The organism is Phenylobacterium sp. (assembly GCF_036677185.1).
GTDB lineage: Bacteria > Pseudomonadota > Alphaproteobacteria > Caulobacterales > Caulobacteraceae > Phenylobacterium.
This window is the reverse complement of the sequence record NZ_JAKFEN010000023.1, coordinates 109,351-213,425: the sequence shown is the minus strand read 5'-3', so window position 1 is coordinate 213,425 and position 104,075 is coordinate 109,351. Positions and strand designations below refer to the sequence as shown.

Genomic DNA, 104,075 nt, shown 5'->3' with positions numbered 1-104,075 from the left:
GCTCCCCTCCTGGGGGAGCTGTCAGCGAAGCTGACTGAGGGGGACTTTGACTCGCTCTTGTGCGCTTCAACCCCCTCCGTCTCGTCGCGAAGAGGCGACGATCCACCTCCCCCAAATCGCGCTCCGCGCTGGGGGAGGAACTAAGGTTCGCGCAGTCCCCAGTTGCTCCCCCTCTGGGGGAGCTGTCGGCAAAGCCGACTGAGCGGGACTTTGACGCCCTCCTGCCTTAGAAGATCGATCCGCCCAACGACCTGAGACCCCATGGCCTGGACCCGCCTCTATGACGAACCCGAGCCCCAGCGCGTCAATCGCTGGCTGGCGCAGAACGGCGTCTGCTCGCGCCGCGAGGCCGAGGGCCTGATCGCCCAGGGCCTGGTCTCCATCGACGGCCAGCGGGTCGACGACGTCGGCCGCAAGATCGAGCCCGGCCAGACCCTCACCCTGGCCGACGTCGCCCAGGCGGCGCTCGAATCCTCCATGACGGTGATCGTCCACAAGCCGGTGGGCGTGGTCTCCTCCCAGCCCGACCCCGGTCAGGTCCCCGCCGTGCGCCTGCTCACCCGCGAGGCGCTCTACGGCCCGGCCGCGACCATCCCCGACTGGGATTCGCGCCTAGCCCCGGTGGGTCGCCTGGACATGGACTCGCGCGGCCTGCTGATCCTCTCCGAGGACGGGGTGGTGGCCAAGGCGGTCATCGGGCCCGACTCCAACCTCGAGAAGGAATACATGGTCCGGGTCACCGGCCAGATCACCGAGAAAAAGCTGACCATGCTCCGCCATGGCCTGCAGCTCGACGGCCGCCAGCTCCGCTACGCCAAGGTCAAGGTCGTCGAGGGCCAGCTCCTGCGCTTCGTGCTCAAGGAAGGCCGCAACCGCCAGATCCGCCGGATGTGCGAAATGGTCGAGCTCAACGTCGTCGACCTGTTCCGCGTCCGCATCGGGACCCTGCGCCTGGCCGACCTTCCCGAGGGTCGCTGGCGCCACATCACGCCGGCCGAGCGCACCGCCCTGATCAGCCCGCCGCAGCGCGCTCCGGCAGCAACCTAGGCCCGCCACACGTCCTGGGTGCGGCAGCGGGCCGCAGGTCCGTTCATCATTTCCGAAGCCTGCGGAGTCACGCTCGATATCGGAGCGCATTGCGCCCCAAATTCGAGAGCAGGACAGGACCTTGACGATTACCTCGGCACCCGCGGATGGCCGGCTCGCCTCGCCCGAGCTCTGCCAGGCCCTAATCCAGTCCAGCCCAGACGCCGTCACCACCCTCACCCTCTGCGGCGCCCTGGAGTCCATGAACGACAGCGGCCTGCGCCTGCTGGAGATCGCCGACCTGTCGCGCGTGACGGGCTGCGAGTGGGCCGCCCTGTGGCCGGCCGACATGCGACCGCGGATCCGCGACGCCGTCGCCCGGGCCCGTACCGGCCCGACGGCGCGCTTCCGGGCCAGCCGCCCGACCGGCGACGGCGCGCTCCGCTGGTGGGATGTCGCGGTGTCCGCGGTTCCCGACGCCTCCGGCGCGCCCTGCCGTCTCGCCGTCGTCTGCCGCGACATCACCGTGTTCCAGCAAGCCTTCCAGGCCGCCGCCGCCAGCGAAGGCCGCTTCCGGCTGATGGCGGAGAACACCACCGACGTCATCGTCCGCACCGACATGACCGGGACCCTGCTCTACGTCTCGCCGTCCTGCCGGGCCTACGGCTACGATCCTGACGAACTGATCGGTCACTCGGCCTACGAGCATGTCCATCCCGAAGACCTGGCGCGCTTCACGGCCAATACGGAGCCCCTGCTCGCCGGCGCTCCCATCGACCAGACCGCCGTACGGGAGCACCGCTTCCGCACCAAGGCCGGCGACTGGGTCTGGCTGGAAGGCCGCCCGCGGCTCATCCGCGACGCGGACGGCAAGGCCATCGAGATCCTCAACGTGTTCCGCGACATCACCGAGCGGAAGACCCAGGAGACCCTCTTCGAGAACGCTTTCCGCCACGCCGCCATCGGCATGGCCCTGGTCGGCCTCGACGGATCCTTCCTGAAGATCAACAGCGCCTTCTGCGGCATCGTCGGCTATTCCGAACCGGTGATGCTGGGCCTCGACTTCCAGACCATCACCCACCCGGACGATCTCGAGGCCGACCTCGGCCTGCTGGGCCGCCTGCTGGCCGGCGAGATCCCCGACTACCGGATGGACAAGCGCTACATCCACGCCGACGGCTCGCTGGTCTGGGTGCGGCTGTCGGTGTCGCTGGTGCTGGAGACCGACGGCCGGCCGAAATACTTCATCGCCCAGGTCGAGGACCAGACCGCCTATCGCGCGGCCGAGGATCGCTACCGGCTGCTCGCCGAGAACGCCGGCGACATGGTCAGCCTGCATGACCATTCCGGTCGCTTCGTCTACTGCTCGCCGTCCTCCCAGCGCCTGTTGGGCTTCTCGCCCGAAGAGATGGTCGGGACCGCGCCCCGGGACTTCGCTCCGATGGAGGATCTGCCGGGGCTGGTGGAGGCCCGCGTCCGGATGCTGGAGGCCGAGCCCGGCGTGCCCGTCCAGCATCTCATGCGGATGCGGCGCAAGGACGGAGAGCTCATCTGGGCGGAAATCAACGCCCGCGTGGCGACGGGCGACGACGGCGCTCCGATCATCGTGTCCGCCACCCGCGACGCCTCCGCCCGGGTCGCCGCCCAGCAGGCCCTGGAGCAGAAGACCCGCGACCTCGAGGCGGCGCAGACCGTCGCCCTGACCGCCAACAAGCTCATGCGAACGGCCGAACAGGTCGCCAACATGGGCTACTGGACCTGGGACGTCCCCACCGGCGTGGGAACCTGGTCGGAGGAGATCCTGCGCATCCTCGGGCTGGACCCGGCCGGAGACGGCCCGAGCTTCGAGCAGGTGCAGGCGCTCCGACATCCGGATGATCGGGAGGCCGCGACCCGCAAGTTCGAGGCGGCGCTCGCCACCGGCGAAGCTATCGACCACGACTTCCGGATCATCCTGCCCAGCGGCGAGATGCGCAATCTCCTCTCGCGGGTCATCGTCGCCATGGAGGACGGTCGGCCCAAGAGCGCCTTCGGCGTCATGATGGACATCACCGAGCAGAAGCGCGCCGAGGCCGCCGTCCGCGACAGCGACGCCCGCTACCGCCTGATCGCGGAAAACAGCACCGACATGATCGTCACCACCGACGTCGCCGGCAGGATGACCTTCGCCACCCCGTCCTGCCTCACGGTCACCGGCTATACGCCCGAGGAGCTGTTGGGCCTGCGGGTGTCGGACTTTATCCATCCCGACGATCTCGACGGCGTCCGCGCGTCCTTCGCGCGCCTGGCCAAGGGCGAGGCGGGCCAACGAGTTCGTTGGCGGGGCAGGCACAAGTCGGACGCCCGCTGGATCTGGCTGGAGTCCAACCCGGCCCGGCTCGGCTCCGAGGTCGGGCCCGACTACGCCTATTTCGTCGACGTGATCCGCGACGTCACCGCCCAAGTCGCCCAGGAAGAGGCCCTCGCCCAGGCCACCGTCGCCGCCGAGGCGGCCACCGCGGTGAAGTCGGAATTCCTCGCCAATATGAGCCACGAGATCCGCACGCCGCTCACCGCGGTGATCGGCTTCACCGACCTGCTCGCCGAGCGCCAGGACCTGGACGACGACGCGCGCGGCCAGGTTCAGCGTGTGGTCTCGGCCAGCCGCGCCTTGCTTTCCATCGTCAACGACATCCTGGACTTCTCCAAGCTGGAGGCGGGCCAGTACGAGATCGTGCCCAGGCCGACCTCCCCGGTGGAATGCGCCCGCGCCGCCCTGCTGATGTTCGAGCCCCAGGCCGACGCCAAGGGCCTGGTGCTGGAGTTCATCGCCGAGGGCGATCCGCCGGCCGCCGTCGCCCTGGATCCGGACCGGTTCCGGCAAATCCTGCTCAACCTGGTGGGCAACGCCATCAAGTTCACCGAGCGGGGCTCCGTGCGCCTGCGCGTCCGCCACGAGACCGCCCGCCTGCACGTCAGCGTGGAGGACACCGGCGCGGGCTTGACCGGCGACCAGCGCCGCCAGCTCTTCCAGCGTTTCTCCCAGGTCGACGCCTCATCCACCCGCCGCCACGGCGGCACCGGCCTGGGCCTGGCCATCTGCAAGGGCCTCGTCGAGGCCATGGGCGGTGAGATCGACGTCCGCTCGCGGCCCGGCCGCGGTTCGACCTTCTTCTTCAGCATCGACGCCCCCGAGGCCGAGGCCGCGGTCGAGCGCGGCGAGGGCGAAGCCGAGGCCTTCTCGCTCGACGGAGTCCGCGTCCTGGTGGTCGACGACAACGCGCTCAATCGCGAGCTGGCCGGCGCCATCCTGCGGGGCCTGAACGTCGAGGTCACCGACGCCGCCGACGGCCTGGCCGGTCTCGCCGCGGCCCAGGCCCTGCCCTACGACGTCATCCTGCTGGACATCCGCATGCCCGGCCTCGACGGCCCGGCGACCCTGGCGCGCATCCGCCAGGCGCCGGGACCGAACCAGGACGTCCCTATCCTGGCCTTCTCCGCCGACGCCGACCTGCAACGCTTCACCCAGCTCGGCTTCGACGGCGTCATCGCCAAGCCCATCGATCCCATGACCCTGATCACCGCCATCGCGCAGGCCGTCCAATGGGATCCCCGGTCCGTAGAGGCCGATGATGAAAAGGTCGCCTGAGGCGCCGCGCTGCGGCGGACTGTCACGGCTCGGTTCACGGTTTCTGCACGTCCATGAGTGAGGCTTGAGACGGGCGCTCGCGACCTTGCGCCCGTCTCGGAGACGAAGCCCTTGCCGGACCCGATCGACAGCGCCTCCGCGGCCGACCGGCCGAGCAGCGCCGAGGCGCTCTATTGGTTGCTGGCCGAGCACACCACCGACATCGTCGTCCGCGCGGGCCTGGACGGCCTCCTGCTCTATGTCTCGCCGTCCTGCCGCGCCCTGGGCTACCGCCCCGAGGAGCTGATCGGCCAGCCATTCTTCCCCTTGGTGCACCCGGACGACGAGGCGCGCTTCGCCGCCAACCACGCGGCGCTGCTCAGCGGGGAGCCGATCGACCGGGCCATCGACAGGGTCATCCGCTACCGCGCCAAGGACGGCCAATGGATCTGGCTGGAGGGCAATCCGCAGCTCATCCGCGACGCGGCCGGCCGGCCCATCGAAATCCTCAACGCCTTCCGCAATGTGACCGAGCGCAAGCGCGCCGAGCTGGCCCTCGAACAGGCCCATGTCCGCGAGCGGCGCCAGGCCAAGCGAGTGGCCCTTGCCGTCGACGCCGCCGAGGTCGGCATCTGGGAGTGGGACATCGCCGCCGGCGCCCTGGCGTGGGACGCCCGGATGTACGAACTCTACGACTGGCCGATGGACGAGCCGCCGCCCTCCTACGAGCTGTTCGAGGGCGCTTTGCACCCGGACGACAGGGAACGCGTCCTGGGCGAGCGCCGCGCGGCGATGGCCGGCGAGACCGCCTTCGACACCGATTTCCGCATCATCGCCCGCGGCGGCGCCATTCGTCACCTGCGCGCCCGCGCCACGCTGGTCCGCGGCCCCGGCGGCGCGCCCCTCTCCGTGATCGGCGTCAACTGGGACATCACCGCCGCCCGCGTGCTGGAGGCGTCGCTGCAGGCCAGCGAGGCGCGGATGCGCAATGTCATCGACCACGCCAACGAGGCCATCGTGTCGTTCGACCAGACTGGCCTGGTCATCGGCTGGAACCGTCACGCCGAGATCATCTTCGGATGGACCGCCGCCGAGGCGCTTGGCAAATCCGTCGCCGCCCTGATCATTCCGGCCCGCGACCATCCTGCGCTCCGCGAGCGGCTGGCGGGCTTTCTCGGCCGCAATGACGGCACGATCCTCGATCAGCGTCTCGAGCTGACCGCCCTACGCAAATCGGGCGAGGAATTTCCCGTCGAACTGGCGGCCAGCGCTGTCGCCGGCCAGTCGGGGTGGGAGATCACCACCCTGATGCACGACATCAGCGCGCGCCGCGCGGGCGAGACGGCCCTGGCCGAGAGCGAGGCCCGCTACCGGCTGCTGACCGCCAACGCCACGGACATTATCAGCTGCTACGGGCCCGATGGGGTTTTCAGGTTCCTTTCGCCCTCGCTGGCTTCCGTCATGGGCTACGAGCCGCACGAACTGGTCGGCAAGACCACCACGGCCTTCATGCATCCCGACGACGTCGTCCCGACCGTGCGGAAGTTCGCGGCCTATATCGCGGCCGGGCCAAACGCCGACCCGATCCGATTCAAGTATCGCGCCTATCGCAAGGACGGCCGGATGGTCTGGCTCGAAGCGCAGGCCAAGGCGATCTATGCCGACGATGGCGTCCTGGTTGAGTTCCAGGACGTGGTCCGTGATGTCACCGCCCGCGTCGCCCTCGACGATGAACTGCTCGCCGCCCGCGACGCCGCCGAGGCCGCGGCCGCCGCGAAGTCCGACTTCATGGCCAATATGAGCCACGAGATCCGCACCCCGCTTACGGCCATACTGGGCTTCGCCAAGCTGCTGTCGGATCGTCCCGACCTCGACGACGCCGCCGCCGCCCACGTCCAAAGGGTCACCGAGGCGAGCCAGGCCCTGCTCTCCATCGTCAACGACATCCTCGACTTCTCCAAGCTGGAGGCGGGGCAGGTCGAGATCGCTTCGCGTCCCGTGGATCCGGCGCAGGTGCTTCGCGAAGCCCTTCTGTTGTTCTCGCCCCAGGCCGACGCCAAGGGCCTGACGCTGCGGTTTGTGGAGGAAGGCCTGCCCGACTGCGTTCGGATCGACCCCGACCGCGTGCGCCAGGTCCTGCTGAATCTGATCGGCAACGCCGTCAAGTTCACCGAAACCGGCGGCGTGCGGCTGGTCGCCGCCTATGACCACGACGCCCAGCAACTCCAGATCCGCGTCGAAGACACGGGAGCCGGCCTCGGCGAAGCCGAGCAGCGCAAGCTCTTCCAGCGCTTTTCCCAGGTCGACGCCTCCTCAACCCGCCGTCACGGCGGCACCGGGCTGGGCCTGGCGATCTGCAAGGGCCTGGTCGAGGCCATGGGCGGGGCGATCGGCGTCAACTCGACGCCGGGAGAGGGGTCGTGCTTCTTCTTCAGCCTCGACGCCCCGCGCGCCGAGGCCGTCGTACGGCCGGACCCTGACGCCGCCGCCATGCCTTCGCTCGACGGGGTGCGGACCCTCGTGGTCGACGACAATCCGATGAACCGTGAACTGGCCCGCGCGATCCTCGGGCACATGGGCGCCGAAGTGTCGGAGGCGGCGGACGGCCTCGCCGCGGTCGAGGCGGCCCAGGCCCTGCCCTACGACATCATCCTGCTGGACATCCGCATGCCAGGCCTCGACGGCCCGGCGACCCTGGCCCGCATCCGCGGCGAGCCGGGCCCCAACCAGGACGTGCCGATCCTCGCCTTTTCCGCCGACGCCGGCCTGGAAAGTTTCCAGGCCGATGGCTTCGACGGCGTGGTGTCCAAGCCCCTGGACGCCGCGGCCCTGATCTACGCCATCGCCCGCGCCCTTCAGTGGGGCGCCGAAGACCTGGAGGACGCCGATGCAAGGGTCGCCTGACGCCTCGCGCTACCGTATCCTGGTGGTCGAGGACGAGCCCATGGTGCTTGAGCTGATCACCACCCGCCTGCAGCTCGCCGGCTACCAGACCTTCTACGGTCGGGACGGCTATGAGGGCTTGGCGCGGCTCGACGAGGTGCGGCCCAACGCCATGATCCTCGATATCAACATGCCCCGCCTCGACGGCTTCGACGTGCTGCGTAAGATGAAGGAGACCGGCCAGATCCTCCGCATGCCGGTCATGGTGCTGACCGCCCGCAACCAGGCCGACGACGTCCAGACCGCCATCAAGCTTGGAGCCCGCGACTTCCTGGCCAAGCCGTTCAACGACGACCAGCTTCTCGCCCGCGTCGCCCGCCTGGTCCGCCGCGCGCCCGCTCGGCCGGCGGCCCCGGCCAAACCCGCTCCACCGGTGCTGGAGCTCTAGGCTCGGAAATCGCCGCCTGGCGCGACCGGTTCGTTCGCCAGCTCGTCAAGCGCGGCCTTGAGAGTCATTTCGAGAAGCTCCGTCGCCAGCGGATGATCGTCCGGCACGGCCCGGGACAGCATGATCGCGCCTACCATTCGCGCCACGAGTCCGACCGCCTGCGTGCGGTGGCCGACGCCGCCCAGGGCCGTCTCGATGGACTCTACCATGCCGTCCAGGCCGTCCGCGAAGGTCGCCCGGACCGAGGCCGGCTGGCGCCTCACGTCACCCGCCAGCGCGGCGGCGGGACAGGCCTTGCCCGGCGCGTTCCGCGCGGCCTTGGAAAGATAGCCGCGGAGCAGTTGCGGCAGGTCCCGGGCCCGTCCGCGCTCCTCCGCCATCGCCGCCCAGGCGCTCTCCAGCGCCTCGCGCGCCAGCGCCTCCTTCGATTCGAAGTGATTGTAGAAGCCGCCATGGGTAAGGCCCGCGGCCTTCATCAGCTCGGGCACGGCCACGCCTTCGAACCCCTGGGCCCGGAACAGCTCGGCCGCGGCGGTCACGACGCGTTCCCGGTTCTCACGCACCTTCTCGCGGCTGATCCGCATGCTCTCGACCTCTTGACACCCAAGCTACACAATGATGATGCTCATCATTATTGAGGTCAAGCCCGCCTCGTCGCCAGGAGCTGAATGATGCCGCTTTGGAAGTTTTACCACCCGGTCGGTGCGTTCTCGGACGAGGACAAGCGGGCGATCGCCGAGCGGATCACCACCATCTATCGCGCCCTTCCGAAGTTCTACGTCGGCGTCGTGTTCCAGGAGATTCCGAGCACGTCCTTCTATATCGGGGGAGAGCCCGCCGACGATTTCGTCCGCATCTGGGTGGACCATATCGCCAGGCAATTCAGCGACGAGGGGCTCAAGGCCCGCTTCCTCGCCGCCGTCGGCCAACTTCTCGCGCCCTACATCGCCGACCGGGGCCTGAGGTGGGAGATGCATGTCGATGAGACGCCCTTCAGCCTCTGGACCATCCAGGGCCTGAGACCGCCCATGCCCGACACACCCGCCGAAAAGCGGTGGTCGGCCGAGAACAAGGCCACGCCGTACGAAGTCGCCTCCGCCTGAAGCTGCTCCGGGGCGCCGCCTCCCCCCGAATCGCAAGGCGGTCACATATGGCGTTTTCGCCTCCTCTCCCCATTCATGGGGAGAGGAGGCGAGCACCGCTGCCTCCGAGCCATATTCGGTAGCCCTGCCCCGAATCGAAAGGGCGGCCCAGCCCCCCCGGACCGGACCGCCCCGCTCAGGCGCTCGCGGCTTACTTCTTCGCGCGCGCGGCCTGGACCTCGATCTCGGCCAGCATGCCCGGCATCACCAGGCCGGTGATCTGCATGGTGATCCGCGCCGGCTTGTTCGGCTGGGTCGCCGTGCCGAAGGCCTCCTTGTAGGACTCCATCATCCCCATGAAATCCATCTTGCCGCCCTTGGCCGGGTCGCCGACCAGGAAGACCCGCATCATCACCACGTCGCCGAACGAATAGCCCTGGGCCTTCAGGATGCCGTCGATGCGCTTGAGGATGCCCGCCACCTGGGTCTTGGTGTCGCCGAACTCCATCGGCGTGCCGGCGGGAGCGCCTTCGTTGAGCACCGGCGGGGTGATGCCGCTGACATAGAGGGTCTCCGACCCGGCCGGGACCAGCACGGCCGACGAGATGGGCGAGGTCGGCGCCCCGATATGTGTATTCTGCGCCAGGGCCGGGGCGGCCAGGCCCGCCAGGGCGAGGCCGGCGATCAGGGCCGGGATGAAGGTCTTGCGCATGGATGTCTCCAGTAGAGGGGTCAGGCCGCGGCCGCGGCGGGCGTCTTGGACTTGGGCGTCACGGCTACGCTTTGTCCCACCCGGTTGGCGATGAAGCCGATGGTCCGATGGGCGGAAAGCACCGCGCCCTCCTGCCAGCCAGGCATTTGGCTGAGATGGGCGCCGGAAAAATAGACGCGGCCCTTGGGCTCTTTGTTGAGGAGGACATAGGCGGGGTCCTCGTTGCGCCCCTCCTGCCCCCCGCGGCCGCCATATGCCGGCCACGGTCCCAGATTGAACGGTATCTTGCTCCAGTTGACCACCACCGGTTTCTCCAGCTCGGCCTCGTGGCCGGGATGCAGGCCGGCGACCACGCCCTTGGCCACCGCGATCTGGTCGGCCAGAGGCTTCTCGGCGAAGGCCTTGGCCCGGGGTCCCGAGCCATAGCAGGCCAGCAGCATGCCGCGCTCGCTGTGCAGGCCGTTGGACGGATACCAGACCAGGTTGGTCTCCCCGCCCACGAAGGAGATGCCGCCGTAGATCTGCTCCTTCTCCCAGAACCGGGGCGCCTCGAAGCCGATCTTGTTGGAATAGTCGCCGGGCACGCTGGCGATCGCCGCCTTGATGTCCGGCGCGAAGTTGGTGTCGATCTTGGCCAGCACGTTCAGCGGGATGGTGACGATGGCGAAGTCCGCCGACACCACCTGCCGCGCCCCGCTCACCCGGTCGCGATAGGCCACCGCCACCCCGCCGCGGGTGTCGCGGATCTCCAGCACCTCGGCGTTCTTGATCACCGGGCTCTTGATCGCCCGCTCGAACCCGACGGCGATCTGGTCCATGCCGCCCACCGGCTGGAACATGGTGGCCTGCATGTAGATCTGGTCCTCGAACAGCGTCGAGCGGAGCTGTTCGTTGGACAGCAGGTCCGACAGCGGCAGAGGCGCGCCGTGGGTGCCGTACTGGGCGTCGGCGCCCGGGACCTGCACGAAGCCCGAGCGCTCGGTGCCCTTGAAGGTCATCTGGGCGTCCAGGTCGCCGTAGGTCTTCAGGAACGGCAGCAGCTTTTCCTTGTCCGCCAGGCTCAGTTCCTGGTCCAGCGCTCCCTTGCTCACGGCCTTGGCCAGCAGCTCGGCGATGTGGCCGCGGGTGTCGTTCACCCCCTGGCGCATGCGGATCGGCTTGGCGTCCGAGCCCTGCGGCCAGAAATAGGCGCTGCGGCTGGAATTGACCTCGACCTCCAGCTCCACCCCGAGCTTGCGGCAATAGCCCAGCACCCCCTCGTGGTGGCTGGGCAGGCGGGCCGGGCCCGCGTTCATGTAAACCCCCTCGGAGAAGGTCACCGTCTGGTCGGGCTCGCCCACCATCTCGATCTTCGAGCCGTTGCGCAGGGTCCAGTTGCGGCCGCCCAGCCGATCGCGGGCCTCCAGCAGCGTCACGGCGAATCCGGCCCGCTCCAGTTCGTAGGCGTTGACCAGCCCGGCGATCCCGCCGCCCAGGATGACCACGCTCTTGCCCGCTCCCAGGTCGGCCGGCATCACCGGGACCTGGCTGGCCGCGGCGGTGGGCAGCAACCCCAGCGCCATCATCGCCGTATAGGCCGCGCCATAACCTCCGGTGGCGCCCACCCGATGCAAGAAACTCCGGCGACTGATCCCCATCTCACGCTCCGCTGACCGATCTGCGCCGCCTGCCGCGTCGCGGGCCTCAGATGCCTGCGGCCTCCCCGCCCTTGGCAAGCTGGACCCCAGGAATCCACGCCGGATCGGCTGGCTCAGCGCAAATAACGAGCGAACCTGTTCAATTATCCGACAAACTGACGAAGCTGTCAGTTCGTCTACACCTGAAATTCCGCACAACTTCCGATTGTTGGAGTCGTTACAGCCGCAAGTTTGCTTCAAAACTCCGCATCATCGACGTCAAATGTCTGCTTTCTGCGCAATGTGCCGTCACGATCACTAAGCCAATTGACACAATCAGGTCAGGGCGCGGTCCTGTTGCTCACATACCGCGTGACGGAGGCCAGACGCCGAGAGCCGATATCTTGGCGCGCTTCGCAGCGCGGAGGCGTCGCACTTCGAATTACTGGAGAGCGAGAACGTATGGCGACGCCTCGCAAAAAGAAGACGGGCCAAAGGCCCGCGAGTACCTGTGGAGGAAGCGTTCCGAAGGGCCCGACAACATAACAAGAGGGGTCCTAGATGAAATCTGTATTTGCCGGGGTCAGCGCGCTTGCGCTCGCCTGCGGAATGGCCGGCGCCGCCGTGGCGCAGACGACCGACGAGGCGGCGGGCGAACTCGACGTCGTCATCGTCACCGGCACGCGCATGACCGGCCTGCGGGCGGTCGATAGTCCGGCCCCGATCCAGGTGCTGGACGAGACGGCCCTGGCCCGCGTCGCCCAGAGCGACCTCATCCAGGCCATCGCCCAGAACGTGCCGTCCTTCAACGCCCAGGCGTTCGGCGGCGACACCGCCAACCTCACCCTGTCGGCCAAGCTGCGGGGCCTCAGCCCCAACCACGCCCTGGTGCTGGTCAACGGCAAGCGCCGGCACGGCACCGCCAACCTGGCGGTCCTGGGCGGACCCTTCCAGGGCGGCGCCACCGCCGACCTCAACTTCATCCCTCTGGGCTCGGTCAGCCATATCGAGGTGCTGCAGGACGGGGCCGCGGCCCAGTACGGCACCGACGCCATCGCCGGGGTCATCAACATCATCCTGAAGGACGCCACCGAGGGCGGCTCGGTGGTGATCTCGGGGGGCAAGTATTTCGACGGCGGCGGCCTGACCGGCGACATCACCGCCAATATCGGCATTTCGCCGATCGAAGGCGCCTATCTGAACATGACGCTTGAGAGCCGCTGGCACGACCACACCTTCCGTGGCGACACCGATCCTCGGACGCTCGACACGCCCTACAACACCGCCTCGTCCTCGCGGCTGTCGCGCTATCCGCAGATCGCGAACCACCCCGACTATCCGTACATGAACCGCATCACCGGGGACGCGGAATACCGGCTGAACGTCTTCTCCTATAACTCCGGCTACGAGATCGCGCCCGACACCGAAGTCTACAGCTTCGGCACCTACGGCATGAAGTACGGTGCGGCCTACGAGAACTACCGCGTTCCCAGCCTGATCGTCGGCAAGGACGGGACTGTGGCCCGCCCCTTCGGCTTCAGCCCCAAGGAAGCGATCCGCGAGACCGACTACGCCGCCACCCTCGGGATCAAGGGCAAGCTGGCGGAATGGAACTGGGACCTCTCCAGCACCTACGGCCGCGACGACGCGGCCATCGATGTGCTCAATTCGGTGAACCGCTCGCTCTACATCGACACCTCGACGCTCACTACCAAGGGCTTCTCGCCCACCGACTTCCACGCCGGCGACTTCATCGCCAGCCAGTGGACCACCACCCTGGACGTGGCCCGCGAATACGATGTCGGCATGGCCACCCCGCTCAACGCCGCCTTCGGCGCGGAGTTCCGGCGCGAGACCTACGAGATCAAGCCGGGCGACGAGGCCTCCCGCTACAAGGAAGGCTCGCAGTCCTATCCGGGCTTCGCGCTCACCGACGCCGGCAAGTACGACCGCGAGAACTGGGCGATCTACGCCAACCTGGCGGTCTCCCCGGTCGAGGCGCTCAAGCTCGACGGCGCCGTCCGCTATGAGAAGTTCAGCGACTTCGGCGACACCACCGTGGTCAAGGGCACCGCCCGCTACGACTTCAGCGAGGCCTTCGCCCTCCGCGGCACGGCCAGCACCGGCTTCCGCGCGCCCACCCTGGCGGAGTCCTACTATTCGGCGACCAACGTCTCGCCGACCGCCGCCTTCGTCCAGCTGCCGCCCAACTCGCCGGCCGCCAAGCTGGTGGGCATCGACGGGCTGAAGGCCGAGAAGTCGACCAACTTCAGCGTCGGCTTCGTGGCCCATCCGGGCGCCGGGATCACCGCCACCTTCGACGCCTACCAGATCGAGGTCGAGGACCGCATCGTCGGCTCCGGCTCGCTGTTCGGCTCCGGCGGGGCCAAGAACATCCCCGCGGTCCTGGCCGCCATCCTGGCCAACGGCAACGTGCTCGACCCCACCGTGACGATCACCGGGATCAATCTGTTCACCAACGGCCTGGACACCCGGACCCGCGGCGCCGAGCTGGTGGTGACCTACACCTCCGACCTGGCCGACTACGGGGCCATCAACTGGTCGCTGACCGCCAACTACAACGAGACCAAGGTCACCAAGATCGCGACCCCGCCCACCCAACTGGCCGGCGCCTCGCTGTTCGACGCGGCCGCCATTTCCGACCTGGAGGACTCGTCGCCCAAGTACCGCTTCGTCCTGGGCGGCCTGTGGACCTGGGACAAGTTGAGCGTGAACCTGCGCGAGGCGCTCTACGGCCCCTCGTCCAACCTGCGCTCGCGCACCGGCGCCGTCTATTACAAGACCGAGGTCGACGCGACCTTCATCACCGACCTGGAAGTCTCCTACAAATTCACCGACTCGGTGAAGCTGGCGGTCGGGGCCAACAACCTGTTCAACACCTATCCGGACATGGTCAACGCCCAGCTGCGGGACGAGTACTTCCGCAATAACAGCAACGCCTACGTCACCAAGTACCCGACCTTCTCGCCCTTCGGCATCAACGGCGGCTACTACTACTCGAAACTCAGCTTCACCTTCTGATTTCCGAAGCTGACAAACGGGCCGCGGCGGGACCCTCTCCCCGCCGCGGCCTTGCTTGTTTTGGACTCCGTTCCTCCCCCAGCGCGCAGCGCGATTTGGGGCAGGTGGATCGTCGCCTCTTCGCGACGAGACGGAGGGGGTTGAAGCGCTCGAAAGCGAGTCAAAGTCCCCCTCAGTCAGCTTCGCTGACAGCTCCCCCAGAGGGGGAGCATCTAGGGACCCTATCCCAACCCCTCCAGCGCCCGGTGGTCGAGGATGTGGTCCGCCGCCCCGCCCAGCATGCGCATGAACATCTCGTCGCCGCGCGGGGTCTGCTCCACCACCATGGCGGCGAAGAAGGCCGTGAAGAACAGCAGGAACGCCCCGCTCCCATAGTGCCGCTTCAGGTCGCCGAAGGCGTAGTCCTTCACCCCCAGCGCCGTCAGCCTGGCGTGATAGAGCGCCAGCAACTCGTCCTCGTGGTCGCGCCGCACCTGCGCCGGCAGGGCGCCGGCCAGGAAATAGGCCACGTCGGTCGCTCCGGCCCCATAGGCGAAGGACTGCCAGTCCAGCGTCGTCACCGGATAGCCGCCCGCCGCCGTGCCGAACATCATGTTGTCGGGCCGGAAGTCGTTGTGGGTCAGGCAGCGCGGTCCGTCATGCAGCGCCCCCACCGCCCCGAAGCTCCTCGCCAGCACCTCGCCCACCTCCACCCAGCGCGGCAGGAGCCGCTCGGCGTAGCGCGCCGTGAAGCCCTGCCACATGGCCTGGACCAGTTCGGGCGTCGCGGCGCTGGGCGGGGCGGCCTTCGAGCCCGAGACCCAGGGCAGTTCGTCCAGCCCGTCGTCGCCCCAGTGGCTGGCGTGCAGCTTGGCCGCCTCGCCGACTGCCAGTCGCGCCTGGTCCAGGGTCACGCCCGCAAGCTGGTCGCCCTGCTCGGCCGGCGCCAGGTCCTCCATGATCAGCACGAACTCGCCACCGTCGGAATTGGCCTCGGCGAAATAGGCCTTGGGCGTGTGGATCAGGGCCTTGGCCGCCAGGGTCTTGTAGAAGTTCACCTCGCGCAGATAGTTGCCCAGCATGATCCCCGTCGCCCGGCTGGTGTCGTCCGCCGCCGGGAACTTGCCCACCACCGAGGCGGGCGCGTCCTCGCCCCCGCGCTCATAGTCCAGCACGAAGCGCACGCTGTCGCCGATCTGGCCGGTGCCGACCCCCTTGGAGGTCAGGCCCCGAACCACCGCGTCGATCCCCGCCTGCTGCAGCATGGCGGTCATCCAGGCCGCGTCGATCTCGCCCGGCCGGCGGATGTCGGGGCTCACGCGCCCGCCTCCCCCGCCGCCCGCTGGGCCTGGGTGAACATCTCGGCCGGCGCCTGCATCGTCCCTCTCCTGTCGGCGACGCTGTCCCCGCGCCGTCCGTCGACGGAAAGAAATTCATCCCCGCCCCAGGGTCAGTCCAGGGGAAATTGGCGGCGCGACGCTCAGGCCTCGGAGACCTGTCGGCCCAGCGTCTTCGGGGCCATGGCGACGTAGCTCTGCTTCATCCAGGCCTTCAGGGTCGGCAGTTCGGCCAGTATGTCGTCGTCGGGACCGAAATGGGCGATGACCCAGTCGTGCTGCCTGTACCAGCCCCGGCTCTCGCGGACGAAATAGAGCTCCTGCACCATCTCGAACGAGATCGGCAGCTTGACGATGATGGTCAGCTCGTCCTTGGGCTGGGCCTTGTCGCCCAGGATGACGAACATCTTGCCCCGGACCCGCACCACCCGGGTGAAGGCCCATCCCAGCCCCGCCTCGGTCTCCGGCAGGGTCAGGCCGTAGGCGATCAGTTCGGCTTCCGCGCTCTGGTGAGGCGTCGTCATGACCGGGTGACCCGACTCCGCGCCGTCCATCGATGCGCGACGTTGGTCCGCCGCCCGCCGCCCGTCCAGGGGAAGTTAGGCGCGCGGTCCCCGCGACCAGATGCTGACGGTGAACAAGACGACCGCGAACAATCCGAATGCGGCCACCACCATGGCCAAGTAGAGGTCTTCGCCGGACATTTTCAGGCTCCCGTATGCTGGAGCCCCGAACATGCCGCACGGCCGGTGGGCCAAGACATTCCGGTATGTCCCCTAGGTATTTCTACCTAGATCCCCGCCTGCCCGATCAGGCTGGCCAGGGAGAGCAGCAGGAACCCGCTGCTGAACAGCAACAGCCCCATCGCCCAGAGGGCGGGCCGCCTCGGAGGGGTCGAATTCATCATGGCGTAGGCCTCCGTACTATGGATCGCCGCCAGAATTGACCCTCCGCCTTGAACACCCGCTGAACGCCGCTGTCAGGGAGATTTCAAAGGGCTTAACCAGGGTGGAGCACGCGTCAGCGCGCCGCCTCATCGACGGCCTTGCCGCCGACCTGGACCTTCATGGTCTTGAGCCGCTGGGCCGGCGGACAGTCACGCCGCCCCGGTGGCCAGCTTCACGCAATGGCGGCGTCCATCATCTTCCCCCGAAGCCGACGCATGCCGCCCAGCCAGCGGTCGTAGTCGCCGGCCTTGCGCTGGATGTAGCTCAGCACGATCGGGTGCGGCAGGATCAGGAACGTCTCCGCCGCCAGGCCCTCGACCACGCTCTCGGCCACCGCGTCGGGGGTCAGCACGCCGTCCAGGTTCTGCGGCTGGGCGGACGGGTCGCCGCCCTGGCGCAGCATGGCCGTGTCGACGCCCTGCGGACACAGGATCGAGACCTTGATCCCCTGGTCGCCGTGGGTGATCGCCAGCGACTCCGCGAACCCCACCGCGGCGTGCTTGGTCGTCGAATAGACCGCCCCGCCGATCTGCGACAGCAGGCCCGCGGCCGAGACAGTGTTCAGCAGATAGCCGCCGCCCCGCGCCCGCATGCCCGGAATGACCGCGCGGGCGGCGTGCACATGGGCCATGACATTGACGTTCCAGGCCCGCTGCCAGACCGCGTCGGGCGACGAGGCCGCGTTCTGCCGGTCGGGGTCGCCGTCGCCCACGCCTGCGTTCGAACAGAAGAGGTCGATGCCGCCGTGGCGCGCCTCGACGTCGGCCACCATGGCCGCCATGGCCGCGCCGTCGCTGACGTCCAGGGTGACGGCCTCGCCGCCGATCTCGCGGGCGACGGCGGCCGCCCCTTCGCCGTTACGGTCCGCCACGATCACCGCCCGCGCGCCCTCCTGGGCGAAGCGGCGGCAGAGCGCCGCCCCGATCCCGTCGGCGCCGCCGGTCACCACGACCACCTTGTCCTTCACGTGCATCGGTAGCGTTCCTTCTCGATCAGGCGTCAGTCGCGTCGGCGTAGCCGGCGTACGAGTGCTTCAGGGTGGCGTGGTTCAGCAGCATCTCGGCCACCTGTGTCTCGCCGCGCGCGTCGAAGACCCGGGTCCGCACCCAGTAGGATTCGGTCCGCTTGCTCTCGGCCAAGGCCGCGATCTCGCGCCGCAGGACATAGTCCTCGCCCACGAACAGCGGCCCGTCGATCAGCCGGATCTCCTGGTCGGCGAAGAGGCCCACCGCCGGCCCCTTCACCGGGAAGGCCGCCTCGCGGCTGGAATATTCGAACAGCACGCTCAGCATCTCGAACGGGATGATCGCCCGTCCCCAGGGCGAGGCCGCGGCGTCGGAATACCAGGGCGAGGTCTCGGTGATCGCCGCCAGCTTCTGGTTCAGGCTGAAGGGATAGAGCGCGCCCATGTTCTGGTCGGCGTCCATGCGCACCCGCTCGTCCTTCGCCCCCGTCATCCCGACCTTCAGGTCCTCCAGGATCAGCAGGCGGCCGGGCGGGCGCAGGGCCACCATGCGGGTTTCCAAAAGCGTCGGGCCGGCGTCGGGGCCCAGGCTCGCGCTCGCCTCCAGGACCGGCGTGCCGTCCGACTTTTCCGCCCACACCCGCGTGGACGTGGCCCCTTCAGGCGGGATCTCGGCGAAGGCGCGGACCTCCTCGCCCTCCACGACCATGTTCAGGAAGTGGGACGAAATACAGCCGCGCTCGAACCAGGCCTGGCCCCAGATCTTGGCGAGCAGCGGCTGGAACTGGCTGAAATGGGTGGGCCCTTCGATCGGCCCGGCGCGGAACCCCAGCTTCTCGGCCATGGCGTCGTCGTGGATCGACGAGTGCCCGCCATATTCCTGGTCGCCCAGCATCTGCCGGGGTCGGCGCGCAGGACCGGCAAGGTTGAGGGCGGTGGAGAATCCCATGCGCGTGTCCTTCCCTGGCGACAGACGCGCTGCCCGTGTCCGGCCGGCCCTGGAGCGGGCGCGTCAGGGTCTACATAGACCCTCGCCAACGGAGATCAAACATTTGTTTGAATGGGACTCCGCGAAACGCGCGGCCGCGCCAGCGGCCGCGCTCTGGGCCGTCCTACTCGCCGGAAATTGCGAGGGCCATTTTCGCGCCTGAGATCGGCAGCGCCCGACGACGGTGGCGGAGTCCAGCGCCAACGACCCCGAATCCGACGATCGCCAAGGCCCAGGTCGCGGGCTCGGGAACGGCTGATACGGCCGATCCGGCGAAGGTCCCGAACTGCAGGTCGTAGACGCCGCAGGCCATGTCGCCGTTGAAGTCGCAGGTGAATTCGGCGGAGCGGGCGCCCACGGCGCTGGTGAGGCCGCCAAAGGCGCCGGGCCCGAACTGAGCCTCGCCGAGGAAGGTCCCGGTGAGACCGGTCCCGCTGAACAGGCGAACGCGCCCGTAGTCGATATTGTTGGAGAACGCGCCCACGCCGTTCACCGCCGAGGCGAAGTCGAAGGCGATGTGGCCGCCGAACGCCGCGCCATTGAGGATGATGCGATCCCGGGCGGTCGGGGTCTGATAGTCCTGGCCGCCCGCCACCAGCGCGTTCAGGCCGACGGAGTCGACGCCGAGGGCCGCGAGCGCGGCGGCCGGTCCCGGATCGTCCAGCCGGTAGCCCGCGGCGAAGCCGCCCAGGGTGTCGAAATTGACCAGGGTGTGCGAGCCGCCCAGGGCGGCCTGGAACGCCGCTTGGTCAGCGTAGGAAACCGCGGCGGAGGCGCTGCCGCCCCCCATCAGGACAGCCACGGCGGCGAGCAGTGGAACGGTACGCATGAAAACTTCCCCCTTGGACGCCCGATGGCGGCCTTCCACGCCATTGGAGCCGATGGGCCCACGCCGGTCCCTCCCCATTTGGGGGTATCAGGTGAGCGGCGGCCGAGACGGCGGCGCCGGACTTGCAGCGGGGGCTATGCCTTGAGCCGGATTCGGCGAACGGTCGATGACGGCGGGATGGCGCGGGCGGAAATGGGATTGGCGATCGGGGACGGTGAAGCGGAGGGCTTCCTCCAGATGGTCGACGCCACCATCGCGACCACCGACCCGCGGATCGGCGGCGCGCCCGTCACGGTGCCCGCCCCCGCCCTCTCCGTCGCCGTCTTCGATCGCGACGGCCGGCTGATCACCCAGGATGAACGCTTCGGCCGCTGGCTGGACACGGCCGAAGTCGCCCACGCCGCCGAGGACTGGCTGCGGGGCGCCCGCGAGCCCGGGCTGGCGGTTGTCTCGACCCCGGACGGCTCGACCACGGTCGTCCTGCTGGGCCTGGCGAGCGAGGCCGAGGCCTGGGCCCTTCCTGGCGGACTGCCCGAGGGCCTGGAGGCCGGCGCGGTGGTGGCGCTCGCCTATCGGCCGTTCGAGGACCCGGAGATGGGCGAGCGGGCCTGCCGCAGCTGGCGGCTCACCCCGGTCGAGGCGCGCACCGTGCTGGGCCTCATCTCGGCGGGCGATCTCATCGAGGGCGCGCGCCGCGCGGGGACCGGCTACGAGGCGGCCCGCAAGGCGCTCAAGCTGGCGATGCGCAAGGCCGGCGCGCGCCGGCAGCCCGACCTTGTCCGATTGCTGCACGCCGCCGTGGGCGGCGGCGACCTGCAGCTGAGCCAGGCGCCCGACCTCGGCGCCGCCCTGCGCCTGCCGGTGCGATGCGCCGAGGCCGCGGTGCTGCTGGCCCTGGGCCTAACCCGCGCCGAGGCCGCCGCGACGCTCCGGATCAACGAGCACACCGTCAAGAGCGACCTGAAGATCCTGTTCGAGCGCTTCCAGCTGCGCAGCGGCATCGACCTCAGCCGCCTGACCACCGAGGCGGCCGTGCTGCTCGGCCTGCCGGCCAACCCGAACCTGGCGGTCGGCGGGTCGTGGAGCGCGCTTCGCCCCCTGCGCTTCGTCAACCGCCGTGACGCGCCCGGCCGCATCGCCCTCTCGGACTTCGGCCCGGCCAGCGGCGCGCCGACCCTGCTCTTCCACAGCGCGACCACCGGCAGCCTGCTGGACCGCGGCCTGGTGCGCGCCCTGCACCGGCGCGGCCTGCGACCGATCGCCATCGAACGCCCGGGCTTCGGCCTCACCGACACGCCGGAGCGCGGCAGCCGCGACACCGCCCTCCACGACGTCCTCACGGTCATCGACGCCTTGGGTTTGAAGCGGGTCCGGCTCCTGGCGCGCGGCGGAGAGGCGATCGCCCTGGAGCTGGCCCGCCGCCATCCGGGCCTCGTGGCCCGGGCGGTGTTGATCAATCCCTACACGCCCCACGACCTCGACAGCCGCAGCGAGGGAATTCTCAACCGCGCCAAGCGCACCTTCGTGGAACACCCGGACCTGATCGAGCCGGTCGCCACCTTCCTCGTCCAGCGCGCGAGCTCGAAGGTGATCGAGCGCCTCACCCGCCAAGCCCTGAGCGGCAGCGCCCCCGACATGGCCCTGCTCCGGAACCGCGAGGCGGTGGAGGACTATGTGGAGTCCGCGCGGCTCTGCGGCCTGCGCACGACCTGGGGCTTCGTGCACGAGCAGCGCGGCTTCCTCACCTGGCGCCCGCCGCGGTTGGAAGACGGGTCGAACTGGGTCCGCATCGTGGGCGCGCACGACGTCCTGTACGAGGCCCGCGATTCCGAGGCGCTCTGGGCCTCGGTCCTGCCGGGGCATCGCTGCCTGCGCGTGCCGGACGGCGGCCGCTTCGTCCACGCCTCGCATCCCGACCTCGTGGCCGAGGCGGTGGCCGGCTAGGGCGCCGCCGCTCCGCACCTAGAGAGAATATCGTCGACGACCCGGGCGACCGGCGCCGTCGCGTCGATGCTGATCGCATTCTTCGGGACATCCTGCTTCGTCTCGAACAGTCGCGCGATGAGGTCCCGTTCCTCTGGTCTTGCGCCGAAGTCTGTCGGGTCCAGCGTTACGCGCTCGTCGATCCGACGGTTCATGGTGGCCAGGTCGACTTCAAGGACAAACACGCCGTCAAGCAGGTCGATGAATTTCGAGTAGTTCCTGGAGCCGCCGCAGAAGAAGGTGATCGCCTCGTCCTGATTTGCGACATAGGCCCTGACTTTCTCGACGTCCCAAATCTGATGCTCGGACATCCAGAGCGCTGTCGGCGTCTCCGTTTCCGGAGCCATCGGCAGCCCCGTTCCCGGGTCGCCCCGGTACGCCAGCTCCCTGTCCCCATGGATCGCCTGGTAGCCGCGCCGCTGCAACTCGGTGGCGACCGCCGTCTTGCCGGCGCCGGAGACGCCCTCGATCAAATAGTTCCTGACGCCCATTCCCGCTCCAGCTGATCGACGGCGGCTTGTTGAAGGGCGCCGATCCACCCTGAGCCGAACCTCCCGCGGCCGGCGCAAATCCGCGGCCGCCATCGGCTGTTCAACGAACCGTTTCCGTCTCCTTGGGCGCCGAGACGCGGCGCGTCTTGGCCTGGGCCTTGGGCTTCGGCAGCAGCCGGAAGCGCGACTGACACCAGGCGAAGTCGATGCCCACATCGAGCAGGGCGTCGGACCGCCCGCAGGGACAGGCGAACTCCATCACCCCCATCACCCGATAGGTCTCTCCGGCCTGCAGGGGCACCGGCCGTCCCGTGACATGATTGGGGGCCGCGTTGACGCACAGAACCAGATCGCCAGGACCAACCGCGTCGCTCATCGCACTCATCCACTAGCCCCAAGGGAAGACTAAACCCTGACCCGCAAGGGGCAAGAGGCAGTTGCCACCCCGTCGCGGACAGCCGCTGGACGCTCCCCGCAATATCCGCGCCCGCGCACGGAACGCCAAACCTGTCCGTCAGGCCGCCCGAGGTTGTCGCACGGCCGGCGCCGCCGTCGCAGCCAGGAGCGAAAGCAGAAGCGCGAAACTTGCGACAAACGTCAGGGGTTGGCTCATCGATCCAACGATCTCGGTCAGCGGATCGATCAGGCCGAACCGCGTCAACAGGGATCGGATCGCTTCGTTCAGGAAGAAACAGAAGCCCGCGACCAGGAAGGGCCACCCGTTTCTCCGATCCCTTATGAAAAACAGAAGCCCCACGGCCAGGCAGATGACCTGGCCCGTCGTGGCGGCCAGCTGGAACCGATAAAATGTCTCCGGACCTTCGATTTTGAACTGGGGTACGAAGCTGATCATGGCGAAGAACAGCGCGATGCCCATGAACAGAATAGTCGTGCTCAGCAACAGCGAGCCATGCAATTTCCTGCGCTTTTTCAGCAGGAAAGCCAGAAGGATGAACAGCCCCAGTTCGAGCGTCACCATGACGTTCTGAACGATCAGGAAGTCTCCTTCCCCTGAGACCACGCCCTTGTGGGCCGAATGGACCGACAGCATGGCCGTCGTGGCCACCAGCAGCGGACCGGCGACCATCACGGCCAGCCCCACCTTCCTGTGCGTCTGGTAGCTGCCCCTCACCATCAGGGTCAGCTGAGTCAGCAGCAGGCCCATCCACATGAAAGCTGTCGCGATATGAAGATGGTGATGCGGCTGCGCATCGGCGTCGGCCCCGAAATATATGTTCCAGAAGCCCAGGATGCTTATCAGAAAGACCGCCGCAATCAGCCCAAACTCAAGGAAATACTGACCAACGCGCTGCATCCTCGCCCCTCCCCGATACGAACCGTCGGTGCGTCTGCGCCTCGGCCCGGGAGCGAACGGCGCGGCGCGGCGCGGTCAAAAGCTCCACCACCTCATCCTCCGTCGATCCATGTTCGCCGAACAGTGGACCGCGCGCGCCGAAGCGCAAGCGCGTTTCGCGTTGGGGCCCCCTACTGCGACCGTAGGCGCGTCTTCGAGTCCAGAAAGGCCTTGGCCGTGATCCTGGCGCGGTACGCCGCCAAACCTCTGCCAAGTTGAACCGTCCGGCTCAGCGGCGTCAGCTGAACACCGTGCAGCGAGAACAGGCCGGCCTTGCGCCGCTCATCCATCCGGATCAGCGCCGGGTCCTGAACCGCGATCTGCGCCTCGTAATAGATGTCGTCGTGGATGCCGTTGCGCACGTCGGCGGGCCGGTCCGGGGCCTCGCCGGGCGGCGGCGTCTTGTCGACCTGGACGATCCCTTTGCTCTTGAGGAACGCGTAGCTCCACTGATCCTCGTAATAGTACTCACGCAGGTAGTGGACGCGGGCGCGTTCGCCCGCCCAGCGCCGGTTCAGCTCGGCGGCGACGGCCTCCATGCCGGCCTGGTTGCGGCCGCTGTCCCCCACGAGGATGATGTCCACGAAGCCGTGCGCCTTGTAGCTCCGGCAGATGTCGGTCAGCAGGGCCTCGAAGGTCTTCTCCTCCAGGCTGATGGCGCCCGCGAAGGCCATGTGGCTGTCGGGTGGCTCGATGCGCCCCTCAGGCACGAACTTCACGATCGGCGCGATGAGCGCCTGGCCGATCTCGCGCGCCATGTAGGGCAGGACGGTCTGCAGGACGTAGTTGTGCTTGCCGGTGGCGACATAGGGCCCGTTGTGCTCGACCCCGCCCGTACCGATGATGATCGTGGTGGCGCCCGCGCGGACCGCGTCCCGCACCTCGAGCGACGTCAGCTCCTCGGTCCACAAGCTGGCCCGAGCCGCGATAGGCCGCGCCGCCTCAGGGTCGCCCAGACGGTTCTGGGCCAGCGCCGGCCCCGCGGCGAGCAGGGCCGACAAGGCCACGAGATTGAGAATGTGCCGCATCTTGGAGCCCCCTTTGGCGTCACGCCGCGGAGGAGACTAGCGCACCGGCAGCCCGTCGCCATTCCCGGCAATCCGGATCGCCCGAATGTCCGTCGAGCCATCGCCGGGCGCTGGGACATGATACCTATTTGCCAGCCGCAGCCTGCCAACGGCGCAGTCGGGAAATAGGTATCGTGTCCCCTTATTCCCTCGCCAAACCCTAATCGTCGCCTTTGTCACCTGATCCTTCACGCGAAAACGCCCTGCGTGCGAACGCGAAGATGCTTTCGGAGTATGCGAGGTAGGGGTTACGCGCTGCTTCCGGGTTCAGGGCCAAGAGCTCGGCGGTGAGGGTGGCTGCATCGGCTATACCCTGGGCGACCCGCTCCTTGGCACGGTCCGCATGAAGTCCGCCATTCAGCTCTTCCACCACACGGTCGACCTCGGCTCCAAGGCTTTTGAGGCGCTCGACGTCATTGCGCGTGTTGTCCTCGATGAAGGCCCACAGCCGGTTCCTGTAGGCCGCTCGATTGAGCGACCTGTTCCCTCGACTGACCTCCTGCGGGGGGAACAACGCGTCGGCGAGTTGTTCCATGTAGCGGCGTCCAGACAACGCGACCTGGGCCACGTCCTCCTCCGTCTCTACGTCGGCGAGGCGTTCAGCTGCGGCCCCAAGCGCGTTGAACAACTTGGGGCTTAGGTCTTCCAGCATCATCGCGAGCTCGTAGGCGTCGTCCTCGCCGCCAGGTAAAGCGGCAGTAAGGAGGTCGCGGAAGGCCGCCACACGCTGAAAGTGCCGCGGCGTATCGAAGTCGTCCAATATGGTACGGCTCGCTCCACGATCCTCGAAGCCGACGTCCGTGTAGCCAAAGCGCCGCATTTCCTTCAGGTCATGCTCGTCGCATCCCTCTTCACTTCCCATCGAATAGAAGCTGCGAAGAAACGCCCCCTGGAGCCTATATTCGGGGGGCAGGGACGCTCGGTAGAGCGCCAGGTGCGGGCCGAACTCGAAGTGAACCGAAACCGCGCCGAGGTAGCCGGGGCTGAGGGTAAGGACCTCATGAAGCTCCGCGGCCAGGGCACGCGGCATGTTCTCGAATACCATGGCGAACAGGGTCGGCGGGAGGAACGCCTTGGTCAGACGGTCTTCGTGGACGCGTCGCCATTCGCTGCTGAGGACCGCCGCCTTATAGACAAGGTCAGGGTCCAGCCCACGCTCATGACCGACCAGCACATCGCCCACTGACATTTTCATGTGGCGGCCGGACCGCTGAATGATGCCGGACGCGAACACGAGCTCGCGGGTCGCCCACCAATAGTTCGAAGCGTCGTCGTAGGCTCGCCAGTTGAAGAGTAGCGCGATGTTCAAGTGTGCCTCTGACTTCGGCCAAGTGCCGCTATATCGCAGGTGATGGGGTGCTGTCCGAACCGCACCGTCAATTGCGCCAGTGCAGGAGGCGTCAAACGTTGGGGCAATTCGGACACAATACTTAACTCCCCCCTCCAACGCCCGGCATCCTTCGGGGATGCTGAAACTCCCTAAAGGCCATGGCAGCCCTGGAGCTTCGCCGCCCGGCTTGGTCAAGGACCGCCGCAGGCGGCCGCGCCAGCGGCGGCGCTCAGCGCCGTCCTTGAGGAAGACGGGCGGCGGAGGTCGGATCGGCGGATGGCATGAGAATTAGGTATTGTGTCCCCGATATACCCGAAACTCCCCCTTATTCAGCTCCGCCGGCCAAGGGTGGCAGGTCGCGCAGCGCGGCGATCGGGCTAGCCGAACAAAGGGGGCTCCGGCTTGTCCGACAACCCGCGGCGGATACCCCGCGCGGCGATCAGGGGCAGACGGACGTCGTCGCCGCGATCACCGAAATGCTCCGCCAGCACGTCCACCGTGCCTTGCGCGTCGACCGAGGCGATGAGCAGCGCCAGGAGGTCGAAGTCGACAAGGGCCGCTGCGCTCAGCCCCATCCGCCAGTGAAATTCGTCGGCGCGCGCGGCTTCGAGCTGCTCGACGCGCCGCAGCACGATGCCGGTCAACGTGTCGCGCGCCGCCCGGTCGAGCTCGCCCCGAACGCTCGACTCGAACAGATGCACATAGGCCTGAACGGGTGCCTCGGTCGCCCCCACTTGGGCCGTTGGCGCACGCATCAGCCGGTTTCGCGCCGTATTGCTGACAAAGCCTGAGATGTCCTCGCCGCCCTGATCGATGTGGGGGCGCAGGGACTGATAGAGGTGCAACAGCTGTCGCGTGGCCCCAGCCGATCCCACCATCATCGGCGCTCGCTCGTGGCGCTCGCGCGGCTGTATGGCCGTTTCCGAACTCTCGGCTTCGACCATCACGCTCATGACGTCTTCCAAATCGGAACGCCGGTCCTCCCACCAGGCCTCAGGGCGTCCTAGCGCGATCATGGCGTACCCCGAGAACAGGCCGACCTTCGCCCAAAGTTCACCGGCCTCGACCAGCAGGTCGCGCGCAGCATCGAACTGCTGGAGCATGATCGCCGTGGCCGCCGCCTCGCGCAGCAAATTGCCCGCGCACGCGATAGCCATGGTCAGTTTCCCGGGATCATCCTGTGCGAGGTGCGCTTGGGCGCGATCGCGCAGGAAGCCGACGCGGCGCTCCAGCCTAGCTTCGTCCCATCCCATTTCGGTGGCCAGCGCCATCAGAAGAGCTCCCGGATGTTGGAGATGGGATCGGGACGTTCGAAGTCCGGATTGTTGTGCACGTCCTGGGGGGCCGACCGGCTGTGGATCGGATCCCACCACTCGACCCGCTCAATCTGGTTGGCGGGGATGTTGACCTTGACCGTTATCTCGCCCTCGAGTTGGTATGGCGACCAGCGTCGATAGACGTTTAGCTCGCGCACGGACTCGGAGATGCCCCGCATGGGAACAGCGGGGTTCAAACCGACGATGGTCCAGCCGAAGAAGACCGCGCCGGGGTAGGCCCACGCGTCCGTGGCGAAATCCAGGGCCGTGTCGACGGCCGAGTAGACGAAGTTCTGCTGCAAGAGGGCGTCGCGCTCGACACATCCGGCAGCGACAGAGATGAACGGCGACTGCGTTCCAAAGGTCGCGTAGGCGTGCAGGTGCCTATCGAGATTGGTCTCCGTGAGAACCTGGGCGACGCTCGAAGGCGAAATCCCGCCTTGGCTGTGCCACCAGTTGGAAAGAATCCCTGTGCGGGAGTCGACGATGTCCCAGGCGTCGGCCTTGGTGAGGCGTCGGCTCGGTGGACCGTGGTCGCGCCGGCCCGCGATGCCCTTTGCAAACCACTGGATGTACAATGTTCAGCTCCTCAGCCGGGCCAACGCGTCGAGAATGAGGTGAAGAAGTTCATCCGGTCGGTCGGTCACGCCGAAGGCCCCATCAGGGATCGGCTTGCGGGCCTCGCCCACATAGAAGATTAACGGCGAGGACACACCACGCGCTGGGAAAATCTCGGCCATTCGAAGCCCCGCGGTAGGATCGTCGCCTCGCGAGATGTCGGAGATCACGATATCGAAGTGGGCGCGGCCCATTTCCCGGAACGCCTCCGCCGTGGACTCCGCCAGCGTCACCTTGGCCCCCGCCGATCTGAGGAGACGCACGTCTAGATGATTGTTCTCTGGCTGGTCGTCGACCCAGAGGATGCGCGAGCCGCGTACGAGCGGTGCCGAGGCCGCGAGCCGGCGGGAGGCGCGCGCGACGTCTTCCGGGGTCGACGGCTTCTCGCGCGCTTCGACCGCCGCCTCCAGTTCGTCGCGGAACTCGAGTTCGACGCCGGCAACGCCGACCTTACTTAGGCGGCGCAGCGCGCTGCGGATGGCCTCTGGCCCGATCCAGACAAATATTGCGACGACGACTGCTGCCCAGAGGACGTGAGGCAGCAGGCCGACAACGGCTTCCCAGGGAAAGCCACTTTCGGGCGGGTCCATCGAAAGATTGAGTTCTGACATAACGCGACTTAAGCCTGTATTCGCCGGGCCGTCGAGATATCGGGGATCTTAGGGCAGACCTTCTTGATGTCGGCTAAGAGCCCAACCACGCCCCCAATCCACCACCCCCTTCACCCCCCCGCGACCACCAAAATCAACCCCGCCATCGCCGCGCTCATCAGGTTGGCCAGCGAGCCGCCCAGCACCGCCAGCAGGCCCATCTGGGCGATCATCGGACGCTTGTCCGGGGCCAGGCCGCCCAGCACCCCCATCTGGATGGCGATGGAGCTGATATTGGCGAAACCACACAGCGCGAAGGTCACCACCGCCTGGGTGTGCGGACTCAAGGCCTCCTTGGTGGCCCCGAAGTCCAGATAGGCCACGAACTCGTTCAGGATCACCTTCTGGCCGAACAGCTCGCCGGCCCGTTCCGCCTCCGCCCAGGGCACGTTGAGCAGGAACATCAGCGGGGCGAAGACGAGGCCCAGCACCTTCTGGAAGGTCAGGTCCGGAGAACCGAACAGGCCGGCGATCCCGCCCAGCATGCCGTTCAGCATGGCGATGAAGGCCACGAACACCACCAGCATGGCGCCCACCGCCACGGCCAGCTTCACCCCGTCCTCGGCCCCGTTGAAGATCGCCATGATCAGGTTGGCCGGCCGCTCCTCCTCCACCTCCTCGATGGCGTCGGCCATGGCGTCGGCGGCCACCGGGTCGACCGGATCGTCGGGCATCAGGATCTTGGCCATCAGCAGGCCCCCCGGCGCGGACATGAAGGCCGCCGCCAGCAGGTACTCGATCCGCACCCCCATCTGGGCGTAGGCCGCCAGGATCGACCCCGCCACCCCCGCCATGCCGGTGACCATCAGGGCGAAGACCTGGGCCTTGGTCAGGCCCTTCAGATAGCCGCGGATCACCAGCGGCGACTCCGACTGGCCCACCAGGATATTGGCCGCGGCGTAGAGCCCCTCGACCTTGTCCACCCCCAGCACCCGCTGCAGGAACCCGCCCAGGAAGCGGACCACCAGCTGCATGGTCCCGAAGAAATAGAGCACCGAGACCAGGGCCGAGAAGAAGATGATGATCGGCAGCACATTGATCGCCAGGCTGGCCACGCCGTTCACCTGGGTCAGGCCGCCGAACACCATCTCGATGCCGGCCCGCGAATAGCCCAGCACCCGCTCCACCCCCCGCGCCGTGGCCCCGATCGCCGCCTGGCCGGCCGGCACATGGAGCACGAAGGCCGCGATCGCCGCCTGCAGGAGGAAAGCCGGCCCCACCACCCGCAGCCGGATGCCCCTCCGGTTGGTGGAGAACAGGAGGGCCACCGCCAGGATCGCCAAGATCCCCGCCAGCCCGATCAAGATCTGCATGGACGTCCCTTAGGCGTTACCCGTCAGGCCACCGTCACGCCTTTGCGGCAGGCCATCAAGGGTTGTATGCGCTGGCCGAAGTCCTCGATCCCCTTGCGGAAATCGTCGAAGACCAGCAGCACGCCGGCCGTGTCGGGCACCTGCGCCACCTCGTCCAGCATCCGCGCCACGCTCTCATAGGACCCCACCAGGGTGCCCATGTTGAGGTTCACCGCCGAGTCGGCGTGGGCCAGTTGGGCGGTGTTGGTGGTGGCGCCGGCCGCCGCGTTGGGCGCCGCCTGGTTGGTCAGCCAGGCCAGGGCTTCCTGGTCGGCGCCCTCGCGGTACAGCATCCACTTGGCCATGGCCGCTTCATCGGTGTCGTCGGCGATGATCATGAACAGGATGTAGGCGCCCACATCGCGCCCGGTCTTGGCCTTGGCCGCCGCCAGCCGCTTGTTCACATCCCCGAACGCGGTGGGGGTGTTGACCCCCTTGCCCAGGGCGAAGCTGTAGTCGGCGTACTTGGCCGTGAAGGCCAGGCCCTCATCGCTCGACCCCGCGCAGATGAGCTTGGTGTCCTTCGGCTGCGGGCTGACCCGGCAGTCGTCCATCTGGAAGTACTGGCCCTTGAAGTTCGACACCCCGGTGTCCAGCAGTTCGCGCAGGATCTGGGCGTATTCCGCCAGGTAGTTGTAGCGGTCCTTGTAGTGCTGCTCCCCCGGCCACAGCCCCATCTGGTCGTACTCGGCCTTCTGCCAGCCGGTGATCAGGTTGATGCCGAACCGCCCCGGCGCGATCGAGTCGATCGTCGCCGCCATCCGCGCCACGATGGCCGGCGGCATGGTCAGGGTCGCCGCCGTGGCGAAGATCTTGATCCGCTCGGTGACGGCCGCCAGCCCGGCCATCAGGGTGAAGCTCTCGAGATTGTGCTCCCAGAACTGCGTCTTGCCCCCGAACCCGCGCAGCTTGATCATCGACAGCGCGAAATCCAGCCCATAGCGGTCGGCCGCCTGGGTCACCGTCTTATTCAGCTCGAAGGTCGGCATGTACTGCGGAGAGGTCTCCGAGATCAGCCAGCCGTTGTTGCCGATGGGGATGAAGACGCCGACTTCCATGGCTTGGTCCTTCAGGAGAGAAACTTGACCACCGAGGCGTTGAACGCCTCGGCCGCCGTCACCGTGAACCCGTGGCCGCCCCACGGAACAACCTCCAGCGTCGCATGCGCCAGCCCCTGCGCAAGCCTTCGCGAGCACGACGGCGGAACCAGCATGTCGTCCGCCGAGGCGCTGACCAGCACGGGCGCGGATATCTCCCCGAGCCGCGCGGAAATATCGAAGGCCAGCAGCGCCCCGATCCGCGCCAGCATCACCGCCTTGGCCGGGAAGTTCGCCACATGGTGGACCGCCTCGGCCTCCAGCCGCGCATCGTTCGCCGAGATCCAGTCGGGCGGATACAAAAACAGCGGCTGGGCCCGCACATAGGCCGCGGGCCCGCTGTCGTTCAGCAGGCTCACCCGCGTCGCGAAACACCGCGCGATATGCGGATCGGGGGCCGCCCACCCATTGACCACCACCAGCCGGTCCAGCCGCTCAGGATAGCGCAACGCCAGCGACAGCCCCGCCAGCCCGCCCGCCGCATGGCCCACCAGGTGCGCCCGCTCCAGCCCCACCGCGTCCAGCACCGCCACCACGTCGTCGGCCATGGCGTCCACCGACTGCGGCGACGTCAGCTCCCGCGCGCTGCGTCCCGTCCCGCGATGGTCGTACAGCACCACGTTGAACCGCTCAGTCAGCGCCGCCATCTGCGGCTCCCAGAACGCGCCTGACCCGCCCAGCCCCGCCGACAGCACCACGCTCGCCGCGCCCGGCGGCCCCGCATGGACCTCGTAGAAAATCCCCTGGGCGGTCGGCAAGGCGCTCAGCGCTTGCCGATGTGGGCGATGCTGGCGATCTCCACCAGGAAGTCCGGCCGCACCAGCCCGCAGACGATGCAGAACCGCGCCGGCTTCGGCCCCGGGAAGAACTCCGCATAGACCTTGTTCATCGCCGCGTAGTCGGCCCAGTCCTTCAGGAAGATGTGGTTCATGGTGACGTCGTCCATGGTCCCGCCGGCGGTCTCGATCACCGACTTGATGGTCTCGAGCACCTGGCGCGTCTGGCCCTCGGCGTCGCCCACATGGGCCACGTTGTTGTCCTTGTCGAAGGCCAGCGTCCCGGACACATAGACCACCCCGTCGGCCAGGGTGCCCGGCGAGAACGGCGCAATGGGGGTCTGGGTCCCCGGCGGGGTGATGACGGTCTTGGGCATGAGCTCTCCTGTCAGGACTCTGAGGCGATCGGGGGCGGCCGCTGCCCCAGCGCGCCCTTGAAGTCGGCGACGCTGGAGACCCAGCCGAAGAACTTTTCGATGTTGTAGATCGCCGCCTGCTGCACGAACTCCGGCCCCGCCTGGTGGGTGGCGTCCTCCAGCACGACGCCGAAATATTCCAGCATGAACCCGTCCCGCAGGGTCGACTCCACGCAGACATTGGTCGCGATCCCCACGAACACCAGGTTGCGGATCCCCCGCGACCGCAGCACGCTGTCCAGCTGCGAATTGAAGAACCCGGAATAGCGCGTCTTGTGCAGCACGATGTCGCCCGGCTGGGGCTTCAGCCCCTCCACCAGCTCATAGTCCCAGCCGCCGCGCGCCAGCAGCTTGCCCTGAAGCTCCGGCCGCGCCCGCATGGTCTTCAGCGCATTGGACTTGTGCCAGTTGGGCGAGCCCGGCCCGCCCGCCTCCACATAGTCGGCGTCCCAGCCGTTCTGGAAATAGATCACCGGCATCCCCGCCGCCCGGGCCACCTCCAGCACGCCCTTCGTATTCTCGATCACCCGCGCCGCGCCGGAGATGTCGAACCCAGCCAGGTCCAGATAGCCGCCGGGCGAGGCGTAGGCGTTCTGAATGTCGATGACGATGACCGCGGTCTGCGAAACCGCCACCGCGATCGGCTCGGGCCGCGCCGGCAGGACGACGGTGTCCCGCGCCAGATGTCCGTCGGTCGTCATGCAGGCGTTCTCACTGGGGCCCCCACCATGGCATACGGGACGGCGGCGCCAAGCCGTCCCAGCCGAGAGACCTCATGCCGGAACGCCTCCCCGACCAGACCCTGGACCAGGTCTTCCGCACCGCCCGCACCCGCAACGGCTGGTCCCCCACCCCTGTCCCGGAGGCCAAGCTCCGCGAGCTCTACGAGCTGGCCAAGATGGCCCCCACCTCGGCCAACTGCTCGCCGGGCCGCTTCATCTTCTTGACCACCGCGGAGGCCAAGCGGCGCCTGGCCCCCCACATGTCCTCGGCCAACCGCGCCAAGACGCTCGCCGCCCCGGTCAATGTCATCATGGCCTATGACCTCAACTTCGCCGACCGCCTCCCCGAGCTCTTCCCCCAGTCCCCCACCGCCAACACCTGGTTCGCCAAGCCGGAGGTCGCCCAGGAAACCGCCTTCCGCAACGGCTCGCTGCAGGCCGCCTACCTGATGCTGGCCGCCAGGTCCCTCGGCCTCGACGTCGGCCCCATGTCCGGTTTCGACGCCGCCGCCGTGAACGCCGAGTTCTTCGCGGGAACGACCTGGCGCGCCAACTTCATCTGCAACCTCGGCCACGGCACCGAAGAGAACCTCTTCCCCCGCAACCCGCGCCTGACCTTCGAAGACGCCTGCCAGATCCTGTGAGCTAAGTCCCTTCTCCCCTTGCGGGAGAAGGTGTCGGGCGAGGAGCCCGACGGATGAGGGGTCTCTCAGAACCCTCCGGCGAGCCTTCGGCCCGGCGGCGCCTCAAACAGCAGCCGGATAGGCCTTTCGACCCCTCATCCGACCCTGCTCCGCAGGGCCACCTTCTCCCGCAAGGGGAGAAGGAACCTCACCAGGCCGCCCCCTCCCACTCCGCCGCCACCGCCGCCTGCGCCCGCTCGGACGCCAGGCTGTCGCACCCGACCCGCCCCTCGGCCAGCAGCGCCGCTTTCTCCACCGCATAGCGTTCGCGGAACGCCGCGCCGCGGACCTCCAGCTGCGCCCTCACCTCGTCCGTCAGCTCGGTATGCACCTCGCGCCCCTGGCGATCGAACGACTGCAGCAGGACGGTGAAGGTCTTGCCCCCGTCCTCCACCGGCGTCCGCTCCTTCAGGTCCCCGAACGCCTTGGGCGCCAGCCGCCCGGCCTGCCAGCGCAGCCCGTCGATCTTCACCTTGGCCAGATAGGCGGTCTGCGGCGTGGCGTCGTCGATCACCTGGCCGACCGCGTCGAACATGAAGTGCCCCTGCACCTCGCGCGCCAGGGCGTAGATCTCGCGGAACTCCGCATGCGCCTTCAGCCAGTTGAACACCGTCCCCACCGACGGCATCCCCGGCTCGGCGCAGATGCGCACCAGCGGCTCGCCCTCGGCCAGGCGCTCGCAGATCGCCTCGCAGATCGCCGGATCATAGGTGCTCAACCAACCGCCCCTGCGGACCCCGCCGCCCGCCTCGCGGGCGGCGACGAAGCGGTCGCGGAAGTCCGGCTCCAGCCGCAGCCAGCGCTGGACCGTCGACCAGGCCGCCATCTCGGGATCGCTGCAGATCGACTTGACGCTCTCGCCGGCCGCCAGCCGCTCCAGGAACGGCTCCGACAGCTCCAGATACCGCGAATCCGTCCGCCGCTTGCGCGCCCGCTGGGCGCGCGCGTTCTCAACCACCATGGGAGGAGGCCTCTTATTGCTGATGTGGGATGTGGACTCCGCCCCGGAGCGCTACGGCGCAGGGGTGAGGAGTGCCGAAATCCTCTCAGATTTCCGCGGCGATGTCAAGAACAAAGAGGGAACAGTTGGCGCGAGCGCTGAAACGTTCAGCTCGCCCGGCCGGGCTTCAGCTGCGAGGCTCGGCGTCGCGTCAGCATTGGGCTCTTAGCTGACTTTCGGAAGGTCGGCTCGTCGCCGGCCTCTAGTTTCCGACCTTGGCTAAGGTAGAGCGGCGTCTCGGTGCTTTAGGCGACCTTACCGCCTTGAGCTTGTCACACGCTGCGAGGAGGCGAACAGCGTAACTCCTAGCTGCATCTTCCACGAAGCGGAGGTTGACGACAAAGGTCCACATCGTGAGAGCGACCAAGCAGACCAACCCAACGCCGATCGCCTTCCAGGCCGTCGCGTCGAATCCAGTCCAGGTCGCATAAGTGATCGCCACGTTACCTATGGCGCAGAAGATCGCGATTGGGACGGCCACGACCTTCAGGCCGAACGCATTCCTCCGGAAGCCGTAGTCGATGTTCTCCTCGAAAATTAACCCATAAGTCTTAGTGTCGCGCGTTGTCTCGAGTAGCCACGTAACACAGCCTCGGTAGTGGGTATCGGCGATGCCTGGCGTCGCCGTCTCCAAAGTTATGGTCGGAATTTCGTGACCCGCTCGCTGGAGGAACTCATGGTATCGCCGCTTAGTGACGGGGTCGATGAGTTCGTCTCGATGGCGAAGAGCCATCATCGAGACGGCGCTGCCCAGCCGGTCACAGTACTTCGCTTCGACGCGCCGTCCTCGGTGCCGGGAGAACCGCGAGAGCATCATCGTGACCCCGCACGTAACAAGCAGGCCGATGACGCCGCCCCAGATCGTCCATGCCGCCGGAATCCAAACCAGTGCGAGGGCGATGGCGGGGAGAAGGGCGAGAAACGCCGGCCGCAATCGAGCGGTCAGCTCATAGCGATCTACCCCGAAGACTTTGTCACTAGGCAACGGCCCCTCCCGCCAATGACGCAACCGCGCTAGCCGCCGCCAGCGTGCTGATCGCTCGCATCTCTCCGCGGCCTCTGATGAGCAGGGTCATGGGCAGCGTCTCCTGAAGGCCAAGGGCCGCCGCAGATGCCCAATCGACGCCCGACGGCGTCGCCGCCCCGAGGTGGCTGTGCCAGGTGCCGAGACAGAGAAGTGTCCCGCCCGTCTGGGCCGCGATCTCAGCGAGTGCCGGCGTCAGGCCCACTACTCCCAGTCTGAACATGCTGGCGGACCGCTCGCTATCTGGTGGCGCGGGCAACGTGGCGAGGACATACATCCGCCGGGAAATGACAGAGGTCCAGCCGATCAAGACGCCGCCGGTCTCTACCCCAGGATGCTGCGCAATCTCAGCATCAATGGCCGGCAACACATCAGGGGCCAGGCTCACCGTCCAACGTGGCAGCCCTTCGAGATCGGCCCTAACGAAGGGGGCGATCTCCTCAACTTCGTGGACGAGTCCATAGCCGCTCCGCGAGAGGAGGTGGAGTTGACCGCTCGCCGACCGCTTGCCCTTGGCCGCAATAATCTCCGCCATTGGAGCAGCCATGGTGCTCAAGTGCGCATCGCTCATCACCATCGTGGCTGACCCGCAGCCCTGGCCGATGGGCACGAAGGTTTGCTGGTGTTCGTCCGTGAAAATCCGGCGTCGAAGTTCGTCGGCGCGCCACGATTTCGCGTAGAGGGCGCCCATCATTTCGGCGGTGTCCGGGTTGCGTACCTCCCCCTCGACCGTGACGAAACCCAGATCGCCTCGGTCGAACAGGCCGGCCTCTATGATCCTCGGGCTCTTCGAGACATCGGCGGTAGCCAGCCATTCCCGGGCGACCGTGGAGCCCGTCGTGTTGAGGATCCAGTCGATGGTGGGGGAGGTGGGCTCGCCGATGGCCTCTACGAGATCTACGTGATCGCCTTCAATCGGCCGCGTCTCGGCGCCCAGACCGGCGACCGCCTTCGCGAGCGCCGGCGCCTTCCTGTCCATCCAGCCTGAAAATGGGCCATCGTCTGGCGGCGGGTACAGACCGTGCCGAGCGGCGTTGTGAGGGCGTAGGCTCGCATGGTCAGCGCAATAGAGCGGTGCGTTGCCTGCTCGACCGCCGTGCAGCGCGATCTTGCTTCCCAGGCTTCCGGCGCCGAGAAGCGCCCAGGCTTCCGGCGTAGTAGGGCCGGTCAGGCGGCGTAGCAGCGTCGGCCGAGCGACATCAAGGCAGGCAAGTGGACGCACCTCCTCGGCCACAGGCTCCGCCTGCGGCATGTAGATCTGTAGGAAGTAGGAGACCAACTCGACGCGACTTTGGCTGTCGGGCATCGGCCGTGGACGTTCAACGAGGATGATCACCGGAAGCGGCGCGATCCCCGTGAGCCTCTCGTCAGCTGCGGCCGAGAGAGCGGCCATCGCTTTCTTGAACTCCTTCTCCACGCCGAAACGCGCGGCCTGTTCAACGAAGGAAGGTAGGTCGGTGACGTCGTCCGGGCGGAACTTGTCGCGCACAACCTTTCTTCCGGCCACCTCTGCAGCGCCGTGAAGGACAAGCGCGAGGCCAAACTCCACCCGGTCCTCAGTAGGCCTTCGCGCTAGAAAGTCCCTCGCGTCCGCGATCTTCATGACCCGACGACCGAGGCGACCATGGTAGGCCGTTGTAAGGCCGGACTTCCTGTCGGGCACGATCCGACGGTAGATTGCGGTGACGAACTTGTAGCCGGCTTTGCCTCGGGCGTAGGTCCGGATTTCGTCAGCATCACAGTTGACGAAGTCCTTGACGATGTCGCGACGCATCGGCTCCCAAGTTGGCCCTTGGTTGAGGGCGTCTGATGCCGCCTTTTGAAGCCAAAGCTTCGACTGTTCGACCATCCTGATCAGCCCGAGCGTAGCGACAAATTCATCGAGGTCGCCGAAGACGATGCACGGAACCGGCCTGTCGTCCGGTGTGCGCGAAGGCATGAAGTGGGCGTGGCTGAAGTTGAAGTTGCCCCGGAGCGATGGCACAGGCGCGCGCAACGGGTACTTCGGAGAGAAGTCGAACCGAACGCGCTCGACAGGACGCACGCCTGTGGGACTGGCCCCGTCTGCCTTCCACCGATCGCCAAAGCCTAGGTCGATGTCGAACTCGACTCGGGCCCTGAACTCACCGATCTCGACGTTGGCGATCTCGGTCACGTCCGGGTGAGACGCGATCTCCTGAATAGCAAGCTGGATCGCGACCCGGTCCATTGATCAGCCGTGGGAGACGGGCTTGGCGCCGACCAAAGCGGGCGCCAGGCCCGCCGCCGCGATCGCCTTCGCGGGCCGCTTCTTCGCGCCGCCGGGCTCGATGTCGTAGGCGAGGGGGTCAGGCCCCCCGTCGCCGACGCAGGTGAACGTGCCGCTGACACCCTTCAGGATGTCCAGATACTCGCGTTTCGCCCGGATGCACGGCGGATCGGCGTCATCGTCAGTGATCGTCTTCGAACTGGCCACGATCGTCGCGCCGGAGCGGGCTTGACCCAGCGCCTCGCGCGCGGCCCGGCTGACCTTGGCGTTATCGCCCTTTTCGCTCCAGCTGTCCCACGACAGGGACCGCCACGAGCAGTGGTGGGGCGCTTGCAGCAGATCGTAGCCGAGGTTCTCCGAGGCCGAGCCCTTGTTGCGATCCCAGACGCGTTCCCACACCGCCACGCCGGCATCGCCGCCGGTAAGGAAGCGACAGGCGTCCGTGATACCGCCAGCGGCGATCTTGAAGCGGGCGATCGTCGAAGAGTCGTTCTTCGAAAGTAGTTCTTCTTCCTCATCGTCCTTGGCCTTCAACGGAGCGATTAGAAGGGCGCTAAACGAGCTGTCGATGTTCCCGTTGACCCGGTTCCAGGTCTCGCCGATCTTCACGAGGATTGAACCGAGGTCGTCGGTCTTGCCGTTGATGTCCTCGCCGAGGATCAGAATCTTCTCGTTCTCGGGACCGTAGCCGACATCGCGGAAGCGGTTCACGCGCCGGCGCGCCTCGGTGCACCACGCGTTCGCGTCGTCGCAAAGCGTGTGGTTCGTCGAAGCCCGGCGGAACACGACAGGTGAGGACCACATCTCGCGAATGATGATCTTGCCGCTGCCCTTCATGTAGTCGACAGGCTTGCCCAGGTGGAAATGCCGGATCAGGCCGCGGCAGTGGTCCTCATCAGGGTGCGACAACAGCATGGCGTCCACGAAGGGGCGCCCTTCGCTATCGCGACCCAGGATATCCTTGAGCTGCTTCGCCACATCGGCCGTGCTGTCGTCGGGATCGTCCGCGGCCGTGCGGATGTTGCAGTCGATCAGAAGCGTCCGCCCGGTCTCAAAACGGACAAGGGTCATGTCCCCGTCGCCGACGCGGAAGAAGTCAATTTTAGCCACCATCACCAGGGTTCCTCTTAATCAAGGACCCGTGGCGCCGTCGTGCGGCTGCTGCGGTGTTGTGAGCCCTGCGGCTCCCCGCTATGCATCGCAGACCGACGCGGACACGAGTCGGGTCAAACGGCGGAAGGTCGGCTCTTTTCCTAGGACGGCACATCTTTGGGGATGCCGGCCTTCCGCCACACTGCAGCTTGCGCTGCTTAATCTCGCACTTGGCGGGTTCCCGCCCCACCCACCACGGCCGGCCACGAATGGCCGTCTGGATGCCCAGTCTGAAGAGGATCGTCGTACTCAGGCAACGCACGATCCTCGCATCCTGATGTGGATCGAGTCGCCCGTGCAGCGAAGCTGAAATTAACGACGAGGTAGAACAATCCACCGATTCGAGCCACTCGTCCACATGTGGGGGTAAATTCCGTTCCCCTCACAACATGTCGTAGCCAGCGCTGTCGCCCCGGACGTACTTCTTGTCGACGGGCGGGCATGCATTAAAGCGATACGTGCCGATCAATGTCCGCTCTACGGCCCGATATCAACGTCAGCTCTTGGCGCCAAGCGGTCATCGTGAGGCACCCCCTTCCCCTCACCCGCCCCCGCCCCTAACCTCCCCGCCAACAAGAACACCACCTCGGGGAAACACCACACATGGCCGGCGCCGCCACCACCACGCCCACCACCAAGCCCGTCTTCTCCGAGAGCTACCGCACCACCGTGCTGGGCCTGCTCGTCGTCGCCTACACCTTCAACTTCATCGACCGCACGATCATCGCCACCATCGGCCAGGCGATCAAAGTCGACCTGAAGATCACCGACACCCAGCTGGGCCTGCTGGGCGGCATCTATTTCGCCCTGCTCTACACCCTGCTGGGCATCCCGATCGCGCGGCTGGCCGAGCGGTTCAACCGGGTCAACATCATCTCCGGCGCCATCCTGATCTGGTCGGCCTTCACCGCGCTCTGCGGCACGGCCACCAGCTTCGCCCAGCTGGCCGCCTACCGGTTCGGGGTGGGGTTCGGCGAGGCCGGCCTCTCCCCGCCGGCCCACTCGCTGATCAGCGACTATTACGAGCCCAAGAAGCGCGCCTCGGCGCTGGCGGTCTATTCCTTCGGCATCCCGCTCGGCACCATGTTCGGCGCCGTGGCCGGGGGCTGGCTGGCCCAGGAGTTCTCCTGGCGGGTGGCCTTCATGATGGTCGGCCTGCCCGGCGTGCTGATCGCCATCGCGCTCAAAGTCATCGTCAAGGAGCCGCCGCGCGGCCATTCCGAGCCCCATTCCCCGGTGGCCGAGCAGGTGATCGACCCGGCCCCGGCCATCCCGCAAAAGCCGCCCTTCACCTGGGCCGGCGAGTTCAAGGAGCTGGGGGCGGTCATCGCCATCCTGTTCGGCAAGTGGCCGGTGCTGCACATGGTGCTGGGGGTGACCGTGGCCTCCTTCGCCGGCTACGGCGCGGGCCAGTTCGCCCCGCCCTATTTCTCCCGCGCCTTCGGGCTCGACTACGCCCAGGTGGGGCTGATCACCGGCCTGGTGGGCGGGTTCTCGGCGGGGCTCGGCACCCTGCTGGGCGGCTTCCTCACCGACCGGTTGGCCAAGCGCTCGCCGGCCTGGTATGCGCTGACCCCGGCCATCGGCCTGACCATCGCCGCCCCGATCTACATCCTCGCCTATATGGCGCCCTCCTGGCAGGCCGCGGCGCTGATCCTGCTGGTCCCCGGCATCTTCCACTACACCTATCTGGGCCCCACCTTCGGGGTGGTGCAGAACATGGTCGACACGCGGCGGCGCGCCACGGCCACGGCCCTGCTGTTCTTCTTTTTGAACCTGATCGCGCTGGGCGGCGGCCCGGTGTTCACCGGCTTCATCATCGACCGGTTCGCGGCCTTCCACTTCGCGGTTCCCGAGGCGAGCGGGGTGCTGGCCAGCATCGGCTCGCTGTTCGGCGGCGGGGCGGCGGACTTCCAGTCGGTCTGTCCCGGCGGCATCGCGCCGGTGGGGTCGGGCGCCGACGTGGTCGCCCAGTGCCAGGGGGCGCTGGTCTCCGGCACGCGGGAGGGGATCATCGTCACCCTGCTCTTCTATGTCTGGGCCGGGTTCCACTACCTGCTGGGCGCCATCGGCCTGACCAAGGCGCTCGCCAAGGCCCGGGCCGACCGGGGCGAGGCGGACTAACCCCAAGCGACTGTCATCCACCAACGACTGTCATCCCGGTTTGCGCAGCAAGACCGGGACCCATACGCACCTGATCGTGCAGGGGGCGGCTCGGCGTCGCCACCTTCGGCCTTGTCGGCGTCTATGGGTCCCGGTCTTGCTACGCTGCGCTCCGCAAACCGGGATGACACGGGTGGTTGGTCGCGATGACAGCCGTGGTTGGGTTGAGCCGGCGGGCAGTTGGGGCTAATCACCCCGCGTAAGGAGCGCCCGCATGATCCCCCGCTACGCCAGGCCCGAGGCCGCCAAGATCTGGGACGCCCAGACCCGCTTCAAGATCATGTTCGAGATCGAGGCCCACGCCGCCGACAAGATGGCCGAGCTGGGGGTGATCCCGAAGCAGGCGGCGGCGACCATCTGGGAGAAGGGTCGCGACGTGGTCTTCGACGTCGAGCGCATCGACGAGATCGAGCGCGAGGTGAAGCACGACGTCATCGCCTTCCTGACCCACGTGACCGAACTGGTGGGCCCCGAGGCCCGCTTCCTGCACCAGGGGATGACGTCGTCGGACGTCAATGACACGGCGCTGGCCGTGCAGCTCTGCCGCGCCACCGACCTGCTGATCGAGGACGTCGACCTGGTGCTGGCGGCGCTGAAGAAGCGCGCCTTCGAGCACCGCCTGACCCCCACCGTCGGCCGCAGCCACGGCATCCACGCCGAGCCCACCACCTTCGGGTTGAAGCTCGCCGGCCACTATGCCGAGTTCCAGCGGGCCAAGGAGCGCCTGGCGATGGCCAGGTTCGAGATCGCCACCTGCGCCATCTCCGGCGCGGTCGGCACCTTCGCCAATGTCGCCCCCGAGGTGGAAGCCTACGTCGCCGAGAAGATGGGCCTGGCCGTCGAGCCGGTCTCGACCCAGGTCATCCCCCGCGACCGCCACGCCGCCTATTTCGCGACGCTCGGCGTCGTGGCCTCCTCGATCGAGCGCCTCGCCATCGAGATCCGCCACCTCCAGCGCACCGAAGTCCTTGAAGCCGAGGAATATTTCGACAAGGGCCAGAAGGGCAGCTCGGCCATGCCCCACAAGAAGAACCCCATCCTCACCGAGAACCTGACCGGCCTGGCCCGCCTGATCCGCTCGGCCGTGGTCCCCGCCATGGAGAACGTCGCCCTCTGGCACGAGCGCGATATCAGCCACTCCTCGGTGGAGCGCGCCATCGCCCCGGACACCACCATCCACCTGGACTTCGCCCTGCGCCGCCTGGCCGGGGTGGTCGACAAGCTGATGGTCTATCCGGAAAACATGCTGAGAAATTTGGACAGGCTGGGCGGCCTGGTGCACTCTCAACGTGTCCTGCTGGCGCTCACCCAGAAGGGCGTCGCGCGCGAGGTCGCCTATTCCGCGGTCCAGCGCAACGCCATGAAGGTCTGGCGCGGCGAGGGCAAGTTCCTCGACCTGCTGCTGGAGGACGGCGACGTGACCCTGACCCAGGCCGAACTCGAGGAGTTGTTCGATCTCGGCTATCACTTCAAGGCCGTCGACACCGTCTTCGCCCGGGTGTTCGGCGTCGAGGCCATGGCCAAGGCCGCGGAATAGGCGGGTCTGAACCGCGACCGTCGCCGGGCGTTATGGTGGTCCAGTTCGGAGACCGACCATGAAACGCCTGATCCTGTTCGCCGCCGCCGCGGCCCTGCTGACAGCTCCAGCCGCCTTGGCCGATCCGGGCCAGGGCAAGGGCCACGGTAAGGACAAGCACTACAATTCGGGCCCGCCCGGCCTCTCCGACAAGCCCTACGGCATGCCCCCGGGCCAGGCCAAGAAGATGTGGCGCCAGGGCGAGCGCCTGCCGCGCGCCTACTATGTCGAGACCCGCTACGTGATCGTCCAGCCCCAGCGCTATCGCCTGGCGCCCCCGCCCCCCGGCTATCGTTGGGTGCTCATCGAGGGCGACGCCTACCTGGTCCGGCGCGACAACGGCCTGGTGGCCGAGGTGATCGCCAACGCCATCGCCAACCTGATCCGATAGGGCAGGCGCCGGCATAAGGATCGCGCCTTAATTGCCATCGGCGCCGATTGGGTCTCCCGTGCCGCGATCACTTGGGAGGCGAACATGAAGTCCCTGCTTGTCGGATTGTTCTGTTCCATGGGTCTGGCCGCCGCCACCGACGCGACCGCTGCCGACCCGCAGCTCGCGGCGCCCATCCGGGCGTTTATCGATAGCTTCAACAAGGGCGACCTGAAGGCCGCGGTGGCCACCCATACGGGCGATGTGGCGATCGTCGACGAGGTGGCGCCCCATGTCTGGCGCGGTCCGGGCGCCGTCGAGGCCTGGGCCGGCGACCTGGCCAGGGACGCCACGGCCAAGGGTCTGACCGACCAGTCGGTGGCGCTGAGCCCCGCCACCCGCGAGGTGGTTTCGGGTGACCGGGCCTATGTCGTCGTGCCGGCGGTCTACAGCTTCAAGGACCACGGCAAGCCCATGCGCGAGGCCGCCCAGATGACCTTCTCGCTGCAGAAGGACGCCGCCGGCGCCTGGAAGATCAACGCCTGGACCTGGACCGGTCCCGAGCCGTCGCCGGCCAACTAGGGCGCCTAGGTTTTCGGCTTGAGGTCCGGCCGCGAGGCCAGGAACGCCGCGCGTTCGGCCGGGGTCAGCACCTTGGCGCGCTTCTGCCGCGACACCTTCGGCGTCGGCGCGGCGTAGGTCCCGGTCGCGGGAGAGCCGCCCCGCAGGTCGGAGAGCCGCTTGGTGGGAGGTTTCATCGGCGACTCACGGCTGAACGACCGGCGCAGAACCGCCGGCCGCCGCCATTGTCGCAGATTCCTCCGCGCTTTGCCCTAGGCCGTGACGAGCCCCATCCGCGCGGTCCGCGCCCTGCGCCGAAGCAAGGTTCCCACGCCGCCGAAACCCAGGACCATCATCGCCCAGGTGGTCGGCTCGGGTATGGCGCCGCGCCCGGTGGTGAAGCGCAGATCGTCGATGGCGAAGGAGTCGTTGGTTGTGGCGCCCGGACCGACCCCGATGCCGAAGATGTCGTTCGTGGCGCTGGTGTAGCCCAGGAAGATCCCCGGCAGGGGGAATGTCCCGGCCGGCGGGAAGGTGCCGCCCCCGTAGCCGGGCGGCAGGATGTCGGCGGCGGCCAGGTTGAACGAGGCCAGGATCGCACCGCCCGCGCCGTAGATGGTGATCGGATAGGCGCCGCCCTTAGGCGCGGTGTCGCTGAAGAACAGCTCCACCCCGCTTTGGCCAGACGAGAAGGTCGCGATCATCCCGGCGATGGTCGGGAACAGGTTGCCGCCCTCGGTGCTGCCGGTCAGCACGCCGCTGCCCGACGAGGCGCCGTAGCCGAAGAGCGCCGGGAGGTTGTCGATCTGCGGCCGGCCGCTGGGCGTCTGACTGAAGGTCACCCCAGCGTACTGGGTGTCGATCAGCGTGCCTTCGGCCATGCCCTCGAAGTCGATCAGCGACCCGCCGGACAGGATGGAGGTGTAGGAGGTGTAGCTCGCCGCCGTGGCCGAATGGGCGCACAGGACGGTCGCCGCGATGGACGCGGTCGCGAGAAGCGATCTCAGCTTCATGGTCTTTCCTTACGTGTTGGGCGGCCCCCCAAAGGACCGGCTATTTGCTGCGACGGCCATCGGCCCCACGCCAAACCACGCTCGCGACGACGCAATTGGTACTTCGGGTAACCTTAATAGGCGATTCCAACAACGCCAGCGGTTTTTACGGCAACCCGGACGCGACACCCCATAATCGGACCTACTAGACAGTCCGCCTTCGGAATTAACCTTTAGATTTTGACTCGAAATCTGTCATCGAGTCCGATGATAACTGCCTAAAATGCCGACGATTTGTCTTAGAATCCCAGATCAACGCAACTACAGCCAAGCTTGATCTGATCTGATGAAACCATGCCCCCGGCGGGGCCGGTTCACATTCGCGGGAGATCGCGGCGACGCTTCCGTTCCCCAACGTCACCATCCGAACATCGCCCGGATTCCCGCCTCCGGAGCCCGCCATGACCCCCGCCGCCATGAACGCCCTGCTCGCCAAGCAGAAGGCCGCCCACCTGCGCGACGGCGCGCCCTCGGCGGCCCAGCGCATCGCCAGCCTCGACCGCTGCATCAAGCTCTTGATCGACAACCGCGGCGCCATCGAAGACGCGCTGAACGCGGACTTCGGCTCTCGCAGCAAAGAGGCCACCGCCTTCACCGACATCGCCGGGTCCATCGGCCCGCTGAAGCACGCCCGCGACCACCTGGCCAAATGGATGCGGCCGGAGAAGCGCAAGCCCACCCCGGCCATCCTCGGCCTGTTCGGCGCCAAGGCCGAGGTCCGCTACCAGCCCAAGGGCGTGGTGGGCGTGATCAGCCCCTGGAACTTCCCGGTGAACCTCACCTTCGCGCCCCTGGCCGGCATACTGGCGGCCGGCAACCGGGCGATGATCAAGCCCTCGGAGTTCACCCCGGCCACCTCCGACCTGATGAAGACCATGTTCGCGTCCGCCTTCTCCGAGGAGGAGATCGCCGTGGTGGTCGGCGGGCCCGAGGTGGGCCAGGCCTTCGCCGGGCTGGCCTTCGACCACATGATCTTCACCGGCGCCACCGGGATCGCCCGCCACGTCATGCGCGCCGCCGCCGAGAACCTGGTGCCGCTGACCCTGGAGCTCGGCGGCAAGAGCCCGGTGATCCTCGGCAAGTCCGCCGACATGGCCACGGCCAGCGCCCGGATCATGAACGGCAAGACGCTCAACGCCGGCCAGATCTGCCTGGCGCCCGACTATGTGCTCACCCCGCGCGACAGCCTCGAGCCCTTCATCGCCGGCGCCCAGGCCGCGGTCTCGAAGATGTTCCCGACGATCCGCGACAACCCCGACTACACCGCCATCGTCGCCCAGCGGCACTACGACCGGATCATGGGCTATGTGGAGGACGCCCGGGCCAAGGGCGCCCGCATCGTCGAGCTCAAGCCCGACGGCGAGGACCTGTCGCAGCAGGAACACCGCAAGATCGCGCCCACCCTGATCATCGACCCCACCGACGACATGACCGTCATGCAGGAGGAGATCTTCGGCCCGGTCCTGCCGGTGAAGACCTATGCCGGCATCGACGAGGCCATCGCCTATGTGAACAAGGGCGAGCGCCCGCTCGGCCTCTACTATTTCGGCGCCGACGAGGCCGAGCGCGAGAAGGTGCTCACCGGCACCACCGCCGGCGGGGTCACGGTCAACGACGTGGTCTTCCACGTGGCCCAGGAGAACCTGCCCTTCGGCGGCGTCGGCCCCTCGGGCATGGGCAGCTACCACGGCCAGGACGGCTTCAAGGAGTTCAGCCACAAGAAGGCGATCTACACCCAGATCAAGATGGACGGCCCCCTGGCCCAGATGCGCCCCCCCTTCGGCCCGGCGATCCGCAAGTACCTGGACGGCCAGATGAAGGCGTAGGGCGGTCGTCGTCTTTCGCGGCGCTCATCCACCCAGAGCAGTCACCCCCCCACGCGTGTCATCCCGGTTTGCGAAGCAAGACCGGGACCCATAAGCGCTGATCGGGACGAGATGGCGAGGCGGCGCCACAGCCTGCGCCATCTGGTGTCTATGGGTCCCGGTCTTGCTTCGCAAACCGGGATGACAGCCTTGGGTGCGCGCTCCGGCCCTAATGCGCCTTCTTGCCCGGCCAGAAGTGCATCACCGCCACGATCGGGGCGCCGATCAGCAGCCCAACCACCGCCGAGCCCGTCGCCATGGCCGCCCAGCCCGTCACGGCTCCGATTCCCGGAACCGCCGAGGCCCAGTGCGACACGCCCTCGACCAGGTGCGGCACGGTCTCCAGGCGGAAGTGCTCCAGGCCGTGGACGATGATCCCCCCGCCGACCCACAGCATGGCCGCGGTGCCCACCACGGTCAGAAGTTCCATGACCTTGGGCATGCCCTTGACCAGGCCCCGGCCCAGCCCCGCCATCAGCCGGCTCTTCCGCTCGGCCAGGTGCAGGCCGATATCGTCCATCTTCACGATCAGGGCGACCACGCCATAGACCCCGATGGTGATCAGCAGGCCCACCAGGGCCAGGGCGCCCGCCTGGACCGCCAGGGGCCGGTCGGCGACGTCGGCGAGCGCGATGGCCATGATCTCGCCCGACAGGATCAGGTCGGTGCGGATGGCGCCGGCCACCTTCTCCTTCTCCAGGTCGACGGAGCCCAGGGCTAGTTCGTCCGGCTCGTCCACCGGGTCGTGGTGGGTGAAGGCCTCGATGATCTTCTCGGTCGCCTCGAAACAGAGATAGGCCCCGCCCATCATCAGCAACGGCGTCACGCCCCAGGGCGCAAAGGCGCTCAGCACCAGGGCGCCGGGCAGCAGGAAGAAGAACTTGTTGCGCAGCGACCCCAGCGCGATCTTCCAAACGATCGGCAGCTCGCGGTCCGGGGTGAAGCCCATGGCGTAGCCCGGCGTCACCGCCGTGTCGTCGACCACCACCCCCACGGCCTTCGACCCGGCCTTGCCGGCGGCGGCCGACATGTCGTCGAGCGAGGCGGCGGCGATCTTGGCGATCCCCGCCACATCGTCCAGCAGGGCTACGAGACCGGACGCCATCAGGAACCTCCACGGATAGGGATGACCTCGGCGGTCTCCAGGATCACATGCGGCACGAACCGCGAGCGGTCACGGGTCACCCGGCCGCGGTCCTCGCGGATCCCCATGCCGGCCGGCTCGTCGCCGATCATCCATGAACCCACGACCGGATAGTTGGCGCCGAATCTGGGCGGCGGCTGCAACGCCTGGCGGATCCAGCCCTCCGCGCCATAGCCCTGGTCCAGCACCTTGCCGCGGCGACCCTTGTCGTAGAGCTCGACATTGGCCCCCTCGCGGGAGAACAGCGGCTTCCTCACGAACGAGCGGCCCAGGTTGTCGGCGCGCGGATCGTCGTCGAAATAGGTCTCCAACAGGTTCGGATGCCCGGCGTGCCGTTCCCATAGCAGGGGCAGCAGGCCCTTGTTGGACAGCACCGCCTTCCAGGCCGGCTCGATGAACTGGGTCCGGCTCGCGCCGATCTTCCCCGCATAGGTGTCGCGGAACATCTCTTCCCACGGATAGAGCTTGAAGATCGCCCCGATCAGGAAGTTCTCGGCGTCCACGAACCGCCCGTCGGCGTCCAGGCCGATCTGGTCCAGGGCCACGAACTTCGGCTCGATCCCCGCCTGGCCGGCCACGTCCTCCAGGAACCGCACGGTCTGGCGGTCCTCCACGAAGTTGGCGTCGCTGGCGAAGTGGACGAAGCCGCCCTTGGGGAAAATCTCCGCGAACCGCTCGCGCAGTCGGTCATAGAGGCTGTTGAACTGATCGGCGCCCTTGGGCACGCCGCCGTCGGCGATCCGGTCCTCCAGCCACAGCCACTGGAACACGGCCGCCTCATAGATGCTGGTGGGGGTGTCGGCGTTGTACTCGTAGAGCTTCGGCGGCCCTGCCCCGTCATAGAAGAAGTCGAACCGGCCGTAGAGCGAGGGGTCCCTGGCCTTCCACGAGGCGGCGACCACCTCCTGGGCGGCCGGCGGGATCGCCAGCCGGGTCATCAGGCCAGGGCTCTCGACCACTTCGGCGACCAGCTCCAGGCAGAGCCTGTGCAGCTCGGCGCTGGCCGCCTCGATATGATCCTCCACCTGGCTGAGCGTGAAGGCGAAATAGGCCCGCTCGTCCCAGTACCGACGCCCGTCGGCATGGTGCCAGGTGAACCCGACCGCCTCGGCCTTGGCCTTCCAGTCGCGGCGCGGGGCCAGCGTTATGCGGCGCATGGGTGGGGTCCTTGCCAAACGTCCTTCTCCCCTTGAGGGAGAAGGTGGCCCCGCGAGAGCGGGGTCGGATGAGGGGTCGCACCGCCCCATCCGCGCGAACGGCGTCGCCGCCAATCCGAAGGTTCTGAGAGACCCCTCATCCGTCAGGCTTCGCCTGCCACCTTCTCCCGCAAGGGGAGAAGGGAGCGAGACCCCTGCCTATTCCTCGGATCCGCCCCGGCGCGCCGGAATCTTGTCCTCGATCTGCAGGCGCGGGGCCTCCAGTTGCAGCGACGGCGCCGTGGCCTGCAGCCGCGCCAGCACGTCGTCGGCGCCCACATGGCCGGGCAGGATGCCGGCGGCCTGCAGCTTGGCGTCGAGGTCGGCGCCGGTGCGGCGGTCCTCCAGCTCGCTGTGCGCGCGGAACTGCTCCTCGCGCACCGCCTGGCGTTCCTTGATCCGCTTGAGGCTGTCGGCCGCTGAGCCCAGGGTCGAGCCCGTGGCCCCGGCGCGCGAGACCACCGCCGACTGCGCGCGCTGGACGCTCTCATTGACCTTCACCACCTCGATCTCGCGGCGCAGGGCCTCGATCTTGGTGTCGGTCTGGGCCACCACCTGACGCAGCCGGTCCTCGGCGGTGCGCAGTTCGGCGGTCTGGGTCGCCTTCTGCAGGGAGTCGCGCTCCAGGTCGGCGATCCGGGTGGCCACCTCGCGGGCCAGGGCCTCGTCGCCCTTGGCCAGCGCCGCGCGGGCGGAGGATTCGTATTTCCGCGCCTGCTCGGCGAAGCTCTTGGCCTCGTTTTCGAGCATTCGGCGGCGGGCCACCAGGGCGGCCATCTCGTCGCGCGCCTTGCCCTGGGCCATGTCCGCGTCGCGGATCTCCTGGTCCAGGATCTTCAGGGCGTTGGCGTCCACGAGGGTTTGGGCGCCTTCGTGGGCGGTGCCCCGCAGCAGGGCGGAGAGCTTGCTCCAGATCGACATGGGTCTCTCTCCGGTTTAGGCGGCGACGCCGCTGAGGTTTTCGAACGACTCGCGCAGGTCGCCCGCCGCGTCGATGGCGTTGCCCGCCAGGGTGCGCAGTTCGATCAGCACGGTCTGCAGCGAGGTCTTGGCGGCGATCTCGCCGAACAGCTCGTAATAGTCGCGGTTGTCGACGGTGCTGATCCCGAAGTTCGACAGCGGCACGATCTTCTGGGCCTTCAACAGGAAGACGTTGAACGCCGCCTGGTCCTTCTGCTCGTCCACCGGCCACAGGATCACCGAGACCACCATCTGCAGGGGCCCGACGCTCACATAGACCGGCAGGTCGCCGTATTCGTGCATGGTGACCAGCAGGACCGGCTCGGCCCCCTCGATCACCTGGGCGGTGAGTTCGCCTTCCCGGACCAGCGTGCTCTCGACGAGCGCGTCGCGGAGGCCGGGAACGGTCCAGGCCGTGTCGATGACGGAGTCCATGTTTGTGACGCCTTGTGCGTTGTGTGGAATGCCTAACAAAGCCGGGCCGCGCGTCGACTCTATGACGATGGCCTGTACTGCGGCCTGGATGTCGGCCTTGCACGCCGCCGGCGCCCAGACCTCGATCTTCACGAAGCCCATTTCCCGACGGGCCTGACGCCAGGCGCGGGTGCGCTCGGCGGCCTGTTCGGAACGTGGGCGTCGTTCAGCCATGAGTACATGTACGCATACCATGAACGCTTGACAAGATGCCGCAGCAGGTCATTCTGCGGCCGGTTTAGGAAAGCCGCCCACCGATGTTCCGCAAGCTCTTCGGCAAGAACACCCCGAAGCTGGTCGCGCCGGTTCTGCCGATCGTGCGCAACGTCACCATCGGGCGCACCGTGATCCTCGATCCCCTCACCTGGCGGCGGTTCGGCGACCAGACCAGGTTCGAACTCGACCGCGACACCCTGGAGATCACCGCCCAGGGCGTGGTCTCCCTGGACGACGGCGCCTTCGTGCACCGCTTCTATACCGACGACCACGTGATGTTCCAGGCGGTCTCCGACGACCGCGAGGGCCAGAGCGCCAACGACTTCACCCTCTTCGTCCCCTGGCGCAGCGCCTATCCCGGAAGTTCGGCCCAGCGCCGGCTGTGGGCCGACAAGCTGCGGTCCCCGACCTTCATGGAGGACGACCTGCCGGTCTATCGCCGCTTCTGGTTCGACGAGGAGACCGCCGACCAGGCGCCGGTGACCTTCTGGGAGAATGTCTTCACCGACCGGGCCGCCGACCAGCCCTATTCACGGCTCTTCCAGACCTGCATGCTGTTCCACCGCGACCTGCCCGACGAGGGCCGGGAGCTGCTGCTCGCCATGACCCTCGAACCCGCCGAGGGCGACGTCACCCACGAGATCATGATCGGCCTGCCCCTGGCGGTCGGCGAATTCAAAGCCTGAGAGGCAAGCCATGTTCGACGTCACCGCGTTCCAGACCGGCGCCCTGGCCTTCCTGCTGGCCTTCGCCACCGCCGGCGTCTTCACCCTGGCCTTCAAGGTCATCTACCAGTGGATCACGCCCTATAAGGAGCGCGACCTCATCCGGGCCGGCAACAGCGCCGCGGCCATCGCGCTGGCCGGCGCCCTGATCGGCTACGTCCTGCCCCTGGCCTCGGCGCTGAGCCACACGGTCAGCCTGCTGGAGTTCGCCGCCTGGGCGACCCTGGCCGGCGTCATCCAGATCGTCGCCTTCACCGCCGTGCGGATGATCGCCCTGCCCGACGTCAAGGCGCGCATCGAGGCCGGCGAGGTCTCCGTCGGCATCTACATGGCCGGGATATCGATCAGCGTCGGCCTGCTCAACGCCGCCTGCATGACCGCCTGAGGTTCGTCATGAAACGCTCCCGCTCGCTCACCCTCACCACCATGCTGGCCGGCGCCAGCCTGACCGTCGCGGCCTGCGACGACCCGCCCGCGGCCGCCCGCTGGGACCAGAACTCGGTCGCCCAGGGCGAGCAGGTCGAGACCTTCCAGTACGCCGACCTCGACTCCTGCAAGACCGCCAACCAGATCCCCGACGCCGAGTGCGAGACCGCCTACGCCAAGGCGCTTGAGGACAACGACAAGTCCGCCCCGCGCTTCGAGGCCAAGGCCACCTGCGAGGAGACCTACGGCGCCGGCAACTGCGTGCCGCGCGGCTCGGGCGGCGGCAGCTTCTTCACGCCCCTGCTGGCCGGCTTCGTCATCGGCCAGATGTTCGACGGCGGCGGCAACCGCTACTACCGCGGCACCGGCCTTTATCGCGGGCGGGACGGCTACACCACCGGCTGGGGCGGCACGCTCGGCCGCGACTACGCCACCGGCCGCACCACCATCGGCAAGTACGGCATCGACCCGCCCGACGCCGTGCGCCAGGCCCCGCCCCGCATGCAGACCCGCACCTCCGTCGTCTCCCGAGGCGGCTTCGGCGGCGGCCGCGGCTTCGGGGGGTAGAGCTCGCTTCCCGAGTTGCTCCCCTTCTGGGGGAGCTGTCGGCGAAGCCGACTGAGGGGGACTTTGACCCTTGTTTGTGCGCGCGAACCCCCTCCGTCACGTCGCCGAAAAGGGCGACGCGCCACCTCCCCCAAACCGCGCTCCGCGCTGGGGGAGGATCTAGCCCCCGGCTCCGGCAGACGAGCCGCCCGAGCCGCGGCCTCGACACCCGGCTTTCGTGCGCTAGGATTTGACGATGACCCAGGACCAGCAGCTCGCCATCGGCGTCATCCGCCTGCGCGAGCACATGCTGAACCATGCCGAGCTGATCTTCCGCCAGATCCTCGCGGCCGCGCCCGACCACGCCCAGGCCCGGCGCTATCTCGGCGTCACCCTCTGCAAGCTCGGCCGCCGCGACGAGGGCCTGGCCCTGCTCGAGGCCGCCGGCCCCGGTCCGGACCTCGAGGCCACCCTGCACGGCGGCCCCTTCTCCACCGACCAGGCCGAGCACGCCTTCAAGGTCATCGACTATCCCTACCGCTCCAGCGTCCGCTACGGCTCGGGCCGACCGTCCCATCCCGAGCTCGCCGCCCTGATCGGCGCAGGCGCCGCGCGCTATCGCGACCTGCTCGACGGCCTCTCCGAGATCGCCGCCGACTTCGACGACATTCCGCTCGGCGGCGCCTACGACACGCCCACGCCCTTCTGGCTCAACGCCTGGTTCCCGCCGCTCGACGGCATGGTCCTGACCCAGATGCTGCGCGCCCACGATCCGGCCCGCTTCGTGGAGATCGGCTCGGGGACCTCCACCAAGTTCGCCCGCCGCGCCGTCGCCCGCTACGGCCTGCGGACCCGGCTCACCTCCATCGATCCCCAGCCCCGAAGCGAGATCGACGCCCTCTGCGACGAGGTGATCCGCCACCCCCTGGAGGATTGCGGGGTGGAGATGTTCCAGGCTCTGGCCCCCGGCGACATCCTCTTCCTCGACTCCTCGCACCGGTCGTTCCAGGGCTCGGACGTCACCGCCTTCTTCCTCGACATCCTGCCGCGCCTGGCGCCCGGGGTGATCGTCCAGGTCCACGACATCTACCTGCCCGACGACTACATCTCCGGCCATGTGGGCCGGCTGTGGAACGAGCAGTACCTGCTGGCCACGGCCCTGCTGTTCGGCCGCGACGCCTTCGAGATCCTGTTCCCCTGCTGGTACGTTCACCAGGACCCGGCGCTGGCCGCCCACGCCAAGGCCGGGCTCGCCCAGGGCCCGCGGGCGACCCTCAACCTCTACGGCGCCTCGTTCTGGTTTCGGAAGACCTAGACGGTGCGGAGCAGGCCTATCTCGCCCGTACCACCGGACGCGAAGCCTACAGGAACGCCTTGGAGAGATCTCGGCCGGCGCGGCTCGCCCTAACCGCCGTCCAGCGCCGCGACCACCGCCTCGACCAGGGCCGTGGCGGTGACCGGCTTGGCCACGTGCAGGTCGGCGCCGGCGGCCTCGGCGTCCAGCCGGTGCTGGGCCATGGCGTTGGCGCTCAGCATCACGATAGGGGTGCGCTTGCGCTCCGGCGCCCGGCGTTCCTCGCCGCGGATGGCCTGGGTCGCGGCCAGGCCGTCCATCACCGGCATCTGCATGTCCATCAGGATCAGGTCGAAGGTCCCGGCCGCGAAGGCCGCCAGGGCCTGGGCGCCGTCCTCCACCGTGGTCAGCTCCACCCCGAACGGCCCGAGGATCAGCTGCACCACACGCTGGTTGATCGGATGATCCTCGGCCAGCAGCACCCGCAGGTTGGCCAGCCGCGCCAGCACGCCTTCGTCGTCGGCGACCGGGGCGGCGAGCGCCGCGCTGCGGTCGGCGTCATAGTCGGCGAGCGGCCGGCAGCGGGCCAGCGGCAGCACGACGCGGAACAGGCTTCCCTGCCCCGGCTCGGATCGCGCTGAGATCCCGCCGCCCATCATCTCCACCAGCGCCCGGGTGATGGACAGGCCCAGGCCCGTCCCGCCGAAGCGCCGGGTGATCGTGCCGTCGGCCTGGTTGAAGCGCTGGAACAGGTCGCCCGCGAAGACGGCGTCGAATCCCACCCCGGTGTCCTCGATCTCCAGCACCACGGTCGCCGGCTGGCCGCCCGTCCCGGCGTCCTCCACGCCGATCGCCACCCGGACCTCGCCCTGGGCGGTGAACTTGACCGCGTTGGAGAGCAGGTTGGCCGCCACCTGGCGGATCCGCAGGCTGTCGCCCAGGAACTCGCCCCGCGCGTCCTCGCCCCAGTCCACCGGAAAGCTCAATCCCTTCTCCTGGGCGCGCAGGCGGAACATCTCCAGCACCCCGCCCAGCTCGGCGCGCAGGTCGAACACGCCCTGCTCGATCTCCAGCCGCCCGGCCTCGATCTTGGAGAAGTCCAGCACGTCGGAGACCAGCCGCTCTAGGGTCACGCCCGAGCTCTCGATCAACCCCACCATCTCGCGCTGGTCGGGGGTCAGTTCGGTCTTGGCCAAGGCCGCCACCACGCCGATCACCCCGTTCAGCGGCGTGCGGATCTCGTGGCTCATATTGGCCAGGAAGTCGCTCTTGGCGCGGTTGGCGGCCTCGGCGGCGTCCTTGGCCGCGGCCATCTCGGCCTCGATGGCCAGCCGCTCGGTGACGTCGCGCGCCACGCCGTAGACCAGGTCGCCCACCCGCCGCGCCCGCCATTCCAGGTGGCGATAGGTTCCATCGCGGCGGCGGTAGCGGTTGATGAAGCCTGCGACCTCCTCCTCGACCGCCAGACGCTGCATGTGCCCATGGCTGGCGCCGGCGTCATCGGGATGGATGAAGTCCAGCATCGGGGAGCCTTCCAGCTCCGCCATCGAATAGCCCAGGGCCGCTTCCCAGGCCTGGTTCACCTTCACGAACCGCAAGTCCCTGTCCCGGATGCAGAGCATGTCGAGGGACACTTCGAAGAAGGTCGCCAGCTCCGCGTCCGCCGCGCCCCGGCGCCCGATATCAGGCGGCGAGGCATCGTCGGATGCGGACTTGAACATGGGGGACGCGACGCTCCGGTGAACTGCGGTCACCTTGGGCCACGCCGAGGTATCAGGGCGTTAACGCAAAACGCCCCGCCGGGTGGCGGGGCGGGGCGTTCCACGGGTCCGGGCCGGTGTTACTTCTTCATCATGCCCTTGATCTCTTCGGCCGAGGCGTTGATCACCGCCGCCCCGTTGTCGACGGCGAGGCTTGAGGTGTCGACCGCGAAGCTGTCGGCGCCCATCTTGATGGTGGCCATCTGCCGGCCGCTGGCGTCGGGCTTCACCTGGGTGACCTCTCCGATGGTGGCGCCCGCCTTGTCCTTCACCGGCTGGCCCACCGTCACGGCGGCGGGGGCGGCGGAGGTCGTCGCGGGCGCGGCGGCGGCGTCGTTCGCCGGCGGCGGGCTTGAGTCCGTGGTCTGGGCCACGGCGGGCGCGACGACGGCGAGGGCGAGGGCTGCAGCCCCGAGGATAGCGATTGAGCGCATGAGGTCTCCATTTGGCTTGGCGTCCCCCGACACGCCGCTACGATCCAGACCCAATGGGACCAGGGCTGGACCCTGCCGGGGCGAAATCTAGGCTACAGCGGCGCTAGGACGCGTCCCGGCGCCCCGGACCCGCCTAAATTGGGGCCGAGAAACGCCTCGCGCGGCAGGATGAGGCGAGCTTGAAGACATTGGCGGTCATCGCCCTCAAGGGGGGCTCGGGCAAGACCACGGTGGCCACCCACCTCGCGCTGGGCGCCCACCTGCGCGGCCTCGACACCCTGCTGGTCGACATCGACCCGCAGCTGTCGGCCCGTGACATCCTGGGCGCGCGCGAAGTCCCCGGCCCGGCCTGCGTCACCTGTTCCGGCCGCAACGTCCTGGCCGCCCAGTTCGGGGCCCTCTCCCAGCGCAAGGACCTGCTGATCGTCGACACCCCGGCCGGCGCCGTCGAGGAAGTGGGCGAGGCCATCGTCGTCGCCGACTTCGCCGTCCTGGTCGTACGCCCGACCCTGATCGACCTCTCGGGCCTGGCGCGATCGCTCACCATCGTCCGCAAGCTGGGCAAGGCCTACACGGTGGTGCTGAACCAGGCTCCTGTACCGCGGGAGAACATCGAGGCGCCCCTGGTCAAGCGGGCCTTGAAGGGCCTCGACTACATGCAGGCCCCCGTCGCCCCCGTCATTGTGCGGTCGCGGTCGATCTATCAGACGGCGCTCGAGCGGGGCCGCTCCGCCGAGGAAATGCCCGACCGCGCCGCCGCCCGCGAAATCGCCGCGCTCTGGGACTTCATCAACGCTGAGGTTCGCCGGTCAGCCGCGCCCGCCGTCGACGCCGTAGCTCCTGCCGCCAGCGCATCTCTCCCCAGTCGGTGATCAGGACAGCCGGCAGCCTCACGATCAGGCCTTCCGCCGCCAGCCTGTCCAGGTGAGCCTCGTCGCAGGCGCCCAGCGCCAGGCGGCCGTGGCGAAGCAGCTGGTCGAGAACCCGCCAATCCTCGGGCGCGAGACGATCCTCCGGGCAGCCGCGCGGCGGGGCCTCGCGTTGAACCGCCAGTATCGTCATAGGATCCCCACCCCGTTTTGCGATTACGGGGCTCGACACTAGGCTTGGCTCAATTCAAAGCCATTAGACCAGATGGCCTATGGGAGGCTCGGTTGCGGAAGAGGGTTTGTCCCTAGTGCTCGGTGCGACAGACGCGGCGCTTCGCGACCAGATCCTCGTCAGCGAGGCGCGGGCCGAGCTGAAGGGCAGCCTCGCCGCCTGGGTGGGGCTGGCCGTCGTCACCGCCTTCCTGGCGTTCGAGTTCGCCCCCCGCGCGGAGCCCTTCGGCTACGGTCTCTGGCTCACGACCATCGCCCTGTTCCTCGGCTCCTGGCTGATCGCCTGGACCCGCTTCGTCGCGCGGCCGCCCAGCGACCGCGCCGTGCTCGACCGCTGGATCCCCGTCGCCAGGGCCGGCATGACCCTGTGCAACCTGGCGACCGCGGGCAGCGTCTGGGTCTTCCTTCCGGTCGCCGAGCCCGAGCTTCGCGCGCTCATTCTCGTGCTCTTCGCCTGGTATCTGATCGTCCAGTTCGCCGCGGCGACCGAGGCGACCCAGGTGCTGAAGAGCGCGGTGCTGCTGGTGCTGGGCTCCCTCACCGCCTGGCTGCTGATCGCCCGCCCGCCCTACTTCCTGCCGCTGGCCCTGTTCCTGCCCCTGTTCGGCGCGACCCTGATCGCCATCCGCCGTTTCGTGCGCGAGGCGGTGGTCAAGGAGACCGTGGCGCGGGCCCTAGCGGACGCCGCCCAGCGCGACCTAGCCGCGGCGATGGCCGTGCTCGAGCGCGAGCGGGACGCCAAGACCCACTTCATCCGCGCCGCCTCGCACGACCTGCAGCAGCCGCTCCAGGCCGCGGCCCTGTTCCTCGACCAGGTGAAGCCGGGCGCGGGCGCGGAACGCCAGGCCGCCTCCCTCGGCGGGCTGCAGCGGGCGCTCACCGCCGCGCGCGCCCTGGTCGCCACCATGCTCGAACACCTGAAGCTCGAGAGCGGCGTCATCCGGCCAAGCATGGCGGCGCTCAAGGCGCGGGAGGTGTTCGACCGCGTCTTGCTGACCCAAGGGCCGGCGGCGACCGCCGCGGCTATCCGGATCTCCACCGCCGGCGGCGGCCTGGACCTGCGGGCCGATCCCGCCCTGCTGGCGCGCGCCATCGAGAACCTGGTGGCCAATGCGATCCGGCACGCCGGCGGCCGGCGCGTGCTGATCGGCGCCCAGGCGCGGGCGGATGAGGTCCTGATCTGGGTCGTGGACGACGGGCGCGGCCTGGCCGCGGATGACGCGGCGCGCATCTTCAGGCCCTTCGAACAGGGCGGCCATGTGGGCGAGGCCGGCGGCTTCGGCCTGGGTCTCTCCTCCACGGCTGGACTGGTCGCGCTGATGGGCGGCAGCTGCGGCGTGCGGCCCGGCCTGACCCGGGGCGCGGCCTTCTATATCCGGCTGCCCCGCGAGGCCGCCCGCCTGCACGGAGACGTGTCGTGCGCGGCCTGATCTGCGACGACCACCCGCTGATGCGCGAGGCGCTGGTCGCCGCCGTGCGCGACCGCTGGCCGACCTTGGTCGTCGACGAGGCCGGCGACTTCCCCACGGCCTGGGCCAGCGCCGAGGCGGGCGTCGACTTCTGCCTGGTGGACCTGGGCATGCCGGGCGCCGAGCCCTTGGCGGGCCTGGCCGGCCTGCGGGAAAGAGCCCCCGAGGCGACGCTCCTGGCGGTGACCGGCCTCACGGACCCGGCGCTGCTGGCGCGGGTTCTGGCCTGCGGGAACGCGGTCCTGTCCAAGAACATCGAAGCCGACGTCCTCCTCGAGGCGATCGGCGCGGCGGTCCCGGGCCTGCTGGCCCTCGAGCGGATACGGCTGCCGCCGCGCCAGCAGCAGGTTCTGGACCTGCTGGCCCACGGCCTGACCAACAAGGAGATCGCCCGGCGGCTCGAGATCTCCCCCGCCACCGTTAAGATCCACGTCGCCCGCGTGGTCAGCTGGCTCGGCGCGCTCAACCGGACGGACGCTGTCGCCCGCGCCCAGCGCGAACGTCTCATCTAGCCGGGTCGCGCAATCGCTCCCTAGCCGATTTCCGCCAGCCGCGCCGTTTTCGCAAAACACCGGCCGATTTCGAATTCGGCGAGACTGCGCGTCCCCTGGTGTGGCGATCTGATCCTGTCGACCAGGAGGACCCTAAGTGGACATCGCCGAACTCGCGCTGAAATCGCCCGGCCCGACGGCCGTTCTCCCGGCGTCGAAACCCTGATGCGCAAACCCCTGATGATCGCCCGGCAGGGCCGCAAGCCGACCGGACTCCTGGGCCAGGTCGTGGCCCGGATCATGGCGAAGGAAACCGCGCCGGAGAACGACATCGCCGTCGAACTCCTGGCCCTCGAGCCCCGCGACCGCGTGTTGGAGATCGGATGCGGCCACGGCCACACCCTGGCCAAGGCCGCGGCCCTCGCCCATCAGGGCGTGCTGTCGGGCGTCGACTTCTCCTGGGTGATGCACCGCTACGCGATGCGCCGTCACCGCGCCCTGGTGCGCGCGGGACGGCTCGAGTTCCGGTTCGGCGGCAGCGACCAGCTCCCCTACGAGGCCGGGACCTTCGACAAGGCGTTCTGCGTCCACACGATCTATTTCTGGACCGCGCCGCTGGACCATCTGCGGGAGGCCCGCCGCGTCCTGAAGCCCGGCGGTCGCCTGGTGCTGGGTTTCCGCCCGGCCGAGGACGAGAGCTTTCGGGCGACCTTCCCCGACCAGGTCTACTGCATCCGCCCGCGAGCCGAGGTGGTGGAGCTGGTCCGTAGCGCGGGCTTCGAAATCCTCGACGTCCGCGAACCCGGGCAGGACAGCCGGCGCGTCGTGTTCATCGTGGCGCAGGCGGCCGGAAGGCCGGGAGCGTCTTCCACACCCGGTCGTCATGGGCCGGGACGATGACCAGGCCGGGCATGGCCGCCTTCGCCGCATTCAGTTTCCGCAGCATGGCCCAGGTGGCTGGACCGTCGACATCCACCAGCGAGCGGCTGAGCATCGGCTTCTGGGCCGGATGTTCCACGCCTTCCGCCTGCCAGGCGGTGTCGCCGACAAGGGCGTAGCGCTTGCCGTCCGGCGTGCTGACGAAGGCCACGATGGATCCCGGCGTGTGGCCGGGGACGGGGACCAGCACCACGCTGCCGTCGTCGAACACGTCCCAGCTCTCGGCGAAGCCCAGATAGGGACCGTCCGGGAAGTCGAAGGCGCGGTAGTTCCGCGTGCCGAGCCGCTGGGCCAGCTTCGCCGCATGGTGGTCGCTGTTGACGAAATCGAGCTCGGCCTTGCTGACCCACACGGGCGTGTCGGGGAAGTGCTGCAGGCCGCTGACGTGGTCCCAGTGCGCGTGGGTGAGGACGACCGCCGTCAGGCTGGCGAGCGGCACGCCGCCGGCGGCCAGCTGCTCGGCGACCGTCGTGGTCAGCTGGGGCTTGATCGTCGCCCGCATGATGGCCGGGGCGGTCTTGAAGTGCTGGGCCAGGTCGCGGCCGTAGCCGGTGTCGAACAGCAGCCTTCCCTTCGGATGCTCCACCAGGATGGCGCCGGTGACGAAGGTGCGCTTGTCGTCCATCCGGCCGCCCTCGAAGGCCATGGCCGCGCTGGACTGGGTGGAGCCTGAGGGCAGGGCGCTGAGCGTCATGCCCGCCGGCGGACGGGCGGCGGGCGGCGCTTGCGGCGTCGGCGGCGCGGCCTCCGGGGCCGGCGCCGCGCAGGCGGCGAGCGAGATGGCGAGGGCCAGGGCGGCGAACGGGGAAAGGAACGGGATGGAAGGCATCGGAGTCTCCTGAACCCCCGATCCTTGGCTCGCCGCCTTCCATATGTAAAATATCGATACCTGACACTCAACATAGGCTATGACTATGGAACTTCGCGAGCTGCGCTACTTCCTGGCGGTCTACGAGACCGGCAGCGTGACCGCCGCGGCGCGACGCTGCTTCATCTCCCAGCCCTCGGTCTCGGCGGCGATCGCGGCGCTGGAGCGCGAGCTGGACACGGTGCTGTTCGCGCGCCACCGCAAGGGCGTGGCCGCCACCGCGGCGGCGGACGTGCTCTATAGGCGGGCCCGGCCGCTGGTGGACGACGCGCTGTCGCTCAAGGCCCTGTTCGAGCCGACGCCCGCCGCCGAGGTGACGCTGGGCCTGATGCGCAGCCTGGACATCCCGCGCGTGCTGCCGCTGCTGAAGCCGCTCACCCAGGCCGGCGACGTCCGTCTGTTCCTGGTGGAGGCGGACGCGCCCTGCGACGCGCGGATCGTCTCGCGCAGCATGACCGACAAGGACGAGGCCTTCGCGCCCCTATGGTCCGAGGGCTATGTCCTGGCCCTGCCCCCGCGCCATGAGCTGCGCCTGAAGTCGCAGCTGGCCCTGGCCGACCTGGAGGGCCTGCCGCTCATCGGCCGCTGCAACTGCGAAAACGCGGACCAGACCGGCGATCTGGGCTTCAAGCCGCAGATCGTCGCCGTCGCCACCACCGAGGAGTGGGCGCTGGCGCTGGTCGAGGCCGGGGTCGGCGCGACCGTGCTCCCGGAAGGCGTCGTCCCGCCGGACGCGCGCGTCGCGACCCGGCCGCTCGCCGACCTGGGTCTGCGTCGCGAGGTGGGCGTGGCCTATCGCCAGGCCGACGCCGGGTCGGCCACGGTGACGCGGATCCTGCAGGCTGTGGGCCACGCCCCGCCCGGCCCCGCAAGCCGGCGCGCGGCCTAGGGCCGGCGTGCGGACATCGTGACCGCTCAGGCGGCGACCACCGCCCGCTTCCGACGCGAGCGCAGCGCCGCGCCGAGGCCGCCGAAGCCCATCAGCATCATGGCCCAGGTGGCCGGCTCCGGCACGGCGGAGCCGGGGACGTCGCGGTCCGGATAGACGTGGCTGGAGAAGGTGATGTCCGGCTCGCCGACCGAGAGCTCGAACTGCAGCACCCCGCCGCTGGTGGGCGTGGCGTCGCCGATCATCTCGGCGACGGCCGCGGTGTAGGGGCTGATGCTCGTTCCCAGGCTCAGGGCCGGCGACCCGGTCATGAGGACCACGTGCCGAAGCCCCGGGGTGTACTGGTCGAAGGAGAATTGGCCGCTGAAGAGGCTGTGGGCCATCCGGGTGGGGTTGAGCAGGCTGTAGGTCCCGAATCCGTCCAGCGTCACCGAGGCGGACTGCAGCTGCAGGAATTCGGCCCCGACCTGCTGGCTGTCGATCTGGCTGGTGTCGCCGACCCCGTTGAAGGTGAAGGCGGTGTCGGTGAAGGCGACGTCGTCGAACGTGCCGTTCCAGGCGCCGCTGATCGTGTAGATGACCGGCGCGGCCTGGGCGGCCGACGCCAATAGCGCCAGCGCAAGGCCGCAGCTTAGGGCGAGTTTCATGGATTTCCTTCGCATCTGTTGATGCGGAGGCCTACGCGGCGGCGACCGGTGCGTGCAGGTGCAGCGGCGGGCGGCCACGGGCGGCGACGGGCGGCTCAGGTGTCGTATTCGAACAGCGGACCGCGGGCCAATGAACGCGCGAAGCTCATCATCAGCATCGGATCGCCACCGGCCGCCAGGGCGGTCGGGCCGGTGTCGTGCCACAGGTGATGGCGGATATCCTCCGGCACGTCCTCGGCCGCGCTGAACGGCGGCCCGCGGGTGATCTCGTCGAACCTGGCGTCGTCGGCCGCCGTGTCGCCCGTCAGGTCGCCCACCCGCTGCAGGATGCACTTGCTGGCGATCGGCGTGCCGCTCGGGTCGCGCAGGCAGGTCAGGATGATGCCGTCCACCACGTCCGCCCGCTGGCGCACCACCCCGTTGAAGATCGCGAACACGAAGGTGCCGGTGACCGCGTCGGCCCCCACCGAGAACAGCTGGTGCTGCTGGCTCAGGGTCCAGCCGTGGAAGCGCACGTGGAATATGCCCAGGGTGAAGCTCATCGCCCCGTCGGCGGTCCGGCGCAGCATCAGGTGGTCGTGGACGAAATGCCCCGGCATTTCGGACGAGGGCCGCGTCGAGCGCCACAGGCCTTCATAGTCGGCCCCGCGAACCTGCTCCTCGGCCTTGGGCTGCTTGAAGAGGCCCAGCGGAAAGGGCGCCGCGGCCGGCGCCGGACGGGCCGAGCCCGGGGCGAGCCTGACTCCGACCCGCTCGGCCAGGGTCGCCAGATCGGCGTCCCAATCGTGCATGGTGAAGCCCGGCCGCTTCTCGGCGATGGCCTGGGTCAGGCGCGCCAGGTTCTGCGAGGACGGCCGCACCGACCCGGCGCACCAGCGGCCCACCAGCGATTTGTCGACGCCCAGGTCCGCGGCGAACTGGCCGCGACTGATCGATAGCGCCTTCAGCACCAGCGACAGCCGGTCCGCGAACTCGGGGATTTGCATAAACGACCTTCGCCAGGGATCCCGCCGAATGCAACCCATGGCGACGCTCGCCGCTGATCGCCCTACCCCCCGGTCAGCTTCGCCGCCGGCGCCTCCCCCAGCTCCTCTCCGAAATTGCGCACGGTGATATTGAACACCGGCCGCCGATCCTCCGGCGTCTCGCCCTCCAGGGGCTTGGCCCCGTACTTGGTGGGCGCCAGCCGCGCGGCCTGCCAGCGCGCCGCCTCGATCCGCACCTTGGCCAGGAAGGCGGTCTCGGCCGTCGCGCCCTCGGCGATCTCCCACACCTGGTCGAAGCGCCGGTGCGCCTGCACCGTCCGCGCCACCCCATAGGCCTGGGCGAACTCCGGATAGCGCTTCACCCAGTTATAGACCGTGTCCTCGCAGGGCAGGCCCGGCAGGTCGCAGGCCTGGCCCACGGTCATCCCCGCCGCCACCCGCTCGCAGATCAGCCGCGCCATGTGCCGGCAATAGACCGCCCGGCGCCCGCCGCGCGGACTGTGCCGCCCCGCCGCCATCGCCGCCGCCAGCCGCGCCCGGAAGGCCGGCCTGGCCTTGGCCCAGCCCTTCACCCCCGCCCGGCTTGGCATGTCCGGCTCCCGGCAGACGGCCATCAGCGGCTCCCCGTCCGCCAGCCGCGCGCAGATCACCGAGGCCAGCCCCTCGGAATAGGCCCGCCAGGGCCGCACGCAGCGGCCCGCATCGTCAGAACTCATGGGAATGTCTCGCCGCTCTTTTCCCTCCCTTAATGGGGAGGGACAGACCGCGCAGCGGTCAGGGTGGGGAAGCCCGCGCCAAGCGCCAAGCGCCTCAAACTACCCAAACCCTCTCATATTCCCGCGCAAATGTCCAGAACATATCAAGAACAAATGGCCCAATCCACACCAGGCCGAGCGGACCTCAGACCTCTTCGCGCTGGAACCCGTAGGCCCGCTCGACCTTGGCGATCCGCACTTCGTATTGCGCGTACCAGGTCTCGCGCCCCTGCCGTTGCGCGGCCAGATGGTCGGCGACGCGCTTCCACAGCGCGATGGACTCCAGGTCGCGCCAGTAGGAGACGGTGATCCCCACCCCGTCGCGCGCGCTCTCCACCCCGAGGAAGCCCGGCTGCGCCGCGGCCATCCGCACCATCTCATCGGCCATCGACCCATAGCCCCGGTCGCCCTCGGTGCGCGTGGAGGTGAAGATCACCGCGTAATAGGGCGGCTCCGGCGTCACCGCGATCGCTGGCGTTTCGGACATGCTCAAGACCCTCCCTGGCGAGGCGCCCATCTATGCCAGCGCGCCCCCGCGCCCGACATGACGTTTTTCCCTCGGTTCTTGCCAGGGCCGCCGTCCCGCGACAGCGCACATCCCTGCCCGCCGTCACGACGACATGATAGCTATTTCCCCGACCTCAACGCCGGAACCCCGCCATGCCTTTCCTCGCCGTCCTCGCGTTCGCGGGGGCCGTCGCCAGCGACCCAGCCGTCGCCTGCGACGGAAACACCCGGGAGATGGAAGTCTGTTTCGGCAAGCGCCTTGCGAAACATGAAGCGACCCTGGCGACCTATGTGTCCGCCGCCCGCGACCGCATAGTACGAGAGGCCGCCGAAGCGCCATCCGGCTTCAGCTCTATCGAGAACGCCCTGGGCGGCTTCGATGCGGCCCAGGCCGCTTGGTCGACCTTTCGCAACGCGGAGTGCGGCGCCGTCTACGACTACTGGTCGATGGGCTCGATCCGCGGCCTCAAGTCCCTCAGGTGCCGGACGATCCTGACCCGGCAGCGCACGCACACGATCTGGACCCATTGGCTGAGGTATGAGGACAGCTCCCCGCCGATCCTCCCTGAGCCCCCGCCCGCGACTTGGCCCTAGGGCGGTTCTAAGCACGGCGTCGGGTGACGAGCCAGATGAACCCGAGCCCGCACCAGCCGACAAACGTCAGAAACCAGCCCGAGAGCAGGGTCTGGATTAGAACGCTGTCCTGTTCGCGGCGCCGCCACGCCTGGTAGTCGGAATTGGTGAAGATCGATCCTATGCGCCGGACCCGCATCAGCTCGCCGGTATAGGCGCCCACTCGCGACGACGATTGCTGACGGGGCTCATCAAGCAACAACATCCCCGGATGATGGGTGGGATGCTGATGACCCAACTCCAGCAACCCGAGTTGATATGCCCACTTCAGCCGAATGGCGTCGCTCGCGGACGTCTCGAAGCCAATCTCGTAACCTTGCTGAACAACACTGACCACGCTCGCTCCCGCAGGGCCGCCCCAAGGCGAAGCTTGCAGTTATGCACGTAATTCACATCACCTCAACCTAGCCGAATACAATCCAGAGGCGCTCGCTGGCGTAGTTGACCGCGTGCGCCACTCCCAGCCGTAGGCCCCCTACCCCCCTCAGTCCTCAACCGCCTCCACCCCCCGCCGCGCCAGGTCCGCCAGCCCGTCCCGCATCGCCTTCAGCTGCTCGGCCGAATGCCCGGTCCAATCCACCACCTCCCCCACCACCCGCAGCGGGGCCCGCGTGCGGTACGATAGGGTCGGATTGCCCGGGAATTTCTGGTCCGTCAGGTTGGGATCGTCCTCGAACGGGCCGGTCGGCTCGACGACGTAGATCCGGCCCGGCCCCTCGCCCAGCGCCAACTCCGCGCCCCAGGCAGCCGCATCCAGGGTGGCGGTGAGGTAGACATAGGCCGCCTGTTTCCGCCGGCCGTAGTTGGAGGCGTAGCCGGGCGCGATCAGGTCGCCCGGCGGCCTTGGCGCCATGGAAGAAGGCCTGGACGCACGGTGTGGCTGTCATGGATCGAGGGCCCTTCGAGATCGGTCGAGGGCGCCACAGACTGCGCACAAATCGCCGGCCGACAATTCTTGAACTGAGGTATTTCGCGCCCAAATCCCTGTCAGGCGGGCGCGGCGGCGCTGCCCTACCAGGCGCTCACCGCCCCATAGGGGTGCTCGAACTGCAGGGCCACGAACCGCGCCGTCGTCGGCCCATAGGCCCGGTCGATCTGTCTGAAGGTCGCCGCCATGGCCTCCCCGCGCGGCAGGACCACCTTGCGGTCGAACCGCTCCGGCAGGCTGGCGGCGCGATGGAGCGTCAGCCCGTGCCGGGTCGTGACGCTGGCCGGCCCGGTCGCCCAGGCGGTGGAGCGGTAGGTGCGCGACCAGGCGTCGAGGGCCGTGCCGAAGGCGATCTCGTCCAGGCCGGCGGTGAGCGGCAGGGCCACCGCCTCATGGCGCCAGAAGGCCAACCGGTTGGCGACCACCTGGGTCATGCCCCACGGCGTCAGGCGGTAGTCCTCCCCCGCATGGCGCGGGTCGGGCAAAGGCAGGGCCAGGCGGGCGGCGGTGGCGGCCATCACCGGTTCCCCGGCCAGCTGGGAGAGCAGGTGCAGGGTGGCCGGCTCCCCGGCGCTGATCCCGGCCGTGGTGATGACCGGCCCGTCCTCCACCCAGCGCCGGTCGTGCCGCCAGGTCACCCGCGGATGCTGCTTGGCGAGCTTGCCGCGGCTGTACCAGTGGACCGTGGCCTGGCGGCCGTCCAGCAGGCCGGCGGCGGCCAGCACCTTGGCGCCGTTGCAGATCGACATGATCCTGGCCCCGGCCTTGAGCTGGGCCCGCAGCCAGGCGGCGCGGGCGGGGTCGTCCACCACCTCCAGGGCCGGGACGATCACCACGTCGGGGCGCGGCCGGCGGGCCAGTTCGGTGAGCGTCATCTGCGGCGCGGCCCAGGCGAAGCCGGGGGTCAGGCGCACCGGCGCCTTGGTCGCCGCGACCACCTTGACCTCCACCGCCCCGCTCTCGGCGAGGATGGCGTAGGGGGCCAGCAGGTCGGTGGCCACCGTGCCCCGCGCATCGGCGAGGATCACCACCAGGGGCCTGGCGGCCGCGGCGGGGCCGGCCGTCCCAAGGACGAACAGGGCGAGGAGGACGAGCAGGCGCGTCAGTCGAGGCATGGGCGGACCTCACGGGGATGGTCCGCCGAGGCTAGCCCCCGCCCCGGCCGGGCCAAATGTCATTATTCCAACCATTCCTGCCGTCGGCCCGGGGATAAACTCCGCGGGGCCGGATGAGGGGTCGAAAGCCCTATCCGGTTAGGGACGGCGGGAGACGCCGGCGGCGCAAACAAAAACGCCGCCCTCGCGGACGGCGTCTGTGGGTTTCGCAGGCGGCGATGGGCCGGTCAGCCGGCGCGGATCTGCTCGCGGGCCTGGGCCAGGAGTTCGTCCATCTTCATGCGCACCTCACCTTCGGTGATGGCGACGCCGGACCCCTTCAGGTCCTCGAACACCTTGCGCAGCACGTCCTCGTCGCCCGGCAGCTCGAAGTCGGACTTCACCACCGCCTTGGCGTATTCGGCGACGCTGTCCTCGGAGAGGCCCATCAGGGCCGCGGCCCATTCGCCCAGCATGCGGTTGCGCCGCGCGCCGGCCTTGAATTCCTGCTCCTGGTCGAGCTCGAACTTCCTCTCGAAGCCGCGCTCTCGATCGTTGAAGGTGGTCATGTGTTCCCCAGTGGGCCGTCAGTCGGGCGTTGCATATCCCTTGAGCCGCGTGCTCGCAACGTAAACGCGCCGCGTCGCGATGTGGCGCCCGCGCCGTTTGCGCACGCCCTGCCGTTCCGCTAATCCTCATCAGGCCTCATATGGGCGAGAGGCCGAGTCGACGGCTCGGCTAACCCTCGCCCTCGGAGAAGGCGTCTATGACCACCCGCCGCAAGAAGATTTACGAGGGCAAGGCCAAGATCCTCTATGAGGGTCCCGAGCCCGGAACCTTGATCCAGTACTTCAAAGACGACGCTACTGCCTTCAATTCGCAGAAGAAAGCGATCCTGGAAGGCAAGGGCGTCATCAACAACCGGATCAGCGAATATGTGATGGTCAAGCTGAACTCCATCGGGGTTCAGAACCATCTGATCAAGCGATTGAACCTGCGCGAGCAGTTGATCCGCGAGGTGGAGATCATTCCGCTGGAGGTGGTCTGCCGCAACGTGGCCGCCGGCTCGCTGTCGCAGCGCTTCGGTCTGCCCGAGGGCCAGGCCCTGCCCCGCTCGATCATCGAGTTCTACCTGAAGGACGACAAGCTCAACGATCCCATGGTCGCCGAGGAGCACATCACCGCCTTCAACTGGGCCTCGACCCAGGAGATCGACGACATGATGGCCCTGACCCTGCGGGTGAACGACTTCCTGACCGGCCTGTTCGCCGGGGTCGGGATCACCCTGGTGGATTTCAAGGTGGAGTTCGGCCGGATCTACGAGAACGACTTCTCCCGCGTGCTGCTGGCCGACGAGATCAGCCCGGATTCGTGCCGACTGTGGGACGCCCAGACCAACGAGAAGCTGGACAAGGACCGCTTCCGCCGCGACATGGGCGACGTCATCGAGGGCTACACCGAAGTCGCCCGGCGGCTGGGCATCATGAAAGAGATGCCCACCGTGATCCAAGGAGGCCTGCACTAGTGCGCGCGAAAGTTCATGTGTTCCTGAAACCCGGCGTCCTGGACGTCCAGGGCAAGGCGGTCGAGAACGCCCTGCACGGCCTGGGCTGGCCCCAGGTGGACGGGGTGCGCGTCGGCAAGACCATCGAGTTCGATCTGAAGGCCTCCGACGCCGCGGCGGCCGAGGCCGAGGTCAAGCAGATGTGCGAGAAGCTGCTCGCCAACACGGTCATCGAAAGCTACCGCGTCGAGGTGGCGTGAGGGCGGGGGCCCTCATCGCCATCCTCCTGACAGGCCAGGCCTGCGCGCCGACCGCCACGCCCGCGCCGCCGCCGTCGGCCTTCAAGCTCGACTGCGGCCGGCCCTATGAGGCCCTGTCGGCCGACGTCCTGGCCCTGAGCGATCTCAAGCCCGCGCCACGAAGCCCGGGCGAGCCCTATCGTTACTATGCGACGCCGGACGGGACGCTGGCCTTCGTGTTCACCGAGCCCGGCGCGCCGGGCCATCCGGCGATCATCCGGCAGGTGGCGGTCCGCAAGGACGGGGCCACTGTCATGGAGAACACCGGCTGCCCATATGGCGACCAGAAGGGCTTCCACCAGCTGATGGCCTATCTCGGGGGACTGAAGACAAGATGAGCGGCTATCACCTCGCCCAGATCAATATCGGGACCCTGCGGGCGCCGATCGACGATCCGATGATCGCCGATTTCAAGAACAACCTCGAACGCATCAACGCCCTGGCCGAGGGCTCGCCGGGCTTCGTCTGGCGCCTGACAGGCGAGGGCGACGACGCCACCGACATCGAGGCCTTCGACGACCCGCTGATCGCCATCAACATGTCGGTTTGGGAGAACCCTGCAGAGCTCGGCGCCTTTGTCTACCGTTCCGGCCACATCGAGTTCATGCGCCGCCGCGCCGAGTGGTTCGAGAAGATGGAAATCTATATGGCGTTGTGGTGGGTCCCCGTCGGCCACCAGCCGACACCAGAGGAAGGCGTGGCGCGCCTGGCGACCCTGCGCCGCCTGGGGCCGTCACCCGGGGCTTTCACCTTCCGCGACATCTTCCCGGCGCCGGATTGCGTCGAACCGCCTCTCCCAATCCTCGACGAATGCGCCTAGAGAGCCGCCCATGAAAGCCGCCGTCATCGTCTTCCCCGGTTCCAACTGCGACCGCGACTGCAAGGTCGCCATAGAGCGCTCCACCGGCGCCTCGGTGGAGATGGTCTGGCATGCGGAGACCGCCCTCCCCTCCGGCCTCGACCTGATCGTCCTGCCCGGCGGGTTCTCCTATGGCGACTACCTGCGCTGCGCCGCCATCGCGGCCCTGTCGCCGGTGATGTCCGAGGTCAAGGCGGCGGCCGAGCGCGGCGTGGCGACGGTGGGGATTTGCAACGGCTTCCAGGTGCTGACCGAAGCCCAGATGCTGCCCGGCGCCCTGCTGCGCAACGAGGGCCTGAAATATGTCTGCAAGCCGGTCGGCCTGGAAGTCACCAACGCCCAGACCCGCTTCACCGCCGCCTATGGCGGTCGTCGCGAGGTGGAGATGACGGTGGGCAACGGCGAGGGCAACTTTTTCGCAGACGAGGCGACCCTCGACCGCCTGGAGGGCGAGGGCCAGGTGGTGTTCCGCTATCTCGACAACCCGAACGGCTCGTCGCGCGCCATCGCCGGAATCGTCAATTCGAAGGGCAATGTGCTGGGCCTCATGCCCCACCCCGACCGCGCCTTCGAGGCCGAGCTCGGCTCGGCCGACGGCGCGCTGCTGTTCCAGAGCGCGCTCGCCAGCGCCTAGGGCCGAAGGGCCTCCAGGTTTCGCTTCAAGGCCGCGGAGCCGGCCTCGGTCAGGGGACCGGCCACCTCGAGGAAGCTGTTGGGCAGGACGTCGGTGATCCAGACGATCCGGCAGCGGCTATCGCCCTCGGCGAAGACCTGGAAGGAGGCGTTGTGGTGGACCGGCGCGCCGTCCACCACCGCGTAGGCCACCCGCCTGGCGCCGTCGTCGACATCGACGATCAGCTCCCTGGCCACCATGCCGCCGGCGAAGGTGACGATGCGGGCGTCGCCCTCCATCTGGCAGTCGGTGAGCACGGGGGCAAAGGCCTTGTGGGCCTGATCCACCTGGCGCAGCACCGACCAGGCGACGTCGGCGCCCACCTCGACGGCGATGTCCCTGCGGATCGAGGCCATTACTCGGTCCCCCAGATGGCCTCGACATTGTTGCCGTCGGGATCGGTCAGGAAGGCGGCGTAGTAGGTGGGGCTATAGTCCAGGCGTAGGCCCGCCTCGCCGTTGTCCTTGCCGCCGGCCGCCAGGCCCGCCGTGTGGAAGACCGCGACCGCCTCGCGGCTTGGGGCGCGGAAGGCCACATGGGCGCCTTGTGAAGCATCGCCGCCGGCATAGAGCCACAGGGCTGGACTGCCGGGCGGGCCGAAGCCGGCGCCCTCGGCGTCCTCATAGCTCTTGACGCAGCCCAGGGGGGCCAGCGCCGCGGCGTAGAACCGGGCGCTCGCCGCCACGTCTTTCACTCTCAGGCCGATATGGTCGTACATGGGGGAACCTCCGTTGAACTGGAGGTCACCCTAGGGTGGAGGCCGCCAGCCGTTCTTGGAGGATCTTGCGGTCGCCCCTGGCGGCCTTGCGGAAAGCGCGCGGCGAGACCCCCGCCGCCCGGCCGAATGTCCGCACGAAGTTCGACAGGTCGCCAAACCCGACGTCATAGGCCACATCGGTGATCGAGCCGTGGTCCTGGGCCAGCATCCGCGCGGCGCGGCGCAGCCGCGAACGGACCAGGTACTGGTGCGGCGTGACACCCAGCACCTTTGCGAACAAACGCAGGAAGTGGAACGGGCTGAGCCCCGCCTCACGGGCCGCGCCGTCGAGGTCCACGGCCTGGTGGGCGTTGGCGTCGATCCATAGGGCGGCCTCCACCGCCCGGCGGCGGTCGCGGCCAACGGCCTGGGGCGGCGCGCGACGCTGGCCGGTCACGGTCGAGACGAAGCGGGCGGCATAGAGCATACCGGCCTCGTCCATGCCGACATCGCTGCGGCCCTCAGCGGCCGATTGCGCCAGTTCGCCCAAGACCATGAGTTCCGGCAGGGGCGCGACGCCGCCGGTGCGCCAGACCTCCGGCTTGCCGCCCAGGGTCTCGATCAGGGCCGGCGACAGCTGGAAGGACAGGCACTCGTCGCCACATTGATGGTCGTGGGTGCAGACATAGTCGTCGCCGGCGCGGCCGATGACAGTGGAGCCGGTGACCATCTCGAAGGTCTTGCCGCCCAGCCGGTAGCCGAAGCTGCCCTTGCGCACATAGGAGACGCAGGTGACGTCATGATGTTCGGCGAAGGGCGCGGCGGAGGGCCCCGCCTCGCACCGATAGTCGACCACCTCGATCGACCCTGACGCCAAGACCGTACGAACCGACATTCCGTCCCAGGCTGCTGTTTCAACGCCACATACTAGCATGGAGGGTGTTGCGGACTTGGCGATTCTTGCGGTCGCTTGACAGCAGGTTTTACCGTCGTAATTAGAACCAGAACTACAGGCGTAAGATGAAAATCCACATCACCGAAGCGGAAAGCCAGGTCATGGACGCGCTCTGGCGGGAAAGCCCGCGCAGCGCAGAGTCGATCGTGGCCGACGTCACCGCCCGCCAGGCCTGGGGCGAGGCGACGGTGAAGACCCTGATCAATCGCCTGCTGAAGAAGAAGGCCATCAAGTCCGAGCGGGTGGACGGCCGCCACCAGTACCGGCCACTCGTCGCGCGCGAGAACTATGTCCAGGCCGAGAGCCAGGACCTGCTGGACCGGCTGTTCGGCGGCCAGCTCGCGCCCCTCGTGGCCCATTTCGCCAAGCATCGGGCGCTGAAGCCCGCCGAAATCGCCCGGCTGAAGAAGCTGATCGAGGACCTGGACGATGACTGAGCTGTTCGCCGATCTCCTCCGGGCCAATCTGGCGGCGAGCCTAGCAATCGTACTGGTGCTCGCCCTGCGCCTGCCCGCCCGTCGGGTGTTCGGCGCGGAGATCGCCTATCGCCTCTGGCTCATCGCGCCCCTGGCCTACGTCGCGAACCTCATCCCCGCCGCCGAGGCGACCGACGCCGCCGGGCTTCCAGCCGCGACCTTCACGGCCCTGACACCCTCGACCCCGCTGGCGGTGCAGGTCTGGATCGCGGGCGCCGCCGCCGTCCTGGCCCCGATGGCGCTGGGCCAGCAGCGGTTCCTGAACCGCGCCAAGGCTGGCGCAGCGGGCCCGGCCGTGGTGGGGATCATTTCTCCGCGGATCGTCACCCCCGCCGACCACGAGGCGCGCTTCACGCCCGAGGAACGCGCCCTGGTCCGGGCCCACGAGCGGGCGCACATCGACCGCGGCGATCCCCGGGTCAACGCCGGGGTGGCCCTCGCCCAGGCGGTGAACTGGTTCAATCCCCTGATCCACCTGGCGGCCTATTTTGTGCGCCTCGACCAGGAGCTGGCCTGCGACGCCACGGTGATGGCGCGGCGCCCGGGCGAGCGGCGGCGCTATGCCGAGACCATGCTGAAGACGCAGCTCGGCACGACTCCCCTGCCCTTCGGCTGCTACTGGCCGGCCCCGTCGCGCCACCCCCTGGAGGCGCGGATCGACATGCTGAAGCAGCCGCGGCCCTCGGTGGTGCGGACGATGATCGGCGTCGGCGCGGTGCTGGCGCTTTCGGGCGCGGCTGGCTTCGGGGCCTGGGCCTCCCAGCCGCCCGCCCCGCCCCACGTCCGCTGGGTCGACCACCCCACGCGGGAGGTCATGAGCCCAACCCGGGCCACGGTGGTGATGATGACTCTGACGCCGGCCCAGATGGCGAACTTCAAACAGCCGAAACGCTAGCCGGCTCGCCAGGCCGCGCAGCCGTCGCTAGGCTCGCGCCAAACGCCCTTCGAGGAATCGCATGTCCCGGATTTCAACCCTGTGCGCCGCCGCCGGCGCGCTGACGCTCGCCTGTTCCGCCCACGCCCAGACGCCCTACATGGCGCCCGACATCCCGGCGAAGTTCGTCCGGCCGGTCGAGGCCTTCGACTACGTCAAGCGCGAGGTGATGATCCCGATGCGCGACGGGGTGAAGCTGCACACGGTCATCGTGATCCCCAAGGCCGCCAAGGCCGCGCCCATCGTGCTGACACGCACGCCCTACAACGCGTCGCGGCGCACGGAGCGGGCGGTGAGCCCCAACATGCTGGCCACCCTGCCCCAGGGCGACGAGGTGTTCGTCTCCGACGGCTATATCCGCGTCTTCCAGGACGTGCGGGGCAAGTACGGGTCGGAGGGCGACTATGTCATGACCCGGCCACTGCGCGGGCCGCTCAACAACACCCCGGTCGACCATTCCACCGACGCCTACGACACCATCGACTGGCTGGTGAAGAACGTGCCCGAGAGCAATGGCCGGGTCGGGATGATCGGGTCGTCCTATGAGGGCTTCACCGTCCTGATGGCCCTTGTCGACCCGCACCCGGCGTTGAAGGCCGCCGTGCCCATGAGCCCAATGGTCGACGGCTGGAAGGGCGACGACTGGTTCCACAACGGCGCGTTCCGGCAGGGGACCTTCGACTTCATCTACAGCCAGAACGCCGTGAAGGGCGCCGGCGAGGACGTCGCCCGGGGCGGCTATGACGACTACGAGAACTTCCGCCAGGCCGGATCGGCCGGCGACTACGCCAGGAAGTTCGGCTTCGACCAGTTCCCCTATTGGAAGAAGCTGTCCGAACACCCGGCCTATGACGAGTACTGGCGCGAGCAGGCCCTGGACCAGATCCTGGAGAAGAAGCCGCTCACCGTCCCGACCATGGTGGTCGGCGCCCTGTGGGACCAGGAGGATATCTACGGCGCGGTGAACACCTATCGGGTGCTGGAGCCCAAGGACACGGCCAACGACATGGCCTTCCTGGTGCTGGGCCCCTGGCGCCATTCCGGGGTCAATTACGAACAGCGCCAGCTCGGCGCCCTGAAGTTCGCCGGCGACACCGCCACGGAGTTCCGCCGCGAGGTGATGAAGCCGTTCCTGGACGAGCACCTGCGGCCCGGCGCGCCCAAGGCCGACACCCCGCCGGTGTTCATCTACGAGACCGGGACCAACGCCTGGCGGCGGCTGCAGAAATGGCCGATCGCCTGCGAGAGCGGCTGCCAAGCCAAGTCGAAGCCCCTCTACCTCCAGGCCCAGGGCGGCCTGGGCTTTGGCGCCGCGGCGGCCGGGGCCGACGACTATGTCTCCGATCCCGCCAAGCCGGTGCCCTACATCCCAAGGCCGGTGCAGGCCGACAACGCCGAGGCCTGGCGCACCTGGCTGGTCGCCGACCAGCGCGCCGTGGCCGACCGCACCGACGTGCTGACCTATGTCTCCGAACCCCTGACCGCCCCGCTGCAGATCTCCGGCGAGCCGATGGTCAACCTGTTCGCTTCCACCACCGGCACGGACGCCGACTGGGTGGTCAAGCTGATCGACGTCTATCCGGAGGAGATGGCCTCGACCCCGGAGATGGGCGGCTATCAGCTGGCCGTGGGCATGGACATCTTCCGCGGCCGCTACCGCGACTCGATCGCCAAGCCCTCGCCGATTCCGGCCGGCAAGGTGCAGCGCTATCGCTTCGCCCTGCCCCACGCCAACCACGTGTTCCTGCCGGGGCACCGGGTCATGGTCCAGGTGCAGTCGAGCTGGTTCCCGCTCTATGACCGCAACCCCCAGACCTATGTGGAGAACATCTTCTTCGCCAAGCCGGGCGACTACCGCAAGGCGACGCAGAAGGTCTTCCACGGCGGCGCCAGCGCCAGCTTCATCGAGCTGCCGGTGGTGGTGGAGAAGCCCTAGGCCAACGAAAAGGCCGGCGCCTCGCGGCGTCGGCCTCTTTTCGATCCGCACGTTGGCTTCAGCGATCCTTACGGTCTTCCCCGCGCTCGCCTTCCCGACGATCGGCCTTGTCGGCCTGCGGGTCCGGGCGATTCCGATCCTGGCCCTGCTGTTGCTGCTGGCCGGGGCTCTGCTGTTGCGGGGTCTTCTGCTGTTGTTGCGGATCGCGGTTTTTTTCGTTGCCCATGTGATCTCCCATGCTCGCGACGCGCCGCGACGGCGCTCGTACGGGATGCCAACCGTCCGGTCCCGCGGATGTTCCCCGGCCAAGCTGTTCACCCTCGCGTGACTCTGGTCTCGCTTTCAGAAATTACTCTTGTAATTCTTCAGAAGATTTACGAACGTAAATCACGGGCGCGAACGGGCGGCCGTGGAGGAAGAACATGCTGCGTCCGGTCACGGTCGAGACATCGCCCGCGCCGCCATCGGCGGCGGCGGGTCGTCCAGTTAACCGGCTGGCGGCCCGCCAATCATCGCAGGCCCCCCGATGAGCCGGCTGGCGCTGGGCGTCCTGGCCGCCTTCGCCCTGATCGGCCTGGTCCTGGCGGCGGGCGGCGACCTGCTGCGCCCCGATCGGCCCGGCGTCATCGCCCGCGGCGCCGCCGCCCATCCGCCGGAGCTCTGGCTGGCCGAAACCCTGGACGATCGGGGCGCGATCCGCGGCGCCGCGCAGGTCTGCGCCGACAACGTGGTCCGCGCCGGCTTCCTGACGCCCCTGCCGAGGCTCAATGGCGAACCCTGCCGGCGCATGGGCCAGGCGGTGGTGAAGCCCGACCTCTACGCCGTGCGCTGCGTGGCCTTCGACCGGCGCTATAGCGTCAATGTGACCCGAACCGGCGACCCCGCGCGGGACGTCACGGTCCGCTTCGCCCTACGCCCCATCGGGACCCCCGATCCGGGTGCGCGCCAGGCCGTCCGCTACCGTCGGCTCGGCGCCTGTCCGGCGGGCTGGCGGATCGGCGACACCGCCCGGCCGGGCGGCGTGCGACGGATCAACGCGCTGGCCGGCTGAACGCCCTATCGCGCGGGCGGGCGAGTCCGGGTAGAAGGCCCGGCATGAGCGCACAGCCTGCCAAGACCCTCCGCGAGACCGCCGCCGAATACGGCCTGAAGTCGGAGGAATACGACGTCATCCTCCAGCGCCTGAATCGCGAGCCCAGCGCCGTCGAGCTGGGCGTGTTCTCGGTGATGTGGAGCGAGCATTGCTCCTACAAGTCCAGCAAGATCCACCTGGGCAAGTTCCCGACCACCGGCCCCCGGGTGATCTGCGGGCCTGGCGAGAACGCCGGCGTGGTGGACATCGGCGACGGCCAGGCCTGCATCTTCAAGATGGAGAGCCACAACCACCCCTCCTATATCGAGCCCTATCAGGGCGCGGCCACGGGCGTGGGCGGGATCATGCGCGACGTCTTCACCATGGGCGCGCGGCCGATCGCCCTGCTGAACGCCCTGCGGTTCGGCGATCCCAGCCATCCGAAGACCAAGCGGCTGGTGGCCGGCGTGGTCAGCGGCATCGGCGGCTACGGCAACTGCGTGGGCGTGCCCACCGTGGCCGGCGAGACCAATTTCCATAAGGGCTATGACGGCAACATCCTGGTCAACGCCATGTGCGTGGGCCTGGCCGACGCCGACAAGATCTTCTACTCCGCCGCCCCGTCGCCCGGCCTGCCGGTGGTCTATTTCGGCTCAAAGACCGGCCGCGACGGCATCCACGGCGCGACCATGGCCTCGGCCGAGTTCGACGACGCCTCCGACGAGAAGCGCCCCACGGTCCAGGTCGGCGACCCCTTCGCCGAGAAGCTGCTGATCGAGGCGACCCTGGAGCTGATGGCCTCTGGCGCCGTGGCCGCCATCCAGGACATGGGCGCCGCGGGCCTCACCTCCTCCTCGGTGGAGATGGCCGGCAAGGGCGGGGTGGGCATCGAGCTCGACCTCGACATGGTGCCCCAGCGCGAAGAGGGCATGAGCGCCTACGAGATGATGCTGTCGGAGAGCCAGGAGCGGATGCTGGCCATCCTCAAGCCTGGCCGCGAGCACGACGGCGAGCGGATCTTCAAGAAATGGGGCCTGGACGCGGCCACCATCGGCTGGACCACCGACACCGGCCACATGGTGCTGAAGCACAAAGGCCAGGTGGTCTGCGACGTGCCGCTGGCGCCGTTGTTCGACGACGCGCCGCTCTATGACCGCCCCTGGGTCGCGCCCGACCTGCAGCCGCGGCTGTCGCCCGCTGAGGTGCCCCAGCCGGCCGACTATGCCCAGGCGGTGCTCAAGCTGATGAGCGCTCCGGACATGGCGTCGAAGCGCTGGCTCTGGGAGCAGTACGACCGCCACGTCATGGCCGACACCCTGGAGGACAGCGCCACCGGCGCCGACGCCGGGATCGTCCGCGTGCACGGCACGAAGAAGGCCTTGGCGGTCACCTCCGACTGCACCCCGCGCTACGTGCAGAACGATCCCTATTCCGGCGGCAAGCAGGCCGTCGCCGAGGCTTGGCGCAACCTGACCGCCGTGGGCGCAGACCCCATCGCCATCACCGACAACCTGAACTTCGGCAACCCCGAGCGCCCCGAGATCATGGGCCAAATCGTCCGCGCCATCGACGGCATGGCCGAGGCCTGCCGGGTGCTCGACTTCCCGGTCGTGAGCGGCAATGTCAGCCTCTACAACGAGACCAACGGCGCCGCCATTCCACCGACCCCCACGGTGGGCGCGGTGGGCCTGTTGAAGGACTCCAGCCTACGCGCCGACTTCTCAGGCATGAAGGCCGGCGACGCCCTGGTGCTGATCGGCGAGACCCGCGGCGAGCTGGGCGCCAGCATGTATCTGCGCGAAATCCTCGGCCGGGAGGACGGCGCCCCGCCGCCGGTGGACCTCGCCCTGGAACGCAAGACCGGCGACTTCATCCGGAACCTGATTCTATCGCGTCAAGCCGTTGTGGTGCATGATCTTTCCGACGGCGGCCTCATCGCGGCGGCCGGCGAGATGGCGCTGGCCTCCAAGGTGGGCGCGCGTCTGACCATCTCCGCCGAACTCCCGGCTCACGCCGCCCTGTTCGGTGAGGACCAGGCCCGCTACCTGCTCGCCGCGCCCAATGGCTACGAGCTGCTTTCGGCGGCCAAGGCCGCGGGCCTGCCGGCCGCCATCGTCGGCCAGGCCGGCGGCGAGGACCTGGCGGTCGACGGCGTCTTCACCCTCCCCCTCGCCAGGTTGCGCGAAGCCCACGAGGGCTGGATGCCGGCCTATATGGGTTAGGCCGGCTCGGTCGCCGCCTCCAGCATCCGCAGGCAGGCGGCGGCGAAGGCCTCCATGTTGGCGCCCCGGTCGTCGGACTCGGTCTCGACCGTGACCACCATCTCCACCGGGCCGGAGATGGCCACGCAGGTGTGTCCCGCCGCATCGCCATAAGGGTTGCCGGTCGGCCCCGCCGCCCCGGTCTCCGAGAGGCCCCAGGTGGCGCCGTAGCGCTCACGGGCGTTGCGGGCCAGCAGCAGGGCGTAGGGCTCGCTGGACGAGCGCACGCCGGCCAAGGCCTCCCGCGGGATGTCGGTCAACAGCACCCGCGCCTTGGCGGTGTAGACTACGGCGCCGCCCATGAAATAGGCCGAGGCTCCAGGCACCGACAGCAGCGCCGCCGAGACCAGGCCGCCCGACGAGCTTTCATTGACCGCCACGGTCTCCTTGCGGTCCTTCAGGCGCTGTCCCAGCACCGCGGCCTGCGCCATCAAAGCCTGCATTCCGGTCGTTCTCCATCCAACGGGCGGCGTGTTTTTCTTGGCTTCCGTATGCCGCCGCGCTCATGATGCCCGCCAATTAGAACGACCGCCATTCTCGGGAGGATATTTTATGGACGCCCAATCTCAGTGGACGGGGCTCGACGCCGGCCGTCTGGAACGCATTACCGAACATCTCGAACGCAACTATATCGGCCCGAAGAAGATCATGGGCTGCCAGGTGGCGGTCGCCCGCCACGGCCATGTGGCCTATCAGAAGTCGCTCGGCTCCATGGACCTGGAGCGGGGCAAGCCGATGGCCGACGACGCCATCTTCCGCATCTATTCGATGACCAAGCCGATCACCTCGATCGCGCTGATGACCCTGTATGAAAAGGGCTATTTCCAACTCAACGACCCGGTCAGCCGCTTTGTACCGTCCTGGAAGAACCACCGGGTGTGGATCTCGGGCGAGGGTGCGGACATGGTCACCGAGGCCCCCAAGCGCCCGGTCTCGTTCCGCGACGTGCTCTGCCACACGGGCGGCTTCACCTATGGCGGCGGCTTGCCCGGCGTGGGCATCCAGCACCCGGTGGACAAGATCTATCGCGAGCTGAAGATCCGCAGCGCCGGCTCGACCGACACCATGACGCAGTTCCTCGACAAGCTGGCCCAGGTGCCCCTGCTCTATCAGCCCGGCGAACGCTGGATGTACTCGCTGGCCACCGACATCTGCGGCGCCCTGGTGGAGGTGATCTCCGGCAAGCCCTTCGCCCAGTATCTGCAGGATGAGATATTCGGGCCCCTCGGCATGGTCGACACGGCGTTCTTCGTGGCTCCCGACAAGGTCGACCGGTTCTGCGCCAACTACCAGCGCGGCCCCGACAAGCAGCTGAAGCTGATCGACGACCCGGCGACCAGCGCCTTCATCAGCGAGCCGGGCTTCAAGTCCGGCGGCGGCGGGCTGACCGGTACGACCAGCGACTATCTGCGCTTCTGCGAGATGCTACGCCGGGGCGGCGAGCTGGACGGCCATCGGGTCGTCGGGCCGCGCACCCTGGAGCTGATGCACATGAACCACCTGGCGGGGGGCAAGGACCTCTCGACCATGGCGCTGGGGACCTTCTCCGAGACCGCCAACGACGGCGTGGGCTTCGGCCTGGGCTTCGCGTCCACCATGGGCCAGGTGGAGACCGGGTCGCTCGGCGTCGGCGACTACTTTTGGGGCGGCGCGGCCTCGACCATCTTCTGGGTCGATCCGAAGGAAGGCCTCTCGGTGGTGTTCATGACCCAGCTCATGCCGTCGGGGACGTTCAATTTCCGCGGCCAGTTGAAGAGCCTGATCTACTCGGCCATCGTCGACTGACGGGAATCTGGCGCGGGGACGTCGATGGATCTGCTGGTCAATATCGACGTCCCCGACCTGGCGCGGGCCATCGCCTTCTATTCCGACGCCTTCAGCTTGAAGGTCACGCGCCGCTTCGGCGACGGAGGGGCCGAGCTCTCCGGCTGGCCCGCCAAGATCTATCTACTTGAAAAACCGGAAGGTTCGGTCGGGGCGGGCAAGGACCTCCGCCGCTACGCCCGCCATTGGACGCCGGTCCACCTGGATGTGGTGGTCGCCGACATCGAGGCCGCCTTCGTCCAGGCCGTAGCCGCCGGGGCCCGCCCGGAGAGCGAAATCCGCACCGAGACCTGGGGCAAGATCGTGGTCATGGCCGATCCTTTCGGCCACGGAATCTGCCTGATCGAGTTCCTCAACCGCGGCTACGACGAGATCGCGCCAGGTCTCTGAATTTCCGGCGTCCGGAAACACCTCTTGGCGGCCGGCGAACCGTCTGGGAATCCAAGGGTTGTTAAGCTTTATGGCACACAAAGTTTCTTCGACCGGAGCAATCCCATGCCCATGCCCATCGCCGAACTGGAGCGTAGTCTCCGCGAGGCGTTTCCAGACGCCCAGATCCAGGTGGACGACCTGGCCGGCGACGGGGACCACTATAAGGCGCGGATCGTGTCCAAGGCCTTCGCCGGCCTGAACCGGGTCAAGCAGCACCAACTGGTCTACAGCGCCCTGAAGGGCCGCATGGGCGGCGAACTGCACGCGCTGGCGCTCGAAACTTCATCCCCGACCTAGAGGAGCGCCATGCGCTATCGACCCTTCGGCGTGGCAGGCAAGGCGGTCTCGGCCGTCAGCCTGTTGCTGCGCGAAGCGCCGAACATGAGCTCGCCCCAGGCCTGGCGGGCCCTGGTCTTCTCGGCGATGGAAAGCGGGATCAACTGTTTCGAGGTGGCCGCCGGCCTGGAGGTCGCCGCGCTCGGGCTCGGCGAGGCGCTGAAGTCGGTGGAGCGGCGGCTGCTGTTCCTGAGCTGGCGTCTGCGCGGCGATCCGCGCGGCGCCCTGACCGCCCAGGCCATCTCCCACAGCATCCGCAGCGGTCTGCAGAAGACCGGCGCCAGCTATTTCGACCTCGTGATGATGGACGAGACCGCCTACGAGACCCTGGCGCCCGACGCCCTTGAACACCTGGCCCAGCTGCGTTCCGCGGGGCTGTGCCTGCAGATCGGCGTGGCCGGCGACGGCGCGGCGGTCGACGAAGGTATCCGCAGCGCCGCCTTCGACGTGGCGGCGACGCCGTTCAGCATCACCTCTGACTGGCAGGCGCGCCGCCGAATCCGCGAGGCGTCGGACTGCAACATGACCTTGATAGGCTGCGAACCGTTTCCAGGCGCCCTTGGTCGCACCGTCCAGGCTGGGCCGGCGCGTAGCGGCCTGCTCGGGCGCGGCCGGGTCGAGCCCCTGGCGGGCGCCGGCACCTACGCCTTTCTGAACGACACGCCCGGCTGGACTCCCGACGAGATCTGCCTGGCCTATTCCCTGACCGAACCCAGCTTCGCGACCATCCAGCTCGAGGTCTTCCGCACCGAGGCCATCGCCCGGATGGCCGAGGTCACCGACAAGGACCTGCCCACGGGGGTCGCCGCCCAGATCGAGATGGCCCGCTTCGGCGAGGTCGCCGATCGTCGCAGGGCCTAGGCCGCGGGCCTGGCGCGTCTTGACCGGAGGCCCGGCCATCCCTAGCTCTCTTGCGACATATCCGCCTTGAAGGCCCGTGACGCCATGACCGACACCACCATCGCCAATCCCGCCCACGACTTCATCGCCAAGACCGTGGCCGAAAACCCGGTGGTGCTGTTCATGAAGGGCGTGCCCGAACAGCCGCGCTGCGGCTTCTCGGCCCTGGTCGTGCAGATCCTCGACCACCTGGGCGCCGACTTCATCGGCGTCGACGTCCTGCAGGACGACAGCCTGCGCGACGGGATCAAGACCTTCACCGACTGGCCGACCATCCCGCAGCTCTATGTGAAGGGCGAATTCGTCGGCGGCGCCGACATCGTCCGCGAGATGTTCCAGTCGGGCGAACTGAAGCCCCTGCTGATCGAACAGGGCGTCCTGGCTGCGTGAGCAGGCTCCTGGAGCCGCCGCCCGGCCGACAGGTCTTCACCCGAGAGTTCACGCCGTCTACGTCGGACATCGACGAGAACGGCCACGTGAACAATGTGGTCTATGTCCGCTGGATCCAGGACATGGCCACCTCGCACTGGCGCGCCCTGCAGCCCGAGGCGGAACAGACCCAATGGGCCTGGATCGTCCTGCGCCATGAGATCGACTACCGCCGCGCCCTGATGCCCGGCGAGACCGCCACGGCCGTCACCTGGGTGGCCGAGGCGCCGGAAGGCCCACGCTTCGACCGCTTCGTGCGCATCGACGGTCCCGACGGCGCCATGTGCGCCCAGGCCAGGACGGTCTGGTGCCTGGTCGACGCCCAGACCGGCCGTCCCAAGCGGGTGACACCCGACATCGTGGCGCGGTTCACCTGAGAACAAGGAGGATCGGCTTGCCCATCACCACCGAAATCCTACCCCTGCGCTGCGGCACGATCCGCGCGCCCGCCAACGCCCTCGAGCTTGACGCGCCAGGCGAGGTCGTCCTGCCCGTCTACGCCTATCTCATCACCCATCCCAGCAAGCGGTCGGTCGTCTTCGACGCCGGGCTGGCGCGGACGGATCACGGGCGGATCGTCGGCAAGACCTTCCACAACGAGCTGCCGGAGGGCCACGACGTGGCCGCGCGGCTGACCGCCGCCGGCGTCGATCCGGCCCGGGTCGAAGCCCTCGTGCTGTCCCACTCGCACTATGATCACATGGGCGGGGCGACCCTGATCCCCAACGCCAGGATCCTGATCCACCGGCAGGAGGAGCTCCGCAGCCTCGACACGGGCCACGACCTAGTCCGCACCGAGGACAATCACGACCTGTTCGGCGACGGCTCGGTGGAGGTGTTCGCCACACCCGGCCATACCTGCGGCCACCAGTCCCTGCGGGTCCGGCGGGAGGGCGGCAGCGACGTCCTGGCGGGTGATGCCTGCTACTACTGCCACTCGCTGGACAGGGACGACGCCGACCAGCCCTACGCCTTCGACAAGGACCAGTACGTGGCGACCAAGCGTCGCCTGATGGCGATGCGCGCGGCGGGCGACTTCATCATTCCCGGCCACGACGAAAGCTTCCTAGACCGCATCCCCAAGGGCAGCGCGGTTCGGGTCAGCGCGCTAAGCCGCCTCTAGCTCCCCGGCCCGGTCCAGGCTGCGAACGGGTTCAGCAGGAACAGCGGTGTCCGCTGCGCCACCCCCAACTCCTCATAGGAGAAGGTGAGGTCGGCGTGGCCCATGGCGAAGGACCGGCAGGGGTCCAGGCGCTTGCGGCCAAAGGCCAGGGTCACCGCCTCTCCCTTCCGCTCCACGAAGAACGAGAAGTCCTCCTTCTTGGTGCAGCCGTTGGAGGACACCCGGATGGTCAGGGCCTCGCGCCCGGCGCTGGCCGAATAGAGCGGCTCCAGCTCCGATAGCGACGAGCCCGCCGGCGCGACGATCGGCGGGGCCGCTGTGGCGCAGCCCGAGGCCAGGGCCAGGCCCGCGACAATGAACAGTCGGCGATTCATCGCGCCACTCCGCCACAAACCCCGACAAAGCAAAAGGCCCCGGATCGCTCCGGGGCCTTCGCAAATCTTGGTCGGGTTCGGCGGCCGGTTAGGACGCGTAGAACTCGATGACCAGGTTCGGCTCCATCTTCACCGGGTACGGGACCTCGGAGAATTCCGGCGCGCGGATGAACTTGGCGGTCATGGCCTTGGCGTCGACCTCGACATAGTCGGGGGTGTCGCGTTCGCTGGACTGCAGGGCTTCCAGCACCAGGGCCATGTTCTTCGACCGCTCGCGGACGGAGACGATGTCACCGGCCTTCACGCGGTAGGAGGCGATGTTCACCCGATTGCCGTTCACCAGCACGTGGCCGTGGTTCACGAACTGACGGGCGGCGAACACGGTCGGCACGAACTTGGCGCGGTAGACCACCGCGTCCAGGCGGCTTTCCAGCAGGCCGATCAGGTTCTCGGAGGTGTTGCCCTTGCGGCGCGCGGCCTCGGTGTAGGTGCGCGAGAACTGCTTTTCGGTCAGGTTGCCGTAATAACCCTTCAGCTTCTGCTTGGCGCGGAGCTGCAGGCCGAAATCGGAGACCTTTTGCTTACGGCGCTGGCCATGCTGGCCCGGGCCGTAGGAGCGTTGATTGACGGGGGACTTCGGGCGACCCCAGATGTTCTCGCCCATCCGCCGGTCGATCTTGTACTTCGCCGAGTGGCGCTTCGACATACGTCGTCTCTCTTCATAGTCGACCCGGGCCGGCGCCCCCGATAGTGGAGGCGCGATCTCAACGGCGGCGATCAGGTCACCCGTCATAGGTTCGCGGACCCGCACGGTTTCCCGGCGGCGCGAAGGGGCGGTGTATGACGGCCGGGCGGGCGAAAGTCAATCTCGGCCCCGAAGCGCCTCCCCGAAGCACGCCAGAGGGGAGAGCGCTTTACGGCCCAGCTGGCCGGCGGGATAGTCGGAGCGGTTCGGAGTTTCCCATGATCGGCGCCCTTCGTCTCGCGACCCTATCCGCCCTGGTCCTGGCCCTGGCCGCGCCCGCGGTCCAGGCGGCGACCTCGCGTCCCGACCTCGCGCCCGGCGTCGAGGTGGAAGACGCCTGCATGGCCGAGGCCCTGCTGGAGACCGGCTTCCAGGGCGCCATCCGCGTCTCCACACCGGCGGCGCGCGATCGTTCGCTGGAGGCCTGCGATCTTGAGGCCGAGGCCCTGCTGGTGGCCGAGTACAGCGCGGTGGCCGGGCCCTGCACGGCCGAGGCGCTGCGCGACCAGGGTTTCCTGGGGCGCTTCCGCGAACCGCGCGGCGGGCTTGGCCAGGACGACCTCGCCTGCGTCCACGCCGAGGCGCCCGCGGTCCCGGCTCCGGTCGAGGATCTGGTCACGTTCCGTGGCGCGGACGGGCGGGAGATCACCACAATGCGTCCGATCCCGAACCCGTATTAGACTTTATTCGGTCCGTACTGGACCACGAGTACAGTAGTCTGCCCCCCACCAGTCCGAGTAGCCCTGTGCGCCTTGTCATCTGGGGGTCTCCATGCGCGCGTTCCTGTTCTCAACCGTCTTCGCCGCCGGCCTGATCGCCCTGCCCGCAGCAGCCCAGGACCATGCTGGTCACGCCGCGACCGAGGCTCCGCCTGCGGCCATGAACCACGGCGCCATGCCCATGCCGGGCGCGATGCCGGCCATCTATATGGGCCAGGCCGACAAGCCGGGCGCCCCGGTGTTCACAGGCCTCGGCGACCACCGCCACCCGATCTCGACCCGCAACGCCCAGGCCCAGAAGCTGTTCGACCAGGGGGTCAACCTGCTGTTCGGCTTCAACCACGCCGAGGCGATCCGCTCGTTCCGAGAGGCCGCGCGGCTCGATCCGGACTGCGCCATGTGCTGGTGGGGCGTGGCCTTCGCGCTCGGCCCCAACATCAACCTCCCGATGCAGGCAGACGCCGTCGCCCCCGCCTGGGAGGCGCTATCGCGCGCCAAGACCCTGCGCTCCAAGGCCTCCCCGCGGGAACAGGCCTGGATCGACGCGCTCGCCACCCGCTACGCCGCCGCTCCGCCCGCCGACCGCAAGCCGCTGGACCAGGCCTTCGCCAAGGCCATGGGCGACCTCGCCCGCGCCGACCCGTCCGACCTCGACGCGGCGACCTTCTACGCCGAGGCCATGATGGACACCCAGCCCTGGGACTACTGGGAGGCCGACGCCATCACCTCCAAGGGCCACGGCGCCGAGATCGTCCGCACGCTCGAGGCCGTGCTGGCCAAGGCCCCGAACCATCCAGGCGCCCTGCACCTCTATATCCACGCCGTGGAAGCCTCGACCACGCCCGAACGGGCCGAGGCCGCCGCCGACCGCCTGCTGCCGCTGATGCCCAAGGCGGGGCACATCGTGCACATGCCCAGCCACATCTTTTACCGGGTCGGCCGCTACGCCGACGCCGCCCGCGCCAACGAACTCGCCGCCCTGACGGACGAGGAATACATCGCTGCCTGCCGCGCCCAGGGCTTCTATCCGGCCGGCTATTACGGCCACAACATCCACTTCCTGTGGACCTCGGCGGAGATGGAAGGGCGGTCCAAGACCTCGCACGACGCCGCTCGGCGTCTGGTGAAAGCGGTCAAGGCGGAAGAGACCGCGGCGAACCTGCCGCTGGCCGAGCTGTTCGTCTTCACCCCGACCGTCAACCTGTTGCGGTTCGGCAAATGGGACGCGGTCCTGGCCGAGCCGCCGCCGCCGTCCGGCCTCAAGCTCGACACCGCCATCTGGCTCTACGCCCACGGGATCGCCGCGGCCAATAAGGGCGACCGGGCCACGGCGCTCGCCGACCGGGCCAAGCTCGAAGCCATCACCCGCGCCGACCTCTCGGCCTTCGACGCCTTCGCCATCCCCGCCAAGCCGATGACCGAACTGGCGCTCGCCCTGCTGGACGGGGAGATCGCCCGCAAGGACGGGGTGCTGGACGCCGCCATCGTGCGCTTCCGCGCCGCCTCCGACATCGAGCGCGCCCTGCCCTATACCGAGCCCGCCTACTGGCATTCCCCGGTCAGCCACTATCTGGGCGCGGCCCTGCTGGACGCCGGCCGGGCGCAGGAGGCCGAGGCGATCTATCGCGAGAGCCTGAAGCACTACCGCCGCGACGGCTGGGCGCTCTTCGGCCTGGCCCAGGCGCTGGATCGGCAGGGCAAGAAGGACGAGGCCGCCGCCACCCGCAAGGCCTTCGACGAGGCCTGGAAGATGGCCGACGTGAAGCTCACGGCCTCGCGGTTCTAGGCCTTGACCACCGGCGGGAAGCGGAAGCGACCGTCCAGCATCTCGGCGCGTGGCAGATAGGCGCGCAGGGTCATGGCGAACGGTCCCTGGGCCGGCGCCGGCAGCCAGTTGGCGCTCCGCTCTCCCCCCGGATCGGCGCGGCCGATCCAGATGTCCAGCGAACCGTCGGGCGCGCGCTTCAGGCCGCCGGTGCGGTCGCCGATGGCGTAGCGCTTGATCGGGTTCTGCGTCAGGAAGAACTGACCCTGGGGCGTGGCCTCGTACATGGTCAGCGACCAGAAGCCGTCCAGCGGCAGGTTGGCGGGCATGGTCAGCCGGTGCAGGCCATCGCCGGTGAACCGGCCGCCTCCGTCCTCGCCCTGGGCCCGCATGTACATGGCCTCGACCGGGGTCAGGGCCGCCAAGCCGCCGAGGGCCACCATGGCCCGGAAGAGATAGTCCTGGCCGAAGAGGCCCAGATTGGCGCGCGGATAGCTCCAGCCGTCGATGAAGGTCTGGCGGCCGGCGTTGCCGAAGATCATGGCCTTGGCCTCGGCGACCCCGGCCTCGATCTGGGCAAGCTCACCGGCGTTGAAGCGCTTGGGATCGAAGCCCGAGGCCGGACCGAGTCCCAGGGCCGCCACGCGGCGGAACAGGCCCAGGTCCTCGGGCCGCGGCGGATCGGAGGCCAGCAGCGCCTGGGCGCTGGCGAAATAGTCGCCGGCCGGGGCGTTGCGCGCGGCGACGGCCGGCGGCGCGGCTGTCGCCGGGCCCTTGAGGACGATCCCGTCCTGCACGGCATGGGCGGCGGCGAGGTCGGCCTCCCCGTCGACCAGGGTGCGGGCGAGCACCCAGGCATGGGGGGTGGCGACCCGCACCAGGTTCGGCCCCGACCCCGGCTGCTTCGGCCCGACCAAGGTGAAGGTCCCACCCTCGCCGCCCAGGGTGCGCGTCCCGAGGATGGCGTCGTTGTCGGTGTACATGTCCAGCACCGCCACCGAGAGGTAGCGCTTGCCCGAGGCCGGCAGGGTGAGTGTCGCCGGTCCCGCCGTCAGGTCCAGCCAGGCGCTGGAATAGAGGGTGTCGTTGTTGGGCGTGGTGATCGCCCGGCTGGCCGGGGTGGCCAGGTCGCGGCCATGGACGAAACGGTTGACCGCCGCCGGCTGGTCGCCCGGCCGGGCGCGCAGCATCCGCATCCGCGCCTGGCCCATCTCGATCAGCGGCAGGGCGAAGATCCAGGCCTCCCGCGCGGCGGCCTTGAGGTCGCCGTCCGCCGCCAGGGCCCGCGCGCCTGGAGCCATTCCCATGGCCGCCACCGCCGCCAGCAGATCCCGTCTGTTCATGATCCCCTCCCATCCCGCCCAGGGGCGATCTGGCGCCGACCCGGGGCGCCGTTCAAGCACCGCCTCAGTCCTTCCGCGCCGCCTTCTCGCGGGCCAGGCGTTCCAGCACCCTGCCCCGGCCTTGGGACAGGGCGGTCACCACCCCGCGGAAGGTGCGCACCTCCTGGTCGGAGAACCGCGCCCGCGCCAGGGCCGAGCGCAGGTTCTGGATCATGGAGGGCCGCTTCTCCGGCGGATGGAAGAAGCCGGCGTCGTCCAGCTCGCGCTCGAAGTGCTCGTAGAGGCCCAGCATGGCCGCGGCGTCGGCGGCGGCCGGCCCTTCGCGGAAGGCTGGCGGCGCCCCGGCCTCCGTGGTCATCCGCCACTCATAGGCGTTGATCGCCACGGCCTGGGCCAGGTTCAGCGAGCGGAACCGCGGATCGATGGGTAAGGTCACCACCGCCGAGCAGAGTGCGATGTCGGCGGTCTCCAGCCCCGCCCGCTCGCCGCCGAACAGCAGGCCCACCGCGTGGCCCTCCGCCACCTCGCCGGCCAGGTTGGCCGCGGCGTCGCGCGGGGTGAGGATCGGAAGCTGCAGCTCGCGGGGCCGGGCGGTGGTCGCATAGACCAGATGCAGGTCGGCGATGGCCGCCTCGACGCTCTCATAGATCCGCGCCGCGTTGAGCGGCCACTCGGCCCCGGAGGCCGCCGCCCAGGCATGTTCCTGGGGCCAGCCGTCGCGGGGATTGACCAGACGTAGGTCGGCCAGGCCGAAATTGGCCATCACCCTGGCCACCGCGCCGATGTTCTGGGCCAGTTGCGGCTTGTCGAGGATGATGCAGGGCGGGGCGGCGGTCGTCATGCGGCGTTTTCAATCCGATGCGGCGTTCGATGCAAGGGCGGAGGTGTCGGGAAACCCCGAGGTGACGTATTCGGGGTTTGCTGGGTGCAACCTGCTGGGGCATTGTCGCCTCGATCTCGGGAGGCGGCATGTCGGAGAGCCTGTCCCTATTGCTCGCCAGCGCCGTTGCGGTCGCCTTCCTGGCCGGCCTGTACGGCGAGCGCTGGCGCTACCGGTTCGGACGTCGCAGCTGGCGCAAGACTCCCGCCCGTAGGCAGCTCGCTCCCGTCCACTTGGTCGAGGCCACGCCGGCCGGCCCGGTCACGGATCCCACCGACCAGCTCCGCATTGTCATGGGCGCCCAGTTCGAACGCCGCCGCCTGCTCTCCAAGTCGGAAGCCCGGGTGTTTTACGCGGCCGAGAAGGCGGTCAGGGACCAAAAGCTGAACTGGCGGGTGATGGCCCAGGTGAGTCTCGGCGAAATTCTCGCCTCACCCGACGCCCGCGCCTACGGCGCCATCAACAGCAAACGTGTCGACGTACTTCTGATCTCGGCGGGCGGCGATCCACTCGCCGCCATCGAGTATCAGGGCGGCGGCCACTATCAGGGAACGGCGCCGGCCCGCGACGCCGTGAAGAAGGAAGCCCTGCGGCGAGCCGGCGTTCGCTACATAGAGATTACGCCCGATCACGACGCCGCCGACGTGGCGCGCGAGATCGGGCGCATCGCAGCCGCGGACGTACGTACGGCGTCTTCGCAAGGCTAGCGGCGCCGTCATGTCCCGTTCTGCACGTGGCAGGCTTTGCGTCCTGGCGCGGGCCTAGTATACGGCCCCCAACCCTGCCGTTACGCCCCCGGAGCGCTTCGCCCTCATGGCCAAGAAGATCAAAGTCGCCAACCCCGTCGTCGACCTCGACGGGGACGAGATGACCCGCATCATCTGGAAGTGGATCAAGGACAAGCTGATCTTCCCCTATCTCGATATCGAGCTCGACTATTACGATCTCGGGATGGAGCATCGCGACGCCACCGACGACAAGGTGACGATCGAGGCGGCCGAGGCGATCAAGCGCCACGGGGTCGGCGTCAAGTGCGCCACCATCACCCCCGACGAGGCCCGGGTCGAAGAATTCAAGCTCAAGAAGATGTGGAAGTCGCCCAACGGCACCATCCGCAACATCCTGGGCGGCGTCGTTTTCCGCGAGCCGATCATCTGCAAGAACGTGCCGCGCCTGATCCCAGGCTGGACCCAGCCGATCATCATTGGTCGCCACGCCTTCGGCGACCAGTACCGCGCCACCGACTTCCTGGTGCCCGGCCCCGGCACGATGACCATCAAGTGGGTCGGAGACGACGGCCAGACCATCGAGCATGAGGTGTTCAAGTACCCCGGCTCAGGCGTGGCCATGGCCATGTACAACCTCGACGACTCGATCCGCGAGTTCGCCCACGCCAGCTTCGCCTATGCGGTGAAGCGCAAGTACCCGCTGTACCTCTCGACCAAGAACACCATCCTCAAGGCCTATGACGGGCGCTTCAAAGACATCTTCGCCGAGGTCTTCAAGGAGTACGAAGCCCAGTTCAAGGAAGCCGGCATCGTCTACGAGCACCGCCTGATCGACGACATGGTGGCCTCGGCGCTGAAGTGGTCCGGCGGCTTCATCTGGGCCTGCAAGAACTATGATGGCGACGTGCAGTCCGACGAAGTGGCCCAGGGCTTCGGGTCGCTCGGCCTGATGACCTCGGTGCTGATCACCCCGGACGGCAAGACCATGGAGGCCGAGGCCGCCCACGGCACCGTCACCCGCCACTTCCGCCAGCACCAACGCGGCGAGAGCACCTCGACCAACTCCATCGCCTCGATCTTCGCCTGGACCCAGGGCCTGAAGCACCGGGCCAAGCTGGACGGCAATCCGGAACTCGACCACTTCGCCGACACCTTGGAGAAGGTCTGCGTTTCGACCGTCGAAAGCGGTTCGATGACCAAGGATCTGGCCCTGCTGGTCGGCGACACCCAGGGTTGGCTGACCACCGAGGGCTTCATCGACAAGGTCGCGGCCAACCTGGAGAAGGCCCTGGCCGAGTCGCCCGTCGCCTAGCCGCCCATGGACCCGCGCGAACCCTATGGCTGGAGCCTGGGACGCGCGGTGTTTCGGCTGGTCCTGGCGCTGATCGTGGGAACGGCGGTGGTCTTCGCGACCGCGCCGTTCTTCGCGTTCCGGGCCCTGAAAGCCGCCGCCCGCGACGGCGACGCCCACGCCCTGGCCGAACTGGTCGACTATCGCGCCGTCCGCGACGGCCTGCGACCTCAGGTGGCGGCAGGACCCATCGCCGCGTCCGCCCCGCCCGACATCTGGTCCGACCCCATCGGCGCCGTGCGCCGGGCCATCGAGCCCCTGACCCCCACCCCGTCGGCGGTCGAGCCCTATCTGGACACCCGGGGTCTCTACGACCTGACCCGCGGCTACGCGCCCGGCAACGCGCCCGCCGAAGCCAGGGGCGGCTTTCCGAGACTGCGATACTGGGGCCCCAACCGCGCGCGCTTCGCCATCGCCGCCCCCGGCGCGACCGCCCCCGTCATATTCAGCTTCCAGCGGCGCGACCTCTTCAGCTGGAAGCTGGTGCAGGTCCGCGTGCCGCCGCCGCCCTAGGCATCAATGTTCTTGCTTCGTTCACGTCACCGGGCTAGCTTGCCGCCACTGGCGAGGGAGCAAGACCAATGATCGGATATGTCACTATCGGGGCCCTGGACGTGGAGGCGGCGACGCCGTTCTACGACGCCGTGCTGGGCGCCATCGGCTATGAGCGCAAGTTCCTGGACGGCGGTTGGGCGGGCTACGGCCCCAAGGACGCCGACGCCAACACCTTCATCTGCCCGCCCTTCGACGGGAAGCCGGCGAGGAGCGGCAACGGGATCATGATCGCCTTCAAGGGGCCCGACGTCGGCTCGGTGGACGCCGCCTACGCCGCGGCGCTGGCCAATGGCGGGGCCGATGAAGGCGGGCCGGGGCCGCGACCGCCGGAGTCCACCAGCTTCTACGCGGCCTATATGCGCGACCCGACCGGCAATAAGTTCGCGGTGTTCGCCAAACCCTGAGGCCTGGCGGCGCTGGGCGGCGGACGACAAAAAAGGCCGGGGCGAACCCCGGCCTTTTCCGTATTCGAGATTGTGATCGCTTAGGCGAACACGGCGGTCTCGCGGCGACGGCGCAGGGCCGAGCCGGCTAGGCCGAAGCCCGCGATCATCATCGCCCAGGTGGCCGGCTCGGGCACGGCCGAAGGCAGCTGAACGAGGGTGAAGTCGGCCTTGATCTTGGCGCCCTTGGCGACGCCGGGGTTCAGATCGACCCAGCCGCCATTGAAGTCGGCGTCATCGAGATCGACCAGCAGCTTGCCGCCGTTGCCGAAGTCGAAGGTGTGGCTGCCGCCGTTGGCCCAGGTGACGATCCCCTTGTCGAAGATGCCGTAGAAATACTGGCCGACGGTCGTGCCGCCGACAGCGCCGCCGAAGACCTCGGGAACGGTGAAGGTGAAGCCCACCGAGATCGGCTTCGGGGCCAGGTCGTCGGGGTTCACGGAACCCTCGGTGGTGTAGAGCTTGAACAGGTTGATCGTGGCGGTCTCGCCGAGATCCAGCGCGAAGTTCAAGGTGGCGGCCATCTCCTGCGTCTGCAGCACCAGGCCCGGATCGGTCTGGTTGACGGTGACGCTATGGTCGCCCGAGAAGAAGATCGCGGCGTCGGCCGGCGCGGCGACGGCGGCAAGAGCTGCGGCGGCGGCCGCGGCGGTCAGAAACTTACGCATTCCAAAATACCCCCAAGGTCATATCTCCGCGACGGCGAACGTCACAGAACAGGCTTCATCGAGGCCGACCTAACCCCAATCAGAAGTTTAGTCTCCTAATTTCCCTTAACAGGCGAAAAACCCTTGTCGGGCAAGCGACATAGCTTGGCCACGAAGCAAATTTCGCCATCTATACGAGTGTAATTCCCGAATCAGCGTCCATTGGCTGCGGTGACGCCTGTTCCCGCGACGCCGGGCCCCATGCCGGCTTGACCCTCGGCCGCCACCCCAGCATCGTCGCGGCGTCCTTCTCTCCGGAGCCTGTCCATGCGCGCCGCCAGCCTCGCCTGCGCCCTTCTGCTGGTCAGTCCCGCCGCCGCCGGGACGTGCCGGACCTGGGGAGCAGCCGAGCCCTTCGGCGCCCTGGACACCAAGCGGGTCAATGAAGCGAGCGGCCTGGACGTTTCGGCTCGCTTCCGCGACCGCCTCTACCATAACAACGACAGCGGGGACGGCTTGCGGTTCTACGTCTCCGGCCTGAAGGGCGAAGCGACCCGCGCCGTCGATGTCGAGGGGCCGGATCCGCGCGACATCGAGGAGCTGTCGCTGGGCCCCTGCGGAGCCAAGACCTGCCTTTATCTCGGGGACATCGGCGACAATCCCGGCAAGCGCGACGGGGTGGTCTTCACCCTGGTGGTCGAGAAGAAGACGTTCAAGGACAAGGTGAAGCCGCTGCGGGCGGTCCGCGCCCGCTATCCCGACGGCCCACACAACGCCGAGGCCTTCGCCCTGCACCCGAACGGCGACCTCTTCCTGGTCACCAAGCCCGTCGACGCCAGGATGACGAAGCCGGGTCCGGCCCTGGTCTACCGCCTGACCGCCGCCCAGCTGCGCGACGGCCGGGACGTCCAGACCTTCGCCAAGGTCGGCGAGATCGACCTGCCGACGATCATGGCCGAGTTTCCCTTCCCCGGCTCCATCGCCACGGCCCTGGACATCTCGGCCGACGGCAAGCGGGCGCTGCTGCTGACCTATGTCGCCGCCCTGGTGCTGGACTTCGACCTGGCCGAGGGCCTGGACGGACCGCATCAGATCGTGCGCCTCGACACCATGCCCCAGCAGGAGGCCGCGGCTTGGCTGCCCGACGGCTCGGGCTTCCTCTACGACACCGAGCTGACCCGCAACGCCAAGGGCGCGCGGATCGACCGGGTGCTCTGCAAGGCGCCCTAGCCGCCCAGCAGGCCCTTGATCGCCGCCAGGCCCTCGGCCGCCTTGCCGCCGTCCGGGGCGCCGCCCTGGGCGAAGTCGGGCCGTCCGCCCGCACCCTGGCCGCCCATGGCCAGCACCGCAGCCTTGGTCAGGTCGACGGCGTTGAACTTCGAGCCCGCCTCGCCGGTCACCGCCACGGCCACGGCGCCCTTGCCCTCGGCCGAACCGATCAGGGCGATGACGCCGTTCGGAACCTGCTTGCGGAACGCCTCGACCATGGGCCGCAGGTCCTTGCCGCCGACACCCTCCATGACCCGGGCGATCACTTGGACGCCGCCGATCTCCTCGGGCCCCGCGGGCGCGCCGCCCGAGCCGCCGCCGCCCATGGCGAGCTGGCGCTTGGCCTCGGAGAGCTCCTTCTCCAGCTTGCGGCGCTGGGCGTCCAGCGCGTCGACCCGGGCCAGGACCTCGGAGACCGGGGTCTTGAACTGGTCGGCCAGCGCCTTGGCGACGCCGGCCTGCTCTACCAGCCAGCGGCGCGCCGCCTCGCCGGTCAGGGCCTCGATCCGTCGCACCCCGGCGGCCACGCCGCCCTCGCTGATGATCTTGAAGAGCGCGATGTCGCCGGTGCGCGCCACATGGGTCCCGCCGCACAGCTCCACCGAATAGTCGCCCTCGCCCTCCAGCGCATGACCAAGCGCCAGGACGCGGACCTTGTCGCCGTACTTCTCCCCGAACAGGGCCACGGCGCCGGCGGCGATCGCATCGTCGGGCGCCATCTCCTGGGTGACGGCGGGCAGGTTCTGGCGGATCACCGCGTTCACCTCGGCCTCGATCTTCTCGATTTCGACGGGGGTCACCGGGCCGCCATGGCTGAAGTCGAAGCGCATGCGCTCACCATCGACCATCTGGCCCTTCTGCGAGACATGCGGGCCCAGGACGTGATGCAGGGCCGCGTGCAGCAGGTGCGCCGCCGAGTGGTTCGAGCGGGTGGTGATGCGGATGTCCGGGTCCACCGCCAGCCGCGCCTCAGTCCCAGGCGCCAGCACGCCCTCGAGGATCTCCAGCTCGTGGACGAAGAGGTCGCCGGCCTGCTTCTGGGTGTCGAGCACCCGGGCCTTGCCGCCGGACCATTCGATCTCGCCGACATCGCCGGCCTGGCCGCCGCTCTCGGCGTAGAAGGGGGTGCGGTCGAACACCGCCAGCACGGTCTGACCGGGCTCCGCGTCTGGGACTTCGATCCCGGACGCCACCAGGGCCAGCAGCTTGCCGGTGGCCTCGGTGGTTTCGTAGCCGAGGAACTCGGTGGCGCCGAGGCGCTCGCGGATGGCGAACCATTCGGCGCCCTGGCTGGACTGGCCCGAGCCGGTCCAGGCCTCGCGGGCCTGATCCTTCTGGCGCTTCATGGCCGCGTCGAAGCCGTCCAGGTCGACGGTCAGGCCCTTGGCGCGCACGGCGTCCTGAGTGAGGTCGAGGGGGAAGCCGTAGGTGTCGTAGAGCTTGAAGGCGGTCTCGCCCGACAGCACGCCGCCTTCAGTCATCTTGGCGGTGGCCTCGTCCAGCAGGGTCATGCCGCGGCCGAGCGTGCGGCGGAAGCGTTCCTCCTCCTGGCGCAGGGTCTCGACGATCACCGGCTCGGCGCGGCGCAGCTCAGGATAGGCCCCGCCCATCTCAGCCACCAGGACCGGCGCCAGGCGGTGCATCAGCGGTTCTTCCGCGCCCAGCAGGTGGGCGTGGCGCATGGCCCGGCGCATGATCCGACGCAGGACGTAGCCGCGGCCCTCGTTGGAGGGCGAGACCCCGTCGGCGATCAGGAAGCTGACCGAGCGCAGGTGGTCGGCGATCACCCGGTGCGAGGGCCCGTTGGAGCCGCCGGCCACCAGTTCCTTCGACGCCGCGATCAGGGTGCGGAAGAGGTCGATGTCGTAGTTGTCGTGCACGCCCTGCAGCACCGCGGCGATGCGCTCCAGGCCCATGCCGGTGTCGATCTGCGGCTTGGGCAGGTCGCGGCGGGTCCCGTCGGCGAACTGCTCGAACTGCATGAAGACCAGGTTCCAGATCTCCACGAACCGGTCGCCGTCCTCGTCCGGGCTGCCGGGCGGGCCGCCGGGGATGTGGGCGCCGTGGTCGTAGAAGATCTCCGAGCACGGACCGCAGGGGCCGGTGTCGCCCATCGACCAGAAATTGTCGCTGGTGGCGATGCGGATGATCTTCTCGTCGGGCAGGCCCGCGATCTTCTTCCAGAGCTCGGCCGCCTCATCGTCGGTATGGTAGACGGTGACGCAGAGCTTCTCGGCCGGGAGGCCCATCTCCTTGGTCAGCAGGGTCCAGGCGTGCTCGATGGCGCCGGCCTTGAAGTAGTCGCCGAACGAGAAGTTCCCCAGCATCTCGAAGAAGGTGTGGTGACGGGCCGTGTAGCCGACATTGTCCAGGTCGTTGTGCTTGCCCCCGGCGCGCACCGACTTCTGCGACGAGGCCGCGCGCGGGGCCGGCGGGGTCTCCGCGCCCGTGAAGTAGTTCTTGAACGGCACCATGCCGGCGTTGACGAACAGCAGGGTCGGGTCGTTCTGCGGCACGAGCGGAGCCGACGGAATGATCAGGTGATCATTCTTCTCGAAATAGCCCAGGAACTGGCTGCGGATCTCGTTGAGGCTCGGCATGGCTTTAGACACTTGATCAAGTCGTACTGGGAAGGGGGTCGTTCCCCGCCCCTAGATGGAACCGGCGACCGTTTACGCAAACTTCGCTGCGCCGCAAAGGAAAAGGACGCCCAGGCGAGACTCGCCTGAACGTCCTTACGCTTGCGGGGCGGCCGCGCGGGGTCGGGCTCCTAGGCGCCCGAGCGTCGGGTTGGCGGACCCAGGCTCTTTACGGAGCCCAAGCGGCCGTCCGCGCGGCGATCCTATTCGTCGTCGGCGCCGTCTTCGTCGCCGGTCGGGCCGACCAGCAGCTCTTCCTCGATGACTTCCTTGGCGCCGCGGACCTGCTTCTCGATCTGGGCGGCGATGTCGGGATTGTTCTTGAGGAACTCGCGGGCGTTATCGCGGCCCTGGCCGATGCGCTGGCTGTTCCAGGAGAACCAGGAGCCGGACTTCTCGATGACGTTGGCTTTCACCCCAAGGTCGATGATCTCGCCCAGCTTGGAGATGCCCTCGCCATACATGATGTCGAACTCGACCTCGCGGAACGGCGGGGCCACCTTGTTCTTCACCACCTTGACGCGGACATTGTTGCCGACGATCTCGTCGCGCACCTTGACCGAGCCGGTGCGGCGGATGTCCAGGCGCACCGAGGCGTAGAACTTCAGCGCGTTGCCGCCGGTGGTGGTCTCCGGCGAGCCGTACATGACGCCGATCTTCATGCGGATCTGGTTGATGAAGATCACCAGGGTGCCGGCCTTGGAGATCGAGGCGGTGAGCTTGCGCAGGGCCTGGCTCATCAGCCGGGCCTGCAGGCCGGGCAGGCTGTCGCCCATCTCGCCTTCGATTTCCGCCCGCGGCGTCAGGGCCGCCACGGAGTCGATGACGATGATGTCGACGGCGCCGGAGCGCACCAGGGTGTCGGTGATCTCGAGCGCCTGCTCGCCGGTGTCGGGCTGGGAGACCAGCAGGTCGTCCAGGTTGACGCCCAGCTTGCGGGCATAGGCGGGGTCGAGCGCATGCTCGGCGTCCACGAAGGCCGCGGTGCCGCCGTTCTTCTGGACCTCGGCCACCACGTGGAGGGCCAGGGTGGTCTTGCCGGAGCTTTCCGGGCCGTAGATCTCAACCACGCGGCCCTTGGGCAGGCCGCCGATGCCCAGCGCGATGTCCAGGCCCAGGGAGCCGGTGGACACCGCCTCGACCTCGATCTGGCTCTTGGAGCCAAGCTTCATCACCGAGCCCTTACCGAAGGCCCGGTCGATCTGCGCCAACGCCGCTTCCAGCGCGCGCGCCTTATCGCCTTCGTCTCTGCCCACGAGTTTCAACGCCGATTGCCCAGTCACCTTGGACGCTCCTTGTTTCATGATTCCGTCAACCCAACCCGACCGGCCCAACAATTCGCAACCCGTCGTCGGAACAAGACGTACGTGGTTTGTTCTGGGTTCACAAGATGTTCTTTTTGGCGCGGCGGCGGGGGTACGTCCGGTTTTGACGTGGACCATCTCGGTATGACCGAACGCAAGGCCGGCTGGGATTGGATATAGCGCCGCGCCGCTGACACGGGCGACAGAGCCTGACCCGCTCTCGTTGAGGCTTGAGATCGGCTAAGCGGCGTTGGGTTTGAACGCGCCGACCGAGGCGGTCAAACCTTCGCAATACTCCGCCCGCAAATCGTCGTCGCTCATGGCGTTAAGCGTCGCGAAGTTTGGCCACCCGGCAATCCGCTGCAAAAGCTTCTCGCGGGTCCAACTTTTATGGGCTCGCATGAAGAACTCGAACAATTCGTAGGGTGTCTTCGCCGGCTTGGAGACCGGAACGACTCGGCCGAAATACGCGTCCGGATGGGCCAAATAGTCTGCCAGTTCAGCAGCCGACATCGTTTGCACGAGGATTTGGCTACCTTGTTGTGGCGTCGTAATCGCCACGTATGCCGCTTTCTCAGCCTCGATGACGGCCACGCTTGTCACCGTGCCCAGCGTGCCTTTATCGCCCACATCATCGAAAAAGTAAGTTTCGCCGATCTGGACGCGTGACGATTGCCGCCCGAAAGCCTCCGACGGCAATGAGCCGTCAAAGGTAGAGGGTAGCTTGAGATAGCTAGAAAAGGCGTCGGCGATACGCAATGCGTCCGCATGCTTTTGCTCTTGGCGGTATCGCTCGGAGTGGCGGAAATATCCCGGCCTGTTGAAGTCCGGCATACCTAACCCGAATGGGGCGACAGCGAGGTTCGCCGTTCCGTCCAGTGACCGGTGAAACGGCAAGTTGGTGATAAACACGTAGGCGGTCACGCCCTCAGCCAGAGTGTCGACCTCATACCGCTCCAGCCGATCCGTGGCGAGCTTCATGAATGGAGGACGATGGTCCTCGTCGACCATCACATCCATCTCCGTATTGAGGTCAATGAAGATCAGCCGGTCGTCGTCAGCCGCAGGCTTAGCGAGCGCTCCGTTCAGATGCTGGATCATGTGGGAAGTAGGTTTGGGATTGGCGGTTCCGTCTCGCTCCGTGCGCCCGAGCAGCCCGCGAACCGCGCGCATCTTCGCCTCGACCCAGTATTTTTTGCCTGACTGCTTCGACACCGCAGCGAACTCGCAATGCTTCGCCCTGGGGTCAGTTTCGTCTTCGAGCGTCAACTCGAAGCCCGCCCTAATGAGCGCGCTTGCGACAATGAGTTCGTAATAGGCCCCCTGAAAGTTGCCGGGATCCTTGAGCCTTCGAACTAGGCGCTCTTGCAGCTCGACATTATGGTCGATGAGATAAAGGGCGTAGGCGAGCCCCAAATAGCACGCGACGACGCCGGTGGTGTCGAACTGGGTCACCTCGCCAGGTGTCTTAATGTGCGCCTGCTGGTAGCGGCAGTAGGCATCATACCACTGCATGATGACGTGCCGATCGTTCAGAGGCTTGGCAATTTCAGCATTGCCCCAGTCCGACCCGAGAACCTCCTTGATATAGTCTCCTAGAAAGTCTGGAAATGTCTTCCAGGTCTTGGAGGCGTAGAGCTTGTTGCGAACTGCGACGAACTGATGATCGTCGAGCTTACCCGAGATGATGGGACGACCGAGCCCCTGCTGCTGTTCGCGAACTCGCTGCTCTGCCTGATGTCGCGCCACGTGGTGCGCCAGATCGAACGCTGGCACCGGCGCCTCCGGCGTCTCCATGAGGCGGCCGTGACACTTCTTGTATTTCTGACCACTTCCGCACGGACACGGCTGATTGCGTCCGACCTTCATAGGCACCGCCACGCTATGCATTTGGCGATTACATAAGGTTGTGAAAGGCGGATTTCCACGTCCGAGAAATTCGGAAGAACTCGGGTCGGCAAGCGCACGGGACGCCCCACCGGGACGGGCGACCTTCGTCGCGGATCTGGAACAGCGGTTGGGCCGGCCCCTTGCCCCGCTGAGTGGAGGAGCCAAGCCGAAGCCCCGTGGCGGCAATTTGGTATAGTGCCCTCGGAATACCGCTGTCCGCACTTAACTGCGAGCGACCCGATCGAGCGCAGATACTTTGGCGACACGCCGCAGCAATTGTTGACCAAAGTCGGTGCGTATCCGAACTTCGATCGTTGCCTCGACAGGAGAACGCCTTGCAGGTGGTTCGTAACTTACAATCCCGCCGTATTCATTGTCATCTCCGCTAGCAATTCTCTCCAGCGCAAATGTAGCTGTTCGATTGTGTACTATACCGTTCGGCCAAACGGTGATCTTCGCCTCCGAGTCATCTATGAAATGCATCATGCAGGTTAGTCCGACGTGATGATCAATCGGAAAATAGCGAACTTGGATCAGTATTCCGCCTTCAAAACGCTCACTTGTCCGCAATTTTAGCCGACGCTCATGCTCCTGACGCTCAGTTGTGCGCCGCTCAAAATACGGCACCAAGACTGCAAACACGCCAGAAGCTAGAATTGCGACACCGCTCAAGATCGCTTGAGCCCATGCCGCGCTGGTAGCGCCATCGGTCGTAGTCATGCTTCCTCGCCGCGAGGCTGAATTTTGCGGTCACTATACTTCAATTGACCCGCGCGCGGCGGTCTGACGCTTCCTAAGAGGGATCGCCTCGATTGAGGCGTTCCCGCGCCTGATCGGCGATCCGCGCAGACTCGAACGATAGGAACGAGGCTCGATGGTTCGTGCCTCGCGCGAATGCGCGGAGCAGGGTGTAAGTTTTCGGCATTGCGCCGAAAAAGTCGTTCTCGAACCAGTCTCTACGCATGACCCCGGCCGCGAGATCGGCGACTTGTAGCAACCGCGTAGCGCGGCGATTGCTGAAGGTCAGCGCGACGAGTTTGCCGTCTTCCTTGAAACGATCAAACAGCGCCTGAACGAAGTCATGCGTCGGCACATCGTCGTCCATGACAACCGCAACCGGGCCGGGAGGATGGACGACGCTCAGGCTGACCTCTTGGCTCAGGGTATCAAACAGCATGTGAGCGCAGGAGTGATATGGCGTCCCGTAAGCTTCGGCATACAGGGGCCTAGAGGCCCAGAACGCGTCTTCAATGCCCGCGCTGACACCAGTAAGCTTCGCATCGACAACGATCCTAGCGAAGTTCAGCGCGCATAAATCCGCTTTCGTGTGCCCCATAACGTGCGGCAACTCGCAGAGGTGGAAGTCGTCCAGTTCCCAATATGCGAGGGCGGCAGTCCACTTTTTCTCGACCTCCAGCCACTGGTCTGCGCTGGCGACATAGCCCGCTATCGCGGTCACGCCGCTGGGCTTCGTCATCGAGGCGTCGAAGTAGGCGCGGAGCACGGCGAAAACCTTTGGGCGATGCCGGCTGTGCCCAGCATCTGCACAATCTCTGCAATACCGGGAGCAGCATGCATAGCCCATCGAACCAGGGCCGAGCGTAATGGGCTTGGCCCAGGCCGGGATCGGGGAATTTCGGGGACACCATACTAAATTGACTCCCCGCCCTCCCGCCGCACCAAACTCCCCCAATGGCAAGGCTTGCTCGAGTCGTCGCGCCCGAAGTGGCGCATCACGTGACGCAGCGGGGCAACCGCCGCCAGACGACCTTCTTCTCCGACGCGGACTACGCGGTCTATCGCGACCTGCTGGCGGAGGGCTGCCGCGCGGCGGGGGTGGAGGTGTGGGGCTATTGCCTGATGCCCAACCACGTCCACCTGATCCTGGTCCCCTCCAGCGAGGACGGCCTGCGCGCGGCGTTGTCGGAGACGCATCGGCGCTACTCGCGGCGGGTCAATGAGCGCGAGGGCTGGACGGGCTATCTGTGGCAGGGGCGGTTCGCCTCGGTCCCCATGGACGGGGCGCACCTGCTGGCCTGCGCGCGGTATGTGGAGCTCAATCCCGTGCGGGCGAATCTGGTGAACGCGGCGGCCGACTGGCCCTGGTCTAGCGCTCAGGCGCACTTGGCGGGGCGCAACGACAGTCTGGTGGCGACGGCCCCGCTGCTGGGCATGGCGCCGGACTGGACGGAATTCCTGGACGCGGGCTTGAGCGAGGCCGAACACCGGGCGCTTCAGGGGGGCGAGCGCACCGGGCGGCCGCTGGGGTCGGCGGACTTCACGGCTGACCTGGAGCGCCGGCTGGGCCGAGCCCTGGCGCCTCAGAAGCGGGGGCGGAAGCCGAGCGCCGAGAAATTAGTATAGTGTCCCCGAATTAACCGGCTGCGCCGCCGCTAACCAGATAGGGCTATCGACCCCTCATCCGACCCCGCTCTCGCGGGGCCACCTTCTCCCGCAAGGGGCGAAGGACCTCACGCGCCGACTTCGGGCGCCGGGGCGTCCCGGCGGAACTCGATGAGGTCGCCGGGCTGGCAGTCAAGTACGTCGCAGATCGCCTCCAGGGTCTCGAACCGGACCCCCTTGGCCTTGCCGGTCTTGAGGATCGAGAGGTTGGCCAGGGTGATGCCGACCTTGCCCGCGAGTTCGGTCAGCGTCATGCGCCGGGCGTGCAGCATGTCGTCGATCTTGATGAGGATGGGCATCAGATCATCGCCCGCAGGTCGTCGCGCTGGCGCGCGCCCTGCTCGAACACGCTGGCCAGGACGAAGGTCAGCAGGACGGCGAGCCATCCCGCCAGGGAGAAGTCCCACTCCATCGGCACGTGGGCGGCCTGGACCTGATGCACCAGGACGCCCAGGCCGACGTGGAGCACCTCGATCATCAGCAGGCACCAGGCGACCACGCGCAGGCGGGCGGCGTTCTCGGGCACGAAGGGATCACCCCCGCGGACCGTCGCCGTGATGTCCAGGAGGCGGGAGAGCAGCACGTGCACCAGGGCCAGCATCGGCGCGCCGACCAGCACCATGCCGCGGAGCGCCGGCAGCAGGCGACCGACGTCGGCCTCGGGCATATGGGTCCGGTAGTAGCCGGTGAAGGCGTCTTCGTAGAAGAAGCTGGCGGCCAGCAGGGCGAAGAACCCCGCGGCGGCGATGATGTTCAGCGCGCGGCAGAACTGAAGCAGCGCGCGGGACAGGCCGAGCGTGGCGGTGGAGACGTCTGACATCGGGCGACCCTTTTCGAATTATCGTCCCACGATATGTCATTTATCGTATCGCGGCAATATATTTGTTGCAGAACGATATGACGCGGGAATTTCGGAGACGCGGGGAAACGCGTATAGTGTCCCCGAAACAGGAGCCCCCATGAGCCGCATCTTCGGCGCCGTCTGTCAGAACGGCTATGTCGTCCGCGATATCCGCGCGGCGATGGACCACTGGATCAAGGTCATGGGGGTGGGGCCGTGGTTCTTCATCGAAGAGGTGAAGACTGACTATTTCCGCCACCGGGGGGCGGCGTCCGACGTCAGGATGAGCATCGCCCTGGCCAATTCCGGGGACCTGCAGATCGAGCTGATCCAGCAGACCAACGACGCGCCCTCGATGTACAGGGAGTTCCTGGACGCCGGCCATGAGGGGCTGCAGCACATGTCCTATTGGACCCGCGACTATCAGGGGCTCTACGACCGGGCGCTGGAGCTGGGCTACCGGGTGGGGCACGAGGGCCAGATCGGCGGGGAGCTGGGGCGGTTCGCCTATTTCGACACGCAGGGCCATCCCGGCACGGTGGTCGAGATCTCCGACATCAGCGGGAACAAGGGCCGGTTCTTCGAGCACATCAAGCGCGCGGCGGCGGACTGGGACGGCGCCGAGCCGATTAGGCCGGTGCGGTAGGGGTCTGGAGGCCGGC

At 68.0% G+C, this 104,075-nt stretch carries 107 protein-coding genes and 2 pseudogenes; 49 read left to right on the top strand and 60 right to left on the bottom strand.

What is annotated here, in order from left to right; genetic code table 11:
* Positions 1–261: 261 nt before the first annotated feature.
* From V6M51_RS15935 to V6M51_RS15920, 4 genes are all read left to right on the top strand, one after another.
* Positions 262–1,047 carry a pseudouridine synthase gene (locus V6M51_RS15935; protein ID WP_332768737.1) on the top strand — a complete coding sequence of 262 codons (786 nt, stop codon included), beginning with the start codon at positions 262–264 and terminating at the stop codon, positions 1,045–1,047.
* Positions 1,048–1,168: 121 nt separating this feature from the next.
* A complete protein-coding gene (locus V6M51_RS15930) occupies positions 1,169–4,654 on the top strand; it encodes a PAS domain S-box protein (RefSeq protein WP_332768736.1) in 3,486 nt (1,161 codons plus the stop codon).
* Between the two features lie 111 nt (positions 4,655–4,765).
* Positions 4,766–7,537 carry a PAS domain S-box protein gene (locus tag V6M51_RS15925; RefSeq protein ID WP_332768735.1) on the top strand — a complete coding sequence of 924 codons (2,772 nt, stop codon included), beginning with the start codon at positions 4,766–4,768 and terminating at the stop codon, positions 7,535–7,537.
* Complete coding sequence (locus V6M51_RS15920) at positions 7,521–7,964, top strand: response regulator transcription factor (protein ID WP_332768733.1); 444 nt, start codon at positions 7,521–7,523, stop codon at positions 7,962–7,964. The genes V6M51_RS15925 and V6M51_RS15920 overlap by 17 nt, the downstream gene beginning before the upstream one ends.
* Here the strand turns inward: V6M51_RS15920 and V6M51_RS15915 are convergent.
* Positions 7,961–8,548, bottom strand: a complete 588-nt coding sequence (locus V6M51_RS15915; protein WP_332768731.1) for a TetR/AcrR family transcriptional regulator — start codon at positions 8,546–8,548, stop codon at positions 7,961–7,963. The genes V6M51_RS15920 and V6M51_RS15915 overlap by 4 nt on opposite strands.
* Positions 8,549–8,635: 87 nt before the next feature.
* On the opposite strand from V6M51_RS15915, the gene V6M51_RS15910 reads away from it, so the two are divergent.
* Positions 8,636–9,067, top strand: a complete 432-nt coding sequence (locus tag V6M51_RS15910; protein ID WP_332768730.1) for a tautomerase family protein — start codon at positions 8,636–8,638, stop codon at positions 9,065–9,067.
* A 190-nt stretch (positions 9,068–9,257) separates the two neighbouring features.
* On the opposite strand, the gene V6M51_RS15905 is transcribed toward V6M51_RS15910, so the two are convergent.
* Positions 9,258–9,758, bottom strand: coding sequence for a RidA family protein (locus tag V6M51_RS15905; protein WP_332768729.1), 501 nt, complete (start codon positions 9,756–9,758; stop codon positions 9,258–9,260).
* 20 nt (positions 9,759–9,778) lie between these two features.
* Entirely contained in the window at positions 9,779–11,395 is a 1,617-nt protein-coding gene (locus V6M51_RS15900; RefSeq protein ID WP_332768728.1) for a flavin monoamine oxidase family protein, read from the bottom strand.
* A 540-nt stretch (positions 11,396–11,935) separates the two neighbouring features.
* Here V6M51_RS15900 and V6M51_RS15895 point away from each other — a divergent pair.
* A complete protein-coding gene (locus V6M51_RS15895; protein ID WP_332768727.1) occupies positions 11,936–14,416 on the top strand; it encodes a TonB-dependent receptor plug domain-containing protein in 2,481 nt (826 codons plus the stop codon).
* 221 nt (positions 14,417–14,637) lie between these two features.
* Here the strand turns inward: V6M51_RS15895 and V6M51_RS15890 are convergent, their stop codons facing one another.
* The 5 genes from V6M51_RS15890 to V6M51_RS15870 all read right to left on the bottom strand — a co-directional run bounded on the left by V6M51_RS15890 (position 14,638) and on the right by V6M51_RS15870 (position 19,460).
* The gene (locus V6M51_RS15890; RefSeq protein WP_332768726.1) at positions 14,638–15,714 is read right to left on the bottom strand and encodes a phosphotransferase; all 1,077 of its coding nucleotides are present in this window, start codon (positions 15,712–15,714) and stop codon (positions 14,638–14,640) included.
* Between the two features lie 161 nt (positions 15,715–15,875).
* The gene (locus V6M51_RS15885) at positions 15,876–16,256 is read right to left on the bottom strand and encodes an MmcQ/YjbR family DNA-binding protein (protein WP_332768725.1); all 381 of its coding nucleotides are present in this window, start codon (positions 16,254–16,256) and stop codon (positions 15,876–15,878) included.
* 595 nt (positions 16,257–16,851) lie between these two features.
* Positions 16,852–17,652 carry an SDR family oxidoreductase gene (locus V6M51_RS15880; RefSeq protein ID WP_332768724.1) on the bottom strand — a complete coding sequence of 267 codons (801 nt, stop codon included), beginning with the start codon at positions 17,650–17,652 and terminating at the stop codon, positions 16,852–16,854.
* A gap of 19 nt (positions 17,653–17,671) precedes the next feature.
* Positions 17,672–18,592: a hypothetical protein gene (locus V6M51_RS15875; RefSeq protein WP_332768722.1), complete on the bottom strand. Its 921-nt coding sequence runs from the start codon at positions 18,590–18,592 to the stop codon at positions 17,672–17,674.
* A gap of 163 nt (positions 18,593–18,755) precedes the next feature.
* Positions 18,756–19,460, bottom strand: coding sequence for a PEPxxWA-CTERM sorting domain-containing protein (locus V6M51_RS15870; RefSeq protein ID WP_332768720.1), 705 nt, complete (start codon positions 19,458–19,460; stop codon positions 18,756–18,758).
* A 198-nt stretch (positions 19,461–19,658) separates the two neighbouring features.
* Here V6M51_RS15870 and V6M51_RS15865 point away from each other — a divergent pair, with 198 nt between their 5' ends.
* Positions 19,659–21,404: an alpha/beta fold hydrolase gene (locus tag V6M51_RS15865; RefSeq protein ID WP_332768718.1), complete on the top strand. Its 1,746-nt coding sequence runs from the start codon at positions 19,659–19,661 to the stop codon at positions 21,402–21,404.
* Here V6M51_RS15865 and V6M51_RS15860 read toward each other — a convergent pair.
* The 13 genes from V6M51_RS15860 to rutB form a co-directional block, all read right to left on the bottom strand.
* On the bottom strand, positions 21,401–21,934 hold the full coding sequence (locus V6M51_RS15860) for a hypothetical protein (protein ID WP_332768716.1): 534 nt from the start codon (positions 21,932–21,934) through the stop codon (positions 21,401–21,403). The genes V6M51_RS15865 and V6M51_RS15860 overlap by 4 nt on opposite strands.
* A 100-nt stretch (positions 21,935–22,034) precedes the next feature.
* Positions 22,035–22,310 carry a hypothetical protein gene (locus V6M51_RS15855; RefSeq protein ID WP_332768714.1) on the bottom strand — a complete coding sequence of 92 codons (276 nt, stop codon included), beginning with the start codon at positions 22,308–22,310 and terminating at the stop codon, positions 22,035–22,037.
* 138 nt (positions 22,311–22,448) lie between these two features.
* Entirely contained in the window at positions 22,449–23,249 is an 801-nt protein-coding gene (locus tag V6M51_RS15850; RefSeq protein WP_332768712.1) for a hypothetical protein, read from the bottom strand.
* 170 nt (positions 23,250–23,419) lie between these two features.
* A complete protein-coding gene (locus V6M51_RS15845; RefSeq protein ID WP_332768710.1) occupies positions 23,420–24,316 on the bottom strand; it encodes a creatininase family protein in 897 nt (298 codons plus the stop codon).
* A 199-nt stretch (positions 24,317–24,515) separates the two neighbouring features.
* The gene (locus tag V6M51_RS15840; RefSeq protein ID WP_332768708.1) at positions 24,516–25,664 is read right to left on the bottom strand and encodes a hypothetical protein; all 1,149 of its coding nucleotides are present in this window, start codon (positions 25,662–25,664) and stop codon (positions 24,516–24,518) included.
* A 398-nt stretch (positions 25,665–26,062) separates the two neighbouring features.
* Complete coding sequence (locus V6M51_RS15835) at positions 26,063–26,956, bottom strand: hypothetical protein (RefSeq protein ID WP_332768706.1); 894 nt, start codon at positions 26,954–26,956, stop codon at positions 26,063–26,065.
* Entirely contained in the window at positions 26,956–27,579 is a 624-nt protein-coding gene (locus tag V6M51_RS15830; RefSeq protein ID WP_332768704.1) for a hypothetical protein, read from the bottom strand. Before V6M51_RS15830 ends, V6M51_RS15835 begins: the two co-directional genes overlap by 1 nt.
* A gap of 3 nt (positions 27,580–27,582) precedes the next feature.
* A complete protein-coding gene (locus tag V6M51_RS15825; RefSeq protein WP_332768702.1) occupies positions 27,583–28,230 on the bottom strand; it encodes a response regulator in 648 nt (215 codons plus the stop codon).
* Positions 28,231–28,340: 110 nt separating this feature from the next.
* The gene (locus tag V6M51_RS15820) at positions 28,341–29,582 is read right to left on the bottom strand and encodes a NupC/NupG family nucleoside CNT transporter (protein ID WP_332768700.1); all 1,242 of its coding nucleotides are present in this window, start codon (positions 29,580–29,582) and stop codon (positions 28,341–28,343) included.
* Between the two features lie 23 nt (positions 29,583–29,605).
* On the bottom strand, positions 29,606–30,679 hold the full coding sequence (gene rutA, locus V6M51_RS15815; RefSeq protein WP_332768698.1) for a pyrimidine utilization protein A: 1,074 nt from the start codon (positions 30,677–30,679) through the stop codon (positions 29,606–29,608).
* Between the two features lie 11 nt (positions 30,680–30,690).
* Positions 30,691–31,476 (bottom strand): pyrimidine utilization protein D, encoded by a 786-nt coding sequence (rutD, locus tag V6M51_RS15810; protein ID WP_332768696.1) that lies wholly within the window; start codon positions 31,474–31,476, stop codon positions 30,691–30,693.
* Between the two features lie 5 nt (positions 31,477–31,481).
* A complete protein-coding gene (gene rutC, locus V6M51_RS15805; RefSeq protein WP_332768694.1) occupies positions 31,482–31,871 on the bottom strand; it encodes a pyrimidine utilization protein C in 390 nt (129 codons plus the stop codon).
* Between the two features lie 11 nt (positions 31,872–31,882).
* Positions 31,883–32,611 carry a pyrimidine utilization protein B gene (gene rutB / locus V6M51_RS15800; RefSeq protein WP_332768692.1) on the bottom strand — a complete coding sequence of 243 codons (729 nt, stop codon included), beginning with the start codon at positions 32,609–32,611 and terminating at the stop codon, positions 31,883–31,885.
* Between the two features lie 74 nt (positions 32,612–32,685).
* Between rutB and V6M51_RS15795 the strand changes: the two genes are divergently transcribed.
* A complete protein-coding gene (locus V6M51_RS15795; RefSeq protein WP_332768690.1) occupies positions 32,686–33,276 on the top strand; it encodes a malonic semialdehyde reductase in 591 nt (196 codons plus the stop codon).
* Positions 33,277–33,463: 187 nt separating this feature from the next.
* Here the strand turns inward: V6M51_RS15795 and V6M51_RS15790 are convergent, their stop codons facing one another.
* The 4 genes from V6M51_RS15790 to V6M51_RS15775 all read right to left on the bottom strand — a co-directional run bounded on the left by V6M51_RS15790 (position 33,464) and on the right by V6M51_RS15775 (position 38,697).
* Positions 33,464–34,276 (bottom strand): hypothetical protein, encoded by an 813-nt coding sequence (locus tag V6M51_RS15790; RefSeq protein WP_332768688.1) that lies wholly within the window; start codon positions 34,274–34,276, stop codon positions 33,464–33,466.
* Between the two features lie 241 nt (positions 34,277–34,517).
* Positions 34,518–35,300 carry a hypothetical protein gene (locus V6M51_RS15785; RefSeq protein WP_332768686.1) on the bottom strand — a complete coding sequence of 261 codons (783 nt, stop codon included), beginning with the start codon at positions 35,298–35,300 and terminating at the stop codon, positions 34,518–34,520.
* Entirely contained in the window at positions 35,293–37,548 is a 2,256-nt protein-coding gene (locus V6M51_RS15780) for a Mov34/MPN/PAD-1 family protein (RefSeq protein WP_332768684.1), read from the bottom strand. The genes V6M51_RS15785 and V6M51_RS15780 overlap by 8 nt, the downstream gene beginning before the upstream one ends.
* 3 nt (positions 37,549–37,551) lie before the next feature.
* A complete protein-coding gene (locus V6M51_RS15775) occupies positions 37,552–38,697 on the bottom strand; it encodes a metallohydrolase (RefSeq protein ID WP_332768682.1) in 1,146 nt (381 codons plus the stop codon).
* Positions 38,698–39,342: 645 nt separating this feature from the next.
* Between V6M51_RS15775 and V6M51_RS15770 the strand changes: the two genes are divergently transcribed.
* The 4 genes from V6M51_RS15770 (at position 39,343) to V6M51_RS15755 (ending at position 43,430) form a co-directional block, all read left to right on the top strand.
* Positions 39,343–40,863, top strand: coding sequence for a spinster family MFS transporter (locus V6M51_RS15770; RefSeq protein WP_332768680.1), 1,521 nt, complete (start codon positions 39,343–39,345; stop codon positions 40,861–40,863).
* 253 nt (positions 40,864–41,116) lie between these two features.
* Positions 41,117–42,439, top strand: coding sequence for an adenylosuccinate lyase (gene purB, locus V6M51_RS15765; protein WP_332768678.1), 1,323 nt, complete (start codon positions 41,117–41,119; stop codon positions 42,437–42,439).
* Positions 42,440–42,497: 58 nt separating this feature from the next.
* Positions 42,498–42,869: an RcnB family protein gene (locus V6M51_RS15760; protein ID WP_332768676.1), complete on the top strand. Its 372-nt coding sequence runs from the start codon at positions 42,498–42,500 to the stop codon at positions 42,867–42,869.
* An 84-nt stretch (positions 42,870–42,953) separates the two neighbouring features.
* Positions 42,954–43,430, top strand: a complete 477-nt coding sequence (locus V6M51_RS15755; protein ID WP_332768674.1) for a YybH family protein — start codon at positions 42,954–42,956, stop codon at positions 43,428–43,430.
* Positions 43,431–43,435: 5 nt separating this feature from the next.
* On the opposite strand, the gene V6M51_RS15750 is transcribed toward V6M51_RS15755, so the two are convergent.
* Together V6M51_RS15750 and V6M51_RS15745 are read right to left on the bottom strand one after the other, a co-directional pair.
* Positions 43,436–43,606 (bottom strand): hypothetical protein, encoded by a 171-nt coding sequence (locus tag V6M51_RS15750; RefSeq protein WP_332768673.1) that lies wholly within the window; start codon positions 43,604–43,606, stop codon positions 43,436–43,438.
* A 75-nt stretch (positions 43,607–43,681) separates the two neighbouring features.
* Entirely contained in the window at positions 43,682–44,422 is a 741-nt protein-coding gene (locus V6M51_RS15745) for a PEPxxWA-CTERM sorting domain-containing protein (protein WP_332768671.1), read from the bottom strand.
* Positions 44,423–44,862: 440 nt separating this feature from the next.
* Between V6M51_RS15745 and V6M51_RS15740 the strand changes: the two genes are divergently transcribed.
* Positions 44,863–46,287, top strand: coding sequence for a coniferyl aldehyde dehydrogenase (locus V6M51_RS15740; protein ID WP_332768669.1), 1,425 nt, complete (start codon positions 44,863–44,865; stop codon positions 46,285–46,287).
* 208 nt (positions 46,288–46,495) lie between these two features.
* On the opposite strand, the gene V6M51_RS15735 is transcribed toward V6M51_RS15740, so the two are convergent.
* The 4 genes from V6M51_RS15735 to V6M51_RS15720 form a co-directional block, all read right to left on the bottom strand.
* On the bottom strand, positions 46,496–47,431 hold the full coding sequence (locus V6M51_RS15735) for a DUF808 domain-containing protein (protein WP_332768667.1): 936 nt from the start codon (positions 47,429–47,431) through the stop codon (positions 46,496–46,498).
* Positions 47,431–48,627, bottom strand: coding sequence for a glutathionylspermidine synthase family protein (locus V6M51_RS15730; protein ID WP_332768666.1), 1,197 nt, complete (start codon positions 48,625–48,627; stop codon positions 47,431–47,433). Before V6M51_RS15730 ends, V6M51_RS15735 begins: the two co-directional genes overlap by 1 nt.
* 198 nt (positions 48,628–48,825) lie before the next feature.
* Complete coding sequence (locus V6M51_RS15725) at positions 48,826–49,587, bottom strand: PspA/IM30 family protein (RefSeq protein WP_332768665.1); 762 nt, start codon at positions 49,585–49,587, stop codon at positions 48,826–48,828.
* 15 nt (positions 49,588–49,602) lie between these two features.
* Positions 49,603–50,274, bottom strand: coding sequence for a YjfI family protein (locus V6M51_RS15720; RefSeq protein ID WP_332768663.1), 672 nt, complete (start codon positions 50,272–50,274; stop codon positions 49,603–49,605).
* An 83-nt stretch (positions 50,275–50,357) separates the two neighbouring features.
* Between V6M51_RS15720 and V6M51_RS15715 the strand changes: the two genes are divergently transcribed.
* From V6M51_RS15715 to V6M51_RS15700, 4 genes are all read left to right on the top strand, one after another.
* Positions 50,358–51,002 (top strand): YjfK family protein, encoded by a 645-nt coding sequence (locus tag V6M51_RS15715; RefSeq protein ID WP_332768661.1) that lies wholly within the window; start codon positions 50,358–50,360, stop codon positions 51,000–51,002.
* 10 nt (positions 51,003–51,012) lie between these two features.
* On the top strand, positions 51,013–51,426 hold the full coding sequence (locus V6M51_RS15710; RefSeq protein WP_332768659.1) for a DUF350 domain-containing protein: 414 nt from the start codon (positions 51,013–51,015) through the stop codon (positions 51,424–51,426).
* Positions 51,427–51,434: 8 nt separating this feature from the next.
* Entirely contained in the window at positions 51,435–52,034 is a 600-nt protein-coding gene (locus V6M51_RS15705) for a DUF1190 domain-containing protein (RefSeq protein WP_332768657.1), read from the top strand.
* 235 nt (positions 52,035–52,269) lie between these two features.
* Positions 52,270–53,328, top strand: coding sequence for a class I SAM-dependent methyltransferase (locus V6M51_RS15700; protein ID WP_332768655.1), 1,059 nt, complete (start codon positions 52,270–52,272; stop codon positions 53,326–53,328).
* Between the two features lie 89 nt (positions 53,329–53,417).
* On the opposite strand, the gene V6M51_RS15695 is transcribed toward V6M51_RS15700, so the two are convergent.
* Together V6M51_RS15695 and V6M51_RS15690 are read right to left on the bottom strand one after the other, a co-directional pair.
* Positions 53,418–55,028 carry an ATP-binding protein gene (locus tag V6M51_RS15695; protein ID WP_332768653.1) on the bottom strand — a complete coding sequence of 537 codons (1,611 nt, stop codon included), beginning with the start codon at positions 55,026–55,028 and terminating at the stop codon, positions 53,418–53,420.
* A gap of 119 nt (positions 55,029–55,147) precedes the next feature.
* Complete coding sequence (locus V6M51_RS15690) at positions 55,148–55,501, bottom strand: hypothetical protein (RefSeq protein WP_332768651.1); 354 nt, start codon at positions 55,499–55,501, stop codon at positions 55,148–55,150.
* Between the two features lie 179 nt (positions 55,502–55,680).
* Between V6M51_RS15690 and V6M51_RS15685 the strand changes: the two genes are divergently transcribed.
* From V6M51_RS15685 to V6M51_RS15670, 4 genes are all read left to right on the top strand, one after another.
* Positions 55,681–56,373 carry a ParA family protein gene (locus tag V6M51_RS15685; RefSeq protein ID WP_332768649.1) on the top strand — a complete coding sequence of 231 codons (693 nt, stop codon included), beginning with the start codon at positions 55,681–55,683 and terminating at the stop codon, positions 56,371–56,373.
* A 305-nt stretch (positions 56,374–56,678) separates the two neighbouring features.
* Positions 56,679–58,031, top strand: coding sequence for a sensor histidine kinase (locus V6M51_RS15680; RefSeq protein WP_332768647.1), 1,353 nt, complete (start codon positions 56,679–56,681; stop codon positions 58,029–58,031).
* Positions 58,019–58,582, top strand: a complete 564-nt coding sequence (locus tag V6M51_RS15675; RefSeq protein WP_332768646.1) for a response regulator transcription factor — start codon at positions 58,019–58,021, stop codon at positions 58,580–58,582. Before V6M51_RS15680 ends, V6M51_RS15675 begins: the two co-directional genes overlap by 13 nt.
* Positions 58,583–58,786: 204 nt before the next feature.
* Positions 58,787–59,461 (top strand): class I SAM-dependent methyltransferase, encoded by a 675-nt coding sequence (locus V6M51_RS15670; protein ID WP_332768644.1) that lies wholly within the window; start codon positions 58,787–58,789, stop codon positions 59,459–59,461.
* Here V6M51_RS15670 and V6M51_RS15665 read toward each other — a convergent pair.
* Complete coding sequence (locus V6M51_RS15665) at positions 59,391–60,329, bottom strand: MBL fold metallo-hydrolase (protein ID WP_332768642.1); 939 nt, start codon at positions 60,327–60,329, stop codon at positions 59,391–59,393. The two genes, V6M51_RS15670 and V6M51_RS15665, sit on opposite strands and share 71 nt — an antisense overlap.
* Positions 60,330–60,414: 85 nt before the next feature.
* Between V6M51_RS15665 and V6M51_RS15660 the strand changes: the two genes are divergently transcribed.
* A complete protein-coding gene (locus tag V6M51_RS15660) occupies positions 60,415–61,257 on the top strand; it encodes a LysR family transcriptional regulator (protein WP_332768640.1) in 843 nt (280 codons plus the stop codon).
* 26 nt (positions 61,258–61,283) lie between these two features.
* On the opposite strand, the gene V6M51_RS15655 is transcribed toward V6M51_RS15660, so the two are convergent.
* The 4 genes from V6M51_RS15655 to V6M51_RS15640 all read right to left on the bottom strand — a co-directional run bounded on the left by V6M51_RS15655 (position 61,284) and on the right by V6M51_RS15640 (position 64,132).
* Positions 61,284–61,904: a PEPxxWA-CTERM sorting domain-containing protein gene (locus V6M51_RS15655; RefSeq protein WP_332768638.1), complete on the bottom strand. Its 621-nt coding sequence runs from the start codon at positions 61,902–61,904 to the stop codon at positions 61,284–61,286.
* A gap of 95 nt (positions 61,905–61,999) precedes the next feature.
* Positions 62,000–62,890 (bottom strand): helix-turn-helix domain-containing protein, encoded by an 891-nt coding sequence (locus tag V6M51_RS15650; protein WP_332768637.1) that lies wholly within the window; start codon positions 62,888–62,890, stop codon positions 62,000–62,002.
* 62 nt (positions 62,891–62,952) lie between these two features.
* Positions 62,953–63,606 carry a helix-turn-helix domain-containing protein gene (locus tag V6M51_RS15645; protein WP_332768636.1) on the bottom strand — a complete coding sequence of 218 codons (654 nt, stop codon included), beginning with the start codon at positions 63,604–63,606 and terminating at the stop codon, positions 62,953–62,955.
* 184 nt (positions 63,607–63,790) lie between these two features.
* Positions 63,791–64,132, bottom strand: a complete 342-nt coding sequence (locus V6M51_RS15640; protein ID WP_332768634.1) for an antibiotic biosynthesis monooxygenase family protein — start codon at positions 64,130–64,132, stop codon at positions 63,791–63,793.
* Positions 64,133–64,305: 173 nt separating this feature from the next.
* Between V6M51_RS15640 and V6M51_RS15635 the strand changes: the two genes are divergently transcribed.
* Positions 64,306–64,746, top strand: a complete 441-nt coding sequence (locus V6M51_RS15635) for a lysozyme inhibitor LprI family protein (RefSeq protein ID WP_332768632.1) — start codon at positions 64,306–64,308, stop codon at positions 64,744–64,746.
* Positions 64,747–64,753: 7 nt separating this feature from the next.
* Here V6M51_RS15635 and V6M51_RS15630 read toward each other — a convergent pair whose 3' ends face one another.
* The 4 genes and pseudogenes from V6M51_RS15630 to V6M51_RS15615 form a co-directional block, all read right to left on the bottom strand.
* Positions 64,754–65,122 carry a hypothetical protein gene (locus V6M51_RS15630; RefSeq protein WP_332768630.1) on the bottom strand — a complete coding sequence of 123 codons (369 nt, stop codon included), beginning with the start codon at positions 65,120–65,122 and terminating at the stop codon, positions 64,754–64,756.
* 147 nt (positions 65,123–65,269) lie between these two features.
* Positions 65,270–65,672, bottom strand: a pseudogene (gene arr, locus V6M51_RS15625) (NAD(+)--rifampin ADP-ribosyltransferase).
* A gap of 124 nt (positions 65,673–65,796) precedes the next feature.
* A complete protein-coding gene (locus V6M51_RS15620) occupies positions 65,797–66,828 on the bottom strand; it encodes a DJ-1/PfpI family protein (protein WP_332768628.1) in 1,032 nt (343 codons plus the stop codon).
* A gap of 227 nt (positions 66,829–67,055) precedes the next feature.
* Positions 67,056–67,376, bottom strand: a complete 321-nt coding sequence (locus tag V6M51_RS15615) for a DUF1476 domain-containing protein (RefSeq protein WP_332768626.1) — start codon at positions 67,374–67,376, stop codon at positions 67,056–67,058.
* A 197-nt stretch (positions 67,377–67,573) separates the two neighbouring features.
* On the opposite strand from V6M51_RS15615, the gene purC reads away from it, so the two are divergent.
* From purC to purQ, 5 genes are read left to right on the top strand one after another with little or no spacing between them, the layout of a single operon-like run.
* Positions 67,574–68,332: a phosphoribosylaminoimidazolesuccinocarboxamide synthase gene (purC, locus tag V6M51_RS15610; protein ID WP_332768624.1), complete on the top strand. Its 759-nt coding sequence runs from the start codon at positions 67,574–67,576 to the stop codon at positions 68,330–68,332.
* Positions 68,332–68,571 (top strand): phosphoribosylformylglycinamidine synthase subunit PurS, encoded by a 240-nt coding sequence (purS, locus tag V6M51_RS15605; RefSeq protein WP_305673231.1) that lies wholly within the window; start codon positions 68,332–68,334, stop codon positions 68,569–68,571. Before purC ends, purS begins: the two co-directional genes overlap by 1 nt.
* Entirely contained in the window at positions 68,568–68,948 is a 381-nt protein-coding gene (locus V6M51_RS15600; protein WP_332768620.1) for a hypothetical protein, read from the top strand. The genes purS and V6M51_RS15600 overlap by 4 nt, the downstream gene beginning before the upstream one ends.
* Complete coding sequence (locus V6M51_RS15595; RefSeq protein ID WP_332768618.1) at positions 68,945–69,430, top strand: DUF3291 domain-containing protein; 486 nt, start codon at positions 68,945–68,947, stop codon at positions 69,428–69,430. Before V6M51_RS15600 ends, V6M51_RS15595 begins: the two co-directional genes overlap by 4 nt.
* Before the next feature lie 10 nt (positions 69,431–69,440).
* A complete protein-coding gene (gene purQ, locus V6M51_RS15590; RefSeq protein WP_332768617.1) occupies positions 69,441–70,103 on the top strand; it encodes a phosphoribosylformylglycinamidine synthase subunit PurQ in 663 nt (220 codons plus the stop codon).
* Here purQ and V6M51_RS15585 read toward each other — a convergent pair.
* The 3 genes from V6M51_RS15585 to V6M51_RS15575 are packed head-to-tail and all read right to left on the bottom strand — an operon-like array spanning position 70,100 to position 71,734.
* Positions 70,100–70,498 (bottom strand): SRPBCC family protein, encoded by a 399-nt coding sequence (locus V6M51_RS15585; protein WP_332768615.1) that lies wholly within the window; start codon positions 70,496–70,498, stop codon positions 70,100–70,102. The genes purQ and V6M51_RS15585 overlap by 4 nt on opposite strands.
* Complete coding sequence (locus V6M51_RS15580; protein ID WP_332768613.1) at positions 70,498–70,860, bottom strand: VOC family protein; 363 nt, start codon at positions 70,858–70,860, stop codon at positions 70,498–70,500. The genes V6M51_RS15585 and V6M51_RS15580 overlap by 1 nt, the downstream gene beginning before the upstream one ends.
* Before the next feature lie 25 nt (positions 70,861–70,885).
* Positions 70,886–71,734 carry an AraC family transcriptional regulator gene (locus V6M51_RS15575; RefSeq protein ID WP_332768611.1) on the bottom strand — a complete coding sequence of 283 codons (849 nt, stop codon included), beginning with the start codon at positions 71,732–71,734 and terminating at the stop codon, positions 70,886–70,888.
* Positions 71,735–71,865: 131 nt separating this feature from the next.
* Between V6M51_RS15575 and V6M51_RS15570 the strand changes: the two genes are divergently transcribed.
* The 3 genes from V6M51_RS15570 to V6M51_RS15560 all read left to right on the top strand — a co-directional run bounded on the left by V6M51_RS15570 (position 71,866) and on the right by V6M51_RS15560 (position 75,140).
* Positions 71,866–72,231: a BlaI/MecI/CopY family transcriptional regulator gene (locus V6M51_RS15570; RefSeq protein ID WP_332768741.1), complete on the top strand. Its 366-nt coding sequence runs from the start codon at positions 71,866–71,868 to the stop codon at positions 72,229–72,231.
* Positions 72,224–73,165: a M56 family metallopeptidase gene (locus V6M51_RS15565; RefSeq protein ID WP_332768609.1), complete on the top strand. Its 942-nt coding sequence runs from the start codon at positions 72,224–72,226 to the stop codon at positions 73,163–73,165. Before V6M51_RS15570 ends, V6M51_RS15565 begins: the two co-directional genes overlap by 8 nt.
* A 61-nt stretch (positions 73,166–73,226) precedes the next feature.
* Positions 73,227–75,140 carry a CocE/NonD family hydrolase gene (locus tag V6M51_RS15560; protein ID WP_332768607.1) on the top strand — a complete coding sequence of 638 codons (1,914 nt, stop codon included), beginning with the start codon at positions 73,227–73,229 and terminating at the stop codon, positions 75,138–75,140.
* Between the two features lie 58 nt (positions 75,141–75,198).
* Here V6M51_RS15560 and V6M51_RS15555 read toward each other — a convergent pair whose 3' ends face one another.
* Entirely contained in the window at positions 75,199–75,366 is a 168-nt protein-coding gene (locus tag V6M51_RS15555) for a hypothetical protein (protein ID WP_332768605.1), read from the bottom strand.
* Between the two features lie 300 nt (positions 75,367–75,666).
* Between V6M51_RS15555 and V6M51_RS15550 the strand changes: the two genes are divergently transcribed.
* Entirely contained in the window at positions 75,667–76,191 is a 525-nt protein-coding gene (locus V6M51_RS15550; RefSeq protein ID WP_332768603.1) for a hypothetical protein, read from the top strand.
* A gap of 44 nt (positions 76,192–76,235) precedes the next feature.
* Positions 76,236–78,434, top strand: a complete 2,199-nt coding sequence (gene purL, locus V6M51_RS15545) for a phosphoribosylformylglycinamidine synthase subunit PurL (protein WP_332768601.1) — start codon at positions 76,236–76,238, stop codon at positions 78,432–78,434.
* Here the strand turns inward: purL and V6M51_RS15540 are convergent.
* Positions 78,431–78,916, bottom strand: coding sequence for a CinA family protein (locus tag V6M51_RS15540; protein ID WP_332768599.1), 486 nt, complete (start codon positions 78,914–78,916; stop codon positions 78,431–78,433). The genes purL and V6M51_RS15540 overlap by 4 nt on opposite strands.
* 109 nt (positions 78,917–79,025) lie before the next feature.
* Here V6M51_RS15540 and V6M51_RS15535 point away from each other — a divergent pair, with 109 nt between their 5' ends.
* The 7 genes from V6M51_RS15535 (at position 79,026) to V6M51_RS15505 (ending at position 83,517) form a co-directional block, all read left to right on the top strand.
* Positions 79,026–80,258, top strand: a complete 1,233-nt coding sequence (locus V6M51_RS15535; RefSeq protein ID WP_332768596.1) for a serine hydrolase domain-containing protein — start codon at positions 79,026–79,028, stop codon at positions 80,256–80,258.
* Between the two features lie 24 nt (positions 80,259–80,282).
* A complete protein-coding gene (locus V6M51_RS15530) occupies positions 80,283–80,687 on the top strand; it encodes a VOC family protein (protein WP_332768594.1) in 405 nt (134 codons plus the stop codon).
* 105 nt (positions 80,688–80,792) lie between these two features.
* Positions 80,793–81,026 (top strand): BolA family protein, encoded by a 234-nt coding sequence (locus V6M51_RS15525; RefSeq protein WP_254836344.1) that lies wholly within the window; start codon positions 80,793–80,795, stop codon positions 81,024–81,026.
* A 9-nt stretch (positions 81,027–81,035) separates the two neighbouring features.
* Positions 81,036–81,926: an aldo/keto reductase gene (locus V6M51_RS15520; RefSeq protein ID WP_332768591.1), complete on the top strand. Its 891-nt coding sequence runs from the start codon at positions 81,036–81,038 to the stop codon at positions 81,924–81,926.
* A gap of 84 nt (positions 81,927–82,010) precedes the next feature.
* Positions 82,011–82,355, top strand: a complete 345-nt coding sequence (grxD, locus tag V6M51_RS15515) for a Grx4 family monothiol glutaredoxin (RefSeq protein ID WP_332768589.1) — start codon at positions 82,011–82,013, stop codon at positions 82,353–82,355.
* Positions 82,352–82,771 (top strand): acyl-CoA thioesterase, encoded by a 420-nt coding sequence (locus tag V6M51_RS15510; RefSeq protein WP_332768587.1) that lies wholly within the window; start codon positions 82,352–82,354, stop codon positions 82,769–82,771. Before grxD ends, V6M51_RS15510 begins: the two co-directional genes overlap by 4 nt.
* Positions 82,772–82,788: 17 nt before the next feature.
* On the top strand, positions 82,789–83,517 hold the full coding sequence (locus V6M51_RS15505) for an N-acyl homoserine lactonase family protein (protein WP_332768585.1): 729 nt from the start codon (positions 82,789–82,791) through the stop codon (positions 83,515–83,517).
* On the opposite strand, the gene V6M51_RS15500 is transcribed toward V6M51_RS15505, so the two are convergent.
* Entirely contained in the window at positions 83,514–83,891 is a 378-nt protein-coding gene (locus V6M51_RS15500) for a hypothetical protein (RefSeq protein WP_332768583.1), read from the bottom strand. The genes V6M51_RS15505 and V6M51_RS15500 overlap by 4 nt on opposite strands.
* An 88-nt stretch (positions 83,892–83,979) precedes the next feature.
* The gene (rpsD, locus tag V6M51_RS15495; protein WP_305674895.1) at positions 83,980–84,597 is read right to left on the bottom strand and encodes a 30S ribosomal protein S4; all 618 of its coding nucleotides are present in this window, start codon (positions 84,595–84,597) and stop codon (positions 83,980–83,982) included.
* Between the two features lie 257 nt (positions 84,598–84,854).
* On the opposite strand from rpsD, the gene V6M51_RS15490 reads away from it, so the two are divergent.
* Complete coding sequence (locus V6M51_RS15490) at positions 84,855–85,316, top strand: hypothetical protein (protein ID WP_332768579.1); 462 nt, start codon at positions 84,855–84,857, stop codon at positions 85,314–85,316.
* A 91-nt stretch (positions 85,317–85,407) separates the two neighbouring features.
* Complete coding sequence (locus V6M51_RS15485) at positions 85,408–87,141, top strand: tetratricopeptide repeat protein (RefSeq protein WP_332768577.1); 1,734 nt, start codon at positions 85,408–85,410, stop codon at positions 87,139–87,141.
* Here the strand turns inward: V6M51_RS15485 and V6M51_RS15480 are convergent.
* Together V6M51_RS15480 and V6M51_RS15475 are read right to left on the bottom strand one after the other, a co-directional pair.
* A complete protein-coding gene (locus tag V6M51_RS15480) occupies positions 87,138–88,463 on the bottom strand; it encodes a DUF1254 domain-containing protein (RefSeq protein ID WP_332768575.1) in 1,326 nt (441 codons plus the stop codon). The genes V6M51_RS15485 and V6M51_RS15480 overlap by 4 nt on opposite strands.
* 64 nt (positions 88,464–88,527) lie before the next feature.
* Positions 88,528–89,304 carry an RNA methyltransferase gene (locus V6M51_RS15475; RefSeq protein WP_332768573.1) on the bottom strand — a complete coding sequence of 259 codons (777 nt, stop codon included), beginning with the start codon at positions 89,302–89,304 and terminating at the stop codon, positions 88,528–88,530.
* A gap of 128 nt (positions 89,305–89,432) precedes the next feature.
* Here V6M51_RS15475 and V6M51_RS15470 point away from each other — a divergent pair, with 128 nt between their 5' ends.
* The 4 genes from V6M51_RS15470 to V6M51_RS15455 all read left to right on the top strand — a co-directional run bounded on the left by V6M51_RS15470 (position 89,433) and on the right by V6M51_RS15455 (position 92,381).
* Entirely contained in the window at positions 89,433–90,050 is a 618-nt protein-coding gene (locus V6M51_RS15470) for a DUF2726 domain-containing protein (protein ID WP_332768571.1), read from the top strand.
* A 106-nt stretch (positions 90,051–90,156) separates the two neighbouring features.
* Positions 90,157–91,383, top strand: coding sequence for an NADP-dependent isocitrate dehydrogenase (locus tag V6M51_RS15465; RefSeq protein ID WP_332768569.1), 1,227 nt, complete (start codon positions 90,157–90,159; stop codon positions 91,381–91,383).
* A 6-nt stretch (positions 91,384–91,389) separates the two neighbouring features.
* Positions 91,390–91,935, top strand: coding sequence for a DUF2939 domain-containing protein (locus tag V6M51_RS15460; RefSeq protein ID WP_332768567.1), 546 nt, complete (start codon positions 91,390–91,392; stop codon positions 91,933–91,935).
* A 68-nt stretch (positions 91,936–92,003) separates the two neighbouring features.
* The gene (locus tag V6M51_RS15455; protein ID WP_332768565.1) at positions 92,004–92,381 is read left to right on the top strand and encodes a VOC family protein; all 378 of its coding nucleotides are present in this window, start codon (positions 92,004–92,006) and stop codon (positions 92,379–92,381) included.
* An 80-nt stretch (positions 92,382–92,461) separates the two neighbouring features.
* Here V6M51_RS15455 and V6M51_RS15450 read toward each other — a convergent pair whose 3' ends face one another.
* Positions 92,462–93,088, bottom strand: coding sequence for a PEPxxWA-CTERM sorting domain-containing protein (locus V6M51_RS15450; protein ID WP_332768564.1), 627 nt, complete (start codon positions 93,086–93,088; stop codon positions 92,462–92,464).
* A gap of 306 nt (positions 93,089–93,394) precedes the next feature.
* Here V6M51_RS15450 and V6M51_RS15445 point away from each other — a divergent pair, with 306 nt between their 5' ends.
* On the top strand, positions 93,395–94,297 hold the full coding sequence (locus V6M51_RS15445; protein ID WP_332768562.1) for a hypothetical protein: 903 nt from the start codon (positions 93,395–93,397) through the stop codon (positions 94,295–94,297).
* Here V6M51_RS15445 and alaS read toward each other — a convergent pair.
* The 6 genes and pseudogenes from alaS to V6M51_RS15420 form a co-directional block, all read right to left on the bottom strand.
* Positions 94,294–96,936, bottom strand: coding sequence for an alanine--tRNA ligase (gene alaS, locus V6M51_RS15440; protein ID WP_332768561.1), 2,643 nt, complete (start codon positions 96,934–96,936; stop codon positions 94,294–94,296). The two genes, V6M51_RS15445 and alaS, sit on opposite strands and share 4 nt — an antisense overlap.
* Positions 96,937–97,178: 242 nt before the next feature.
* Positions 97,179–98,258 carry a recombinase RecA gene (recA, locus tag V6M51_RS15435; RefSeq protein WP_332768559.1) on the bottom strand — a complete coding sequence of 360 codons (1,080 nt, stop codon included), beginning with the start codon at positions 98,256–98,258 and terminating at the stop codon, positions 97,179–97,181.
* A 261-nt stretch (positions 98,259–98,519) separates the two neighbouring features.
* A complete protein-coding gene (locus tag V6M51_RS15430) occupies positions 98,520–100,076 on the bottom strand; it encodes a hypothetical protein (protein WP_332768557.1) in 1,557 nt (518 codons plus the stop codon).
* A 3-nt stretch (positions 100,077–100,079) separates the two neighbouring features.
* Positions 100,080–100,148: pseudogene (locus V6M51_RS23905) on the bottom strand (SEC-C metal-binding domain-containing protein); the annotation flags it as partial.
* 243 nt (positions 100,149–100,391) lie between these two features.
* On the bottom strand, positions 100,392–100,889 hold the full coding sequence (locus tag V6M51_RS15425; protein WP_332768556.1) for a hypothetical protein: 498 nt from the start codon (positions 100,887–100,889) through the stop codon (positions 100,392–100,394).
* A 73-nt stretch (positions 100,890–100,962) separates the two neighbouring features.
* Positions 100,963–101,673 (bottom strand): hypothetical protein, encoded by a 711-nt coding sequence (locus tag V6M51_RS15420; RefSeq protein WP_332768554.1) that lies wholly within the window; start codon positions 101,671–101,673, stop codon positions 100,963–100,965.
* A gap of 233 nt (positions 101,674–101,906) precedes the next feature.
* Here V6M51_RS15420 and V6M51_RS15415 point away from each other — a divergent pair, with 233 nt between their 5' ends.
* Positions 101,907–102,533, top strand: a complete 627-nt coding sequence (locus V6M51_RS15415) for a transposase (RefSeq protein ID WP_332768552.1) — start codon at positions 101,907–101,909, stop codon at positions 102,531–102,533.
* Positions 102,534–102,640: 107 nt separating this feature from the next.
* On the opposite strand, the gene V6M51_RS15410 is transcribed toward V6M51_RS15415, so the two are convergent.
* Both V6M51_RS15410 and V6M51_RS15405 read right to left on the bottom strand, forming a co-directional pair.
* Positions 102,641–102,871: a helix-turn-helix domain-containing protein gene (locus V6M51_RS15410; protein ID WP_332768550.1), complete on the bottom strand. Its 231-nt coding sequence runs from the start codon at positions 102,869–102,871 to the stop codon at positions 102,641–102,643.
* On the bottom strand, positions 102,871–103,392 hold the full coding sequence (locus V6M51_RS15405; RefSeq protein WP_332768548.1) for a DUF2975 domain-containing protein: 522 nt from the start codon (positions 103,390–103,392) through the stop codon (positions 102,871–102,873). Before V6M51_RS15405 ends, V6M51_RS15410 begins: the two co-directional genes overlap by 1 nt.
* Before the next feature lie 139 nt (positions 103,393–103,531).
* Between V6M51_RS15405 and V6M51_RS15400 the strand changes: the two genes are divergently transcribed.
* Positions 103,532–104,059 (top strand): VOC family protein, encoded by a 528-nt coding sequence (locus V6M51_RS15400; protein ID WP_332768546.1) that lies wholly within the window; start codon positions 103,532–103,534, stop codon positions 104,057–104,059.
* Positions 104,060–104,075 lie beyond the last annotated feature (16 nt).

Coding starts and splice junctions, on each gene's coding strand:
- V6M51_RS15935 (WP_332768737.1), top strand. CDS start 262: ATGGCCTGGACCCGCCTCTATGACGAACCCGAGCCCCAGCGCGTCAAT.
- V6M51_RS15920 (WP_332768733.1), top strand. CDS start 7,521: ATGCAAGGGTCGCCTGACGCCTCGCGCTACCGTATCCTGGTGGTCGAG.
- V6M51_RS15915 (WP_332768731.1), bottom strand. CDS start 8,548: ATGCGGATCAGCCGCGAGAAGGTGCGTGAGAACCGGGAACGCGTCGTG.
- V6M51_RS15910 (WP_332768730.1), top strand. CDS start 8,636: ATGCCGCTTTGGAAGTTTTACCACCCGGTCGGTGCGTTCTCGGACGAG.
- V6M51_RS15905 (WP_332768729.1), bottom strand. CDS start 9,758: ATGCGCAAGACCTTCATCCCGGCCCTGATCGCCGGCCTCGCCCTGGCG.
- V6M51_RS15900 (WP_332768728.1), bottom strand. CDS start 11,395: ATGGGGATCAGTCGCCGGAGTTTCTTGCATCGGGTGGGCGCCACCGGA.
- V6M51_RS15895 (WP_332768727.1), top strand. CDS start 11,936: ATGAAATCTGTATTTGCCGGGGTCAGCGCGCTTGCGCTCGCCTGCGGA.
- V6M51_RS15885 (WP_332768725.1), bottom strand. CDS start 16,256: ATGACGACGCCTCACCAGAGCGCGGAAGCCGAACTGATCGCCTACGGC.
- V6M51_RS15880 (WP_332768724.1), bottom strand. CDS start 17,652: ATGCACGTGAAGGACAAGGTGGTCGTGGTGACCGGCGGCGCCGACGGG.
- V6M51_RS15875 (WP_332768722.1), bottom strand. CDS start 18,592: ATGGGATTCTCCACCGCCCTCAACCTTGCCGGTCCTGCGCGCCGACCC.
- V6M51_RS15870 (WP_332768720.1), bottom strand. CDS start 19,460: ATGCGTACCGTTCCACTGCTCGCCGCCGTGGCTGTCCTGATGGGGGGC.
- V6M51_RS15860 (WP_332768716.1), bottom strand. CDS start 21,934: ATGGGCGTCAGGAACTATTTGATCGAGGGCGTCTCCGGCGCCGGCAAG.
- V6M51_RS15855 (WP_332768714.1), bottom strand. CDS start 22,310: ATGAGCGACGCGGTTGGTCCTGGCGATCTGGTTCTGTGCGTCAACGCG.
- V6M51_RS15850 (WP_332768712.1), bottom strand. CDS start 23,249: ATGCAGCGCGTTGGTCAGTATTTCCTTGAGTTTGGGCTGATTGCGGCG.
- V6M51_RS15845 (WP_332768710.1), bottom strand. CDS start 24,316: ATGCGGCACATTCTCAATCTCGTGGCCTTGTCGGCCCTGCTCGCCGCG.
- V6M51_RS15835 (WP_332768706.1), bottom strand. CDS start 26,956: ATGGCGCTGGCCACCGAAATGGGATGGGACGAAGCTAGGCTGGAGCGC.
- V6M51_RS15825 (WP_332768702.1), bottom strand. CDS start 28,230: ATGTCAGAACTCAATCTTTCGATGGACCCGCCCGAAAGTGGCTTTCCC.
- V6M51_RS15820 (WP_332768700.1), bottom strand. CDS start 29,582: ATGCAGATCTTGATCGGGCTGGCGGGGATCTTGGCGATCCTGGCGGTG.
- rutA (WP_332768698.1), bottom strand. CDS start 30,679: ATGGAAGTCGGCGTCTTCATCCCCATCGGCAACAACGGCTGGCTGATC.
- rutC (WP_332768694.1), bottom strand. CDS start 31,871: ATGCCCAAGACCGTCATCACCCCGCCGGGGACCCAGACCCCCATTGCG.
- rutB (WP_332768692.1), bottom strand. CDS start 32,611: ATGACGACCGACGGACATCTGGCGCGGGACACCGTCGTCCTGCCGGCG.
- V6M51_RS15795 (WP_332768690.1), top strand. CDS start 32,686: ATGCCGGAACGCCTCCCCGACCAGACCCTGGACCAGGTCTTCCGCACC.
- V6M51_RS15790 (WP_332768688.1), bottom strand. CDS start 34,276: ATGGTGGTTGAGAACGCGCGCGCCCAGCGGGCGCGCAAGCGGCGGACG.
- V6M51_RS15780 (WP_332768684.1), bottom strand. CDS start 37,548: ATGGACCGGGTCGCGATCCAGCTTGCTATTCAGGAGATCGCGTCTCAC.
- V6M51_RS15770 (WP_332768680.1), top strand. CDS start 39,343: ATGGCCGGCGCCGCCACCACCACGCCCACCACCAAGCCCGTCTTCTCC.
- purB (WP_332768678.1), top strand. CDS start 41,117: ATGATCCCCCGCTACGCCAGGCCCGAGGCCGCCAAGATCTGGGACGCC.
- V6M51_RS15760 (WP_332768676.1), top strand. CDS start 42,498: ATGAAACGCCTGATCCTGTTCGCCGCCGCCGCGGCCCTGCTGACAGCT.
- V6M51_RS15755 (WP_332768674.1), top strand. CDS start 42,954: ATGAAGTCCCTGCTTGTCGGATTGTTCTGTTCCATGGGTCTGGCCGCC.
- V6M51_RS15750 (WP_332768673.1), bottom strand. CDS start 43,606: ATGAAACCTCCCACCAAGCGGCTCTCCGACCTGCGGGGCGGCTCTCCC.
- V6M51_RS15745 (WP_332768671.1), bottom strand. CDS start 44,422: ATGAAGCTGAGATCGCTTCTCGCGACCGCGTCCATCGCGGCGACCGTC.
- V6M51_RS15740 (WP_332768669.1), top strand. CDS start 44,863: ATGACCCCCGCCGCCATGAACGCCCTGCTCGCCAAGCAGAAGGCCGCC.
- V6M51_RS15735 (WP_332768667.1), bottom strand. CDS start 47,431: ATGGCGTCCGGTCTCGTAGCCCTGCTGGACGATGTGGCGGGGATCGCC.
- V6M51_RS15730 (WP_332768666.1), bottom strand. CDS start 48,627: ATGCGCCGCATAACGCTGGCCCCGCGCCGCGACTGGAAGGCCAAGGCC.
- V6M51_RS15725 (WP_332768665.1), bottom strand. CDS start 49,587: ATGTCGATCTGGAGCAAGCTCTCCGCCCTGCTGCGGGGCACCGCCCAC.
- V6M51_RS15720 (WP_332768663.1), bottom strand. CDS start 50,274: ATGGCTGAACGACGCCCACGTTCCGAACAGGCCGCCGAGCGCACCCGC.
- V6M51_RS15715 (WP_332768661.1), top strand. CDS start 50,358: ATGTTCCGCAAGCTCTTCGGCAAGAACACCCCGAAGCTGGTCGCGCCG.
- V6M51_RS15710 (WP_332768659.1), top strand. CDS start 51,013: ATGTTCGACGTCACCGCGTTCCAGACCGGCGCCCTGGCCTTCCTGCTG.
- V6M51_RS15705 (WP_332768657.1), top strand. CDS start 51,435: ATGAAACGCTCCCGCTCGCTCACCCTCACCACCATGCTGGCCGGCGCC.
- V6M51_RS15700 (WP_332768655.1), top strand. CDS start 52,270: ATGACCCAGGACCAGCAGCTCGCCATCGGCGTCATCCGCCTGCGCGAG.
- V6M51_RS15695 (WP_332768653.1), bottom strand. CDS start 55,028: ATGTTCAAGTCCGCATCCGACGATGCCTCGCCGCCTGATATCGGGCGC.
- V6M51_RS15690 (WP_332768651.1), bottom strand. CDS start 55,501: ATGCGCTCAATCGCTATCCTCGGGGCTGCAGCCCTCGCCCTCGCCGTC.
- V6M51_RS15670 (WP_332768644.1), top strand. CDS start 58,787: ATGCGCAAACCCCTGATGATCGCCCGGCAGGGCCGCAAGCCGACCGGA.
- V6M51_RS15665 (WP_332768642.1), bottom strand. CDS start 60,329: ATGCCTTCCATCCCGTTCCTTTCCCCGTTCGCCGCCCTGGCCCTCGCC.
- V6M51_RS15660 (WP_332768640.1), top strand. CDS start 60,415: ATGGAACTTCGCGAGCTGCGCTACTTCCTGGCGGTCTACGAGACCGGC.
- V6M51_RS15655 (WP_332768638.1), bottom strand. CDS start 61,904: ATGAAACTCGCCCTAAGCTGCGGCCTTGCGCTGGCGCTATTGGCGTCG.
- V6M51_RS15650 (WP_332768637.1), bottom strand. CDS start 62,890: ATGCAAATCCCCGAGTTCGCGGACCGGCTGTCGCTGGTGCTGAAGGCG.
- V6M51_RS15645 (WP_332768636.1), bottom strand. CDS start 63,606: ATGAGTTCTGACGATGCGGGCCGCTGCGTGCGGCCCTGGCGGGCCTAT.
- V6M51_RS15640 (WP_332768634.1), bottom strand. CDS start 64,132: ATGTCCGAAACGCCAGCGATCGCGGTGACGCCGGAGCCGCCCTATTAC.
- V6M51_RS15635 (WP_332768632.1), top strand. CDS start 64,306: ATGCCTTTCCTCGCCGTCCTCGCGTTCGCGGGGGCCGTCGCCAGCGAC.
- V6M51_RS15620 (WP_332768628.1), bottom strand. CDS start 66,828: ATGCCTCGACTGACGCGCCTGCTCGTCCTCCTCGCCCTGTTCGTCCTT.
- V6M51_RS15615 (WP_332768626.1), bottom strand. CDS start 67,376: ATGACCACCTTCAACGATCGAGAGCGCGGCTTCGAGAGGAAGTTCGAG.
- purC (WP_332768624.1), top strand. CDS start 67,574: ATGACCACCCGCCGCAAGAAGATTTACGAGGGCAAGGCCAAGATCCTC.
- V6M51_RS15595 (WP_332768618.1), top strand. CDS start 68,945: ATGAGCGGCTATCACCTCGCCCAGATCAATATCGGGACCCTGCGGGCG.
- purQ (WP_332768617.1), top strand. CDS start 69,441: ATGAAAGCCGCCGTCATCGTCTTCCCCGGTTCCAACTGCGACCGCGAC.
- V6M51_RS15585 (WP_332768615.1), bottom strand. CDS start 70,498: ATGGCCTCGATCCGCAGGGACATCGCCGTCGAGGTGGGCGCCGACGTC.
- V6M51_RS15580 (WP_332768613.1), bottom strand. CDS start 70,860: ATGTACGACCATATCGGCCTGAGAGTGAAAGACGTGGCGGCGAGCGCC.
- V6M51_RS15575 (WP_332768611.1), bottom strand. CDS start 71,734: ATGTCGGTTCGTACGGTCTTGGCGTCAGGGTCGATCGAGGTGGTCGAC.
- V6M51_RS15565 (WP_332768609.1), top strand. CDS start 72,224: ATGACTGAGCTGTTCGCCGATCTCCTCCGGGCCAATCTGGCGGCGAGC.
- V6M51_RS15560 (WP_332768607.1), top strand. CDS start 73,227: ATGTCCCGGATTTCAACCCTGTGCGCCGCCGCCGGCGCGCTGACGCTC.
- V6M51_RS15555 (WP_332768605.1), bottom strand. CDS start 75,366: ATGGGCAACGAAAAAAACCGCGATCCGCAACAACAGCAGAAGACCCCG.
- V6M51_RS15550 (WP_332768603.1), top strand. CDS start 75,667: ATGAGCCGGCTGGCGCTGGGCGTCCTGGCCGCCTTCGCCCTGATCGGC.
- purL (WP_332768601.1), top strand. CDS start 76,236: ATGAGCGCACAGCCTGCCAAGACCCTCCGCGAGACCGCCGCCGAATAC.
- V6M51_RS15540 (WP_332768599.1), bottom strand. CDS start 78,916: ATGCAGGCTTTGATGGCGCAGGCCGCGGTGCTGGGACAGCGCCTGAAG.
- V6M51_RS15535 (WP_332768596.1), top strand. CDS start 79,026: ATGGACGCCCAATCTCAGTGGACGGGGCTCGACGCCGGCCGTCTGGAA.
- V6M51_RS15530 (WP_332768594.1), top strand. CDS start 80,283: ATGGATCTGCTGGTCAATATCGACGTCCCCGACCTGGCGCGGGCCATC.
- V6M51_RS15525 (WP_254836344.1), top strand. CDS start 80,793: ATGCCCATGCCCATCGCCGAACTGGAGCGTAGTCTCCGCGAGGCGTTT.
- V6M51_RS15520 (WP_332768591.1), top strand. CDS start 81,036: ATGCGCTATCGACCCTTCGGCGTGGCAGGCAAGGCGGTCTCGGCCGTC.
- grxD (WP_332768589.1), top strand. CDS start 82,011: ATGACCGACACCACCATCGCCAATCCCGCCCACGACTTCATCGCCAAG.
- V6M51_RS15500 (WP_332768583.1), bottom strand. CDS start 83,891: ATGAATCGCCGACTGTTCATTGTCGCGGGCCTGGCCCTGGCCTCGGGC.
- rpsD (WP_305674895.1), bottom strand. CDS start 84,597: ATGTCGAAGCGCCACTCGGCGAAGTACAAGATCGACCGGCGGATGGGC.
- V6M51_RS15490 (WP_332768579.1), top strand. CDS start 84,855: ATGATCGGCGCCCTTCGTCTCGCGACCCTATCCGCCCTGGTCCTGGCC.
- V6M51_RS15485 (WP_332768577.1), top strand. CDS start 85,408: ATGCGCGCGTTCCTGTTCTCAACCGTCTTCGCCGCCGGCCTGATCGCC.
- V6M51_RS15480 (WP_332768575.1), bottom strand. CDS start 88,463: ATGAACAGACGGGATCTGCTGGCGGCGGTGGCGGCCATGGGAATGGCT.
- V6M51_RS15475 (WP_332768573.1), bottom strand. CDS start 89,304: ATGACGACCGCCGCCCCGCCCTGCATCATCCTCGACAAGCCGCAACTG.
- V6M51_RS15470 (WP_332768571.1), top strand. CDS start 89,433: ATGTCGGAGAGCCTGTCCCTATTGCTCGCCAGCGCCGTTGCGGTCGCC.
- V6M51_RS15465 (WP_332768569.1), top strand. CDS start 90,157: ATGGCCAAGAAGATCAAAGTCGCCAACCCCGTCGTCGACCTCGACGGG.
- V6M51_RS15460 (WP_332768567.1), top strand. CDS start 91,390: ATGGACCCGCGCGAACCCTATGGCTGGAGCCTGGGACGCGCGGTGTTT.
- V6M51_RS15455 (WP_332768565.1), top strand. CDS start 92,004: ATGATCGGATATGTCACTATCGGGGCCCTGGACGTGGAGGCGGCGACG.
- V6M51_RS15450 (WP_332768564.1), bottom strand. CDS start 93,088: ATGCGTAAGTTTCTGACCGCCGCGGCCGCCGCCGCAGCTCTTGCCGCC.
- V6M51_RS15445 (WP_332768562.1), top strand. CDS start 93,395: ATGCGCGCCGCCAGCCTCGCCTGCGCCCTTCTGCTGGTCAGTCCCGCC.
- alaS (WP_332768561.1), bottom strand. CDS start 96,936: ATGCCGAGCCTCAACGAGATCCGCAGCCAGTTCCTGGGCTATTTCGAG.
- V6M51_RS15430 (WP_332768557.1), bottom strand. CDS start 100,076: ATGGAGACGCCGGAGGCGCCGGTGCCAGCGTTCGATCTGGCGCACCAC.
- V6M51_RS15425 (WP_332768556.1), bottom strand. CDS start 100,889: ATGACTACGACCGATGGCGCTACCAGCGCGGCATGGGCTCAAGCGATC.
- V6M51_RS15410 (WP_332768550.1), bottom strand. CDS start 102,871: ATGCCCATCCTCATCAAGATCGACGACATGCTGCACGCCCGGCGCATG.
- V6M51_RS15405 (WP_332768548.1), bottom strand. CDS start 103,392: ATGTCAGACGTCTCCACCGCCACGCTCGGCCTGTCCCGCGCGCTGCTT.
- V6M51_RS15400 (WP_332768546.1), top strand. CDS start 103,532: ATGAGCCGCATCTTCGGCGCCGTCTGTCAGAACGGCTATGTCGTCCGC.